Origin of the sequence: Spiribacter vilamensis (genome assembly GCF_004217415.1) — a bacterium.
GTDB lineage: Bacteria > Pseudomonadota > Gammaproteobacteria > Nitrococcales > Nitrococcaceae > Spiribacter > Spiribacter vilamensis.
Genome location: NZ_SHLI01000001.1, coordinates 1,191,007 through 1,304,133, shown reverse-complemented (window position 1 = coordinate 1,304,133; position 113,127 = coordinate 1,191,007). Strand labels below are relative to the sequence as shown.

Below are 113,127 nucleotides of genomic sequence, written 5' to 3'. Positions count from 1 at the left end.
CACTCAGTGTCGCCGGACGCGATCGTCCTTGCCGAAGTGATGGGCGAGGTTGCGATCGAGCTTGCCGGCCGCCTGGTGGGCGGCGGTGTAGGCATCCTCGGCCACCGCCTCGGCCACCAGTGGCTGGCGACCCTCGGGGTGGGCCTCGAGGGTGCAGTGGACATCGCGGCCGCCCTTGGCGCCGTTCTCGTCCTTGAAGTGGACCTCGATACGGGTCAGCCGCTCACCATACTTGCGCTGCACGGGCTCGAGCTTGTGCTGGACATGCTCGCGCAGGGCATCTGAAAGGTGGACGCCATCGCCGGGGTTAATGATCAGTTCCATGGCTTTTTTGACCTCCTGGTCGCTGGATGTCGAGCGCGGGCCTACCGGCCGCTGGCGCTGACCTCGTCAAGGGCGGCGGTGAAGCCGAGCAGTGACAGCGGGATATCGACCTGCCGATTCTGCGGGTCGGCAATGGTCAGGGTCGCGCGCTGTCCGGCCTTCATCCGGCTGAGCAGATCCTCGGTGAGTTCGATGCTCGAGCGGCAGCCCGCCTGCAGGCAGATCTGCACCGGGAAGCGCTCGGTCTCGCCGTCATCGACGCGCAGCTGGACCCCCGGAGGCAGGAGCATACCGAGCGGCAGGTTGAAGAGTGCCACCGGGCGGTCGGCATCCGGCGGAAAGCCGACGACCGCCTCGAGCACGGTCTGATCGTTTTCCTGCTCGCTCACCTGCTGATACATCTCGCAGAATTCGTCCGCCCCGAAGGCATCTTCCGGCGCCGGCTGGCAGCGCACGATCCAGTCCTCGTGCCGGGCCCGGACCTCCGCCTGGGGGCGTTCGGCCTGGGGCTCCAGGGCGGAGTCGGCGTTGCCGCTCTGGGCGCTGGCGGTCCCGCCGACAAGGAGAGACCCCGCGAAGAGCAGGGCAGTGACGAGGGCCCGGGGGGCAGTCTGTGTGGTCATGATAGGCCTCGGTCTTGCGTTCTAAGTGACTCCAGTCTGCCGGACTGCACCGACGATGCAAGCGGTGCATAATGCGGTTATGAACTATTGGATTCGCTTGATACTTTCTTACGCATCGGTGACCTGGAACCTGCGCCAGCCGCCGCTGGCGACGGCAAGCGCCGATGAGCGGGCGCGCTGGTGTCGCGATCACTGCGGTCGTTTCGCGGCGCGCTGGTTTGCGCTCGGGGCCGGGCTCTGGCTGATCTTCAGCACGCCGTTCGTGTCCTTCGCGCCGCTTGGCATGTTCGGTCTGTTTGCGCTGGTGGTGGGCATGGCGACGATCGCCCGGCAGATCCTGGCCCAGGGGCGGGCCGGGCCACCCCACATCGAGCCGCCGGTGGACTTCCCTCGACCTGATCACGAGGACGACGATGAGCGTTAGGCACCGGCGGTCTCTCGCCATTGCGGTGGTCTGCCTGCTGCTCACCGCCTGTGCGACTTCCCCCACCGGTCGGCCGCAGCTGCAGTTCATGCCCGATTCGCAGATCCGCGCCATGGGGCTCGACGCCTACAGCCAGATCAGGGAAACCGAACCCACCATCGATGCCGGGCCGCAGGTGGATTATGTCGAGTGCGTGGCCGCGGCGATTATCCCCCAGGTACCGGGCGAATACGCCGAGGACGGCTGGGAGATCACGCTGTTCGACGGTGAGCAGGCCAATGCCTTTGCGCTGCCGGGCGGCAAGATGGGGGTTTATACCGGATTACTCGACATCGCCGATAACCAGGACCAGCTGGCGACCGTGATTGCCCACGAAATCGCCCATGTCATGGCGAATCACTCCAACGAGCGGATGTCCACCGAGTTCGCCACGGTCCTCGGGCTGGGGGTGTTGCAGGCCGCCGCCAGCGACGATCCCGAGCGGCAACGACTCATGGCCGCGCTCGGGATTGGCGCACAGGTCGGTATCATCCTGCCGTTCAGCCGGATCCATGAGTCGGAGGCGGACGAGATCGGACTCGGATTGATGGCGGATTCGGGGTTCGATCCCCGCGCCAGCGTCCAGCTGTGGGAGAACATGCGCGACGCCGGCGGCGACGCCCCGCCGGAATTCCTCTCCACCCATCCGTCCCGGGACACCCGCATCAGGGATCTGCGCAAGGCGATGCCCACCGCCATCTATCGCTACGAGCAGGCGACAGCGGCCGGTCGCACGCCCGATTGCGTCAACTGAACACGATCGTCCGGTTCTGATACACCAGCGTCTGGCGCTGGAGGTGCGCCCAGATGCCGCGGGCGAGGACGAGTTTCTCCAGATCCTGCCCCTTGCGCACCAGTGCCTCGACCGAATCCCGATGGGTAATGCGGGTGACGTCCTGCTCGATGATCGGACCGGCATCCAGATCGGCGGTCACGTAGTGACTGGTGGCGCCGATGATCTTCACGCCACGGGCGTGCGCGGCGTGGTACGGCTTCGCACCGGCAAACGCCGGCAGGAACGAGTGATGGATGTTGATGATGCGTTGCGGGAAGGCATCGATCAGCGTCGGTCCGACGATCTGCATGTAGCGGGCGAGGACGGCCAGATCGACCGCGTGTCGCTCGAGTAATTCGCGCTCGGCGGCTTCCTGTTCCGCCCGGTTGTCGGCGGTGATCGGGAAGCAGTGGAACGGGATGCCGAACTGCTCGGCCACCGGGCGCAGGGTCTCGTGGTTGCTGATGATCAACGGGACTTCGACATGCCATTCACCGGACTGCCAGCGTGACAGCAGATCGTAGAGGCAGTGCGACATCTTCGAGACGAACAGCGCCATACGCAGGGGACGGGCGTTGTGATGCAGCTGCCAGATGGCCTGGAAATGCTCGGCAATGGTGGTCCGGAACGCCTCCGAGAACGCCTCCGCGTCAAGCGCGAATCCCTCGAGCTCCCAGCGCACGCGCATGAAAAAGACGCCTTCGGCACGGTCCACGTGCTGATCCAGATCGACGATGTTGGCACCGTGACCGGCCAGGAAACGGGTGACGGCGGCCACCACGCCCGGGCGGTCCGGGCAGTGCATGAGCAGGGTGGCCGTACGCGGGTTATCCACCGCCACTAGCTGGCAAGCCTGCGATACTTGATCCGGTGCGGGTTCATTGCCTCGTCGCCGAGCCGGCGGCGGCGGTCCGCCTCGTATTCCTGGTAGTTGCCCTCGAAGAAGTTGACCTGGCTGTCGCCCTCGAAGGCGAGGATGTGGGTGGCGACCCGGTCGAGGAACCAGCGGTCATGGGAGATCACCATGGCCGATCCGGGGAACACCAGCAGCGCCTCTTCGAGCGCGCGCAGGGTCTCGACGTCCAGGTCGTTGGTGGGCTCGTCGAGGAGTAGCAGGTTGCCACCGCGCTGCAGCAGCTTGGCGAGGTGAACGCGGTTGCGCTCGCCACCGGAGAGCTCGCCGATGCGCTTTTGCTGATCCTGGCCCTTGAAGTTGAAGCGCCCGACGTAGGCGCGCGAGTTCACCTCGTACTTGCCCACCTGGAGGATGTCGTGGCCCTCGGAGACTTCCTCCCAGACGGTCTTCTCGTCGTTGAGGTGGTCGCGGCTCTGGTCGACATAGGCGAGGTCGACCGTCTCGCCGCGCCGCAGCTCACCGGCATCCGGCTCCTCGGCACCGATGATCATTCGAAACAGCGTCGTCTTGCCGGCGCCGTTGGGGCCGATGATTCCGCAAATGCCGCCCGGCGGCAGCGAGAATGACAGATCATCCACCAGCAGGGTGTCGCCGAATCCCTTGCGGACACCGTCCGCCTCGACGACGACGTTGCCGAGGCGTGGACCCGGCGGGATGTAGATCTCGTTGGTCTCGTTGCGCGCCTGGAATTCCTGTGACTGCAGTTCGTCGAACTGCTTGAGGCGGGCCTTGTTCTTCGACTGGCGTCCCTTGGGATTACTGCGCACCCACTCCAGCTCGGCCTGCATCGCCTTGCGGTGCGCCGCCTGTTCCCGGGCCTCCTGGGCCAGGCGCTTGTCCTTCTGCTCCAGCCACGACGAGTAGTTGCCCTGCCAGGGGATCCCGTGGCCGCGGTCGAGCTCGAGGATCCAGCCGGCGACGTTGTCGAGGAAGTAGCGGTCATGGGTGACGGCCACGACGGTCCCCGCGAATTCGCCGAGGAAACGCTCCAGCCAGGCGACCGATTCGGCGTCGAGGTGGTTGGTGGGCTCGTCGAGCAGGAGCATGTCCGGGTTGGAGAGCAGCAGCCGGCACAGCGCGACACGGCGGCGCTCACCGCCGGAGAGCCGGTCCACGCTGGCCTCCCACGGCGGCAGTCGCAGTGCCTCGGCGGCCTGGTCGAGCTTGCGGTCCAGGTCCCAGGCATCGGCGGCGTCGATCTGGTCCTGCAGCTTGCCCTGTTCGGCCATCAACGCCTCGAGATCGGCGTCCGGATCGGCGAACTGGGCGGAGATGGTGTTGAAGCGGTCGACCAGGGCCTTGGTCTCGGCGACGCCCTCTTCGACGTTGCCGCGAACGTCCTTGGCCGGGTCGAGCTCGGGTTCCTGGGAGAGGTAACCGATCTGCGTTCCCGCCTGGGCCCGGGCCTCGCCCTCGATCTCGGTGTCGAGTCCGGCCATGATCCGCAGCAGCGTCGATTTGCCCGAGCCGTTGAGGCCCAGCACGCCGATCTTCGCGCCCGGGAAGAATGACAGCGAGATGTCGCGGAGGATGTGCTTTTTCGGCGGGACGACTTTGCCCACCTGGTTCATCGTGTAGATATATTGTGCCATCCCCTCAGTCTACGAACTCTCGGGCGCTGAGAGAAGCACCCGATCAATGCATGAATCGGGGAATTTCGCTACGATATGCGGTTCAAACCCGGTACCCATCACGACGAGGACAGGCATGTATTCAACCGACATGACCGTTGCCGGTTTCGACCCGGAACTGGCCGCCGCCATTGACCAGGAGCGCGATCGTCAGGAGACGCACATCGAGCTCATCGCCTCAGAGAACTACGCCAGCCCGCGGGTACTGGAGATGCAGGGCAGTGTTCTCACCAACAAATACGCCGAGGGCTACCCGGGTAAGCGCTATTACGGTGGTTGCCAGTACGTGGACATCGCCGAGAACCTGGCGATCGAGCGGGCCAAGACCCTGTTTGGCGCCGCCTATGCGAACGTCCAGCCGCATTCCGGCTCGGGCGCCAACCTGGCGGTGTTCATGGCGCTGGCAAAGCCCGGCGATACATTGCTTGGACTGAGCCTCGACCATGGCGGGCACCTGACCCACGGGGCCAAACCCAACTTCTCCGGCAAGATCTACAACCCGGTCCAGTACGGCGTGACCTCGGACACCGGCGAAATCGACTACGAGCAGGTCGAGCAGCTGGCCCGCGAGCATCAGCCGAAGATCATCATCGCCGGCTTCTCCGCCTACTCCCGGGTGGTCGACTGGTCGCGCTTCCGGGAGATCGCCGACGAAGTGGGTGCGTGGCTGCTGGCCGATATGGCGCACATCGCGGGACTGGTTGCGGCCGGGGTCTATCCGAGCCCGGTGCCGTACGCCGATGCCGTGACCACGACCACGCACAAGAGCCTGCGCGGCCCCCGGGGCGGACTGATCCTGGCGCGGGAGAATCCGGACGTGACCAAGAAGCTGCAGTCGCTGATCTTCCCCGGCACCCAGGGCGGTCCCCTGATGCATGCCATTGCCGGTAAGGCGGTGGCGTTCCTCGAGGCGCAGGATCCGGGCTTCCGCGGCTACCAGGAGCAGGTCGTCGCCAACGCCCGCGCCATGGCCGAGACTGTGATGGCGCGCGGCTATGATGTCGTCTCCGGTGGCACGGACAACCATCTGCTGCTGCTCGATCTGGTCAACAAGGGCCTCACCGGCAAGGAGGCGGATGCCGCGCTGGAAGATGCGCACATCACGGTCAATAAGAACACCGTCCCCAACGACCCGCAGTCGCCGTTCGTGACCTCGGGCCTGCGCATAGGCACGCCGGCCATCACGACCCGCGGGTTCCGCGAGGCGGAGAGCCGCGAGCTGGCCGGCTGGATCTGCGATGTGCTCGACCATATCAACGACGAGTCGGTGCGCGACCGCGTCCGTGACCAGGTGACCGACATCTGTCGGCGGTTCCCGGTCTACGAAGCACTGCAGGGCTGATCGCACGCCATGCGCTGTCCCTTCTGTCATACGCAGGACACGCGGGTCATCGACTCGCGCCTCGCCAGCGAGGGTGACCAGGTGCGCCGGCGTCGCGAGTGCGGCGGCTGCAGCGAACGCTTTACCACCTACGAATGCGCCGAGCTCGTGCTCCCGCGGGTGGTCAAGCGCGACGGGACGCGCGTGCAGTTCGACGAGCAGCGGCTGCGCAACGGCATGCTGCGTGCCCTGGAGAAACGGCCGGTTGCCACCGAGGCGGTGGAAGCGGCGCTCAGTCGGATTCGGCAGCGCGTACAGGCGCTCGGAGACGGCGAAGTCAACGCCAGTACCGTCGGCGACTGGGTCATGGAAGAGCTTCGTCAACTCGACGAGGTGGCCTATGTCCGCTTCGCCTCGGTCTATCGCAGTTTCCAGGATGTCAGTGCGTTCCGCGAGGTGATCGAGGGACTCGAACACGGGGATGCCGGGCTGGCGGATAACGGCTCGCCGTCTTGAGCGATTTCAGCGCCGCGGATCATGCCTGGATGGCCCGGGCGCTGCAGCTCGCCGAGCGCGGGCGCTGGACGGCCGAACCCAATCCACGGGTAGGCTGTGTGCTGGTCCGGGATGGCGCCTGCATCGGCGAGGCCTGGCACGTTCGTGCCGGTGAACCGCACGCCGAAGTGCTTGCCCTGCGGGCCGCGGGCGGCGATACGGCGGGTGCGACCGCCTATGTCACCCTCGAGCCCTGCAGCCATTACGGCCGCACGCCACCCTGCGCTGACGCGCTGATCGAGGCGGGCATTGCACGCGTTGTCGCCGCCGCCACCGATCCCAATCCAAGAGTGGCGGGTCGTGGGCTCGATCGCCTGCGAGACTCGGGGGTGGCCGTGGCCGCCGGCCTGATGGCCGCCGAAAGCGAGCGCCTCAACGCCGGGTTTTTCCGACGCATGCGCGATGGTCTGCCCTACGTTCGCGCCAAACTCGCCGCCAGCCTGGATGGCCGCACGGCCATGGCCTCCGGCGAGAGCCGCTGGATCACCAGCGCCGAGGCCCGCCGCGATGTCCATCGCTGGCGGGCGGCGAGTGGCGCGATCGTCACGGGCGTGGATACGGTTATCGCCGACAACCCGGCGCTCACCGTGCGTGATGTGAGCGGCGACTTCGTGCCACCGCGGCGGGTCGTGATCGATACCGATCTGCGTACGCCGCCGGACGCCGGGATGCTCGCGGACGAGCGCGGTGTCGTACTGATCCATGGCGGGACGATGCCGGCCCGCGAGCACGACCGGATCCACGCCGGGGCGGAGCTCTGGCAGGTAGCGCCGGGGCCGGACGGTCATGTCGATCCGAAGGGCGTTCTCGAGGCGCTGGCCGCTGCCGAGGTCAACGAGGTGTGGCTCGAAGCCGGATCGAGGCTGACCGGTGCGTGGCTGCAGGCCGGTCTGATCGACGAGCTGATCGTCTATCTGGCCCCGCATCTGATGGGGCATGAAGGCCAACCGCTGTTGACCCTGCCGGGACTTGATCTGATGCAGGATCGAATCGGATTGAACTGGATGGACACGCGACGAGTCGGTAATGATCTGCGACTGACAATGGCAATGCGCGACGAAGCGGAGGACGGGTAAATGTTTACGGGCATCATTCAGGCCATGGGAACGCTGCGGGAGAGTCTCGAGACGGGCTCCGACCGGCGCATGCGCTTTGCCGCCGACGGGTTTGACATGACATCGCTGCAGATCGGCGACAGCATGGCGGTCAACGGCTGCTGTCTTACCGCGGTGGAAGTCAATGCCGACGGCTTTGCGGCGGACGTCTCCGTCGAGAGCCTGGAGCGCACTACCCTCGGAGGGCTCAAAACCGGCGATCCGGTCAACCTGGAGCCGGCCCTCACGCTAGCCACCCCGCTCGGCGGCCACCTGGTCAGCGGCCATGTCGATGGCGTTGGCGAGGTCGTCTCGCGGACGCCGGACGGACGCTCGGAGCGCTGGCGCTTCCGCGCGCCGGACGCGATCGCCCACTACATTGCCGAGAAGGGCTCGGTCGCCATCGAGGGAATCAGTCTTACCGTCAACGGTGTCGACGGGGCAGAATTCGACGTCAACATCGTCCCGCATACCTCGGCGGTAACGACGTTCGGGGCCTACCAGGCGGGACAGCCGGTCAATATCGAGGTCGACCTGCTGGCGCGCTATCTCGAGCGCCTGCTGCAGGGCGGCGGGGCCGCCTCTTCCGGCGGGGTCAGCGAGGCCCTGCTGCGGCGCAACGGATTTCTGAAGGACTAGTCATGGCGTTCAACAGCATCGATGAAATCGTTGACGACATCAGCGCCGGCCGCATGGTGCTGATGCTCGATGACGAGGATCGCGAAAACGAGGGCGACCTGCTCATGGCCGCCTCGATGGTGCGGCCGGACGACATCAACTTCATGGCGCGCTACGGGCGCGGGCTGATCTGTCTGACCCTTAGCCGCGAGCGCTGTGAGCAGCTGCGGCTGCCGTTGATGGTGACCAACTCGAGTGATCACCAGGGCACGCAGTTCACGCTCAGCATCGAGGCGGCGCAGGGCGTGACCACCGGGATTTCCGCCGCCGACCGGGCGCGCACGATCCAGACGGCGGTGGCGCCGCAGGCGAAGCCGCAGGACATCGTCCAGCCCGGCCATGTCTTTCCGCTCATGGCGCAGCCCGGCGGCGTGCTGACCCGGGCGGGGCACACCGAGGCGGGCTGCGACCTGGCGCGCCTGGCCGGGTTCGAGCCGGCGGCGGTGATCGTCGAGGTGCTCAACGAAGACGGCACCATGGCACGCCGCGACGATCTGGTGGCGTTTGCGCGGGCCCACGACATCAAGATCGGGACGGTCGCCGACCTGATCGCCTACCGGATCCGCAACGAGCGCACCGTTGAGCGGGTCGCGGACTGCGAGCTGCCGACGGAACACGGGCGGTTCCACCTCTATGCCTACGAGGATGTGGTGGATGGCGCCATGCATTTCGCGCTGCTGCGGGGTCAGACCGACCCGGAACAGCCCGCCCTGGTGCGGGTGCAGATCGAGAATACGCTCTCCGATCTGTTCGGTGCGATTGCGCCGGATCAGACCTGGTCGCTGCGTCAGTCCCTCGATGAGATCGCGGGCAGTCGCACCGATCCGGTCTGCCTGCTGATGCTGCGCGGCGCCGATGATCGATCCGAGGTGCTGACACGGATGCGCGAGTTCCAGGCCCTCTCGCAGAGCGGCGAGATAACGCCGGAACCGCGGCCCATCACCGATCAGAGCGAGGCACTGCGGACCTACGGGGTCGGCGCGCAGATCCTCACCGACCTGGGGATCCGCCGGATGCGGGTGCTGTCCTCGCCGAAGATCATGTACGGGCTGTCCGGCTTCGGCATGGAGGTGGTGGATTACGTCCAGACCGGCGACGATCGGGGTGTTTCCGCCTAGCGGAGCGGTTTGCAGGTGGCGTGCGGCGGTATACGCTTGCACGCCTTGGCATGACAACAACGGAATCAGCATGAAGACCCTCGAAGGTGATTTTACGGCCAGCAATGCGCGAATCGCGCTGGTGGCCACCCGATTCAACGACTTTATCGTCGACTCGCTGGTGGGCGGTGCACGGGATACCCTGGTACGTCACGGCGTTGACGATGCATCGCTTACCCTGGTCCGCGTGCCCGGTTCCTGGGAGCTGCCGCTGGTCACCGACCGGCTGGCACGGTCCGGCGAGTACGACGGGATCGTGGCACTCGGCTGCGTTATCCGCGGTGGGACTCCCCACTTCGAGTACGTGGCCGGCGAGTGCGCCAAGGGCCTGGGACAGGTGAGCCAGCAGCGGGACATCCCGGTGTCCTTCGGCGTGCTGACCACGGACAGCATCGAGCAGGCCATCGAGCGCGCTGGAACCAAGGCCGGCAACAAGGGCGCCGATGCCGCCATGGCACTGCTCGAGACGATCAGCCTGCTGCGCCGGCTGTGAGTCGCCCGAGTGCGAACCGGCCACGGGCGAGGGCGCGTCGTCGCATTCTGCAGGCCCTCTACCAGTGGCAGATGACGGGCAGCGAGCCGGCGGAGATCCAGCGCCAGTTCTTCAGCGACCATCGGCTCGGCCGCATGGATCTCGATTACTTCAGCGAGGTGTTCCGCGGCGTGACCGAGGAGGTCGGCTCGCTTGATGCGGCGTTTGATCGCTACCTCGATCGCCCGGCCGCCAACCTCGATCCGGTCGAGCTCGCGCTGCTGCGCCTGGGGAGCTACGAGCTCCGCGAGCGGCTGGAGGTGCCCTACCGCGTCTGCATCGATCAGGCGGTCGAGCTCGCCAAGGGGTTCGGGGCCGATCAGAGCCATAAGTACATCAATGGCGTGCTCGACCGCGTCGCCCGTGATCAACCGCTGAGAGCGGATGAACTGAAGCGCCGTCGGCGCTGAGCGGGCAGGCCATGGCGGAGCCCTCCGAGTTCGCGCTGATCAGGCATTATCTGAGCCATCTCGGTGCCAATCGCGATGATGTCACGCTGGGTGTTGGTGACGATGCCGCCGTGGTGACAACATCCGGTCAGTCGCTGCTCATGGCGCTCGATACCCTCGTCGACGGGGTTCATTTCCCGTCGGACCTCCCCGCTTACTGGATCGGCTATCGCGCCCTCGCCGTGAACCTGAGTGATATCGCCGCCATGGGGGGCGAGCCGCTCTGGGCGCTATTAAGCCTCACCCTGCCGCATGTCGACGAGGACTGGGTTGCCGGCTTTGCCGATGGCCTCGGTACGCTGGCGGCGCGTCACGGAGTGGCCGTCATCGGTGGCGATGTCACCCGGGGGCCGCTGAGTATCAGCTTGCAGATCACCGGCCGGGCACCCGCCACTCCGCTGCGGAGGGACGGGGCCCGCGCCGGTGATCGTGTCTGGGTGTCGGGGCGCCCGGGGGAGGCAATGGCCGGGTTGGGCGTCTGGCAGAGTCCCGCGCACCGCGATCAGCCCCGCTGGGCGGGCCTGAGACGCACCTTCGTCGCGCCCCGGCCGCGGGTCGCGCTGGGTCGGGCGCTTGCGGGGATTGCCACGGCGGCCATCGACATCTCCGACGGGCTGGTCGCCGATGCCGGTCACATTGCCGATTCCAGTGGCGTGGCGATTGATCTGGCGTCGGCCTCGCTCCGCCCCTCGGCTCGGTTGCGCCGGTGGGTCGGCGAGGCCGCGACGGTCGTGCCGCCGGCCGGCGGTGATGACTACGAACTCTGCTTTACGGCCCCGGCGAGTGCTGATACCCGAGTGGCCGCCGCGGCACGACGCAGCCGCACGCCGGTCCGCTGCATCGGCAGCGTGGATGTCGGCACGGGTGTCACCTTCGACGGCCGTTCGATCGCCGACGGCGCCGGCGGGTATCGTCACTTCCAGGACTGAGTGGCTGTGGCAACAGCGGCGAGGCGGGTGTAGCATTCCCGCAATGCACAACGCAGGGGTGAAGCATGTTTAATCGGGCCGATATCCCCGTATCCCGTCAGCAGCCAACCTGCACGGACTGCGGCCTCAGTCAGCTCTGCCTGCCGGTCTCCCTGGAGGACAAGGAAGTCGCGATGCTCGATGGCATCGTCCAGCATCAGCCCGTCCTGCAGCGCGGTCAGCCCCTCTATCACGAGGGGGATACGTTTCGCGCGCTGTATGCGGTGCGCGCCGGGTCACTGAAGACCTACACCACGACCGAATCGGGCGAGCAGCAGGTGACCGGGTTTCATCTGCCCGGGGAGCTGGTGGGTCTGAATGCGATCAATCGCTGGATCCATCCCTGCTCGGCGGTGTCGCTGGAGACCACCAGCGTGTGCGAGATGCCGTTCGAGAAGCTTGAATACCTGTCGGCCGAGCTGCCCGATCTGCAGCGCCAGCTGCTGCGGGTGATGTCGCGGGAGATCGCCAGCGATCAGGATATGCTTTTCACCATGGCACGGCGCACCGCGGACGAGCGCCTCGCTATCCTGTTGCTCAGCTTCTCCGAGCGATTCGGTCAGCGCGGGCTTTCCGCCACCCGGTTTCGGTTGTCCATGGCACGGGGCGACCTGGGCAACTACCTGGGACTCGCCCCGGAGACCATGAGCCGGATCTTTCGGCGATTCCAGGACCAGGGCTGGATCGAGGCCGACGGCCGCGAGGTGGAACTGCTGGCCGTAGACAAGCTCGAGGCGCTGGCGGGGCGGGCCGCCGGCGGCGCGCAGGAATCGGGCTGAGCATCGCGGGTTACATCATCCCCGTCTGCAGCTTCGCCGCCTCCGACATCATCTCGAAGCTCCACGGCGGGTCAAACACGATCTCCACGTTGACGGTCTCGATGGTGGGGACCTGCTTGATTTTCTCGCGGACATCGTAGGCGAGGATGTCACCCATGCCGCAGCCCGGGGCGGTGAGCGTCATGTCGACTTCCGCCGACCGCGTACCGTCATCGTGCAGAGTGATGTCGCAGCGGTAGACCAGTCCCAGCTCAACCACGTTGATGGGGATCTCGGGGTCGAAGCAGCGCCGCATCTGATCCCACACGAGCTGCTCGACGTCCTCGGCCGAGGCATTCTCCGGCAGCTCCGGCGCCGGCTCGGCATCCTTGCCGATGGCATCGGCATCCTTACCGTCGACGCGGAACAGGTTGCCCTGGATGTAGACGGTATAACTGCCACCCAGCGCCTGGGTGATCATGCCCTCGGCGCCCTCGGGGATCGTGCCGGTATCACCCGCCGGAATCAGTGCCGCCTCGCAGTCACGCTCGAAAACAACCGGTTCATTACTCTGCATCGCTATCTCCCGCTCGCATTCCCGTTATGAGGTTTGAGGATACCACTGCTTTTAACGCTGTCCGAGCCGGGAAGAAATCGTTTTCCGGTTCGCGTATCGTTATCGTTTTTAACGGTCGATTGCATGCTGACTGTATTACGCCCGCTGGTCCGGCACCGTTACTTGCTGGCTTTCGCCTTCCTGCTGGCATTCCTCTCGGGGCACGGACAGACCTACTTTATCTCGCTCTTCGGCGGTGAGATCCGAGCGGCGTTCGAGCTTAGCAACACCGAGTTCGGGGGGCTTTACTCCGCGGCGACGCTGACCAGCGGCATTCTGGTCATCGCGCTGGGTCGGGGGGTTGACCGGATGCCGCTCGGGCTTTTTACCGCCGCGGTGATTGTCGGGGCCGCTGCCGGCGGGGTGCTCCTGGCCACCGCGCCGTCGGCGGCCTGGTTGTTACCGGGCTTCCTGTTGCTGCGCCTCTGTGGCCAGGGCCTGATGGTGCACGTCGCGCAGACAACCGTCGGACGGCGTGTAGAGCGAGGTCGGGGGACCGCGATCGGGGTCGTCACCGTGGGGTTACCCGCCGGTGAGGCGGTCCTCCCGGCGATGGTGGTGGTGCTGATGGCCACCCTCGGTTGGCGAATGAGCTGGGGCGTGTTCGCCCTGGTGCTGGTCGCCGTGGCGCTGCCGCTGGCGCTGCTCTTTTTGCGGCTCACGGCGGGGCAGCCGTCGGTGAGTGACGAGGCGTCGGTAGCCGCGGACGGCAATACCGACAAACAGCCCGGGCCATCCACGGGGCCGGTGAATGACTGGAGCCGGGCGCAGGTCCTCGGCGATCCAAGGTTCTACCGTATTATGCCGGCGATCCTGGCGCCGCCGTTCCTGATCACCGCGCTGTTTTTTCACCAAGTGCCGATTGCCGAGGCGAAGGGGTGGGCGCTGGGCTGGCTTTCCACGGCATTCGTACTCTTCGCCCTCAGCCACGTGGTGTCACTGACCGTCAGCGGTATGCTGATTGATCGCCTGGGGGCGGCCCGATTGCTGCGCCTCTACCTCGCGCCCATCCTCGCGGCACTACTGGTGCTCGGGTTCGTTCCGGGCGATCCGGCGGCACTGCTCTACCTGGGGCTGGCCGGCCTCAGCGTCGGCACGGCGAGTACATTGATGGGCGCGGTCTGGCCGGAGCTCTACGGTATCCGTCACCTGGGTGCGATCCGGGCCATGGCCCACGGGGCGATGGTGCTGAGTACCGCCATCGCTCCCTTGCTGATCGGCGCGCTGCTGGATGCCGGGATCTCGCTGCCGGCGCTGGCCTCGGCGCTGGCGGGTTACGTGGTCGTGGCCATGGTGGTCATCCCGGCGCCGCGGACGCTGCGACCACGCGATCCCGTCGTCGGGCCTGCCGGGTAGGCATGGTTGGATTGCTGCGCGGTCTCGGCGCGCATCGCCATTTGCTCGGTTTCGGCGGTTTGATGGTGTTCATGTCGGGCCCCGGGCAGACCTTTCTGCTCTCTCTCTACGGCGGCGTGCTGCGCGAGACGTTCAACCTGAGCCATTCGGCTTTCGGCGGGCTCTACTCACTGGCGACGTTAATGAGTGGCCTGCTGGTGATGGGCCTCGGGCGCGGCGTCGATCGCATCGCGCTCGCGCGCTTCACCGCCCTGGTCATTGCGGGTGCGGCCTGTGGTGCGGTGTTGCTGGCAACGGCCTCGGCGGCGTGGATGCTGCTGCCGGCATTCCTGCTCCTGCGTCTCTGCGGCCAGGGGCTGATGACCCATGTCGCTCAGACCACCGTTGCCCGCCATGTCCACCAGGGCCGCGGGACGGCAATGAGCTTGATCAGCATGGGCTCGCCGCTTGCAGAGGCGATAATGCCGGTCACGGTTGTTGCGCTCATGGCGGCCATGGATTGGCGCGCCAGCTGGCTGGTGCTTGCGGCGGGGCTGGTCATCGTGGCGCTGCCGCTGGCGTTGTGGTTGCTGCGGGCACAACAACGGGTTGGTAGCGGATCGACGGCGCGCCCGTCGGTCGCATCCGCCCCGGCCGAGCCTGACCTCGATGACCACCTGGACAGCTGGACGCGAACGGAGGTTTTGCAGGATCGTCGTTTCTACCGGATTCTGCCGGCGCTGCTCGCCTCGCCGATCCTGATCACGGCGCTGTTTTTCCACCAGGCGCCTATCGCCCAGGCAAAGGGCTGGAGCCTCGAGCTGGTGTCCAGCGCTTTCACGGTTTTCGCCGCCTGCCATGTGGCGGCGTTACTGCTGAGTGGTCCGTTGATTGATCGTATCGGCGCCCGGCGGCTGCTCGGGGTGTATCTGCTGCCCCTGCTGCTCGCCTCCGGCGTGGTGGGGTTCTGGCCCGGGGCGATTGCCGCCCCCGTCTACCTCGGGCTGGCCGGGCTCTGCGTGGGCACGTTCAGCACCCTCATGGGTGCGCTCTGGCCGGAGCTGTACGGGACGCGCCACCTGGGGGGTATCCGGGCCCTGGTCCATGGCGCCACGGTGCTGGGCACGGCAGCCGGCCCCGTGCTCATCGGTCTGCTGCTGGACGCGGGTCTGGGCATCACCGGGCTCTCGCTGGTGATGGCGACCTACCTGGTGGTCGCCATCGTGCTCGTGCGGCCGGTCGCGGTGGCTAACCCACCGGCACCGTCTGCGTCTCGGTGAACTCGAACAACCCCTCGAGTCCGCCCTCGCGCCCGAAACCGGACTGCTTCATGCCACCGAAGGGGGCCTCGGGCGTCGGTCCGCTGCCCGTATTGAGGGCGGCATGGCCGAAGTGGAGGCGGGCGATGACCTGATGACCGCGGGTCTCGTCGCGGGTGAAGACGTAGGCGGCGAGGCCGAAATCGGTATCGTTGGCCATTGCCACCACCTCGCTCTCGTCGCTGAAGGTGATGATGGGAACCAGCGGCCCGAAGGTCTCCTCGCGATAGCAGGCGGCATCCGCCGGTACGTTAAGCAGCACCGTAGGCGGGTAGAAGGTCCCCGGCAATCCGCTGGTATCGCCCTCGAAAACCCGTGTAGCACCCTTTGCGACGGCGTCGTCGACGTGACGGCGGACCTTGGCGACGGCGTTCTCGTCGATCAGCGGCCCGAGGCGGGTCGCAGGGTCCATACCATCGCCGACGGTCAATGCGTTGACCCGATCGGCGAGCTTGTCGGCAAACGCCGCGGCGACATCCCGGTGCACGAAGATCCGGTTGGCGCAGACGCAGGTCTGGCCGCCGCCCCGGAACTTGTTGCCGATCAGTTGATCGGCGGCGTGGTCGAGATCGGCATCCGCAAAGATGATGTAGGGCGCGTTGCCGCCGAGCTCCAGCGTCAGGCGCTTGATCCCCGGGGCGGATTGCTCGATCAGCGTGCGCCCCACCTCCGTGGAGCCGGTGAAACTGATGACGCGCACCGACGCGGCATCGAACAGCGTATCCGTGATGGGGCCGGCGGAGCCGATGACCAGGTTGGCCTTGCCCGCCGGCAGCCCGACCTCGCGGTCGAGGAGCGTGAACAGGGCGATCATCGTCAGCGGCGTCTTCGATGAAGGCTTGATCACGCTGGCGCAATCGGCGGCGATGGCCGAGGAGAGCTTCTTGGCGATCATGCCGATGGGAAAGTTCCAGGGGGTGATCAGTCCCACCACTCCGGCCGGCCGGTGGTGGACGTGCCAGCGGCAGTTGCGCGGCTGCTCATCGAGGGTATGCGACGCCAGCGCATCGATGTGACTGGCGGCATAGCGGAAGAAGCCCGCGGCATAGTCCACCTCGCCCTGTGCCTCGCCGAGCGGCTTGCCATGCTCGAGGCACAGGATCCGGCCGACCTCCTCGCGATTCCGCGTCAGCGTGTCGGCGATCGCCTCGAGCCACCGGCGACGCTGATCGAGATCGGCGGGGTGGGCCAGTGCCGCCTCGGCGGCCGCGATCGCACGCCGCGTTTCGTCTGCCCCCATCGAGGCGACATCCGCCAGATGACCGTGGTCGACGGGGTTGGTGACGGCAAGGGTCCGGCCGTTGTCCGCCATCTGCCATTCGCCATTGATGTAACCGCCGCTGGCGGAGAGGAGGGGAGAGTCGATCATCAGCTGCCTCGCTTTTCGATTCGTGTGTCGTCTCAGGTGCCCGGGACGAAGCCCTGGGCCTTGTCGACTATGTTTTCAAAGGGCTCGCCGCGCTGCCAGCGGCGGAAGTTGTCGATGAACTGTTCAGACAGTGCCGTGTTCCAGCCGATGAAGTCGCCGGCCATGTGCGCCGAGATGTGGACGTTGGGCAGATCCCAGAGGGGGTGATCCGCCGGCAGCGGTTCCTGCTCGAAGACGTCCAGTGCGGCGCCGTCGATCGCGCCATCGCGCAGCGCATCCACCAGGGCCTCGGTGCGAACGATGGGGCCACGGCCGATGTTGATCAGCCGGGCGTGTTCGGCCATGGCATCGAGCTCCGCCGCACCGAACAGGCCGCGGGTGGCCTCGGTGAGGGGCGCGGCAATCACGACGAAGTCGTAGTCGGGCAGCAGCGAGAGCAGATCGGCCTGGGCATAGATGGCGCCGAAGTCATCATCTCCGGCGCGAGCGCGGCGGCCGACCCCGTCGCACTCGATGCCGACGGCGCTACAGGTCCGCGCGATCCGCCGTCCGATGGCCCCCGCGCCAACCACCAGCAGCCGCTGCCCGGCCACCGGCTCGGTCTCGCGGTGTTGCCATTGATGGTCCTGCTTGAGTTGCCAGTTACCGGCAAAGTCCTTGCAGAAGGCGATGACCTGGCCGAGGACATATTCGGCGATGCATCGATCGAAGATGCCGCGGGCGTTGGTGACGGGGATGTCGCTGTCACGTACCGCCGGGATGAGCAGCGCATCCACCCCGGCGCTGGTGGCATGGATCCACTCCAGCGCGTCGGCGGCCGGCCACGCCCGGGCGAGCGCGTCGGTGCGGAAATCCGTGACGCACAGAACCCGGGCCCCGGGCAGGGCGTCCTTCAGGCCCGCAGCATCCTCTGCAACACGCAGATCGGCCTCGGCCTGGAGTGGCTCCATCCCCGCCGGCAATCCCTCGCCCGGCGCGGTGAGAACGGCGATTCGCGTCTGCGACTCGGTCATGCGGAGATCCCCCTGGAAAGCCCTGTCTGGCAGCGACGTTATAGGCCCGCCCCGAGTGGGTCAACTGCGCCCGGAAATGGGCTTTTGAGGGGCTTGACCGGCCTGTTGGCGAAGACTAGCTTCGCCGTGTTGTCCAACGTTTACCACACTGCAGCAAAAGGGGATTGGGTTATGGTGAATCCGGTTGAGATGGAGCAGGGCGATCAGGCCGAATCACCGCTTTTCAGTCCGTCTCTCCAGGCGATTCCGATGCCGGGGATCCGGCGGATGATCAATACCGCGGCGGGCATGGATGACGTGATCCATCTGTCCATCGGTCAGCCCGACTTCCCGACCCCGCAGCCCATCATCGAGGCCCATATCGACGCGCTGCGCGAGGGCAAGACCGGCTATACGATGGACGCCGGGCTGCCCGAGCTGCTGAGCGAGCTCGCGCGCTATTATTCGAAGCGCTACGACCGTGAACTCACCGAGGACAATTTCCTGGTCACCACCGGGGCCACCGAGGCGATGTACCTGGCGCTGACGGCCACGGCGGCGCCGGGCCGGCAGTTCATCGTCACCGACCCGACCTTCCTGCTCTATGCGCCGCTGATCCGCATGAACGGTGGCGAGATCAAGGTCATTCCGACGCGCCCGGAGCACGGCCACCAGGTCGACCCGCAGGAGGTGATCGACGCCATCGGCATGCGCACCTTCGCGATCGTGCTCAATTCACCGAGCAATCCCAGCGGGGCGGTGTACCCGCGCGAGACCATCGAGGCGATCGTCCAGGAGGCGGCCTACCGGGGGGTCTACGTGTTCGCCGACGAGGTCTATGACCACATCCTGCTCGATGAGGATATGGAGTTCCCCAGCGTGATCAACTGCGCCTCGGATCTCGATCACGTCATGTCGGTATCGAGCTTCTCGAAGACCTTCAGCATGGCGGGCTTCCGGATCGGCTGGATGATCTCCAGCCAGGGCGCGATCAAAAAGCTCCGGCGCTATCACATGTTTACCACGACGGTGGCGAGCACACCGGCACAGTGGGCCGGCGTTGCCGCGCTGCAGGGGGACATGGCCTGTGTGGACGACATGAATGCCGAGTATCGCCGGCGTCGCGACCGGGTGGTGGAGCTGGTGAGCGAGACGCCACACCTGACCGGCTATGTGCCGCAGGGGGCGTTCTACATTTTCCCGTCGCTGCCACCGCGCACCGATGCCACCGATCTGTCACTGCGCATGTTGAGGGAAACCGGTGTCTGCGTGATCCCCGGTGATGCCTTCGGGGATACTTGCGGCAACGCCATCCGTATCAGCTTTTCCAACTCGATGGACAATATCGAGGAGGCGTTTGCCCGCATGCAGCCATGGCTGGCCAAACAGAGCTTCTGATCAGTCTTCGAGCCATTGCACCCGGTAGAGGTCCAGGCGCCGGTCGCGGGCGTTCTGGACCGATCCCTCGGCCCGAAGCTGGGTGAGCTTGTCCATATCCAGGTCCACCACTACCGTCATCTCGGTATTCGGTGTGGTCTCGCTGACGATGCCATCGTGGGGGAAGGCGAAGTCGGAGGGCGAGAATACCGCCGCCTGCGAATACTGGATCTCGATGTTCTCCACTCGCGGCAGGTTGCCCACACTGCCGGTAATGGCGACATAGCACTCGTTCTCGATCGCCCGGGCCTGCGCACAGCGCCGCACGCGAAGGTAGGCGTTCTTGGTGTCCGTCCAGAACGGGACGAACAGGATCTCCATCCCCTGGTCGGCGAGCAGTCGGCAGGCCTCGGGGAACTCGACGTCATAGCAGACGAGGATGCCGATCCGGCCCACGTCGGTGTCGAAGGCCTTGAGGCTGTTGCCGCCCTGGACGCCCCAGAAGAAGCGCTCGTCGGGTGTGGCATGCAGCTTGTAGTGGGTGTCCATGGTGCCGTCACGACGACATAGATAGGCGACGTTATAGAGCGTGCTGTCGTCATAGACCGGCATCGAACCGGCGATGATGTTGATGTTGTAGGACACCGCCATCCGACTCATGGCATCGGCGATCTCGGTGGTGTACTGCGCCAGTCCGCGCATCGCCTCGGCCGGGTCTTCCTGGTTGAACTGCGCGAGCAGTGGCGCGTTGAACAGCTCCGGGAAGACGATGAAATCGGCGTTGTAGCCGGCCATGGCGTCCACGAAGAATTCGATGTTCGACATCAGGTCTTCGAAGTTGGTGACGCGGCGCATCTGCCACTGCACGGTGCTGACCCGCACCGTCGATTTGCGGCCGCCGATCAGAGACGCCCGCTTGCTCTCGTAGAAGATATTGTCCCACTGCAGGAGTGTCGCGAAGGCCTCCGAGTCCTGGTCCTCCGGCAGATAGGCGGTGATCACCCGGCGGACGTGGAAGTCGTTGGCGAGCTGGAACGACAGGATGGGGTCGTAGATTTCGCGCCGCCGCACCAGATCGATATACTCTTCCGGCTTCATCTCGCTGGCGTGCGAGCGATAGCCCGGCATGCGGCCGCCGGCGACGATGGCGCGCAGGTTGAGATTGCGGCAGAGTTCCTTGCGGGCGTCGTAGAGTCGCCGGCCGAGCCGCATGCCGCGATATTCCGGATCGACGAAGATATCGACACCGTAGAGGACATCGCCGTTGGGATCGTGATTGGTCAGGTAACCGTTGCCGATGATGTCGTCGTACTTGTGACGATCGCCATAGCGGTCGTAATCGACGATCATGGAGATAGCACCGGCAACGACCCGGCCGTTGTCCTCGATACAGATCTGGCCCTCGGCGAAGCGGTTGAGCTGCGCCGAGAACTGCTTGCGCGTCCAGGCGCCGCCGAGATCCGGGTAGACGGCATCCATGATGTGCTTGACGTCGGGATAATCCTCCAGCCGCAGATGACGCAGCCGCAGGCGGTGTTCTTCGGTGTTTGTATCCTGTTCACTCATGCGAAAAGGATATCATTTCACGGGGAGCGGACAGAGCGCTGATGCCGAGGGAGGAGCCGGAAATGCAACATGAACAACGGGCAGGGGGCCGCGAGCCACGTCTGTGAGCCAAACCGCGCGGCGGTTTTCGTCCCGGGTCCGAACGTCGGGTACCGCGCTGACGGTGCTGATGCTGGCCACGGCCTCCGCCAGTGCCGCGATCGAACTGAGCCTGACGGGTGCCGACGGTCAGCTCGCGGACAATATCCGTGCGCACATCGACACCGAGGTCGTTGTCGACTCGGAGCTCGCGGGGCGTTTCTACCGCGAGCAGGTGATCGAACAGGTGCAGAACGCCGCCGAGGCCCTGGGGTACTACCAGGCAGAGGCCGATGTCGCGTTACGCCGCGAGGACGACGACTGGGCACTGTCGATAGCGGTCACCCCCGGGCCGCGGGTCGAGGTGCGCGACGTCGCGCTGGATGTAACGGGTGAAGGGGCCGATGATCCCCGCCTCGAGAGGATCCGGCGCATCCTGCCACTGCAAAGCGGGGCGGCCCTCAATCATGCCGATTACGAGGCCAGCAAGCGGGCGCTGTCCAACGAGGCGTTGCAGCGGGGTTTCTTTGATTACCGGTTCACCACGGCGCGACTGGCCGTGAATGCGGAGGCTGGCTGGGCGGATGCCACCCTGACGATGGACTCGGGCCCGCGTTACGAGCTGGGTGAAGTGACGTTCTCGTCAACGCCGTTCCGGCGCGAGTTCCTGGAGCGTCTGGTGCCGTTCCGGCCGGGTACGCCTTACACCGCCGATGCCGTTGCCGATTTCAACCAGCGCCTGTTCGAGAGCGGTTATTTCGAGGACGCGGTGGTAGAGACGCAGCGTGATGCGGGCTCGGGGAAACGGATTCCGGTCCGCGCCGAGGTGACGACCGGCGAGCGTAATAGCGTGACCACCGGACTGGGCTATTCCACCGACGAGGGACCGCGTCTGCGTTTCGGTTACGAACGCCACTACGTCAATAACCGCGGGCATCGATTCAATACCGAGCTCCGGCTGTCGTCGGCCCGCCAGGGCCTGAATGCGCGCTACGAGATACCGCTGGCGGATCCGGTGAATGATGAGTTGTCCGTGACCACGGCATGGCAGAACGAGGATATCGAGGACAGCCGCAGCGAGCGCTACAGCGTTCGCGTCGGGCGCCGTCAGACGTTCACGTCGGGATGGACGCGAACCCAGTCCCTGCGCGTCCTCTCGGAGCGGTTCACCGCCGGCCTTGATAGCGGTCGCAGTCGTCTCGTGTTGCCGGGGATTCGTTTCTCGCGGACCCGATCCCGCGGCGGCGTCGATCCGGACTGGGGCGATAACCAGCGCTATTCGCTGGAGATCGCCCGCCAGGAGTTGCTCTCGGATGTCGATATCGCCCGGCTGCAGCTGGGCAGCACCTGGCTGCGCAACCTGCGCGAGGTCCACCGCTTCGAACTGGGTGCCGAGCTGGGGGGAGTGGCGACCAGCGACTTCAACGAGGTGCCCACGTCGCTGCGCTTCTTTGCCGGCGGCGATCAGAGCGTGCGCGGATTTGCCTATCGCAGCCTGGGGCCGAAGGACGCCAGCGGTGATGTGACCGGGGGGCGCTACCTCACGACCGCCAGCGCCGAGTACAGCTATGCGCTGACCGGCAACTGGCGACTGGCCACTTTCGTCGACGCCGGTGACGCCTACGAGGAGATCGATGCGTTCGATCCCGAGGTGGGTACCGGTTTCGGGGTGCGCTGGTCGTCGCCGGTGGGTCCGCTGCGGCTCGACTTCGCCTGGGGCGTCAGCCGCGAGGATGTCCCGTTCCGTGTCCACTTCTCCATCGGTCCGCCCTTCTGATGCCGCGTCTATGCACTCTTATTCTCACGTTGATCTTCGCCATCGCGCTGCTGGGCGCCTGGCTGCTGAGCACGACCGAGGGCGCGCGCTGGCTCGCCGCGCGTGCCGAGGCGCTGCTGCCGGCCCTGCAGGTCAGCGTGACCTCGGGCAGTCTCTGGAACGGCGTGTCGGTCGCGGATCTGCGCTGGTCGGGTGATGGCGGCGAGATCAGTGTCGATTCACTGGCGCTGGACTGGTCGCCCGGCTGCCTCCTGCGCTGGACGGTCTGCGTCGACGAACTGGCCGTCGACGGGGTTCGGCTGGATCTGCCCGCGGCGGCTCCCGAGGCCGGGGAAGCGCAGGCACAGGCCAATCCGCTCGAGACCCTGCCGGACAATATCCCCCTGCCGGTGGTGGAATCCCCCGTGGATGTCATCGTGGAGCGGGCCACGATCACCGGGCTGGTGGTGCGGCAGGGTGGCGAGCCGATGGCCGCGGGGCTGTCGTCGATCACACTCAGTGCCCGCCTGGTTGGCCAGGAACTGGCCGTCGAGCGCCTGGATCTGGCGGGTGATGCGGGCACCGCCAACCTGCAAGCCGACGTAACCCTGGCCGACGACTGGCCCGTCGACGCGCGCTGGGCGGTGGAGCCTGCCGAATCCCTGACGGCGGGCGAGGCCGTGGCCGTCGAGGGCCGCATCGAGGGCACCGCCGGCGATCTGGCGCTGAGCGGTTCGGTCTCCGGCGCCCGATCGGTGGATTTCGAGCTGGGTCTGTCGGCACTGGCGTCGCCACGGCGGCTGGAGGCGCGGGTCGAGGCGTCGGAGAGCACGCTCGCCGTTGATGCCCGGATTGACGAGGCCATCGACATCACGGGCGATTTGCGGGCACCGGCACTGAATCCCTTCTGGCCGGGTTTGAGTGGGCAGCTGACAGGCCGTTTCAGTATTACCGGTGATCCGCTGCGACCCTCCGTCACGGCATCGGTGGCCGCCGAGGCGATCGAGTACGCCGGCATCGGACTCGACAGTGCCCGGCTCGAGGCCGACTGGGTGACCCGTGAGGGTGGACGGGTGAGCCTGCAGGCCGACGGTCTGCGACGCGACGGGGAAGCGCTGGGTAACGTCCGCATCGCGCTCGACGGCCGCCCCGATGATCATCGCCTGGAACTGGCGGCGAATGCCGAATCGGCGTCGGTACAACTGGATCTGGCCGGCGGGCTCGACGCGGCGGTACCCGCTTGGGAGGGCGCGGTGAGACGGGCACGGGTCTCGGTGGACGGCGAGCAGGCCCGGCTGGTGGATACGCCGTCGCTCTCGGTGAGTCCGCAGGCCCTGCGTCTCGACGGGCATTGCTGGGCCTGGCAGGAGGTGCGCGCTTGTACCGAGCCGTTGATCGCGAGCCCGGAATCCGCGCAGCTCGAGGTCAATCTCTCGGCACTCCCCCTTGCGGTTCTGGAGCCCCGTCTGCCGCCCGGATTCGGCCTGCCGGGATCGGTGACGGGAACGGCGACCCTGGACTGGCAGGCGGAAACGGGGCCCTCCGCCCGGATCACGCTGGTCAGCCCGGCGAGTCGTATCGAGGTCCCGCAGCCGGACAGCGACGGCCCACTGACGCTGGACTATGACCGGATCGTCGTGGATGCCGACCTGCAACCGACGGTGGCACGGTTTCGGGTCGGGCTGGCATCGCCCGCCATCGGTCAGGGTGGTTTCGCGGTGGAGACCGACCCGGCCGATGCGCAACGTCCCCTGTCCGGAACGGTCTGGCTGGACGGCCTCTCGCTTGCGCCGCTCGCCGGTGCGCTCCCGCAGCTGCGCGAGGTGGAGGGGCTGCTGAGCGCCCGGGGCGAGGTCAATGGCACGCTGAAGGCGCCACGCTTTCGCGGGACGGTCGGACTGCGCGAAGGCCTGGTGCTGCCGTCGGCGCTGGCACTGCCGCTTGAGGAGATCAACCTGAGCGCCGACATCGATGGCGAGGTGGCGACACTCGAAGGGGGATTTCGGGCCGGTGAGGGTGAGGCCGCCATCGGCGGGCAGCTCGACTGGCAGTCCGGCGAGCTGGACGGCACGGTTGATCTTGCCGGCGAAGCGCTCGACATACGCGTCGGGACACTGGCGCGGCTGACCGTGACGCCGGATATTACCCTCGCGATCGATCCGGAGACGCTGGCGCTGACCGGGTCGATTACCATTCCGTCCGCACAGATCGAGCCGACCGGGTTGTCGGCGGGTGCCATTCGGCGTTCGCCGGACGCCGTTCGGGTGGATGATAACGGGCAGCCCCTCGCATCGGCGGCGGAGGAGGGTGGCCGGACGCTGGAAACCGATCTGCGCCTGGTGCTTGGCGACGAGGTCGCATTCTCGGTGCGCGGAGCGACCGGGCGGCTCGATGGCGCACTGCGGCTTCGCCAGCTCGGGACCGCCAGCGCCGAGGCCGAGGGGGTGCTGAATCTGATTGATGCGAGCTACGAGGCCTATGGCCAGTCGCTGCAGGTGCGTCGGGGGCGGGTGATCTTTGCCGGTCCACTGGCGCAGCCACGGCTGGATATCGAGGCGGTTCGGGAGGCGGCTGACATCGTTGCCGGGCTTCGGGTGACCGGGCCGGTCAACGATCCCCAGGTGCGGCTGTTCTCGCGGCCGGCGATGGCACAGGCGGACATCCTCTCGGTGTTGTTGACCGGACGCCCACCCGGCCAGGGCTCATCGCCGAGCGAGGAAGAACTGATCAACAGTGCCGCGCTGTCGCTGGGTGTCTTCGGCGGCGGACGTCTGGGTGAATCGCTCGCCGACAACCTGGGGGTCAAGGACTTCCAGCTCGAGGCGAGTGGCGAGGGCAGCGATGCCCAGGTGTCGGTCAGTGGCTACCTGACGCCCAACCTGATGGTGCGCTACGGGGTCGGTGTCTTCGAACCCGAGAACACGGTCAGTCTGCGTTACTATTTCACCAGCCAGCTCTATCTGGAAGCGGTCAGCGGCGCCGAGAGCGCCTTTGACCTGTTCTACTCGTTCGACTACGACTGATCGCTCTCCGACGACGGGGATTCGTCGCTACTGCGATTGCCGCCGCTTCTCCGGCTGCCGCCCCCGCCGGAGCGGCTGCGGTTGCCACCCCCGCCGCTGCGGCGATTGTTCATGCGGGCCGCGGGCTTGAGATCCTCGGCGATGAGCCCGGTCGGGGCCATCTCTGCCGGGATCTTCTGGTCGATGTAGCGCTCGATATCGGGCAGCGAATAGACATAGGTCTCGCAGGCGAAGCTGATCGCGTCACCGGCGGCGCCGGCGCGGGCGGTGCGACCGATGCGGTGGACATAGTCCTCGGCGTCCTGCGGCAGGTCGTAGTTGATGACGTGGCTCACCTCGGGGATGTGCAGACCCCGCGCGGCCACATCGGTGGCAACGAGGATCGGCAGATCGCCGGCCTGGAATTTCTCCAGCAGCTGCTCGCGCTTGTTCTGCGGGATGTCTCCCGAGATCACCGCCGCCTTGATGTCGTTACCGATCAACCAGGCGGCCACCTTGTCGGCGTCGCGCTTGGTGTTGACGAACAGCAATGTCCGTGTGGGGGCCTGCTCGCGCAGGACACCGATGAGCAGACCGATCTTCTGATTGTTCTCGACGTGATAGAGCGTCTGCCGGACCCGATCCGCGGTAATGGTATCCGACTCGATCTGCACTGACTGCGGCTCGTTCATGTGCTCGTAGGCAAGCTCGCGCACCCGCTCGGAGAGCGTCGCCGAGAACAGCATGTTGAGTCGCTGGTCGGGGGCGGGCATGCGTCGGAGGAGATAGCGGATGTCGGCGATGAAGCCCATGTCGAACATGCGGTCGGCCTCGTCCAGCACGCAGACCTCGATGTTGTCGAGGCTGTAAACGCCCTGCCGGTAGAAATCGATAATCCGCCCCGGCGTGCCGATGACGATATCGGTGCCGCGCTCGAGGGCCTTGCGCTGGCTCTCGTAGCCGGTACCGCCGTAGATACAGGCAAAGTCCATACCGGTGAACCAGCCGAGCGTTTCCGCATCCTTGTGGATCTGCAGCGCCAGCTCGCGGGTGGGGGCGATGATGATCGCCCATGGCCCGATCTTGTCGGCCGCGACCGGGCGCGACATCAGCCAGTGCATGGTGGCGAGCAGGAATGCCGCCGATTTGCCGGTGCCGGTCTGGGCCTGGCCGGCGACATCGCGACCCTGCAGGGCGATCGGCAGGGCCTCGGCCTGGATCGGCATGCAGTGCTCGAAGCCGGCCTCCTTGAGGCCTGTCAGCAGGGATTCGTGGAGCCCGAGGGACTCGAAGGTGGTGTCAGAGAGATGATTTTTTTCCATGGGCGGGGAGGATACCGTATTGATCGTTTTTATGCCCCTCGTCGATTGCACGTGCAATCCGTACACTGATGGTACGAATTGGCGAAGGAGTAGATATGAGCGACGTACAGGAAAGCATCCGTGAGCAGGTCGAGGGCAACCCGGTCATTCTCTACATGAAGGGCTCGCCGCAGTTCCCGCAATGCGGTTTCTCGATGCGCGCCGCACAGGCGCTTGCGGGCTGCGGGGTGGAGTTCTCGTATGTCAACGTCCTCGAGGACGAGGGGATCCGGCAGGGGATCAAGGAGTACGGCAACTGGCCGACCATCCCGCAGCTCTACGTCGGCGGCGAGCTGCTCGGTGGCTGCGATATCATCATGGAGATGTACGAGTCGGGCGAGCTGCAGGAGGCGGTGAAGACCGCTACTCCCGACGCCTAGCCCGGTTGTCTGTCGTTGGGATGTCCGTTCAGGGCGTCCCAGCGATTGACGATGGTGCAGAACAGTTCCGCCGTCTTCTCCGCATCGTAGATGGCTGAATGCGCCTCGCGGGCATCCCAGGTAATGCCCGCGGCGGCGATTCCCCGCGCCAGCACCGTTTGCCCGTAGGCCAGTCCCGAGAGCGTGGCCGTGTCGAAGCACGAGAACGGGTGGAACGGATTGCGCTTGATGCCGCAACGCTTGACGGCGGCATTGAGGAATCCCAGGTCAAACCACGCATTATGGCCGACGAGCACGGCGCGGCTGCAGTCCGTGGTGCGGATGGCCTCGCGAATCGGCTGGAAGATGTATCTCAGCGCCTCGTCCTCGGGCACCGCCATGCGCAGTGGATGGTCCGGGTCGATGCCGTTGAACTCGAGTGACTTGGGATCGAGATTGGCGCCCTTGAATGGCTCGACGTGGGTCGTGAAGGTCGGGCCATTGTAGAGTCGGCCCTCCTCGTCCATTTTAACGATCACGGCGGCGATCTGCAGCATGGCGTCGGTGGCGGCATTGACGCCGCCGGTCTCGATATCCACGACTACTGGCAGGAAACCGCGGAAACGCTGGTTGATGGGTCGCGCGTTCATGCGTGCTCCGGTTGGGATTGAGATGTCAGCGACCAGCCAATCTCCGCGCCGGCGCGCAGGGGCACGATGCTGGTGTCGCCATAGGGCAGGGTGGCTGGCAGGACGCGCGGCCGGCGCTCCAGGGTAATCGTGTCGGTATTGCGCGGCAGACCGTAGAAATCGGCCCCGAAATGGCTCGCGAATCCCGCCAGCCGGTCCAGTGCGCCCGCCTTGTCGAACGCCTCGGCGTAGAGCTCGATGGCGAGTGGCGCGGTGAAGATGCCCGCGCAGCCGCAGGCATTCTCCTTGGCATGACGTGGATGCGGGGCGCTGTCGGTGCCGAGGAAAAACCGCGGATGGCCGGACGTGGCCGCGTCGATCAGCGCCTCGCGATCGCGCTCGCGCTTTAGGATCGGCAGGCAGTAGTGATGCGGCCGGATGCCGCCCGCCAGCAGGTCGTTGCGGTTCATGAGCAGATGCTGCGGCGTGATCGTGGCGCCCAGACGCACCGGACCCGAGCGAACGAACTCCACGGCACTGGCGGTGGTGAGATGCTCGAGGACGACGCGCAGCCGGCGATGGCGGTCGAGCAAAGGCGCCAGCCGCTCCTCGAGAAACACCGTCTCGCGATCGAAGATATCGGTTTCCGGGTGGGTGACCTCGCCATGGATGCAGAGCGTGAGGTCGTGCTCGGCGATGGCCGCCAGTGCCTCGTCGCAGTGACGCAGGTCGGTGACCCCGGAGTCGCTGTTGGTGGTGGCCCCGGCGGGGTACAGCTTGACCGCCTGGATCACGCCGCTCGCCGCCGCCCGCTCGATCTCCCCGGGCGGGGTGTTGTCGGTGAGATACAGGGTCATCAGCGGCTCGAACCGGCTGCCGGCGGGACCCGCCGCCAGGATACGCTCGCGGTAGGCCTCCACCGCCGCCGTGGTGGTCAGCGGCGGGGTGAGGTTGGGCATGATGATCGCCCGCCCGAACCGCGCCGCGCTCCAGTGGACGACATCGGCCAGGGCGGCACCGTCGCGCAGATGCAGATGCCAGTCGTCGGGTCGCGTTATCGTCAACGTGTCCATCCCGACAGTGTATCAGGGCCGTCCGCCGGCGCCTTGATTCTCCGCGTCGGCGCGCCGATCATTGCGGCAGCTTTTCTGCCATCCATCCCGACATTCGAGAGAGCAATCCATGAGTGAGATCAAAAAGGTGGTCCTGGCCTACTCCGGCGGCCTCGATACCTCCGTCATCCTGCAATGGCTGCGCGACCACTACCAGTGCGAGGTCGTGACCTTCACCGCCGACCTGGGCCAGGGCGAGGAGCTCGAGCCCGCCCGCGCCAAGGCAAAGGACCTGGGCGTCGAGGAGATCTACATCGATGATCTGCGCGAGGAGTTCGTCCGCGACTTCGTGTTCCCGATGTTCCGCGCCAACGCCATCTACGAGGGCGAATACCTACTCGGCACCTCGATCGCCCGGCCGCTGATCGCCAAGCGCCAGATCGAGATCGCCCGCGAGACCGGCGCCGATGCCGTCTGCCACGGGGCGACCGGCAAGGGGAACGACCAGGTGCGCTTCGAGCTGGGCTATTACGGGCTCGAGCCCGGTATCCACGTCATCGCGCCCTGGCGGGAGTGGGATCTCAACTCGCGCGAGCGGTTGCTGGCCTACGCCGAGGAGCGCGGGATCCCCATCGAGGGCAAGAAGGAGGGCGGCGGATCGCCGTACTCGATGGACGCCAACCTGCTGCATATCTCCTACGAGGGCGGCGTCCTGGAAGACACCTGGACCCCGGCGGAGGAGTCGATGTGGCGCTGGAGCGTCGCGCCCGAGGACGCGCCCGACACGCCCACCGAGATCGATCTCGAATTCCGCGGCGGCGATCCGGTCGCCATCAACGGCGAGTCGCTGGCCCCCCACGAGATGCTCTCGCGGCTCAATCAGCTGGGTAACGACAACGGCATCGGTCGCATCGACATTGTCGAGAACCGCTACGTCGGCATGAAATCCCGCGGCTGCTACGAGACCCCGGGCGGGACCATCCTGCTGCGGGCCCGTCGCGCGATCGAGTCGATTACGCTGGATCGCGAGTCGGCGCACCTCAAAGACGAGGTGATGCCCCGTTATGCCGAGCTCATCTACAACGGCTACTGGTGGAGCCCCGAGCGCGACGCACTGCAGGCGTTGATCGACCGGACCCAGACCCGCGTCAACGGCGTGGTTCGCCTCAAGCTCTACAAGGGCAATGTCATCGTCCTCGGGCGGCGGTCGGCCTCCGACAGCCTGTTCGACGACAGCATCGCGACGTTCGAGGACGACGCGGGCGCCTATGACCAGAAGGATGCCGAGGGCTTTATCAAGCTCAACGCGCTTCGCCTCCGGGTGGCCGCCAGGCGCGGCGAATAGGCCGGGCGGGCCGGTTCAGTCCGGCTCGGTCTCCGCGTAGCGGTGCCGATCGCGGAATTCGCACAGATCGAAGATGGGACAGGCGCCGCAACGCGGTTTGCGCGCCAGGCAGGTATAGCGGCCGTGGAGGATCAGCCAGTGGTGGGCATCGCGAAGGAATGCCTTCGGTGTCCAGCGCACGAGCCGGTCCTCGACCTCGCGGACGTTCTTGCCGGGCGCTAGACCGGTGCGATTGGCGACTCGGTAGATATGCGTATCCACCGCCATGGTGGGTTCGCCGAACGCGGTGTTGAGCACCACGTTGGCGGTCTTTCGGCCGACCCCCGGCAGCGCCTCCAGCGCCTTGCGATCACGCGGGATCTCGCCGCCGTGCTGTGAGACCAGTGCCTCGCAGGTGGCGATCACGTTCCTGGCCTTGCTGTTGAAAAGCCCGATGGTGCGGATATGGCTGCGCAGGCCGTCTTCGCCCAGCTCGAGGATGGCACCCGGGGTGTCGGCAACCGCGAATAACGGGCCGGTGGCCTTGTTGACGCTGCGGTCGGTGGCCTGGGCCGACAGAATCACCGCGATCAGAAGCTCGAAGGGCGACTGGTATTGCAGCTCCGTGGTGGGCGCCGGGGTCGCGTCACGGAGGCGCTCGAAGATCTCGCGGCGCTTGTCGCGGTTCACGACGGATCACCGGTCTGGCGCTGACGGCGTCGGGCGCGGACCCGGGCCAGGGCCGCCTGCGCGGTCTCGCGGCGGGCCGCGCGGTCGGGGAGCACGGGTTCAGTGGCCTCGGTCTGGTTGTCGGTGTCGTCCTGGCGGACGGCCCGGCGCCGTTCCCGTTGCTGTTCGCGCTCGGCGCGGCGCCGGGCGAGGCGCTGGTTGCGGTTCTGGAATCGCTCCCGGGCCCGGTCCCGACGCACCTGTTGGTGGTCGGCCGGTTCCCGCTCGCGATCGGTGGGCAACATATGGATGCAATCCACCGGGCAGGGCGCGAGACACAGATCGCAGCCAGTGCACTCCTCGGCGATAACCGTGTGCATGCGCTGCCGGGCGCCGACGATGGCGTCCACCGGACAGGCCTGGATGCACTTGGTGCAGCCGATGCAGATCGACTCGTCGATCCAGGCCACCCGCGGCGGGCGATAATCGCCATGGGCGGGGTCGAGGCTGCGGCTGGCCCGATCCAGCAGCCCGGCCAGCGAATCGATGGTCGCCTGGCCGCCGGGCGGGCACTGGTTGATCTCGGCCTCGCCGCGGGCGATGGCCTCGGCATAGGGGCGACAGCCCGGGTAACCGCACTGCTCGCACTGGGTCTGCGGGAGCAGCGCGTCGATCCGGTCGACCGTTGCTGGATCAGTGCTCATGCGGGTTTCAGGCTCTCCCTCGAGTCGGCGATCATGGCCTCGATGGCGGCCGGATCGACCCGCGTCATGAGCGGCTTGAACGCCGCGATCTCGTGGTCGAGCAGGGGATGTCCGGCATCCGACCACTCCATGGCCGGGATCTGCAGGAAACGCTCGGCGGCCGCCGCCGTTTCCGGAAGCACGGGCTTGAGGTAGAGCATCAGCACCCGGAACAGGTTGATCCCGGTGGTGTTGATGGCCTGGACGGCCTCGGCCTGGTCCGGGTCCTTCGCCAGTATCCAGGGCTTTTTCTCGTCGATGTACTGGTTGGCCTCATCGGCCAGCGCCATGACCTCGCGCACCACCCTTGAATAGGCCCGGTCCTCGTAGTAACCGCCGATCACCTCGGCGCGGGCGCTCATCCGGCGGAACAGCTCCGGCGCGTCGAGCCGGGGTCCGAGCCGGCCACCGGAGCGCTTGTTGATGAAACCCGCGCAGCGGCTCGCGATGTTGACGAGCTTGCCGACCAGGTCCGAGTTCACCCGCTGCGTGAAGTCGTCCAGGCTCAGGTCGATGTCGTGGACACCCGCCCCGAGCTTGGCGGCGAAGTAGTAGCGCAGATACTCCGCATCGAGGTGTCGCAGATAGGTCTCGGCCATGATGAACGTCCCGCGCGACTTCGACATTTTCTGCCCGTCGACGGTCAGGAAACCGTGGGCGCAGACCCGGGTGGGCGTGCGAAAGCCCGCGCCGTTCAGCATCGCCGGCCAGAACAGCGCATGGAAGTAGACGATGTCCTTGCCGATGAAATGATAGAGCTCGGCGTCGGAGTCGGCATTCCACCACTCGCCGAAATCGAGCCCCTCGCGGTTGCACAGATCCTGGAAGCTCGCCATGTAGCCGATCGGCGCGTCGAGCCAGACGTAGAAATACTTGTCGTCGGTGTCCGGAATGCGGAAGCCGAAGTAGGGCGCGTCACGCGAGATGTCCCAGGCCCGGAGCCCGGCATCGAACCATTCCTGGAGCTTGTTCGAGACCTCGTCCTGCAGCCCCTCGCTGGCCGCCCAGGTGCGCAGCATGGACTCGAAATCCTGGAGCCGGAAAAAGTAATGCTCGGATTCGCGCTGCACCGGCGGTTCGCCGGAGATGACCGAGACCGGGTTGCGCAGCTCGTCGGGCGAATAGCTGGCGCCGCAGGACTCGCAGTTGTCGCCGTACTGGTCGTCGGCGCCACAGCGCGGGCAGGTGCCCTTGATGTAGCGATCGGGCAGGAACATGCCCTCTTTCTCGTCGTAGGCCTGGGTGATCGTCCTGCGATCGATCCAGCCGCCGTCGCGCAGACGCGTGTAAATCAGCTCGGAGTAGTGGCGGTTTTCTTCGGAATGGGTGCTGTAGTAGTTGTCGAAGCGGATGTTGAAACCCGCAAAGTCGCGGCGATGCTCGCCGCCGACCTGTTCGATCAGTGCCTCGGGGGTGATACCGCGCTCCCGCGCCTTGAGCATGATCGGGGTGCCGTGGGCGTCATCCGCACACACATACCAGCATTCATTGCCCTGCAGTTTCTGGAAACGCACCCAGATGTCGGTCTGGACGTATTCGACGAGATGGCCCAGGTGGATCGGCCCATTGGCATAGGGTAGGGCGCTGGTGACCAGGATCTTGCGCGCCATGCACACTCCGCGTTCGCAACCGTAAAGCCCGTATTATGCCAGAGGGGAGGCGAGTCGCGGAGCCCGGGGGGCGTGGAGGGCCGCGATCACCGCCTCGGCACCGGCGGCGGTGCTGAGCGGGCCCACATCGACGCTGACCTCGGCGTAGTCGCGATACAGGGCCTCGCGTTCGGTGTAGAGGTCTTCAAGGCTCTGGCCCGCGGCCCGGGCCAGCCCGCGCGTATCTACATCGGTCACCCGCGCCTGGATAATGGCGAGATCCGCGTGCAGATGGATAATGATGCCGTCGCTGCGCAGGGCCGCCATGGCCTCGGGGCTGTAAACGGCGCTGCCCCCGGTGGCGATGACATGGCCCCGGCGCCGGAGCTCGACGAGATGCTCGGCCTCGAGCGCTCGCAGCGCCCGGTGGCCCCGCTCATCCACAATGGTCTGGAGTGTCGTTCCCGCGGCCGATTCGATCAGGGTGTCGGTGTCGGTAAAACCGAGCCCGAGCCGCTCCGCGAGGTGACGGCCGAGGGTGCTCTTGCCGGCCCCCGGCATGCCGATGAGGACGAGGTTGTGGCGTGCGGCTGTCATGGCGTGAATCTGCCGGAATGCCGGCGATCGGACAACCCGGTCCGCAACCCTGTCCTGCGCGTGTTTAATGGCGGGCGTCGGCTGATTAGACTTGTATAACGTTAATGGAATGGAAGACGGGGGAAATGAATGAGTGAACTCAACCGCGCGGCGGTCGAGCAGGTGTTGTCCGGCTGGACGGAGCCTTCACTGGGGTGTGATCTGATCAGCGCCGAGGCAGTGACCGACATACAGGTAACCGGCGACGATGTGACGATCGCCCTGTCGCTCGGATTTCCGACCCAACGTTATCAGCAGACCTTGAAAGAGGCCCTCGAGACCCGGGTGCGCGAGGCGACCGGTGCCCGCTCGGTGACGGTGTCGGTGGCGTGGTCAGTCGCCAGTCGCCAGGTGCAGGAGGCCCTCAAGCCGATGGACAACGTCCGCAACATCATCGCGGTGGCATCGGCGAAGGGCGGCGTCGGCAAGTCGACCTGCGCCGCCAACCTGGCGCTTGCCCTCGCCGACGAGGGCGCCCGGGTCGGCATCCTCGATGCCGACATCTACGGGCCCAGCCAGCCCCGCATGATGGGCGTCGCCGGTCGGAAGCCCGACAGCCCCGAAGGCAAGACCATGTATCCGCTCGAGAATCACGGCGTGCAGATCATGTCCATCGGGTTCCTCATCGAGGAGGACTCGCCCATGGTCTGGCGCGGCCCGATGGTTACCCAGGCGCTGACCCAGCTGCTCAATGACACCCGCTGGGATGCGCTGGATTACCTGATCATCGACCTGCCGCCGGGCACGGGTGACATCCAGCTGACGCTCTCGCAGAAGGTGCCGGTGGCCGGTGCGGTGGTGGTGACAACGCCGCAGGAGATCGCCACGCTCGATGCCCGCAAGGGCGTGCGGATGTTCGAGAAGGTCAAGGTGCCGGTGCTGGGCATCCTCGAGAACATGAGCCTGCACATCTGCTCGCACTGTGGCCACGAGGAGGCGCTGTTCGGCACCGGCGGTGGCCAGCAACTGGCCGACGAGGAGGGCGTGGCCATGCTCGGCGCCCTGCCGCTGGAGCGGGGGATTCGCGAGCAGGCGGACAATGGCGTGCCGACCGTGGTCGCGGCACCGGAATCGCAGGCGGCGGAGCGCTTCCGCGAGGCGGCCCGGCGGACCGTGGCCATCCTTTCACGACAGGATCCGGCGGGCACGAGCCGGTTCCCGAATATCGTCGTCGACGACGACTAGGGCAGGGGCAACAGACAGTGAGCATCAAATCCGATCGCTGGATCCGCGAGATGGCCGGCCAGGGCATGATCGAGCCATTCGAATCCGGCCAGGTACGCGGCGATGCCGAGGGTGGACGGATGATCTCCTACGGCACCTCGAGCTACGGCTACGATGTCCGCTGCGCGGATCAGTTCAAGATATTCACCAACATCAGCTCGGCGGTGGTGGATCCCAAGCACTTCGACGAGTCGAGTTTCGTCGACCTGCAGTCGGATGTCTGCATCATCCCGCCCAACAGTTTCGCGCTCGCCAGTACCGTGGAGTACTTCCGGATCCCGCGGAACATCCTGACCATCTGCCTGGGCAAGTCGACCTATGCGCGCTGCGGGATCATCGTCAACGTCACCCCGCTGGAGCCGGAATGGGAGGGGCATGTGACGCTGGAGTTCTCCAATACGACGACGTTGCCGGCGCGGATCTACGCCAACGAAGGGGTTGCGCAGATGCTGTTCCTGGAATCCGACGAGGTCTGTGACCAGTCCTACAAGGATCGGGCCGGCAAGTACATGGGCCAGCAGGGGGTGACGCTGCCGCGCCCCTAGCGGGCGTCGGCGGGCAGCCCGTCGACCGTGTTCAGGACCATGCGGAAGTTGCGATCGCCGTCCTCGCGCTGTTCCACCTGGACGGCGAGGTACCGCAACGCCGGCGCCACCCACAGGGTCGTCTCACGATCGCTGTCGGTGTCTGAACGGCGGATCCTGAGGGCCTCGAAGCGCCCAGCCGGTGTCTCGACCATGGTCTTGTCCCCGACGCGGAGCACATAGGTCTTGAGCTGGCCGCCATCGGCGATGCGATAGACCAGTTCGTCATCGCCATCGAGATCGGCCAGGTCGTGCATCAGCTGCAGCGGGCTGATCACCCGATCAATGGTGTCCGGGGTGATGTCCATGCGCCAGGGCCGTGCCTCGATGTCGTTGACGACGCTCAGGGTGTCCCAGTCGAAGCGCAGCTCCGCCCGGCGATCGTCATCGCCGCCACTGCGGTTGTAGCGATAGACATCCGGCCGAAAGCCGTCGGGCTGGATCCGCCCGATGCTCATCTCGCGGACGGTGCTGGAGTAGAACATTCCGGCGAGCCGGCCCGGCCGGATCGACAGCCGGTAGAGGTAACGCGACTCGGTCGGGCGGCGGAACCGCAGTTCGGCATGCCCGAGGGTAAGCCCGGCCTTGCGTACGTCATAGCGGGCGCTGAACGCGGGCGGCGCTTCGACGGCGGGCTCCGCACCCGATGCGGCGCCTGCCAGCGGACCGGTACCGACCACCATCATGACTGCCACCAGCCCGATCCCGAGTCGCCGACGCCATGTCATGACGTGTCCATCGCGGTCTCGGTTAGGCAGGGCGGGGCCGGATGATAGTCGCCATCGCGTCGTACCCGGTCGCCATCGAGTGCCACGCGGCCCTCGGCGATCCAGCGCACCACCTCGGGATAGAGTCGATGCTCCATGGCCTGAACGCGCCGGGCGAGGGTTTCGGCGGTATCGCCAGGCTCGATGGCAACGGCCGCCTGGGCAATGACCGGACCGGCGTCGAGTTCGGGGATAACGTAGTGCACGCTGCACCCGTGGCGATGCTCGCCCGCCTCCAAAGCGCGCTCGTGGGTACGGAGCCCGCGGTAGGCCGGCAGTAATGACGGATGGATGTTGATCAGTCGCCCCGAAAACCGGTCGACAAGGTCATCGCCGAGGATGCGCATGAACCCGGCGAGGACAATGAGATCGGGCTGCAGGGCATCGAGCCGCTCGGCGAGCTCGGCGTCGTACTGCGCCCGGCTGGAGAACGCACGGTGATCGATCACGTCGGTGGCAATGCCGGCCTGTGCCGCCCGATCGAGGCCGCCGGCGGCGGGGCGATTGCTGATTACCCGGGTAATCGTGGCGGGGATCGATCCCGCGCGAATCGCGTCGATGATCGCCTGCAGGTTGGTCCCGCCGCCCGAGATGAGCACGGCGATGCGAAAGCCCTCCGGATCGCTCATGCGCCCTCCCGGTAGATGATGCCGCCCGCATCCGGCCCGGAGCGGCAGACATCGCCGACGATCCACGCCGACTCACCCGCGGCGCGAAGGATATCCAGCGCATTCGCCGCTTCGTTTGCCGGCACCGCCAGCACCATGCCGACGCCGCAGTTGAAGGTTCGGCGCATTTCCGCGGTATCGACATTGCCCGTCTGCTGCAACCAGTCGAACAGTGCCGGCCACTGCCAGCTGCCGGTATCGATGCGGGCCCTGAGTCCCTGGGGGATGACCCGCGGCACGTTCTCGGTCAGCCCGCCCCCGGTGATGTGACTGATGCCGTTGATCGTCACCTCGTTGAGCAGGCGCTGCACGGTCCGGGCATAGATACGTGTCGGCTCCAGCAGCCACTCGTCGAGGCGGCGGCCGTCCAGGGACTGCGTCAGGGCGTCGGGCTCGCGCTCGAGGATGCGCCGGACCAGCGAGTAGCCGTTGGCATGGACGCCGCTGCTGCCGAGCGCAATCAGGGCATCGCCGGGACGGATATCGGCGCCGTCGATCATGCGGTCACGCTCGACCACACCGACGCAGAACCCGGCGAGGTCGTAGTCGCCATCGCTGTACATCCCGGGCATTTCCGCCGTCTCGCCGCCGATCAGCCCGGCGCCGGCCTCTTTGCAGCCGGTGGCGATGCCGCGGATGACCCGTTCGGCGATCGCCGGGTCGAGGCGTCCCGTGGCGTAGTAGTCGAGGAAGAACAGCGGTTCGGCGCCGGTAACGATGACATCGTTGACGCACATCGCCACCAGATCGACCCCGATGCCGTCGTGGCGCCCCGTCTCCAGGGCCAGTCGCAGCTTGGTGCCGACACCGTCGGTACCGGCGACCAGAAGCGGCTGCCGGTAGCGATCCACCGGTAGCTCGAACAGCCCGCCGAACCCGCCCAGGCTGCCAACCATGCCCGGCCGTCGGGTGGCGGCGACATCATCCCTGATGCGCTCAACGAGCTCGGCACCGGCATCGATATCGACGCCCGCGTCGCGGTAGGTCAGTCCGTTCGGGGTATCGGAGGAATCCAAGTGTCTACTCCCTTTTCGGGTTGGTCGTGCCAGTCGACCGCATCATGGTACCTTAAAACTCCTTTTGGTCACGGGCTCGCAATCCAGCGTGATGTCGGTCGTCCTGCGTCTTTTTCTCCGCCTCGCCATCGCTGTCGGCGTCGTCACCGCGTCACCCGCGGTCATGGCGCAGGGGGGTACCGCGTCGATCCAGGTGCCGGTCGCCGGCGATAGCGACTCGGCACGATCCGAGGGGCTGGTGCGGGCGATGGATGCAATCCTCGTTCGGCTTACCGGCGACCCGGCCGTCGTCGAGACCGGGCTCGCCGCGCGTCTGCGCGAGGGCGCCGAGGAATACGTGAGCGGTTTTTCGTACCGCACCGTGGTAACGGATGACGGCGACGGGACCGGCCGCGAGACACGGCTGCTGGTCCGGTTCTCACGGCAGTCGCTGCGCAATGCGCTGGCCCGGGCGGAGATCGCGGTCTGGCCACCTTCGCCGCCGACGGTGCTGGTCTGGCTGGGGGCCGAGCGTGATGGTGAGCGCTTCATTGCCGGCAGCGACCAGGGGCAATCACTGCTCGAACCGATGCGGGCCGCGGCGGAGCCACTCGGTATCACGTTGATCACCCCGATCATGGATGTCGAGGATCGCCGCAACCTCGGTTACGGCGACATCGCCGGGGGGTTTGTCGATCCGGTGCGCGAGGCCTCGGCGCGGTACGGGGCGGAGGCCGTTGTCGTCGGTCGTGTGCAGGGGGCGGGGACGGCGTCGGTCCGGGTCCGCTGGGTGTTGCTGGCAGAGGACGAGGCGCCGGCCGAGCGCTGGACCTCGACCGGTAATGACGCCGGATCGGTGCTGGAGTCGGGAGTTCGCGAGCTGGTTCAGCGGCTGCGCGGGCCCTACGGCTATATACCCGATCCGGATTCCCGGCGCCGGCTGATGGTGACGGTGGGCGGTGTGGAATCGCTGGCGACCCATCAGGCGGTCGCCGAGCGACTTGGTCAGCAGGTCGGGGTCACCGATGTTGTGCCGGTGGAGATTGTCGATGACCGCATCCGCTGGCAGCTGGCAATCAGTGTCGAGGCGGAGCGGGTCACGCGCGCCCTCGACACCGATCAGCGACTGCGACCGGACGGCGAGGGGTATCGTTGGCGCCCATGAGTCAGGATAACGGCCCTCAGCTGGCACTGGATTTCCGCTGGAATGATGCCGCCGACCTGGGCGCCTTCGTGTCCGCCGGGAACGAGCAGGCGGTCGCGGCAGTGGAGGCCCTGACCGGCTGGTTCGCGCAGTCGCTGTATCTGTCCGGCCCCCCGGGCAGTGGCCGCAGTCACCTTCTGCAGGCGGCCTGTGGGCGGATGAGCGCTGCCGGTGGCACCGCGGTGTATATCCCCCTTGCCGATCATGTCCACGGTCCCATTGCCCAGCTGGACGGCCTGGAGGCGCTCTCGCTGGTCACCGTCGACGACGTCGACGAGCTCGCGGGCCGAGAGGACTGGCAGGAGGCGTTCTTCCACCTGTTCAACCGGTTGCGGGATACCGGCGGACTGCTGGTGGTGGCGGCGACCGGCGCGCCCTCGGCGCTCGGGCTCGGGCTGCCCGATCTGGTATCACGCTTCGATTCACTGCTGCGGCTGCGCCTGAGCGTGCCCGATGACGAGCGGCGGCGCGAGATTCTGACAGTCGCCCTCGCACGACGGGGGCTGCGTATGCCGGCGTCGAGTGTCGACTACCTGCTACGGCACGAGGCGCGCGACATGGATCATCTGCTGGCCGTGGTGGATCGCCTCGACTGGGCCTCCCTCCAGGCCGGCCGGCGCCTGACCGTGCCCTTCATCAAGTCGGTGCTGACCGGTCAGGCGCCGGACTGATCGGCCTTGTGGCGCCGCTTGCCGCGGCGCAGGACCAGCATGCCGGCCCCGAAGTACCCCAGTGCGAGGAGCGTCTCGGTCACCCCCAGCCAGCGCTGGGAGGCCGGACCCGCTGCGGCGAGCAGCCCGTGCATGAAGTAGAGCAGGATCAGCATGCCGGTCCACTGCAGCGTATAGCGACGCCGATGGAGGATGCCCCTGAGGCCGAGCAGCAGCGGCAGCAGAAACACCAGCAGCAACGGGCTGCGCAGCGACGCCGGCGGCGGGTCAAGCCAGATCAGCCAGGCGAACAGCAGAACCGCCAGCGCGACATAGCAGCCGGTGGCCACCCAGTAGAGGGGCGTCGCCGCTACCTGGCGGGCGGTTTCCTGCGCTGCGGGTGGGGTCTTGCCACGCAGGGCTTTCACGATTGTCGCGAATCGCCCGTGCCGTTGAGTCGCACGGCCGTGTCGGCGACGCGGGCCCCGAGGGCACGGCACAGCTCCGCCTCGGTCTCGTCCACCGGTCGGTCGGAGTCGCCGCCCGCCAGGTGACTGGGCCCGTAGGGCGTCCCGCCGGTCTGTGTCGTCGCTAGGCCGGCCTCGGTGTAGGGCAGGCCGACCAGGAGCATGCCGTGATGTATCAGGGGCAGCATCATCGACAACAGCGTGGTTTCCTGGCCGCCGTGCAGGCTGCCGGTGGAGGTGAAGACGGCGCCGGGCTTGCCACTCAACGCCCCGCTCAGCCACAGGCTGGTGGTCTGATCGAGGAGGTGCTTGACCGGTGCGGCCATGTTGCCGAATCGGGTCGGACTGCCGAGGATCAGGCCGTCGCAGGTCTCGAGGTCGTCGAGTGTCGCGTAAGGCGGACCCGAGTCGGGCACGGGTGACGCCGTCGCCTCCGACACCTCGGAGACCGCCGGCACGGTCCGGAGCCGTGCCTCGACCCCGCTTACGGTCTCGACGCCGTGGGCGATCTGCCGGGCCATGGTCCGGGTGGCACCGTGGCGGCTGTAGTAGAGAATCAGTATTTCGCAGCTCATGGGATAATCCTGGGTGTTAGATTGTTGGCGTGCAAGTAGAAAAGAGGCAGCAATGAGCGACGTAGCGGAAGCCTGTTACCAGTACCGGGTCCGGGGCCAGGTCCAGGGCGTTGCATTCCGGGCGGGCACCCGGGAACGGGCGGTGGCGCTCGGCCTGCGGGGCTGGGTGGAGAATCGCGCCGACGGCAGTGTGTCGGTGGTCGCCTGCGGGTCCGAGGAGACCCTCGAGGCGCTGAGCGAGTGGTTGTGGACGGGGCCGGAAGCCGCCCGGGTCGATTCGGTGGAGGCCGAGTCTGTCGCGGATCCCGGCGGCAGTGAATTCACCATCGTTTGATTGCGCCCGTGAAATTGACCGATATCAACTTTCCCGCGATACTTCGCACAGGTACTCATTATGCGAAGGAAAACCATGATCGGTGGGCGTTTGATCGGTGGAGTGGTGCTCGGCCTGCTCCTGCTGCCCGGCGCGAGCAGTGCGCAGGGCAGCATCGAGTCGGGCCGGGCCAAGGCGTACACCTGCCTGGGCTGCCATGCGGTTGAAGGCTACCGCAATGCCTATCCCTCCTATCGGGTGCCAAAGCTTGGCGGCCAGCATCCGGAATATATCGCATCTTCGCTCAAGGCCTACCGTAGCGGCGATCGTCAGCACACGACCATGCAGGCACTGGCTTCCACGCTGAGTGACGAGGATATCCAGGATATCGCCGCCTACTTCGCGTCGCGCGGACCCGGGGGGCAGTGATGAAGCGATTGACAGTATTCCTGGGGGCGATGGCGCTACTGGCTGCCGGCTCGGTGCCGGCGCAGTCGATCGGGGATGTACAGGCCGGGCAGGCCAAATCGCAAACCTGCGCCGCCTGCCACGGTGCCAAGGGGGCATCGGACAATAGCGCCTTCCCCATGCTGGCGGGTCAGCACGCCGATTACCTCGTGCATGCCCTGAAGGCCTACAAGAGCGGCGATCGCCAGAACGCGATCATGAATGGCCAGGCAGCGGCCCTTAGCGACAAGGACATACGCGACCTGGCGGCCTACTTTGCCGCGCAGTCCGAGGCCATTCAGACCCTCGAGCGGCGCTCCGCCAAGAGCGACGGGTAACCGCTGCGATAGTCCGGATACCGAAGCCGGTAGCCGGAGGCCCGCAGGCGTTCATTGCTGCAACGTCGGCCACCGGCATCGCCGGTGATTCGCTCGGGCGGTGCGACGCCCATTTCCGCTGCCAGCCAGTCCATGATCTCGCACTGACTGCAGGGCCGGTCATCGACGCCGATGTAGAGCGTTGATGGACGATCCATGCCACCGACGTAATCGAGCACGCCGACACAGTCATCCTCGTGGATGCGGTTCGTGTAGCGGGGTGGATTGTCCGGGCAGGTCGTGCCGGCTTCGATCCGCCGCAGGAGGGCGTCGCGGCCGGGTCCGTAGATACCGGCGAAGCGAACGATCACGTGACCGCCGGGATGACTGGCCGCGACCGCTTCGGCCTCCAGCAGCCGGACGCCGGAAAAGCGGGTCGGCTGCGGTAACGTGGTCTCATCGACCCATGCCCCGGCGTTTTCCCCGTACACCCCGGTGCTGGAGACGAAAACCAGCCGCGCATCACCGCTCCCCGATGCCTGCAGGGCGTCGACAAGATTCTTCAGCCCCTCGACGTACGTCTCCCGATAGCCGTCATCATCATACTGCGGCGGGGTCAGGATGACGTAGACCCGATCCAGCGCCGCCGGCAACCGATCGGCTAGATCGGCGCCGTGACCCAGATCGGCGGCGCAGGGTGTGATCGCTGCCGGCAGCGCGTCCGGCCGTCGGCGCAGCCCGAAGACCGTGTGGCCGGCGGAGGCGAGCTGCAGCCCGAGTCGCGTTCCGATCCGACCGCAACCGGCGATCAGAATGCGTCGCGGCTCGGGCTGCCGTGCGGCCATCATCCGTTACGCCCCGGTGCCGATCTTTTCCTGCAGCACTGCAGTGACGTCGTCGATCGGGATCGCCTCGCTGTCGGCCGAGTCGCGTGCGCGGTACTCCAGCGTCCCGGCCGCGAGCCCGCGATCGCCGATCACGATCCGGTGCGGAATCCCGATCAGCTCCATGTCGGCGAACTTCACCCCCGGGCGAGCGTCGCGATCGTCCCAGAGCGGATCGAATCCGGCTTCACACAGCCTCTCGTAGAGCGTCGCGGCGGCCTCGGCCACCGCCGGTGAGCGGTCGGCACCGATGCTGACCAGCGCGACATCGAAGGGCGCCAGCGGTGCCGGCCAGATGATGCCACTGTCATCGTGATTCTGCTCGATGGCGGCGGCAACGACACGGGACACGCCGATGCCGTAGCAGCCCATGATCAGGGGTTGCGGCGTGCCGTGCTCGTCGAGCACACGGGCGTCCATGGCCTCGCTGTATTTGGTGCCCAGCTGGAAGATATGGCCGACCTCGATGCCGCGATGGATCTCCAGGTGACCCTCGTCGCAGCGCGGGCATCCCTCGCCGGCAACCGCGGTGCGCAGGTCGGCGCGCGGCGGCAGGGGCATGTCCCGGTCCCAGTTCAGATTGATCCAGTGCCAGTCGGCGCGGCCGGCGCCGCTCGAGAAGTTGGTCAGGCCGGCGGCGCGGTAATCGACCCGCTGCGGCAGGTCGGCGGGCAGATCCCGCGGCCCGATGAAACCGCGCGGGACACCGGTGGCCGCCAGTGCTTCTTCGGGCTCGGCGAGGCGCAGCGCCTCCGCCCCCAGCGCATGGGCGGCCTTGACCTCGTTGAGCTCGTCGTCACCGGCGACGAACAGCACCGCGGGGTTTTCATCCGCCATGACGACAACGCTTTTCAGAATCCGGGACGGGGGCAGATCGAGCATCTCGCACTGCTCGGCGACGCTGTGGATGCCCGGGGTCGAGCGCTCCTCCGCGGGGACCGGGTCGCTGACCGAAACGGCTGGCGGGCGGCTCGCCGCGAGCTCGGTGTTGGCGGCGTAGTCACAGTGGCTACAGCTCGCGATCTCGTCCTCGCCGGAGTCCGCGAGCACCATGAACTCCTCCGAGACGCTGCCGCCGATGGCGCCACTGTCGGCGCCCACCGACCGGAAGCGCAGCCCGAGCCGCGAGAACACCCGACTGTAGGCGGCGTGCATGTCCTGGTAGGTGGCCTCGAGCGAGGCCTGATCGATGTGGAAGGAGTAGGCATCCTTCATGACGAACTCGCGGGCCCGCATCACGCCGAAGCGGGGCCGGATCTCGTCCCGGAACTTGGTCTGGATCTGGTAGAAGGTCACCGGTAACTGACGGTAGCTGCGCAGCTCCTGGCGCAGGTAGTCGGTAATGACCTCCTCGTGGGTCGGGCCGATGCAGAACGAACGCTCGTGCCGATCCCTGAGGCGGAGCAGCTCCGGGCCGTAGAGCGACCAGCGTCCGGACTCTTCCCAGAGCTCCGCCGGCTGGACGGCGGGCATCAGCACTTCGAGACCGTTGATGCGGTTCATCTCCTCGCGCACGATCCGCTCGACACGGCGCATGACCCGCAGCCCGAGTGGCTGCCAGGTGTAGAGCCCGGCCCCGAGTTTCTTGACGAGACCCGCACGAACCATCAGCTGGTGGCTAACGATGTCGGCGTCCGCCGGTGTGTCCTTGCTGGTGAAAAGGGGGAAGCGGCTGGTGCGCATGGAGGCCTGTCCTGTCATCGATGGAAAACCCACAGGTTAGCCGACCGCCGGCGGGTCGCCCACCCCCGTCCTTGACGCTCCAGTACGGGCGCCGTAACTTGCACGGTTTACATCGGGTCAATTGCGGATCAAACGGCGCCGGTCGACAGGATATGCGACACATAATCTCCATTCTGGTAGAGAACGAGTTCGGTGCGCTTGGACGCATTGCGGGGCTGTTCACGGCCCGGGGTTACAACATCGATTCGTTGACGGTGGCGCCCACCGATGATCCGACGCTCTCGCGCATGACGCTGGTGACCCAGGGTGACGATCAGACCGTTGAGCAGATTCGCAAACAGCTCAACAAGCTCCTCGACGTGGTCAGGGTCTCGGACATTACCGAGGCCCTGCATATCGAGCGCGAGCTCATGCTGGTCAAGATCCAGGCAACTTCCAGCGAATCGCGCGAAGAGTTCAAGCGACTGGCGGATATCTTCGACGCCTGCGTCGTCGATGTGACCGACAAGACCTACACCATCGAGGTCATTGGCCGCGGCAGCAAACTGGATGCATTCCTGGATCTGCTCAAGGACCAGACACCGATGGAAGTGGTCCGCTCGGGGGTCATCGGCATCGCTCGCGGCGAGAAACAGATGCGTGTCTGAAAACTATCCATCGGGGGAGTCATGAAGGTTTATTACGATAAAGACGCCGATCTTTCCATTATCCAGGGCATGAAAGTGGCCATACTCGGCTACGGCTCGCAGGGTCACGCCCATGCCAACAACCTCAGGGAATCCGGCGTGCCCGTGGTCGTCGGCCTCCGTGCCGGCTCTGCCAGCGCCGCGAAGGCCGAAGCCGCGGGCCTGGAGGTCGCGGAAATGGCGGACGCCGTTGCCGCCGCCGATCTGGTCATGATGACCCTGCCCGACGAGCATCAGCCGGCCGTGTACGAGTCGGTCGTCAAGCCCAACCTGAAGACCGGCGGGGCCATCGCCTTTGCCCACGGCTTCAACGTCCACTACCAGCAGATCGAGCCGCGGGCCGACATGGACGTGGTCATGATCGCGCCCAAGGGCCCCGGTCACCTGGTGCGCTCGACGTATGTCGAGGGCAACGGCGTCCCCAGCCTGATCGCCGTCCACCAGGACCCCAGCGGCCGGGCCCGCGAGATTGCGCTGGCCTACGCGTCGGCCAACGGCGGCGGGCGCTCGGGCGTGATCGAAACGAGCTTCCGCGAGGAGACCGAAACCGATCTCTTCGGCGAGCAGGCGGTCCTGTGCGGCGGCATCACCTCGCTGATCGAGGCCGGTTTCGAGACGTTGACCGAGGCCGGCTATGCGCCGGAAATGGCCTACTTCGAAGTGCTCCACGAGACCAAGCTGATCGTCGACCTGCTCTACCAGGGCGGTATCGCCAACATGCGCTATTCGATCTCCAACACCGCCGAATATGGCGATTTCACGCGCGGGCCGCGGGTCATCAACGAGCAGTCGAAGCGGGCCATGCGTGAGCTGCTCGAGGAGATCCAGAACGGCGAATTCGCGAAGGAATTCGTGCTCGAGAGCAAGGCCGGCGAGCCGCGGCTCAAGGCTATGCGCCGGCGCGCCGCCGAGCATCCCATCGAGGAGGTGGGCGAGAAGCTCCGCGGCATGATGCCGTGGATCAAGGCCAATCAGCTGGTCGACCGCGACCGTAACTAGCGGCCGGTTACCGCGACGCAGGGGTCGCCATGACCGACCATCGACCGGTGTCGCGCCGCTCCGGGCGCGGCATCTACTTGCTGCCCAACCTGATCACCACGCTGGCCCTGTTCTTCGGGTTCTACGCGGTGGTGGCCGCCCAGGCCGGTACGTACGAGACCGCCGCCATTGCTATCTTCGTGGCCATGCTCATGGATGGTCTGGATGGGCGCGTGGCCCGTCTGACCAATACGCAGACGGATTTCGGTGTCCAGTACGACAGCATTGCCGACATGATCTCGTTCGGGATCGCGCCGGCCCTGGTGGTGTTCCTCTGGGCGCTGGACGACCTCGGTGAGCTGGGCACGATGTGGGACAAGCTCGGCTGGGTCGGTGCGTTCATCTACACCGCCTGCGCGGGCCTGCGACTGGCACGTTTTAATACCCAGGTCGGTGTCGCCGATAAACGCTACTTCCAGGGACTGCCGAGCCCGGCCGCCGCGGCCGTGCTGGCCGGCATGGTCTGGTCCGGCGACCGGCTGGATTTCGGCGGCTGGCCGGCCGGGATTCCGGCGCTCGCGCTGACCGTGGCGGCGGGGCTGCTGATGGTCAGCAACGTGCGCTACGACAGCTTCAAGCAAATCGATTTCCGCTATCGGGTGCCGTTCGTGGCCATCGTTCTCGGGGTGATGGGTGTGGCACTGATGTCGGTGCACCCGCCGCTGGTGCTGTTCGGGATTGCGCTGACCTATCTGAGCTCGGGGCCGATTCTGACCGTATTGCGCCGTCGACGGCGTCGCAAACGCCGTCATGCGAGTTAGACTGGAATCATGATCACATGCGAGGAGCGGGACGATGAGTGAAGCCGATCGGCTGACCATCTTTGATACGACGTTGCGCGATGGCGAGCAGTCGCCTGGCGCTTCCATGACCCGTGAAGAGAAGGTGCGTATTGCCCGCGCCCTGCAGCGACTGCGGGTGGATGTGATCGAGGCCGGTTTCCCCGCCGCCAGCCAGGGTGATTTCGAGTCCGTTCGGGCCGTGGCGGAGACAATCACCGATGCCCGGGTCTGCGGCCTGGCACGCGCCAACGAACAGGACATCGATCGGGCCGGCGCGGCCATCGCACCGGCGCCGGCGGGGCGTATTCACACCTTCATCGCCACCTCGCCGGTGCATATGGAGAAAAAACTCCAGTTGACCCCGGATCAGGTTGTCGAGCGGGCCGTGATGGCGGTCGGCCGGGCCCGCAACCTCTGCGATGACGTCGAGTTTTCGCCCGAGGACGCCGGTCGATCCGATCCGGATTTTCTCTGCCGGATCATCGAAGCGGCGATCGACGCCGGGGCGACGACGATCAATATCCCCGATACCGTCGGCTACAATCTGCCGGCCCAGTTCGCGGGCCTGATTCGCGGCCTGCGCGAGCGCATCCCCAATTCCGATCGGGCGGTCTGGTCGGTGCACTGCCATAACGACCTCGGCCTGGCGGTCGCCAACTCGCTGGCAGCGGTCCGGGAGGGCGCCCGCCAGATCGAGTGCACCATCAACGGCCTGGGCGAACGCGCCGGTAATGCCGCCCTGGAGGAGGTCGTGATGGCGGTGCGTACCCGACAGGACGATTTGCCCTGCGATACGCGCATCGAGACTCGCGAGATCGTGCCCACCTCCAAGCTGGTGGCCAATATTACGGGTTTCCAGGTCCAGCCCAACAAGGCGATCGTCGGCATCAACGCCTTCGCCCACGAATCGGGCATCCACCAGGACGGTGTACTCAAGCACCGCGAGACCTACGAAATCATGCGCGCCGAGGATGTCGGCTGGGGCACCAATCGAATGGTGCTCGGCAAGCACTCGGGCCGTAATGCCTTCCGCAGCCGCTGCGACGAGCTGGGGATCCGCTTCGAGACGGCGGCGCAGCTCAACGAGGCCTTCCAGCGCTTCAAGGAGCTCGCCGACAAGAAACACGAGATCTTTGACGAAGATCTTCAGGCCGTTGCCACCGAGGCGGTTGCCGCGATGGAAGAGAGCCAGAGCGCGACGCTGGTGGCGTTCCGCTGCTGCTCCGAGACCGGCGAGACCCCGATTGCCGAGGTAACGCTGCAGATCGACGGCGAGGAGCGCCACAACACCGCCGCCGGTGACGGGCCGGTGGATGCCGCATTCAAGGCGATCGACGGTCTGCTCGATGTCCAGGCGGAGCTGTTGCTCTACTCGGTGAACAACATCACCAGCGGGACGGACGCCCAGGGCGAGGTGACCGTCCGGCTCGAGCGCGGTGGCCGCGTCGTCAACGGCCAGGGGTCGGATACCGATATCGTCATCGCCTCGGCGAATGCCTATCTCAACGCCCTCAACCGGCTGCGCACCAGCGGCGGGCGGACCCATCCCCAGACCGACGGCGTCTGAACGGACGAAACGACGGTGTCGGCATGATCGATCAGCGGCGTCGGCGGATGCTCGATGAGATGGGACTCACGGTCTGGCGCCGGCGGGCGGTGACGGCGGGGGATGCCGACGAACCGGCGGCAGCGGAGGCCGGCCCCGACTGGTCGGCGCTGATCGCGGGCATCGAGGGCTGTCAGCGCTGCCCGCTCCACGCGACGCGCAATCGGGCGGTCCCCGGCGTTGGCGATCGGGCCGCCCGTCTGATGATCATCGGTGAGGCCCCCGGGGCCGAGGAGGACCGTCGTGGTGAGCCGTTCGTGGGACGCGCCGGTCAGCTACTCGACGCCATGCTTGCCGCGATCGGGCTCGACCGTCACCAGGGCGTTTTCATCACCAACGTCATCAAGTCGCGGCCGCCGGAAAACCGCGATCCGAAGACCGCCGAGATCGACGCCTGCCGACCGTGGCTGGATGCCCAGATCGAGTTCATTCGCCCGGCGGCTATCCTCGCGGTGGGGCGGGTCTCCGCGCAGTCACTGACCGGGAGCAGCCGCACGATCGGCAAGCTGCGTAACCAGTGGCATGCCATCGGCGAGGCCGGTATTCCCCTGCGGGCGACCTATCATCCCGCCTATCTGTTGCGGCGTCCGCCGGCCAAGGCACAGGCCTGGGACGATCTCGTGATGCTCAAGCGCTATCTGCGGGAGGTCGCGACATGACCGCCGCCCCCGTGGACTGGCTGCCGGTCATCCGGGCCATGCGGCCGCGGGATGTCACCGCGGTCTACGCCGTCGAGTCGAACGCCTATGACTATCCGTGGGCGCTGAATATTTTCCGTGACTGCCTGCGCATGGGGTATGAATGCTGGGTACAGCTCGCCACCGACCGGGTGGTCGGCCATGTCATCCTCGCGATGGGGCCCGGCGAGGCCCATGTCCTCAACCTGGCGGTGCATCCCGACTGGCATGACCGCGGATTCGGGCGGGCGCTCCTCGAGCAGGCGCTGACCCGTGCCGAGGCGCTGGGCGCCGAGTCCGTATTCCTAGAGGTCCGCCCCAGCAATGCACCGGCGGTGCACCTGTACAGCCGCCTCGGTTTTCGCCGCGTTGGCCGACGGCCGGGGTATTACCGCACGGAAGAGGGTCGTGAGGACGCGCTGGTCATGCGTTATGACCTGCGGGAGGTCGCGCCGGTCGGACGGCGATGACCGGCGCGGCCGGGCAGCGGCGGGTCGTCTGGTCTTGGGCCCTCTATGACTGGGCCAACTCGGCGTTTGCCACCGTGGTAATGGCGGGCCTGTTCCCGATCCTGTTCCAGGACTACTGGAACGCGTCGGCCACACCGGCGGTTGCCAACCTGCGGCTCGGCTGGGCAAACGGCCTGGCCAGTCTGGTGATCGTTCTCATCGCTCCCCTCCTCGGTGCCATCGCCGATCGCGCCGGGCGGCGTAAAGCGATGCTGCTCGGATTTGCCCTCCCGGCGGCGGCGCTGACCGCCCTGCTGGCGCTGGTGCCGGCGGAGATGGGGTGGTTGGCGGCGTTGCTGTTCGTTTTCGCGACGATCGGTTTCATGGCCGCCAATCTCTTCTACGATGCCCTTCTGGTCGGTATCGCTCCGCCGGATCGCTGGCATGCGGTTTCCGGTTTCGGGTTCGGGCTGGGGTATCTCGGCGGCGGTCTGGTCTATCTGGGCTGTATCATCGCGGTCCTGCAGCCGCAGTGGTTCGGGCTGGCATCCGCGGCGGACGCGGCCCTGGCGGCCTTCGTGGTCACCGGGGCGTGGTGGGTGCTGTTCACGCTGCCGCTGGCATTCAACGTGCCCGAACCGGCCCGCCTGGTGCCGGGCCCGGCGGCGATCTCCGGCGGGCTGCGACAGCTTCGCTCGACGCTGACCCATCTGCGTGTCTACCGCCCCGTATGGCTGTTCCTGCTCGCGTATTTCCTCTACATCGACGGGGTCGGGACGACGATTCGCATGGCCGTCGCCTATGGTCGCTCGCTGGGCTTCGAGCAGAATGATCTGATGCTCGCGCTGCTCATCACGCAGTTCGTCGGGTTTCCCGCCGCCCTGCTCATGGGGACGATCGGCCAGCGCATCGGCGCGCGCCGTGGCATCCTGACCGGCTTGTTGCTCTATGTCGTTATCGCCGTCTGGGGCGCGTTCATCCGCTCGCCCTGGGAGTTTTATGTCATTGCCGGACTGGTCGGTGTGGCCCAGGGCGGGGTCCAGGCCCTGAGCCGCTCGTTCTTTGCCGGTCTCATCCCGGCGGATCGTGCCGGTGAGTTTTTCGGATTCTACAATGTGCTCGGCAAGTCGGCCGCCCTGATCGGTCCGCCGCTGTTCGGTGCGCTGGGCGTATTGTTCGGCGATGTGCGCTATTCGATGCTCGCGCTTGTGGCGCTGTTTGTCGGCGGCGCGCTCTTGCTCATGCTTATCGACACCAGGGAGGATTCTCCGACATGACCGACCCGCAACCCTCGGCAAACCGGAAACCCCGCGTCACCCTCTGGCAGGCCATCAAAAGCACGGCCGCCGCGGCGTTCGGCGTGCAGTCCGAGGAGGCCCGCCAGCGCGATTTCGCCAACGGCAGCGCGGGCCGATTCATTATCGCCGGTCTGCTCTTTACCGCATTATTCGTGGTGGTGCTGGTCGTGGTCGTGAACCTGGTACTCAGCCAGGCTGGCTGACCTTCGTGCCATAGCCGGCCGCCGCCGCGGTGACCACCGCCGAGGCGGTCAGCGCGCCGAGGAACGGGCCCAGTGTCGGTGTACCGGCGGGGAAGCTCGCCGCCAGCAACCCGGCGCCCAGGCCGCCCCCGGCGAGGGAACCGGGCAGTACCGCTCCGATCAGCCCGGCGACCGCACCCAGGATCGCGCCACGCGGTGCCACCCGATCGGACAGGCCGCTCAACAGCGGGATGACGGCGGTGGCGCAGAGCAGATCAGCGATCAGGAAAAGCCGCAGCACCGAGATCTGCTGCAGGGCTAGGATGACGACGGGCACCATCAACAGCGCCGACAGCCAGCGCGCGCCGCGTAGCCCGATACGGCCGCTCTCGGTGACGCCCAGCGATACCAGGGCGTTCTGCAGGGTATCCACGGACGAGGCCACGAGGGTAATCCCGAGGATCAGCGCCGGCAGGGTCAGCCAGCCGGGCGTATCGGCGATCAGCGCGAAGAACGGTGTCGGCGGCGTACCCAGTGGCAGCCCACGCGCCGCGGCCAGTACCCCGGCGGTGCCGAGGATGGCGACCACGATCACGGTGGTGACGCCACCGATCAGCGCGCCCCGCCGCAGCGCGCCATTGTCGCTGGCCGCCCAGACGCGCTGCCAGTAGCCCTGGTGGAACAGGTTGGCAGCGGTCACCGCGATGATCAGTGTCAGCGCCACGCCGAGGGCGTCGCCGAGCAGCGTGGTGGGTAAGGCGCCGCCGCTGTCGGCGGACGGGGTGGGGGCGAAGACGAAGGCGGCCACGCCGACGGTCGCGATCAGGGCAATCAGCAGCCCCGCCTGCCAGCGATCGGTAACGAGGCTCGCCCGCAGACCGCCGGCGGTGGTGTAGACCAGCGTCGTGACGGCGACGGCGATGATCGCGTAGCGCGCGTCGACATTCGACAGCAGGCCGGTGATGGCACCGACGGCGGTCAGTTCGGCGGCGAGGAAACAGAGCATGTAGAGGACCGAGAGGGCGGCTATCCAGTGCCGGAACCCGGTCCCGAACCGGTTTGCCGTGAATTCCGTCAGGCTGCGTCCGGCGGGCAGGCGTCGGCGCACCGCCGGGCCGACGAGGCCGAGGATAATGAACGGCAGTGCGGAACCGATGGCATAACCCGCAACGGCCACCGGACCGACGAAGGCACCGATCTCCGGCGGGGCGAACAGGATCCAGGCCCCCATGCCGGAGGCCAGGAACGACAGCCCCAGGGTCTTCCCGGTCTGGGTGTCGCGCGCCGTCAGGTAGTCGTCGAGCCCGCTTGTACGACGGGCACGCAGCCCGAGCAGGACAAAAATGATGAGAGCGGCCGTGATGGCCACGAGGGTCAGGTTGGGCATGTCGCGCTTCCTCCGCCGGTATCATCCGGTTCAGGTTCCAGGGTCAGCGCGGCTGCGCACTCTCAGTCCGGAGACTCCCCTGGCGACGTGGGTTCAGATTGTGTCAGCAAGAGTATGCCGTTGGTGCCCCGCCTCCGCAAACTTAAAGCCGCTCGACGCGGGCGATCTGCTCGTCGGTCCGCGCCAGTGCGGATTCCGCCTCCGCGAGCTTGTCACGCTCGCGCTGGACGACGTCCGCCGGTGCGCGTTCGACGAACGAGGCGTTGTCGAGCTTTGCCCTGACTCTCGCCAGATCTTCGGCGAGTCGGCCGCGCGCCTTCGCGAGCCGGGCGAGCTCGGCATCGCGGTCGATGAGCCCGGCCATGGGGACCCGGATCTCGAGCTCGTCGACCAGCGCCAGGGCCGATTCCGGGGCCTCCTCGCCGGCATCGAGGATCCGGATCGATTCCAGGCGGGCGAGGAAGTCGAGCTCGGCACGATGGCGTTCGACCCGGCTTTGATCCAGCGGGCCGGCGTTGCCGAGCATGACCGGCAGACGCTTGCCGGGGGCGATATCCATCTCGCCACGAATCCGGCGGATACCCAGGATGAAGCGCTGCAGCCAGTCGATTTCCGCCTCGGCGTCGGCATCGATGCGTTCCGGGTCGGCGGCCGGGAAGGCCTGGGTCATGATCGTCTCGCCCTTGATACCGGCCACCGGTGCGACCCGCTGCCAGATCGACTCGGTGATGAACGGCATCATGGGGTGGACCAGCCGCAGTAACGTCTCCAGCACCCTGACCAGCGTATAGCGCGTGCCGCGGGCGTGGGGGGTGTCGGCATCGCCCTGCAGGGCGGGTTTGCTCAGCTCCAGGTACCAGTCGCAGTACTCGTCCCAGGTGAACTCGTAGATCGCCTGGGCGGCCAGGTCCATGCGATAGCTCTGGATCGCCTCGTTGACGGTCTGCGCGGTGCGCTGCAAGCGGGTCACGATCCAGCGCTCGGCCGTGCCGTACGCCATCGACGCTTCGTTGATGTCGTCGAGCTTGCCCTCGCAGTTCATCAGCACATAGCGCGCCGCGTTCCAGAGCTTGTTGCAGAAGTTGCGATAGCCATCGACCCGGCCCATGTCGAAGACCACGTCGCGCCCGGTGGTGGCGAGGCTCGCGAAGGTAAAGCGCAGCGCGTCGGTGCCGTGTTCGGCGATCCCCTCGGGAAAGGCCTCGCGGGTCTGCTTCTCGATGGTCGGGGCGATTTGCGGCTGCATCAGTGCGGTGGTGCGCTTGGCGACCAGGCTCTCGAGGTCGATACCATCGATGATGTCGATCGGATCGAGGACGTTACCCTTCGATTTCGACATCTTCGCGCCATGGCTGTCCCGTACCAGGCCGTGGATGTAGATCTCGCGAAACGGCACTTCGCCACGGAACTTCAGCCCCATCATGATCATGCGGGCCACCCAGAAGAAGATGATGTCGAACCCGGTGACCAGCACACTGGTGGGGTAGAAGGTGTGGAGCTCGGTGGTCTCTTCGGGCCAGCCCAGGGTGGAGAAGGGCCACAGGGCCGAGGAGAACCAGGTGTCGAGTACATCCTCGTCCTGGCTGAGTTCCACCTCGGGTGCCAGATCGTGCCTCGCGCGGACATCCGCCTCGTCACTGCCGACATAGATGTTGCCGTCGCCGTCGTACCAGGCGGGGATGCGATGTCCCCACCAGAGCTGGCGACTGATGCACCAGTCCTGGATATCCTCCAGCCAGTTGAAATAGGTCTTGGTCCAGTTCTCCGGGATAAAGCGGATGTCGCCGCTGCGGACCGCATCGATGGCCGGCCGGGTGATCTCGCGCGCACCGCCGGGGCGGCCGTCCGCCTGGGTGTCGCGGGTGAGATCCACGAACCACTGGTAGGTCAGGTAGGGTTCGACCACCACGCCGGTCCGATCGCAGCGCGGGACCATCAATCGGTGGGGATCGACACCGTCGAGCAGCCCCGCTGCCTCGAAGTCGGCGACGATGCGATCGCGCGCCTCGTAGCGATCCAGTCCCTGGTAGGTCGCCGGGGCGTTGGCATTGATGCGGGCATCCTCGGTGAGGATGTTGATGGGCGTGCAGCCGTGGCGCAGACCCACCTCGTAGTCGTTGAAGTCGTGGGCGGGGGTGATCTTCAGGCAACCCGTCCCGAACGCCGGATCGACGTACTCGTCGGCCACAATGGGGATCTCCCGATCCACCAGGGGCAGGCGTACCCGGCCGCCGATCAGCGACTGAAAGCGCTCGTCGTGCGGATTCACCGCCACTGCGGTATCGCCCAGCATGGTCTCGGGGCGGGTGGTCGCCACGACCAGCCAGTCATCGCTGCCGACGATGGGATAGCGCAGCCGCCAGATCGAGCTCTGCTCCTCGGCCGATTCGACCTCGAGGTCGGACACCGCCGTCTGCAGGACCGGGTCCCAGTTCACCAGCCGCTCGCCGCGATAAATCAGCCCCTCGTTGTAGAGCTGCACGAACACCGCCTGAACGGCCTCCGAGAGCCCGTCGTCCATGGTGAAGCGCTCGCGCGTCCAGTCCACCGAGGCCCCCAGGCGGCGCATCTGATTCTGGATGGTGCCGCCCGACCGGGCCTTCCATTCCCAGATCCTCTCGACGAAGGCCGAGCGCCCCAGTGCATGGCGATCGCCGCCCTCGGCATTGAGCTGACGCTCGACGACCATCTGCGTCGCGATCCCCGCATGGTCGGTGCCCGGTTGCCAGAGGGTGTTGTAACCGGCCATCCGGTGATAGCGCGTCAGCACGTCCATCAACGTGTCCTGGAAGGCGTGCCCCATATGCAGGGTGCCGGTGACGTTCGGCGGCGGAATCATGATGCAGTAGGGGTCGCCCGAACCACCGGGTCGGAAATGGCCCGCCTGCTCCCATTGCTTGTACCAGTGGGACTCGATGCTGGCGGGGGTGTAGGTTTTATCCATGGCGGGTGAGCGCTCCTAGTGTTCGATGCGGTGGGTCTGCGGTGTGGCGCCGGCCTGCTGGTAATCGCGGTAGCGCACGCGCCCGGCCTGGCGAGTGGCTTCGTCGGCGGTAATTATCTCGGCAATGCGGTCGCGCTCTTGCCAGTCCTCGGGCAGTGAGTCGGCGAGGTTGATGAGCAGCGCGCCCGGGCTCGCCTCGTGGTTGATCACGATCGGGTTGTCGCCGTCGAGAGACGTCGTTCCGTGGGGGATGAAGCTCGCCTCGTCGAACGTCCACAAGGCCTCGTCGAGCTGCTCGCTCGCGCTGGCATCGCGGGTACGAATCCAGACACCCAGCCCCTCGCGCCAGGCGCGCGCGGCCAGCCGGCAGCAGAAGTGGACGCGTTGCGCCGGCTCTGCTTGCCGAAGGATGTAGAAATCGACGCGCGGCATCATTCGCTCCGGCGCGGTACCATGTGCCGGTCACGGCGATCTGGCATGGATACGATCACATTGCATAAACCGCTACAGATTACCGCAGGGACCGGGGCGCTGTCGTGGGGCTGAACCGGCTGACGCGTTACGTGCTCCGCGAGGTGCTGTTCGCCTGGCTCGGCGTGACGGTCGTGCTGGTGGTTGTGTTGCTGACCAATCGGCTGATCCGGTTCATGGCGGATGCGGCGAGTGGTGATATCCCGGCCGATATCATTTTCACGCTCCTGGGGCTGAAGGCCGTCGCCAATCTCGGGGTGGTGCTGCCGGGCAGTTTTTTCCTTGGCGTGGTCATGGCGCTCGGCCGGCTCTATCGCGATTCGGAGATGACCGCGATGGCGGGCTGCGGGATCGGGCCGGGCCGGGTCTACACGGGCATCTTCGCGCTCGCGGTGCCGCTGGCAGGGCTGGTGGCGGTGCTGTCACTCAGCCTCGGGCCCGGTGCCGAACGCGAGGCCGATCGCATCCTCGCCAACGCCGAGCAGCAGGCCCGGTTCGGCGGTGTCCAGCCCGGGCGCTTTCTGGCGCTGGGGGGCGAGGTGACCGTCTACGTCGAGACCGTGGAGGGGGACGGGACGCTGCGGGGCGTCTTCGCCGAGCGTCGCGTCGACGGCGCCTACCAGGTGTGGGTTGCCCCGCGCGCGCGCCGCGAAATCAACGCGATCGCACCCGGCGAGTTCCTGGTCCTCGAGGACGGCTGGCGCTACGAGGGTCGTGCCGGACGGGCCGAATGGCGCCTGATGGACTTTGCCGAGCACGGCGTGCGGATCGCCGAACCCGACCCGGTCGAACCCGGCGTCGGTCGCGATGCGCAACCCCTCGCAGCGCTGCTGGCAGCGGACGATGTGCGGGCACTGGCCGAACTGCAGCGCCGGCTCTCTTTCCCGGTCATGGTCTTTGTGCTGGCGCTGGGCAGCCTGCCGCTTGCCCGCACGGATCCGCGCAGTGGCCGTTACGGACGTGTCGTGACGGCGGTCCTGTTGTTCATGATCTATTTCAACCTCCTGTTCACGGCGAGTGACTGGATGGTGACGGGCGGCCTCTCGAAATGGCCGGGCCTGGGCTGGATCCATGCCCTTGCCCTCGTGATCGTCCTGGTGGCGATGCACCGTCAACTCGGGTGGCGCTGGCGAAAGGCCCGGTCATGATCAAGCGGCTCGATCGTTATATCGCGACCACGGTGCTGGGCGGCGCGCTCATGGGGCTGGTGGTCATCGTCAGCCTGAGCTTCGTATTCGAGTTCATCGACGAGGCCGACGACATCGGTCGAGGCGATTATGATTTCGCCGCGGCGATGCTGGTGGTCGCCCTGTCAATGGTGCAGCGTGCCTACGAGGCCTTCCCCATGGCGACGCTGATCGGCGCGCTGGTGAGCCTGGGGGCGCTCGCGGCGCGCAGTGAGCTGGTGGTCATGCGGGCGGTGGGCCGCTCGGTGGGGCAGATCGCCCGCGCGGTGGTGATCGCCGGGGTAGGTCTGGCCCTGCTCGCGGCTCTGCTGGGGGAGTTTGTCGCGCCACCCGCCAATCAGCTGGCACAGGCCGTGCGTGCCGAGGCCGCCGGCGGGCGCATCGGCACGTCGGCGGGTGGGCTCTGGGCCCGTGACGGGGACTACCGTCTGCGGATCGATCGGGTGGTGCAGGCCGATCTGCTGGCGGGGGTGCGGGCCTACGAGATCCGCGACAACCGTCTCAGGCGCATCATCACCGCGCCCCGGGCGCGTTTCGTCGACTCGCAATGGCAGCTGCGCGATGTGACGGTGACGGCGCTCGGGGATTTCCCGGTCGAGGTCGAGAACCGCGACCGGCTGGCGATCGGCGGTCAGCTGCAACCGGCGACCCTCGAGGTGGTCGTTCAGGAGGCGCAGACGCTGCCCGGCCGTGAGCTCCTCCGCTATATCGACTACCTCGAGGCGAATGATCTGCAGAGTGATCGCTATCGCCTGGCGCTGTGGGTAAAGATCGCCACGCCGCTGGCAACGGTGGTGATGCTGTTGCTGACGGTGCCACTGGTGTTCGGCTCCCAGCGCAGCACCGGTGTCGGCCAGCAGATCTTCCTGGGGGTGCTGATTGGGCTGGCGTTCTTCCTGCTCAACCGTTTCCTCGGCAATGCCGGGCTGGTCTACGGACTGCCGCCGGCGTTCAGCGCGCTCGCGCCCACCGGCGCATTCCTGCTGATCGCGCTCGTCGCGCTGCGACGGGTCCGCTGATCAGCGCCGCTTCGGTTCCACCCGGAGGTAGGTCTGCGACAGCCGGTCATGCCAGGTGAGCTGCTCGCGATCGAACAGCGCCCAGAGAAAACCGAGGCCGGCGGGGAGCCAGGAGAGCATGGCAGCCACGAAGCGGTGGGTTGCCGCGCGCACCGTGACGCGTCCGCCGTCGGCATCCACGAGCCGCAGCCGCCAGGCCTGCATCCCGAGCGTATGGCCGCCCCGCACCCAGAAGCCCGTGAAAAACGCGTACGCAATGGCGAGCAGGTAGAGCCGGAAGAGCCCGTCGCCGGCGGTCGCGGCCTCGCCACCCTGGAAGCCGATCCACAGGGCGCTTGCCGCCATCCAGAGGGCGATCAGGAGGAGTCCGTCGTACAACACCGCCGCGAGGCGTCGCAGCAGGCTGGGCCGGTTTTCAGAAGGGATGGTCGTCATGGGAATGCCGGATCAGTGGTGCTCCCAAGGGGATTTGAACCCCTGTTTCCGCCTTGAGAGGGCGGCGTCCTTACCGCTAGACGATGGGAGCATGTCTTGCTCTTTTGCATTTGAGCGCCGCGATCGGCGCCGCCGGCACAGCCTGTTATTATACGGCCTAGTTTTTGTGGCACAAGAGGCTGGATTCACACCGTGACTGTCGCGCAAGCCCGGGGGATTACCCCGACCATCATCACCCGTGATCAGCATGTGATCTCGCGGGCACAGATCAGTGACAAGGCGCTTAGCGTGCTCTACCGGCTGAAGAATGCCGGCTACGGCGCCTACCTGGTCGGTGGTGGCGTGCGCGATCTCTCGCTCGGTCGTGAACCGAAGGACTTCGACGTCGCCACCGATGCGACACCCGACGAGGTCAAGGCGCTGTTTCGCAACTGCCGACTGATCGGTCGGCGCTTCCGGCTGGCCCATGTCCACTGGGGCCCGGAGATCATCGAGGTGGCGACCTTCCGCGCCCCGACGCCGGATGCCGACGCCGACGCCGCCGATCGCGTCGTCGAGGACGGGCTGGTCCTGCGCGACAATGTCTACGGGACGATCGAGGAAGATGCCCTGCGCCGCGATTTCACGATCAATGCCCTGTACTACAACATCGCCGATTTCTCGGTGGTGGATTATACCGACGGCATGGCCGACCTCCGCGCCGGTCGCCTGCGGTTGATCGGCGATCCGGCGGTGCGCTATCGCGAGGATCCGGTACGGATGCTGCGCGCCGTGCGTTTCGCGGCCAAGCTCGGATTCACCATCGATGCCCGTACCGCCGATCCCATCCCGCGGATGGCGGATTCGCTCGATGATATCCCGCCGGCACGGCTGTTCGACGAGGTGCTGAAACTCTTCATGGCGGGGCAGGGTGTCGAGACCTTCGAGTCGCTGCGCCGTCACGGGCTGTTCCGTTATCTTTTCCCGGCCAGTGATGCGGCGCTGGATGACGACGAGCACGGTCAGCACGTGACGTTCGTGGCCCGGGCGCTGGAGAGTACCGATCAGCGAGTCAACAATGACCGGCCGGTCACCCCCGCCTTCCTGTTCGCGGCGCTGCTCTGGCCGGCGATTCTCGGCCAGCTGCCCGGTGCCCGTCTCAAGCCCGGGATCGATCCGGAACTGTTCGAGCAATCAGTGACCGAGGCGCTGGAGCGTCAGCTCCGCCAGGTGGCGATTCCGAAACGCTTTGCCATGCCCATGCGCGAGATCTGGGCGCTCCAGCCGCGCTTTGATTCCGCCTCGGAGAAAAAGGCCCGGCGCCTGTTCTCGCATCCGCGCTACCGTGCCGCCTACGACTTCCTGTTGCTGCGCCGCGAGGCCGGACTGGTCGACCCCGAGCTGGCCGATGCCTGGCAGCGCTACACCGAGAGCAGCGAGGACGCCCCGCCACCTACGCCCGGTCGCCGCCGCCGGCGGGGTGGACGCCGGCGCGGACCGGGCGAGGAGTCCGACCGGTGACGACGCGGGCGTTCATCGGTATCGGCAGCAATCTCGATGATCCGGCCGCGCAGGTCCGTCGGGCGGTGACCGCACTGGATACGCTTGCCGGGTGCCGCTGTGTGGCGGTCTCGCGGCGCTATCGCAATCCGCCCATGGGGCCGGCCGATCAGCCCGATTACGTCAACGCCGTCGCCGCGCTTGACACTACGCGGGCCGCGCATGATCTGCTCGCCGGGTTACAGGCGCTGGAGGCAGCGGCGGGCCGCGAACGCAACGGCCGTCGCTGGGGGCCGCGGCCACTCGATCTCGATCTGCTGCTCTACGACGACGCGCAAATCGATACCGAGGACCTGACCGTGCCGCATCCGGGTGTGACAGTCCGTGCCTTCGTGATCGTGCCACTCGCCGAGATTGACCCCGACCGCCGGGTGCCCGGTGCCGGGCGGGCCGGCGACCTTGCAGCGGCGGTGGATGACAGCGGCCTCAGGGTCGAGGAGGACTGAATCATGGATCCATCGGTAACGCTTGCCACGCTGCGTCGGATGAAAACCGAGCAGTCCCCGATCGTTGCGCTCACCGCCTATGACTACAGTTTCGCGCGGCTAGTGGATGCCGCCGGTGTCGACGTGGTGCTCGTCGGTGATTCGCTGGGCATGGTGATGCAGGGGCATGCCAGTACGGTGCCGGTCACCCTGGCGGACATGGCCTATCACACGCGCTGCGTGGCCCGCGGGCTCTCGCGTGCCTATCTGATGGTCGATCTGCCCTTCCTGAGCGATACCGATGACCGCGCGGCCCTCGAGAGCGCTGCCCGGCTCATGAAAGAGGGCGGTGCGGACATGGTCAAGATCGAGGCGCATGCCGCCCAGGCACCGGTCGTTGAAGCGCTGTCACGTGCGGGTGTGCCGGTCTGCGCGCATTTCGGTCTGCGTCCGCAGCGGGTCGGGCAGCTGGGGGGGTACCGTATCCAGGGGCGCAACGAGGACGGCGCTCGCCAGGTGCTCGAAGACGCCCGCGCGCTCGAGGCCGCCGGCGCCGACGTACTGCTCGTGGAATGCCTGTCCGCGGCGGTCACCGCCCGAGTGCACGAGCAGACGACGCTGCCGCTGATCGGCATCGGTGCCGGCGTGGACTGCGATGGCCAGATCCTGGTGCTCCAGGACATGCTCGGGGTGACACAGGGCCGGCCGCCCCGCTTCGTTCACGATTTCCTGGCCGATACCGGCAGCGTGCAGGCAGCGGTCGAGGCGTATGTCGAGGCGGTCCGCAATCGCGAGTTCCCGCGTCCCGAGCATTCCTTCGAGTAGGCCATGCAGATCGTGACCGACATCGCCGCGCTGCGCGCGCGGATCGCCGAATGGCGCGGCGCCGGTGAGCGCATCGGCTTCGTTCCCACCATGGGCAATCTCCACGGTGGCCATCTCCGACTGGTGGAAGAGGCGCGCAGCCGCAGTGACCGGACTGTCGTGAGTATCTTCGTCAATCCCGCGCAGTTCGGGCCGGACGAGGATTACGAGACCTATCCGCGCACATGGACGGCCGACTGCGAGGCGCTCAGTGCCCATGACACCGATCTGCTGTTCGCGCCCGGGGTCGAGGCCCTCTATCCCGACGGGGGCGGATTGCGGACGACCGTGGCGGTGCCCGAGCTCAACGACATCCTCTGCGGCGCGTCCCGGCCCGGGCACTTCACGGGGGTGGCCACGGTGGTCACGAAACTGCTCAACCTGGTCCAGCCCGATCTGGCGGTCTTCGGGCTCAAGGACTACCAGCAGCTACTCGTTATCCAGCGGCTGGTGCGGGATCTGCATCTGCCGGTGGAGATCGTCGGCGGGGCGATCGCCCGCGAATCCGACGGGCTTGCCATGAGCAGCCGCAATGCCTATCTCGGCGACGACGAGCGGCGCCGGGCACCCGCGCTCTACCAGACCCTCCGCGCCCTGGCCGATCGCCTCGAGGCCGGTGCCACCGATTTCGAGGCGCTGGTGGCCGAGGGCTGCCGGCAGCTGCGCCGGGCCGGCCTCGAGCCGGACTATCTCGAGATCCGTCGCGCCGCCGATCTCGGCATCGCAACGACCGATGACACGGCGCTGGTGATCCCCGCCGCGGCCTACCTGGGACGCGCGCGGCTGATCGATAATGTCCGCGTTCGCCGACCCGCAGACGACCCCGAGGGAGACGCATGACGCCATTGAACGCCACGCCCGAATGGCAATCGCTGAGCGCCGATCGAACGGCGATCGAGCATCAGTCCATTGCCGGGCTTTTCGACCAGGATCCTGATCGATTCGCCGATTTCTCGATCACGCTGGACGGGCTGCTGCTCGATTACAGCAAACAGCCGATGTCCCGCGATGTCCGTGAGCGGTTGCTGGCACTCGCCCGGGCGAGGGATGTGGAGGGACAGCGCGACGCCATGCTGACCGGCGGGCGCATCAACCGGAGCGAGGATCGCGCCGTACTCCATACCGCGCTGCGGGTCCCGGCCGGGGTGCCCGGCTGGGCGGATGCGTCCATCACCGAAGACGTTGCGACGACCCGGTCGCGGATGGCCGGGCTCGCGCGCGCGATCCGCGACGGGCAGCGCACCGGCGCGACCGGCAAGCCCATCGAGCATGTGATCAACATTGGCATTGGTGGCTCGGACCTGGGGCCGCGGCTGGTGCTCGAGGCGCTGGCCCCCGTTGCTGACGGACCCGATGTGCATTTCGTCGCCAATGTCGATGGCGTCGAGCTGCAGCAGGCCATGGCCGCCTGCGATCCCGAGCGGACACTGGTGCTCGTGGTCTCGAAGAGTTTCGGAACGGTTGAAACCATGACCAATGCCTACGAGGCGATGGCCTGGCTGCGGCGCGGCGTGCCGGCGGACGAGGTCCTCGCCCGCCAGGTGCTCGCCATTACCGCGAACCTCGATCGGGTGCAGGCGCTGGGGCTCGATCCCGAACTGGCGCTACCCATGCGTGACTGGGTGGGGGGACGCTACTCGCTCTGGTCGGCGGTGGGGTTTTCCATCATGCTCGGCATCGGGCCGGCCGCCTTCGAGGCGCTGCTCGAGGGGGCGCATGGCATGGACCGGCACTTCGCCGAGGCGCCGCTCGAGGCCAACATGCCGGTCATGCTGGGACTGGTATCGGTGCTCAACGCCACTTTGCTGGAGCGCCGCAGCCAAGCGGTGGTGCCCTATACCGAACGGCTCGGGCGCCTTCCCGCGTATCTCCAGCAGTTGCTCATGGAGAGCAATGGCAAGTCCGTGGACACTGATGGCAAAGCGGTCGATCTGCCCACCGCCGCGGCCGTGTGGGGGCAGACCGGAACGCCCGGCCAGCATGCCTTTTTCCAGGCACTACACCAGGGGACCGACGTGGTCCCGGTGGACTTCGTCGGTGTGGCCCGGCCGGTGGCCGATGAAAAGGGCGATCCGCTGGAGCTGACCGCCAACCTGTTCGCCCAGGGGCAGGCACTGATGGAAGGCCGCGCGGATGAGGGCCTGTCGACGATGCAGCGCTGCCCGGGCAATCGACCCAGCAACACCCTGCTGCTCAGGCGCCTCGACGCCCGCAGCCTGGGTGCGCTGATCGCGCTCTACGAGCACCGGGCCTTTGTCGAGGCGGCGATTTGGGGCATCAATGCCTTCGATCAGTTCGGCGTGGAGCTGGGCAAGGGGCTGGCCGACGACCTGAAACCGATCATTGCCGGCGGTCTCGAGCCGACGGGACTGGATAGCTCCACCGCTGGACTGATTGCGCGCTATCACGACTGGCGGGGTTGAGCAGCCGCGCCAGTGCCCACTGGACATGCTCGGTGACCAGCGCGGAGGGATGATCGAGGCGTTCGCGTAGCGCCTCGATGGCCTCGGGGTCGGCGGGTCCGTTGCCGAGGGCGACGGCCAGATTGCGAAGCCAGCGCTCGTGGCCGAGCCGCCGAATGGCGGAGCCCTCGGTTCGCTTGAGAAACGTCGCCTCGTCCCACCGGAACAGCGCTACCAGCGACGCGCTTTCGAGTCCGTGGCGGGGGTGGAAATCGGCCTCGTCGGTGGGCTGGGCATAGCGATTCCACGGGCAGACCGCCTGGCAGTCATCACAGCCAAAGACCCGGTTGCCGATCGCGGGGCGGAGTTCCTCCGGGATGCTGCCCTCGTGCTCGATGGTCAGATACGACACGCAGCGCCGCGCGTCGAGCTGGCCCGGACCCGTGATGGCCCCGGTGGGGCAGACGTCGATGCAGGCCCGACAGCTCCCGCACAGATCCGCCACCGGCTCACTCGTCGGTAATGGCAGATCGGTGAATATCTCGCCGAGGAAAAAATACGATCCCGCGTGGCGGTTGAGCAGGAGCGTGTTCTTGCCGATCCAGCCCAGCCCGGCATCGCGACCCAGCGCCTTTTCCAGCACCGGTGCGCTGTCGACGAACACCCGGTAGCCGAACGACCCCACCGCGGATTCGATCCGTTGCGCCAGCGCCTGGAGGCGCTTTCGCATCAGTTTGTGATAGTCCCGTCCGAGGGCATAGCGGGCGATGAAGGCACGCCGGCCATCGGCGAGGATCGCGTCGTCGGCCTCCAGATCCGGCGGGAGATAGTCCATGCGTACGCTGATGACGCGAATCGTCCCGGGCACCAGTCGCTCCGGTCGGGCCCGCTTGACGCCGTGGCGGGCCATCCAGCGCATCGTGCCGTGTCGGCCGTCCTGCAGCCAGCGCAGCAGATGCTGCTCGTCGCGGGCGAGGGCCGGGCGCGCCACCCCCAGTTCATCGAAGCCGAGCTCCCCGGCCCACTCACGAATCTCCGGCAGGATCCGGCTATTGTCATGCGTTTGCGCCATGCCGGCAGTTTACCGTCTCGAGCGGGGTGAACGTGAGCGCGTTATCATCCCAGTCATGAATGATCTCCCGCACACCCTCTACACCCCCGAGCAGGTCCGTGAGCTCGATCGCCGGGCCATCGAAGACCATGGCATTCCCGGTGGTGTGCTCATGGGGCGGGCCGGGGAATCGGCCTGGCGGCATCTGCGCCGGCGGTTCCCTGACGCCGGGCATCTGCTCGTCCTCTGCGGCGGCGGCAACAACGGCGGCGATGGCTATGTGGTTGCCCGGCTCGCGCGCGAGGCGGGACTCGCGGTCGACCTGTGTCCCCTGGTCGATCCGCAGCGGCTGACCGGGCACGCCCGTGACGCCGCCGACGCCGCACTTGCGCTCATCGCCCCGATCGCCTCGCCATGGGCGGCGCTCGGCGAGGCGGATGCGGTGGTGGATGCGATGCTGGGCACCGGAATCGATCGCGCGGTCACGGGGACGATGGCGGCGGTCATCGATGCCCTCAATACCCAGAGCGCTCCGGTGATGAGCCTCGATGTCCCGTCAGGGCTCAATGCGCGCACGGGCCGCGTCATGGGCACGGCGGTCCGTGCCGCGATCACACCCACGTTCATCGGCCTCAAACAGGGCCTGTTGACCGGGGATGCAGCGGACTTCGTCGGTGAGGTTGTCTTTGACGATTTAAGGATTCCGGCCTCGGTTTACGACGGCATCAACCCATCGGCGGCGCGGCTGTCGGCGGACGCCCTGGCGGAGGGGCTGCCACCTCGCGCCCGCAACTCCCACAAGGGTGATTTCGGTCATGTCCGGGTCGTTGGTGGCGATCATGGCATGGGCGGTGCCGTGCGCATGGCGGGCGAGGCGGCGGCCCGCGTGGGCGCCGGGCGCGTCAGTATCGCGACGCGACCGGCCCATGTATCGGCGGTGCTGGCCGCGCGTCCCGAGTTGATGGTCCACGGGGTGGACGACGCGGCGGCTTTTGGCGCGGCGCTGGCGGGCACGGATACGCTCGCCATTGGTCCCGGGCTGGGCCAGTCGGCCTGGGGGGCGGCGCTGTTCGAGCGGGCACTGGCGCATACCGGCCCGGTCGTGGTGGATGCCGACGGGCTGAACCGGCTGGCGGGTAGCGGGATTCGACGTGAGGACTGGGTGTTGACTCCCCATCCAGGGGAGGCCGCCCGTCTGCTCGAGACCACCGCCGGTGCCATTCTCGATGACCGTTTCGCTGCGGCGGACGCGATTGTCGAGCGCTATGGCGGTGTTGTCGTGCTGAAGGGCGCCGGCACCCTGATCGTCGACAGACAGCGCCGCGTTATCTGTACCGAGGGCAATCCCGGCATGGCGACTGCGGGCATGGGTGATGTGCTTACGGGGGTCATTGCCGGGCTGCGCGCCCAGGGACTGGAGGCGTTCGATGCCGCCTGTCTCGGGGTACAGGCGCATGCCCGCGCCGCCGATCGGGCGGCTCGCGCGGGCGAGCGCGGCCTGCTGGCGGGGGATGTGCTCGAGGGGTTGCGGGCGGTGGTCAACCCGTGAGCCGGGCGACGGTCGACCTCGCCGACGAGGCGGCGACCGAGGCGCTCGGGGCCATGCTCGAGCGGCATCGGCCCGACCGCGGCTGCGTGCATCTTGTCGGTGATCTCGGTGCCGGCAAGACGACGCTGGTGCGCGGGTTCCTGCGTGCCGCCGGCCATCGTGGCGCGGTTCGCAGCCCGACCTATACGCTGGTGGAGCCCTACGAGCTGGGTGCGCGCCGGGTCTATCACCTCGATCTCTACCGCCTTGCCGATCCCGAGGAGCTCGAGTTCATTGGTTTGCGCGAGCTCGTCGACACCGGGTTGCTGCTGGTGGAGTGGCCGACGCAGGGCGAGGGTGTGTTGCCGCCGCCCGACCTGAGCGTTCATCTGGCGGCGGTGGGCGAGAGGCGCCGGGCGACACTGGACCGTCAGTCATCGGCGTGGCCGGCACCGGCGGCGATGATTGAGACGCCGGGCTAGCAGAAGCCCCTATCCCGTTATGAATGCGGGATTTTATTGAAATCAAGCGGTGCCTGTGGCGTACTCGGGGCTATCATGATCGATCGGCGAGTCTCTTTTCTCGCGATCATCCTTTTGTGGATGATCCTTGCACCCGGCGTAGCGCTTGCCACGACGGTGGTCGAGGACGTGCGCACCTGGGACGGGCCGACGCATACGCGGATCGTGTTCGACCTCAGTGCTTCGCCGGATCATCGGCTGTTCACGCTGGAGGAGCCCGATCGGGCGGTTATCGATCTGTCGGCCGGCCGTATCGACCCGGCGCTGGTCGAGGGGATCCGTGATGCCGGGCCCATCCGACGCATACGCACCGGTCGCCGTGATGAGGGCATCCGCATCGTGCTCGATCTCGACCGCGCGCTCGAGGCCCGGGCATTCACCATGGCACCGAACGAAAACCGGGGTCACCGCCTGGTCGTGGATCTGGGCAAAGACGGCGAGAAACCGCCCGTGCGAACAGCGGAGCGCGGGGGATCCGAACCCTTCGTGGTGGCCATTGATGCCGGTCACGGCGGCCGGGATCCGGGCGCGGTCGGCGCCGCCGGGACCCATGAAAAGGACATTGTGCTGACAGTGGCGCGGAAGTTTGCCGATCGGATCAACGCCATCAGCGGTCTCGAGGCGGTGCTGGTGCGTGACGGGGACTATTACGTCGGTCTGCGCGATCGTACCCGCAAGGCCCGGGAGGCCGGAGCGGATCTGTTCGTCTCGCTGCACGCCGATGCCTTCCACGACCGCAACGTCCGGGGATCGTCGGTGTTCGTCCTGTCCCGCAACGGTGCCTCCAGCGAGATGGCGCGAATGCTGGCGCGCACCGAGAACCAGGCGCATCACATCGGGGGTGTCTCACTCTCTGACAAGGACGAGCAGGTGGCCTCGGTGCTGGTGGATCTGTCCCGGGCCCATACCGTCGAGGAGAGCCTGGATGTCGCCGACGTGCTGCTCGCCGAACTGGGCAGTCTTGGCGAGGTGCATGGCAGCGGCGTGGAACAGGCCGGCTTCGCGGTGCTGAAATCCCTCGACATGCCATCCGTGCTCGTCGAGCTCGCCTTTATCTCCAATCCCGCCGAGGAGCGTCGGTTGAATTCGGCCGATTACCAGGATCAGCTCGCGCGCGGGTTGACGCAGGGAACACGCAGTTACGTCGCCGCCACACGGCCGACACTGGCGCTCGGGGGCGAGGCCGACCAGTATAAGGTCCGGCAGGGCGATACCCTGTCGGCGATCGCCCAGCGCCATGCCACCAGCGTCGGGGCGCTACGCCGCGCCAATGAACTGGGCGGCGATACCATCGTGGCCGGTCGCACCCTGCGTATTCCCTGAGCTCGTATGCCAATCCAGCGCCTCGCCCCCGAACTCGTCAACCAGATCGCCGCCGGTGAAATCATCGAGCGGCCGGCATCGGTCCTCAAGGAGCTCCTCGAGAACGCCCTGGACGCCGGCGCCGGTACGATTCAGATCGATGTCGAGGCGGGCGGCCTGCGGCTGATCCGGGTGCGGGATGACGGGCGGGGCATGAGTGCCGCCGATCTGCCGCTGGCGGTGGAATCGCACGCTACCAGCAAGATCGAGGCCCTCGATGATCTCGAGCACATCGCGACACTCGGCTTCCGCGGCGAGGCACTGCCGAGCATCGCCTCGGTCGCGGATCTGCAGATCACCTCGCGATCGGCACGGGACGACCACGGTTACCACCTCGCCCCGGGTCAGTCGGCGACGCCGTCACCGGCCCCGCATCCGCCGGGGACCACGATCGAGGTCCGCGATCTCTTCCATGCCGTGCCGGCGCGGCGCAAATTCCTGCGCACCGAGCGCACCGAGCTCCGCCATATCCAGGAGCTGGTGCGTCGGGTCGCACTGGGACGGCCGGAAGTGGCCTTCCGGCTCACGCATAATCAGCGTGAATTGCTGAATCTCCCGGCGCTCGCCTCCCAGGCCGCGGACCGGCGGGTCGGCGATCTGATGGGCGCGGGTTTTGTGGCGTCGTCCCTGCGCATTGATACCGAGGCGGCCGGGCTGAGGCTGCAGGGTTGGCTGGGACTGCCCACCGCCTCCCGGGGCCAGCCGGATCTGCAGTATGTCTACCTCAACGGGCGCATGATCCGTGACCGCCTGGTCATGCAGGCGCTGCGCCGGGCCTACAGCGATGTGCTGTTCAAGGATCGCTTCCCCGCCTACCTGTTGCACCTGCAGATGGACCCGGCGCGGGTGGATGTGAATGTGCACCCGACCAAGCACGAGGTACGATTCCGCGACAGCCGACTGATCTTCGATTTCCTGCACCGGCAGATCGAACGGGCGCTGGCCCACGGCGGTGCCAGCCCCGAGAGCGGCGCCGATACCGCTGACGGTGCCGGTCCCGAGGCCAACTCCGGGGTCGGTTCCGGGACCGGTGCGGGGCTCTCCCCACGGGGCGCGTCGACGGGCGCCGCACCGCAGACGGCGGCCCTGTCGCTGCCGATGGCCGAGGCACGGGCCGTGTATGGCGATCTGGCAAGCGGGTCGGCCGAAGGCTCTGCCGAGCAACCGGTGGAACCGTCGACCGAGGGGGTGCCCCGGCTGGGGCATGCGGTCGCGCAGATCCACGGGGTCTACGTACTGGCGGAATCCGCCAACGGGTTGATCCTGGTGGACATGCACGCCGCCCACGAGCGCATCGTCTATGAGCGGCTCAAGCGCCAGTATCGTGACCAGGGCGTCGCGCGGCAGCCGTTGCTGGTCCCGGTGGCGGTGGCCGTGACACCGGCCGAGGCGGATTTGGTCGAAGATAGCCAGGCACTGCTCGAGTCGGTGGGTCTGGAGGTGGATCGCGCCGGTCCGGAGCAGCTGCGGCTGCGCGGCGTTCCGGCGCTGCTCGCCCGGGCCGACGGCGAGGCGTTGCTGCGCGACGTGCTCGCGGATCTGCGCGTGAATCGGGGCGCCGTCGCTATCGAGGAGCGCCAGCAACACCTGTTCGGGACCATGGGCTGCCATGGCTCGGTCCGCGCCAATCGTCGACTGACGCCCGCCGAGCAGGAAAACCTCCTGCGCGATATGGAAAAGACCCCCAACATCGATCAGTGCAATCACGGTCGTCCGACGTGGGTGTCGCTGCAGATGGCCGATCTCGATCGACTGTTTCTGCGCGGCCGCTAGCGACGATGGAAGCCGCCAGCCTCCCCGTGGTCTGTCTGATGGGGCCGACCGCCGCCGGCAAGACGGACCTCGCGCTGTCATTGCATGAGCGCGGTGGTGTCGATCTGATCAGTGTCGACTCGGCGATGGTCTACCGCGGCCTGGATATCGGCACCGCCAAGCCGTCCCCTGCCGTGCAGGCGCGGGCGCCGCATGCGCTGATCGATATCCGTGATCCGGCGCAGGCCTATTCCGCCGCCGATTTCGTGGCCGATGCCCGGCCGCTTATCGAGGCCTCACGGCAGGCCGGCCGTATTCCGGTGCTGGTAGGCGGGACGATGCTGTATTTCCGTTCGCTGCTCTACGGATTATCGCGGCTGCCCGCCGCGGACGCCGGCATTCGGGCGCGGCTCGAGGCGGAGGCGGCTCGGCTCGGCTGGCCGGCGCTGCATGAGCGGCTGGCACAGGCCGATCCCGATACCGCGGCTCGATTGCATCGCAACGATGCCCAGCGTATTCAGCGGGCGCTCGAGGTCTACGAGCTGAGCGGGCAGCCCATCAGTCGGCTGCAGGCCGATGCCGGACAGGAACCGCTGTCCGGCCCGGTAGTCAGAGTAGGGGTGATGCCGGCGGAGCGCCGGATACTGCACGAGCGAATCGAGGCCCGGTTCGCGGCCATGCTGGCCGATGGTGTCATCGACGAGGTTGCGGGGCTCCGGGCGCGGGCCGACATACACCCTGATCTACCGTCGATGCGGGCGGTCGGCTACCGGCAGATATGGGGTTACCTGGACGGGCGGATAGCGCGCGACGAACTGCATTTCCGGGGCACCGTGGCGACCCGCCAGTTTGCGCGCCGGCAGGTCACCTGGTTGCGCCGGGAGGCGGATCTGGCGTGGCTCGATCCGCTGGAGAACAATCCCTGTGACCGGCTTAGTGATCTCATTAATCGCGTGGTAGCGTAGGGATTCAGACAGACAATAATAACCGCCGCGAACGAGCAAGGAGTCACGGCATCATGTCGAAAGGCCAATCACTGCAGGAACCCTTCCTCAATGCCCTGCGCAAGGAGAAAGTGCCGGTGTCCATTTATCTGGTCAACGGCATCAAGCTGCAGGGCCAGGTGGATTCCTTCGACCAGTTCGTGATCCTGCTCCGCAACTCGATCAGTCAGCTGGTGTACAAGCACGCCATTTCCACCATCGTTCCGTCGCGGAACGTGCGCGAGCTTCTGCAGGAGGAGCGAGATCCCGAAGCCGACGAGGACTGAGGCCACGCCGACGCTCGAGACCGCGCCGGCCCAGCTGTTCGATCGTCCCGATGGCGGTCAACGGGGGGTGCTGGTACAGGTCGACGACGGTGTCGTTGACGCCGAAGAGGCCCTGCGCGAGTTCGATGCACTGGCCCGCTCGGCGGGGGCGGACGTGGTGGCGACCCAGACCGGTCGCCGTCGCAGCCCCGATCCGCGCACGTATCTGGGTTCCGGCAAGGTCGACGAGCTGCGTGAGCTGATGCAGGCGCACGGCGCGGATCTGGTGCTCATCAACCACGCGCTGTCGCCGGTGCAGGAACGCAACCTCGAGCATGCACTGCAGTGCCGGGTGCTGGATCGTACCGGCCTGATACTCGATATCTTCGCCCAGCGGGCCCGTTCCCACGAGGGCAAGCTCCAGGTCGAGCTCGCCCAGCTGCGCCACCTCGCGAGTCGCCTGGTTCGGGGCTGGTCGCATCTGGAGCGCCAGAAAGGTGGCATCGGACTGCGCGGACCGGGTGAGACGCAGCTGGAGCTTGACCGGCGAATGCTGGGTACGCGGATTCGTCAGCTCGAAAAGGGGCTCGGTCGAGTGCGTCAGCAGCGTGATCAGGGGCGCAAGGCGAGGCGTCGGCGCGACCTGCCGGCAGTGTCGCTGGTGGGCTACACCAACGCCGGCAAATCGACGCTGTTCAACCGTGTCGCGGAATCCGGGGTCTATGTCGCGGATCAGCTCTTCGCCACCCTCGATACGACGTTGCGACGCATCGAGCTTGCCGGCGGCGAGGCGGCGGTGATCGCGGACACCGTGGGTTTCATTCGCGATTTGCCGCCCCAGCTGGTGGCCGCGTTCCGCTCGACGCTGGAGGAAGTGGTCGAGGCGGAGCTGCTGGTGCATGTCATCGATGCGGCCGATCCGGGGCGCGAAGACAATGCCCGTGAGGTCGAGTCCGTCCTCGAGGCGCTGGGGGCGGACGAGGTGCCGCAGCTGCGTGTCTACAACAAGATCGACGCCCGCGGGCTCTCGCCGCGAATCGATCGTGACGACGAAGGCCAACCCGTCGCGGTATGGCTGTCGGCGGCGAGCGGCGCCGGCATGGATCTGCTTTTGCAGGCGATTGCCGAGCGCGTCAGTGGCGAGCAGGCGCGGGGCGTCATCGAGCTCGGTCCGGCGGAGGGTCGGCTTCGGGCGCGGTTCTACGAACTTGGCGACGTCATCTCGGAACGGATTACCGATCGAGGCATGATTCGGTTGACGGTCGAGCTCCCGGCGCGGGAACTGGCAAAACTCTACCGACATGAGGGCCTCGACGCGGAACTCATCCCTCTCACCGATGCCAACTTGCCCGTGGGTGCAGTGGCTCATTAGACTTGCACGGTTGGCGTAGCAAAAAAGTGCGCCCCGATCATTACTGGAGAATATTCATGGCCTGGAACGAACCCGGCGGCAACAACCGCGACCCCTGGAGCAATGGCGGGGGCAATCGCGGCAATAATCAGGGGCCGCCCGATCTCGACGAGGCGATCCGCAAGGCCAAGCAGACGCTCGCGGGGCTGTTTGGCAACAAGGGCGGTGGTGGCCGCGGATCCGGCGGCAGTGATAGCGGCGGCGGTCCGAAAATGCCCGGTACCAAAGGCATCGGCATCATTGCCGGGCTGCTCGCCGCGGTCTGGATCTTGTCGGGCATCTACATCGTTGACGAGGGGACACGTGGCGTCGTGACCCGTTTCGGTGCTTACCAGACGACGGCGACGCCGGGACCCCACTGGCATTTCCCCTATCCGATCGAGTCGGTGCAGACAGTGGATGTCTCCAATCGCCGTCGAATCACGGTGGGTTACCAGGCTATTTCCGCGCAGAACACCCGGCCGGTGCTATCCGAAGCGCTCATGCTCACCGAGGATGAGAACATCGTGAACGTCAAGCTTGCGGTTCAGTACCAGGTCTCCGATGCGGCCGACTTCCTGTTCAACTTTGTTGAGCCGGAGGCCACTCTCAAGAGCGTGACGGAGAGCGCGCTGCGCGAAATCGTGGGCAAACGCAACATGGATTTCGTGATCACCGAGGGACGCAGCGAAGTGGCTCAGCAGACCCGCGAACTGGTCGTGGAGACACTCGATGCCTACAACACGGGGATCAACGTGGTCGAGGTGGTCATACAGGACGCGCAGCCGCCCGAGCAGGTCCAGGGCGCCTTCGAGGACGCCATCAAGGCACGCGAGGATCGCGAGCGGCTGATCAACCAGGCCGAGGCCTACCGTAACGAGGTCATTCCCCGGGCCCAGGGACAGGGTGCCCGTGTCCGTGAGGAGGCGCAGGGTTACATGGCCCGCATCGTCCAGAACGCCGAGGGTGACGCCAGCCGCTTCAGCCAGCAGCGTGTCGAGTATGCCAACGCGCCCCGCGTGACCCGCGATCGTCTCTACCTCGATACGATGGAGCGGGTGCTCGGTAACGCCAGCAAGGTGCTGATCGACAACGAATCGAGCCAGCAGCTCATGTATTTGCCGCTGGATAAAATGATGCGCTCAAGTGGTACGTCCACGAGCAATTCGGGCAACAGCAGCAGCTCGTCATCCATGAACAACGCCGTCTCGAGCAATAACAGCTCGAGCAGTTCACAGCGCAGCGGCTCATCGAGTAGTTCGCTGCGCATGCGGGAGACACGCTAATGAATCGCCGGACGACAATCGGAGCAGTAGTAGTCCTGCTGCTCGTCGTGGGACTCACGTTCGGGACGTTTACCGTCAAGGAAACCGAACGCGCCCTCAAGTTTCGGCTCGGTGAGGTCGTCAAAACCGACTTCACGCCGGGACTGTATTTCCAGATCCCGTTCGTGAACAACGTGCGCAAGGTCGACGCCCGGGTCCAGACGCTGGATGAGAGCCCGCAGCGGTTCCTGACCAGCGAGCAGAAGAACCTGATCGTCGATACGTTCGTGAAATGGCGCGTCGAGGATGTAGAAAAGTACTACGTCACGGTTCGGGCCAATCCGCGCCAGGCCAACCTGCGGCTCTCGGAAATCGTTCGTGACGGGCTGCGGGCCGAGTTCGGCAAGCGCACGGTGCAGGAAGTGATTTCCGGTGACCGGGCACTCATCATGGATCTGCTGACCGAGGCGGCGAGCAAGGCGGGGAACTCCCTCGGGGTGTCCGTGCTCGATGTTCGCCTGCAGCGGGTGGATCTGCCGGACGGCGTCAGCGAGTCGGTATTCAACCGAATGGTGGCGGCCCGTGAGCAGGTCGCCCGGCAGTTCCGGGCCGAGGGCCAGGAAGCCGCCGAGCGCATTCGCTCCGCAGCGGACCGGCGTCGCGAAGAAATCCTTGCCAAGGCCCGACGTGATGCCGAGGAGATGCGCGGTGAAGCGGATGCCAATGCGACACGGATCTATGCCGAGGCCTACGAGGCGGATGAAGAGTTCTACCGGTTCTACCGGAGCCTCCGGGCCTACGAGAACACCTTCAGTGACGATAGTGACATGCTTGTACTGTCACCCAACTCGGAGTTCTTCCGCTACTTCAACCAGCTTGATTCGCTCGACGTAACGCCCTGATCGGCTAATTCGGCATGCAGGATCTTCTCACGGCAGTCGCACTGCTCCTGATCATCGAGGGGATCCTGCCCTTCCTGAGTCCGCGCAATCTTCGCCGGGCGCTCTTCTCTATCGTTCAGCAAAATGATAAAAGCCTCCGGTTGACCGGCGTTGCAACAATGCTGGCCGGTACGCTCCTGCTTTACCTGGTTCGCTGAAGGACGATTCCATGACAGACAAACGGCCGGGCCAGCACAGCCCGTGGCTGCTGCCCGACGCGGTTGAAGAGCTGCTACCACCGGCGGCGGCGGCACTCGAGCGGCTGCGTCAGGCGAGTCTCGCCCGTTGCGCTCGCTGGGGCTACGAGCTGGTGATGCCACCGGTGATCGAATACCTCGAGGCCCTGCTCTCGGGGGTTGCGCATGACCTCGATCTGCAGACCTTCAAACTCACCGACCAGCTCAGTGGCCGGATGATGGGAGTCCGGGCGGATATCACGCCGCAGGCCGCGCGCATTGATGCCCACCAGCTCCGCCGCGAGGGGCCGGTCCGCCTTTGCTACAGCGGCACGGTATTGAGGACCCGGGCGGAAGGCGGGGAGGGATCCCGCAATCCCCTGCAGATGGGGGCGGAGCTCTACGGTCACGCGGGCATCGAGAGCGATGTCGAGGTGATCAGCCTGATGGCGGAGGTGCTGTCGGCGGCCGGGGTGGATCCGCTGCACGTCGACTTGGGGCATGTCGGGATTTTCCGTGGGCTCTGTAATGCGGCCGGCCTGGACAGCAACGCCGAGGCGCAGTTATGGGATGCCCTGCAACGCAAGGCAACCGCCGATATCGAGGCGCTGCTGACCGAGCTGGATGTCGCCGAGGATCACCATCGGCGGCTGGCTGCACTGGCGGGGCTGAGCGGTGGCACGGAGACCCTCGAGATCGCGCGTGAGGCGCTCGACGGCGCCGGTGAACCGGTGGAATCGGCGCTCGAGGCGCTCGCCCAAACGGCGCGGGCGCTGCAGGCCACGCGCCCGGATCTGACGTTGCATTTCGACCTCGGTGAGCTGCGTGGCTATCGGTATCACACCGGGATCGTGTTTGCGGCCTATACACCGGGGGTCTCGGGGGAGCTTGCCCGCGGGGGTCGTTATGACGACATCGGCGCCGTTTTCGGTCGCGGCCGGCCGGCAACCGGCTTCAGTGCCGATCTGAAGGCGTTGTTGCGGGCGACGGTACCGGCAGCGGATGATCCTGCCGGCGGGGTGGCTGTCGCTGCGCCCTGGTCAGACGATGCGACGTTGCGCACAAAGGTCAACGCCCTGCGCGACGCCGGCGAGACAGTGATCTGGACGCTACCGGGTCACGACGTCGCCGGTCCGGGATGTAACCGCCAGCTTGTTCGCGGCAACGACGGGAGCTGGCAGATTGAGTCGATGAATACAACGGGGAATCAATGACAAAAAGCGTGGTGGTAATCGGCTCCCAGTGGGGAGACGAGGGCAAGGGCAAGATCGTCGACCTGCTGACTGACCGGGTGTCGGCGGTGACCCGCTTCCAGGGGGGGCATAATGCCGGCCATACGCTCGTGATCGACGGCCGCAAGACAGTGCTCCACCTGATTCCGTCCGGCATTTTGCGCGAAGGGGTGGAGTGCCTGATCGGCAACGGTGTCGTGGTGTCCCCCGACGCGCTGCTCGAAGAGCTGCGTGCGCTGGAGGCCTCGGGCGTACCGGCGCGCGAGCGGCTGCGGATCAGTCCCGCCTGCCCGGTGATCCTGCCCTCGCATATCGCCCTCGATCAGGCCCGCGAGCGAGCCCGTGGCAAGGCCGCCATCGGCACCACCGGGCGCGGCATCGGTCCCGCCTACGAAGACAAGGTGGCGCGGCGCGGCATACGCATCGGCGATCTGTTCCAGCGCGAGCGGCTCGCCGCCAAGCTCGGCGAGCTGCTGGACTACCACAACTTCATTCTCAAGCAGTACTACGGTGAGCCGGGTCAGGATTTCCAGGCGATCCTGGAGCGCTGCCTTGCCGTGGCCGGCGAGCTCGAGCCGATGGTGGCCGATATAAGCCACCGGCTGCATCAGCATCGCACCAGCGGCGAGAATCTGCTCTTCGAAGGGGCCCAGGGGACGCTGCTCGATATCGATCAGGGCACCTATCCCTACGTCACTTCGTCCAATACCACGGCGGGTGCCGCCTCGACGGGCACCGGCGTCGGGCCGCTGGAGCTCGATTACGTGCTTGGTATTACCAAGGCGTATACCACGCGGGTAGGGGCCGGGCCGTTCCCCACCGAGCTATCGAACGATCTCGGCAGGCATCTCGCCGAGCGGGGCCACGAGTTCGGATCGACCACCGGCCGGCCGCGGCGCTGTGGCTGGTTCGATGCCGTCGCCATGCGCCGGGCGGCACAGATCAGCAGCATTTCCGGGCTCTGCATGACCAAGCTCGATGTGCTCGATGAACTGGACACGCTCAGGATCTGTACCGGGTATCGGTGTGGCTCGCAGCTGAGCGAGGTCCTGCCCGCGGGCGCGGAGGCGCTGGCGGAGTGTGAGCCGCAGTACGTGGAAATGCCCGGTTGGCAATCTTCAACACTGGGGATTCAGCGTTACGAGGATCTGCCTGATGCAGCCCGTGCCTACCTGGAGAAGATCGAGGAGCTGTGCGACGTGCCGGTGGACATCGTCTCGACGGGTGCCGATCGTGTGGATACCGTCATCAGGCGTCATCCCCTGGATTGAACACAGGGATGGTGCCGAGGACGTCAGATTATCCTCGTATTAAAAGAGACAATTATGAAAGTCGGCTTACCTAAAGAGATCAAGAGCCAGGAATATCGGGTCGGTCTGACACCAGAGGGCGTGAGTGAGCTCGTCAACCGAGGACATGAAGTCTTTGTGCAGACGCTCGCCGGCGCCGGCATCGACGCGACCGATGACGCCTACGAGCAGGCGGGTGCAAAGATTTTGCCGGACGCCGACAGCGTGTTCTCCCGGGCTCGCTTGATCGTCAAGGTCAAGGAGCCTCAGGCACAGGAGCGGGCTCGGCTAACCCCTGAGCATATCCTGTTTACTTACCTGCACCTGGCGCCTGATCAAGCTCAGACTCGTGATCTTATCGATTCAGGCGCGACCTGCATCGCTTACGAGACTATCACTGATGATCATGGCCGACTTCCGCTTCTCCGGCCGATGTCGCAGGTAGCGGGGCGACTTTCGGTTCAGGCTGGAGCGCAGTCGCTGGAGCATAAGCATGGTGGACGCGGACTCCTCCTCGGGGGCGTTCCGGGGGTTCCACCGGCGAAAATAGCTGTGCTTGGCGGAGGTGTTGTTGGTGAGAACGCAATCCTGATCGCGCTGGGAATGGGTGCTGAGGTTACCGTCCTGGACCGTAACCCGGATGTCCTGGAGCGCTTGTCGCAGCGCTTCGGTCCCATCCTGAAGACAGTATTTTCCACGCGAGACAGTCTGGAGAAGGTTGTCCTGGAGAGCGACCTGGTCATCGGGGCTGTCCTCGTCACCGGGGCGGGTGCACCCAAACTTGTCACCCGTGAGATGGTTTCAGGGATGAAGAAGGGGTCGGTGCTGGTCGATGTCGCGATCGACCAGGGAGGTTGCTTCGAGACCAGTGAACCAACCACGCATGCTGATCCAACCTTTAAGGTCGATGGCGTCGTTCATTACTGCGTTGCGAACATGCCCGGCGCCGTACCCAGGACCGCAACGCTCGCGCTGACCAACGCTACACTCCCGTACATCATTCGGCTTGCGGATGAGGGCTGGCGTGAGGCCTTGCGAGCGGATCCACTGCTACGGCAGGGCTTGAATGTGGCTGCCGGCCGGATTACATGTCGTCCCGTAGCGAGAAGCCAAGGCCTGGAGTGGTCAGATCCTCGCTCTATGCTGGGTAACCCGACCGCTAACGAATAGATTATTCCCGCTCGCCCCGGTAAGAGACTCGACCACAGCGGATTTTACAGACTGCACTCGAGAAAGCGCGTCGGTGTCGATCCAATAGGGGAGGAAGAAAGATATTCAAGCCACTAATTGCTAATGACTATTTGAAAAGTGGTGCCGAGGAGAGGACTTGAACCTCCACGGGGTCTCCCCCACTAGCACCTGAAGCTAGCGCGTCTACCGATTCCGCCACCTCGGCTTTGCTGCCCGGCCGGGGCCTGACAACGAGGCGGAGAATACCGCCGCCCCCCGGGTCTGTCAATGAAACCTGCCGTTTCGCATAGGCACCGCAATTCGCATGCCGTATCCTATCGGGTATGACAGAAAACAAGACTGAAACCGTTGACCCGTCCCGGGACCCGTTCCTTGGACGCGAGAAAGAAAAGTACGAATCCCCGGTGCCAAGCCGGGAGTACATCACCCAGCAGCTCGAGGCCCAGGCCCGGCCCCTGTCCCGCAAAGACCTGGCGGAGCTGTTCGAGCTGACCGACGAAGACGCCCTCGAGGGTCTGCGCCGCCGCCTCAAGGCGATGGAGCGTGATGGCCAGCTGGTTCGCAACCGGCGCAACGGCTACGTGGTCGTCGATAACGAGGAGCTCGTTCGCGGCCGCATCCGCTCGTCACCTGATGGCTCGGGGGTGGTGCATCCGGATCGTCCCGGTCCCAATGTCTACCTGGCACCGCGTGAGATGCACCGGCTGCTCAACCGTGACCGGGTCGTCGTCCGGCTGACCGGTGATGATGACGATGGCCGGCCCACCGGCGAGCTCGTCGAGATCATCGAGCACGCCAACCAGGAGATCGCCGGGCGCTATCACGAAGAAAGCGGCATCGGCTTCGTCATTCCCAACAACAAACGCCTGAATCAGGATCTGATTATCCCCGCCGCGGACGTCAATGGCGCCAACCACGGTGAGCTCGTGACCGCCGAGGTGGTCAAGCAGCCATCACAGCGGCGGCAGCCCATCGGTCGTATCGTCGAGGTGTTCGGCACGAGCATTGCGCCGGGGGACGAGGTGGCGGTGGCGGCACGGACCCATGGCATCCCCGTCGAGTGGCCGGACGAGGTCACCGACGCGGCCGCGCAATTCGGTGACGAGGTGCCGGAGGCCGCCAAGCAGGGGCGCAAGGATCTGCGCAAAACGCCGCTCGTCACCATTGATGGCGCGGATGCCCGCGATTTCGATGACGCCGTCTACTGCGAGCCCACCGCGAGTGGGTGGAAGCTGATCGTCGCAATCGCCGACGTGGCGGCCTACGTTACCTCCGGCTCGGCGCTCGATAACGAGGCCGCCGAGCGCGGCAATTCCTGCTACTTCCCGCGCAATGTCGTGCCCATGCTGCCGGAGAATCTCTCCAACGGCCTGTGCTCGCTCAATCCCGGCGTGGATCGGCTGTGCATGGTCTGCGAAATGCAGATCGACAAGGAAGGCAAGCTCAAGCGCTCGCAGTTCTACAACGGGGTCATGAACTCCGCCGCGCGCCTGACCTACGAGGATGTCGATGCCATCCACAACGAGCGCGATCCTTCGCTGCTGCGCGAGCACGAGGCTATCCTCAAGCATATCGAGGACCTGTACGCGGTTTTCGGTGCGATGCGCATCGACCGTCAGAAGCGCGGGGCCATCGATTTCAACACCAACGAGTCGGTGATCGAATTCGACAACGCCGGCCAGGTCGCGGATGTCCACCCCGCCGAGCGGACCAATGCCCATCGCCTGATCGAGGAGTGCATGGTCAAGGCCAACGTGGCCACCGCCCGGTTCCTTCGTCGGCACCGCATTCCGGCGCTCTACCGGGTCCATGAGCCGCCGGCGGAGCAGCGCCTGAAAAACCTGCGGGAGTTCCTCGCACAGACCGGGTTGACCCTGGGTGGCGGTGACGAGCCGACCACGAAGGACTTTGCCGCGTTGATGGAGACGGTGAAGGAGCGCCCGGACCGGCACTTCATCGAATCGATCATGCTGCGCTCGATGATGGCCGCCGAATATCGGCCGGATAACGCCGGGCACTTCGGCCTGGCGCTGGATGCCTACGCGCATTTCACATCGCCGATCCGCCGCTATCCCGATCTCATCGTCCATCGGGCGATCAAGCACGTCGTCTCGAAGCAGCCGGTCGAGGCATTCGAGTACACCGAGGATCAGCTGGTGACCGTCGGTGAGCACTGCTCGATGACCGACCGCCGCGCCGAAGAGGCGACGCGGGATGCGTTGATGACGCTCAAATGCCGGTTCATGGCGAATCGGCTGGGCGAGGAATTCAGCGGCGTGATCAGCGGCGTGACCTCGTTCGGCCTGTTCGTCGAGCTCGACGGGCTGTACGTGGACGGCCTGATCCACATTACCAATCTGGAGCAGGACTTCTTCCACTTCGATGCCATTGGTCATCGGCTGGTGGGGGAGCGCACGGGCAAGGAATACCGTTTGACGGATCGCATCCGGGTACGGCTCGCGCAGGTCAATGTCGACGATGGCAAGATTGACTTCGATCCGATCGCCCATCCGCTGGGCCCTGATGGCGAGGTGCTACCGCAGTCCGAGAGCCGGGGGCCAGCGAGCCGTGACGGCGACAAGGACAAGGGAAAGCGCAAGGGGCAGTCGCGCAACCGCAACGGTGAGTCGCGCAGTCGCCGCCGGCGTCGATGAGCCGGACGACGCTGATCGGCGGCCTGCACCCGGTGCAGGCCGCGCTGCGTTACGACCCGACACGCGTGCTCGAGGTCTGGGTGGATGCGCGACGGCGCGACAGCCGTCATCAAAAGCTGCGCCGACAGCTGGAATCCATCGACTGCCCGGTGCACGAATGCCAGGTCAGGCAGCTGGATGAAAAGCTCCCCGACTTCAACCACCAGGGCGTCGTGCTGGCGTGGCAGGGGCGGGCGCCGCTCGGTGATGACGATCTCGCAGACCATCTGGACGGGCTCGATCATCCACCCTTCGTCCTGGTGCTCGACCAGGTGCAGGATCCGCATAACCTCGGTGCCTGTCTTCGCAGTGCCGATGCGGCCGGTGTCGACGCGGTGATTACGCCGCGGGACCGCGCCTCCGGTCTGACACCGGTGGTCCATCGCGTCGCCGCCGGGGCGGCCGAGGCCATTCCGCTGTTCCAGGTCACGAATCTCGCCCGCTGCCTGCGCCAGTTGCGGGAGCGGGGGATCTGGCTGTTCGGGCTGGCGGAGGCGGGCGCTGCCGGCCTCCACGACGCGGACCTCACCGGTGCCGTCGGCGTGGTCATGGGTGCCGAGGGGGCCGGCCTGCGGCGTCTGACGCGGGAGGGGTGTGACGCATTACTGGCCATTCCGATGGCTGGGCGCGTCGAGAGCCTGAATGTCTCCGTGGCGACGGGTGTTGTCCTGTTCGAGGCGGTACGCCAGCGCAGCGCTTTAACCTGATCCGTTGCTCGAATATACTCATGGGTTAACCAGTTGTACTGGTTTCTCCTTGCTGCCCGTCAGAGCGGGTGGCTATTCCCGGTAAAATCCGGAACAACCGAAAGGAGCCACAATGCGGCACTATGAAATCGTCTTTCTGGTCCACCCCGACCAGAGTGACCAGGTACCTGCCATGATCGAGCGTTATCGCGGTCTGATCGAGGGCAACGGGGGCAGTATCCACCGGCTCGAGGACTGGGGGCGCCGGCAGCTCGCCTATCCGATCAACAAGCTCATCAAGGCCCACTACGTCCTCATGAACGTCGAGTGCGAGCCGAGCGATATCGAAGAGCTCGAGTCGATGTTCCGCTTCAACGACGCCGTTATCCGCAATATGGTGCTGGCGCGCAAAGAGGCGGTGACCGACCCGTCGCCCCTCGCCAAGGGACAGGAAGAAGACCGGGATCGGCCTGCCCGCCGCGAGCGGAGCGAGCCCGAATCGGAGCAGGGCACTAACGCCGAAGAGGCGGGTAGCGACGCCGAGACGTGAGCAATCGCGTGGAACTTACCGGTTGGCTCGTGGATGCGGCAGAGCTGCGTCACTCGCCGGCCGGAGTGCCGATCGCCCGGGGACTGATCGAGCACGAATCGCAACAGACCGAGGCGGGCGCCTCGCGGCCCATCCGATTTCGGGTGGGCGTCAGCGCAGCCGGGACGCCGTTGGCCGAACGGCTGACAGACCTGCCGGTTGGCGCCAGCATTCGAGTCAGCGGTTACATGCGTCGCTCACGCCAGCGGACCCCCGAGACCGACCCGATTATTATCAGTATCAGTCGCTTCGAGCGGCTGCAGACGACCGACTAGAGGAATAACGACATGGCCCGTTTCTTTCGCCGCCGCAAGTATTGCCGCTTCACCGCCGAGGGCGTGAAGGAGATCGATTACAAGGACCTGAATACGCTTCGCCAGTATGTCACGGAGACCGGCAAGATCGTCCCCAGCCGGATCACCGGTACCCGGGCGAAATACCAGCGTCAGCTGTCGACGGCGGTCAAGCGCGCCCGCTACCTTGCGCTGATGCCGTACACCGACAGCCACTGATCGCCCGACGCCGCGACACGACCGCCCATGCGTTCCATCCTGGAATTCGCCATGCGAAGCCGCCTCGGGGCGGTGGGGATGGTGGCGCTGGGTGCGTTGATGCCGCTGCTTTTCTGGTTAAGCGGTGGACTGCTCGCCCTGATTACGCTTCGGCGTGGCGTGGCGGAGAGCGGAATCGTGCTGGTTGGCGCCACGGCGCTCCTGCTACCCATTCATGCCGTTCTGCTGGGGACGCCGCTCGCGGTGTTGCAGCCGCTGGCACTGGTCTGGCTACCGGTCATGGGCATGGCCTGGATTCTCAGGACCACGCTGTCCCTCGCCCTGACCGTCCAGGTCGGCGCAATAGTGGCAGTCGCTGCAGTCGCGATCTTCCACGCGATCCACGGCGATCCGACGCTGTTCTGGACACAGACCCTCGAGGCGGTTTCCGATCGCCTCCTGGCCGCGCCACCCGGAGCCGGGTGGGACCAGGCCGTGGAACAACTCGCGCCACGCCTGACGGGGTTGTGGGCGACGAACGTCCTCGCGGTGGCGGTGCTCTGCCTCCTGCTCGGCCGCTTCTGGCAGGCGATGCTGTACAATCCGGGCGGTTTTCGCAGCGAATTCCACGAGTTGCGATTTGCGCTCTGGTTCGCGGCAGGTGCCGGCGCGGCGGTGATTGCCGGGATGATCGGCGGCCCGGGGCTGGTGGCGGACCTTGGCGTGATACTCGGGGCTGTATTCATTCTGCAGGCGGTTGCGATCGCGCATGCAGTGGTGGCACGGCGTGGCTGGCACAAAGGCTGGCTCGTCGGGTTCTACCTGGTTTTGCCGCTGTTGTTGCGGCCGGCTGTCCTGGTAGGGCTGGCCGATACATTCATGGATTTTCGAGCGCGACTGGCGCGCGGAACCTAACAATCAAACAGACTTGAAGTCGGGGATCTAAAAATGGAAGTCATTCTGATGGAAAAAGTGGCCAACCTCGGTGGCCTGGGCGATACCGTCCGGGTGCGTGCCGGTTATGGCCGTAATTACCTCATCCCTCAGGGTAAGGCGCGGCCGGCGACCGCCGAAAACGTCGCCTATCTCGAGGCACAGCGGGCGGAGCTCGAGCGCAAGGCGGCCGAAGAACTCGCCGCGGCCGAGCGTCGTGCCGAGAAGATCAACGCCCAGCCGGTGTCCATCGCCGCGAATGTCGGCGACGAGGGCAAGCTGTTCGGCTCGATCGGGCCCCAGGACATCGCCGATGCCCTGACCGCCGCCGGTGTCGAGGTGGGTCGCCACGAGGTGCGCATGCCCGATGGCCCGATTCGCGCCGTTGGCGAGTACAGCGTCGAGGTGCACCTCCATGCCGACGTCAATGCGACGGTGAACGTCGACGTCACCAGCGGCACCTGAGGCGATCGCAACCGGCATGGTCGAGCCCGGCAACGTTTCGGCGGCGGAGGCCCTCAAGGTCCCGCCGCATTCCATCGAGGCGGAGCAGGCCGTGCTCGGTGGCCTCATGCTGGACAACAACGCCTGGGATCAGATTGCCGACCGCGTCAGCGAGACGGATTTCTACCGTCGCGATCATCGGCTGATCTTCCGGGCGCTCGACGCGCTGGCGGAGTCCGGGCAGCCCATGGACGCCGTCACCCTCTCGGAGTGGCTCAAGACCAACGATTCGCTGGAGAGCGCCGGTGGGCTCGGTTACCTGGGGCTGCTCGCCCGGGATACACCCAGCGCCGCCAACATCCGCGCCTACGCCGATATCGTCCGCGAGCAGTCGGTGCTCCGCCAGCTCATCGAGGCGGGGACCGAGGTCGCCAACAGCGGCTTCAATCCCGAGGGACAGAGCTCGGCGGACCTGCTCGACACGGCCGAGCGGCATATCTTTCAGATCGCCGAGCAGTCCGGCCGCAATCGCCGCGGTTTTGTCGGCGTGCGTGACGTCCTCCCCGACGTCGTCGATCGGATCGATACGCTCTATCACCAGGACAGTGACGTCACGGGGCTGCCGACCGGGTTCACTGATCTCGATCGTCTGACCTCCGGGCTACAGAACGGCGATCTCGTCATCGTCGCCGGCCGGCCGTCGATGGGAAAGACCACGTTCGCCATGAATATCGCCGAGTCCGCGGCCCTCCAGAGCGGCCCGCCGACGGCGGTGTTCAGCATGGAGATGCCTGCCGACGCGCTGGCCATGCGGATGCTCTCGTCACTGGGCCGGGTAGAGCTGCAGAAGATCCGCTCCGGGCGGCTGAGCGACGACGACTGGCCGCGTCTGACCAGCACCATGAACCTGCTCTCGCAGGCGAACCTGTTCATCGACGATACCCCCGGCCTGACGCCGACCGAGATGCGGGCGCGTTGCCGGCGACTCAAGCGCGAACACGGGATTGGACTGGTGCTGGTGGACTATCTCCAGCTCATGCAGCTGCCCGGTTTCAAGGAAAACCGCGCCGCGGAGATCTCGCAGATCTCCCGGGCGCTGAAGGGCATGGCTAAGGAGCTGGGTGTGCCGGTGATGGTGCTCTCGCAGCTCAACCGAAGCCTCGAGCAGCGCCCCAACAAGCGGCCGATCATGTCCGATCTACGCGAATCGGGAGCGATTGAGCAGGATGCAGACGTTATCGTCTTCATCTACCGCGACGAGGTCTATAACGAGGAGAGCCCCGACGCCGGGACGGCCGAGATCATCGTCGGCAAGCAGCGTAACGGGCCGGTCGGCAACGTCCGGCTTACCTTCCTCGGTCAGTACACGCGCTTCGAGAACTTTATCGCCGATGCCGGTTACGGGGGCGGTGGCTGGCAGTGAGTCGTGTCGCGCGGGCAACCATTCGGCTCGACGCCCTGCACCACAACCTGGGCGTCGCCCGACAGCAGATTCCGGATGCCAACGTGATGGCAGTGCTCAAGGCCGATGCCTACGGCCATGGCCTGCTGCCCGTGGCCCACGAGCTCGCGGCGGCGACGGATGGCTACGCCGTGAGTTGCCTGGAGGAGGCGCTGCCGCTCCGCCTCGCCGGGCTCATGCATCGGATCATCCTGCTCGAGGGGTTCTTCGATGCCGACGAGATCCCGGTCTTCTCCGCCCGGCGTCTGGATGCGGTCATCCATCAGCCCTGGCAGATCGAGGCCCTTGCCGAGGCGGATATCCCGGCGCCCATCGACTGCTGGCTGAAGGTGGATACCGGCATGGGCCGGCTGGGGTTTTCGCCTGACGAGGCAGCCGACGCGCTGGCGCGACTGAAAAGCCTGCCGGCGGTGGGGACGATTCGCTGGATGACCCACCTGGCCAGTGCCGATGAGCCCGATAATCCGCTGACGGGCGTCCAGACCGAGCGCTTCGGTGCGATGGTCGACGGCGCCCACGAGGCCTCGCTGCCCAATTCCGCGGCGACACTGCGAGGGCTCGAGCCGTATGGCGACTGGATCCGTCCGGGGATCATGCTCTACGGCGCCTCGCCGTTCGAGGACACGTCCGTGCACCCACCGCTACAGCCGGTCATGACGCTCGAGGCCGCCCTTGTTTCGGTCAAATGGTTACCGGCAGGCCATGGCGTCGGCTATGGCGGTCGATTTGCCTGTCCCGAGGCGATGCCGGTCGGCGTCATCTCCATCGGCTATGGCGACGGTTATCCGCGCCATGCCCCGGATGGCACGCCGGTACTGATTGCCGGTCAGCGCTGTCCACTGATCGGCCGGGTCTCCATGGACATGGTGATGGTCGATCTGCGCAATGTGCCGCAGGCCCGTGTCGGTGATCGCGCCATCCTCTGGGGATCGAATCCGCGGGCCACGGCGGTGGCGACGGCCTGCGGCACCATTAGCTACGAGCTGTTCTGCCGGCTGACACCGCGGGTGGAACGGGTCTATCGCCGCGGAGCGACTCATGGCGAAGGCTAGTACCAAGACCCGTTATGTCTGCACGGCCTGTGGCGGGACTTCGCCGCAGTGGGCCGGCCAGTGCCCGGAATGCGGTGAATGGAACACGCTCGAGGAGCAGTTGCAGCCGACGGCGCCGGCGGGTGGGCGAGGATCGATCCAGGTCAGTGCTCATTACGCCGGCGACAGTGGTATCCGGACGCTCGCCGAGGTGCCCCGCGACCGCGAGACCCGGTTTCCGGTGGGGATCGGCGAGTTCGATCGAGTGCTTGGCGGTGGACTGGTTGCCGGTGGCGTCGTCCTCCTCGGCGGGGATCCCGGAATCGGCAAATCAACGCTTTTGCTGGAGGTGGTCGCGCGGGTCGCCAACCGTTACGGGGCGCTCTATGTCACCGGCGAGGAATCGCTGCAGCAGGTGGGGCTGCGCGCCGAGCGCCTCGGAGTGGGCGATGCCGGGCTGAAACTGCTCGCCGAGACCCGCGTCGAGACCATTATCGAGCTCGCTGCCCGCGAGCGTCCCGAGGTGCTGGTGGTCGATTCCATCCAGACGATTCACAGCGATGCGCTGGGCTCCGCGCCGGGCGGCGTCGCGCAGGTCCGCGAGTCCGCCGCGCAGCTGGTGCAGTTCGCCAAGCGGACCGGGACCGTGCTGTTCCTCGTCGGCCATGTCACCAAGGAAGGCCAGCTTGCCGGCCCCCGGGTGCTCGAGCACATGGTCGATACGGTGCTGTATTTCGAGAGTGATTCGGGCAGCCGGTATCGATTGCTGCGCGCGGTCAAGAACCGCTTCGGCGCGGCCAATGAACTGGGCGTATTCGCGATGCTGGATACGGGGCTCAAAGAGGTCAAAAACCCGTCCGCCATCTTCCTCTCCCGCCATGAGCAGCCCGTGCCCGGGAGTGCCATCCTCGTTACCCGCGAGGGAACCCGTCCGTTGCTGCTCGAATTGCAGGCGCTGGTGGCAGAGAGCCCGCTGTCCAATCCACGCCGACTGGCGGTGGGACTGGATGGCAATCGCATGGGCATGCTGCTCGCCGTGCTCCAGCGCCATGCCGGTATCAGTACGGCGGGCGAGGACGTGTTCGTGAATATCGTTGGCGGAGTCCGGGTTGCCGAGACGGCGAGTGACCTGCCCGCGCTGCTCGCCGTCATTTCGAGCCTTCGGGATCGTCCCATCCCCCAGGACTGGGTGGTTTTCGGTGAAGTCGGCCTGGCCGGTGAGATTCGGCCGGTTCCCAATGGCGCCGATCGCCTGGCGGAGGCGGCGCGACACGGATTTCGTCGGGCCCTGGTACCGGCGAAAAACCGCCCGGCGACCGGAGAGGCCCCGAGTGGACTGGAGATCATGGGTGTCGAGCGCCTCGAGGAGGCTCTCGATCTGATTCGCGAGGCCGATTAGCCGTCGAGTTGCCGGGTGGCCTCGAGGGTGTTTTCCAGCAGCGTGGCCCGGGTAAGGGGGCCGACACCGCCCGGGACCGGCGTCATCCAGCCCGCGCGCTGCATTGCCCCGTCGGCCTCCACATCGCCGACCAGGCGACCGTCTTCCTGACGATTGATCCCCACGTCGATCACCGTGGCGCCGGGCTTGATCCAGTCGCCGGGAATGAAGGCAGTCCGCCCCACGGCGGCAACGAGCACGTCGGCCTGTGCGACCTGGTCCTGCAGATCACGCGTTCGACTGTGGCAGACCGTCACCGTGCAACGCGCGTTGAGCAATTCCAGCGCCATCGGACGGCCGACGATATTGGACTGGCCGATGACCACGGCATGCGCGCCGACGAGATCGGTGTCGGTGTGCTCGAGCAGTGTCATCACCCCGTGGGGCGTGCAGGAGCGCAGGCCGGGCAGTCGCAGGACCAGGCGGCCGACATTCTGCGGGTGAAAACCGTCGACGTCCTTGGCCGGATCGATCCGCTCGATGATCGCCTGGGCATCGATATGATCCGGTAGCGGCAGCTGCACAAGAATGCCGTGGATCGCCGGGTCGGCGTTCAGCTCGTCGACCAGGGCCGTCAGTTCGTCCTGCGTGGTGGACGTCGGCAGGTCGTGATCCTGCGCGGCAAATCCTACCTGCTCGCAGTCGCGACGCTTCATGCGCACGTAGACGGCCGATGCCGAATTGTCACCCACCAGCACGACGGCGAGGCCCGGGATTGACTGATTATTGCTGCGGCGCTCGGTGACCGCGGTCTGGATGGTGTCTCGGATGCCGGCGGCAATCGCCTTGCCATCGATGATCTGTGCGCCCATAACACTCTCTTCGCCATGATCTGCGTCGGGAATGGTTGTACAATCCGTCGTGACGCGCCCGTAGCTCAATCGGATAGAGCATCGGCCTTCTAAGCCGAGGGTTGCAGGTTCAAGCCCTGCCGGGCGCACCACGATCCGGTTCGGAGCGTCAGGCCACCGCGTCGGCGCGCTTCAGCGAGCGCTTGAGCAAACGCTCGACGCCCTTCAGCAGCTTGTTCTCATCCGGTGCGACCAGTGAGATGGCCTCGCCTGTGTTGCCTGCCCGTCCCGTGCGGCCGATCCGATGGACGTAATCCTCGGCGACATGGGGCATGTCGAAGTTGACCACGTGCGGCAACTGATCGATGTCCAGTCCCCGGGCGGCGATGTCCGTCGCCACAAGCACGCGAACCCGACCTTTCTTGAAGCCGTCCAGTGCCTGGGTCCGCGCCGTCTGGCTCTTGTTGCCGTGAATGGCGGCCGTACTCAGACCATCCTGGTCGAGCTGCTTGCTCAGGTTGTTGGCGCCATGCTTGGTGCGGGTAAATACCAGGACCTGCTGCCAGTCGCCCTCGCGGATCAGGCGGCTGAGCAGGGGACGCTTCTGCGCCTTGTCGAGGCGGTAGACCGACTGTTCCACCGTATCCGCGGCGCTGTGCGTCGGGGCGACGTCGATCTCGACCGGGTTTTTCAGCATGCCGGACGCGAGCTGGCGGATCTCTTTCGAGAACGTTGCCGAGAAAAGCAACGTCTGGCGATTCTCCGGGATCTGTTTCAGAACCTTGCGGATATCGTGAATGAAACCCATGTCGAGCATGCGGTCGGCCTCGTCCAGTACGACGCTCTCGACGCGATCGAGGCGCAGATTGTCGCGGTTCAGGTGGTCGAGCAGCCGTCCCGGTGTCGCGATGAGGATGTCCACGCCCTTGCGCAGGCGGTCGATCTGCGGCTGCATGCCGACGCCACCAAAGACGACGCCCGAGCGCAGCGGCAGGTTGGCGCCGTACTGTTTGACGCTCTCGTGGATCTGCGCCGCCAGCTCCCGCGTCGGGGCGATGATCAGTAGCCGGACCGGTCGACGCTTGCCCTCCGGCTTGCGCGCGGCGAGGCGCTGCAGCAGGGGCAGGGTGAAGGCTGCGGTCTTGCCCGTGCCGGTCTGGGCGGCGCCAAGCAGGTCCCTGCCGTTGAGGACTTCCGGAATAGCCTGTTCCTGGATTGAGGTGGGGGTGTTGTAGCCCGAGTCCTTAACGGCGTCGAGCAGCTCGGTCTGAAGACCGAAATCATCAAATGTCATCGAATCGTTTCTCCTTGCGATGCAGCATAGTATACGCACATTGACCGGAAGGAGGGGGCTCAGTATTATTTCCGGATTCCTTGCGGTGTCTGCAGGGGACCTGCGGTCGAGGCGGGGTGTAGCGCAGCCTGGTAGCGCGTCTGCTTTGGGAGCAGGATGTCGGGGGTTCAAATCCCTCCACCCCGACCAGTTGAATCGCAGGAAAACAACCGGTGGTGGGCGTAGCTCAGTAGGTAGAGCTCCGGATTGTGGCTCCGGTGGTCGTGGGTTCAAGTCCCATCGCTCACCCCACCTTATCGATGGGCCGTTAGCTCAATTGGTAGAGCAGCTGACTCTTAATCAGTTGGTTGTAGGTTCGAGTCCTACACGGCCCACCATGTATTCCGCCCGTCTCTCCCCGCCAGCCCGCTCGTTCATTGCGATAAATGGAGTTCTGCCTTGCCCGGCGATTCGTTGAACAGCCTGTCCCCGTTTCACCCCGTGATTATTGAAGGCGCCGGTGGCCGGGATACCCGTGATCCTGTCGACGTGGCACGAGGGCTCGCCGATCGGCTTGTCGCGCACTGGAAGGAACGCTCGATCGCTCGACCGCCGCTATTGATCACCCAGGGCGATCCAGTCGAGCCGCGCGGCATCGCCGCGATCACTCCCCTGGTGGCGGAGCGCCTGGAGATCCCCCGCGGGCTGGTGTGCCTGGACGAATCGATCGCGCCTTACCACGCCCGCGACGCCGATCGCCATGGTGTCGTCGCGGAATTCCGGTACCCCCAGTTCGAGGCCGTGCTCGAGGCGGCGCGCCCCGGTGGCGTTGACGCCCTGCAGGCCGCGGTGGACGAGGCGATCGACATCAAAAACCGTCGTCGTCAGGCCCAGGACAAGCCGCCCCTGAAGGACTACTTCCGGGATTTCGCCATGCTCCAGGAGGTGACCAAGGCCGCCTGTCGGCAGCTCTGCGGCGAGATCACGGTCGCCCATACCGACAACACGGTCCACGAGTTCTCGGTCACCAGCTTCTACACCATTGGCCTCGCGCTCGGCTGGATCGATCGCGAGGACATGGTGTTGGGCTACTGACGGATGCCCTCCACCTCGAGTTGCAGATGGACGGTCTCACTGGCCGGCCCCAGGTTGTAGTCGATCCCGTAATCCGCCAGCTGGAATGACGTCTCGCCGCTGAAGCCGGCCCGATAGCCGCCCCACGGATCCTCCCCCTCGCCGATTTTCTCGACATCGATACTGATCGGGCGGGTGACGCCGTGCAGCGTGAAGTCGCCCTCCAGCGTTGCCGTACCATCATCGTGGGGAATGTAGTCGGTGCTGACGAATCGCGCCTCGGGGTACTGCTCCACGGCCAGGAAGTCGTCACTGCGGAGGTGTTTGTCGCGTTTCTCGTGGTTGGAGTCGACGCTCGCCGGGTCGATGTTGACGGTGATCTCGGCATCGCCGGGATTGTCGGCGTCGTAACTGAATTCGCCGCTGAAGTCGTTGAAGCGACCCGTCAGCCAGCTGTAGCCGAGGTGGCTGATGCGGAAATTGACCGAGGCGTGGCTGCCCTCGGTGTCGATGACATAGTCGGCGGCCATTGCCGGTGCGACGCCGATTGCGCCAGTCAGTACCAGACCGCCGATCAGCGGGCGGGTAATGATTCGATTCGCCATGGTGATTCTCCCTTCCCGTTTCGTTGCAGCGTACCCGAGGTGGGCCTGTCTATCGATGTCGCTTTACGGGGGTAGCGGGCTTCATCATGATGCAGTGCACACATCGCCAATAGGGGTGCCGGTATGAGCAATGATCGGGACAATCAGCGTCAGCGTGACGCCTGGCGTTATCGAGGGGGTGATCGGCCGCCGTTCGCCGTTACGCCGGGTTCCGGCGAAGAGTCCGTGTGGGACTATCCGCGGCCGCCGGCCTATAAGCCGGATCGGCGTGGCGTCACGGTACTGGTCAACGGCCAGCGTATGGCCCGCAGTGATCATGCGATTCGCGCGATGGAGACCGGCAGCCCGCCCGCGTTCTATCTGCCCCCCGAGGCCGTGGATGTCGCTTTCCTGCGCCCATCCAGTCATCGTACGTATTGTGAATGGAAGGGCGAGGCCGAGTATTTCGATGTCGTGACCGACACCGACGTAATCGAGGCTGCGGTCTGGCGATACCCGCGGCCATTGCCAGGCGCAGAGGCGATCGCGGGCTGGTACTCGCTCTATCCCGAAAAACTCACCGCCTATGTGGGTGACGAGCCCGTGCAGGCGCAGTCAGGGCGCTACTACGGCGGCTGGGTGACAAGCGAGCTGGTGGGGCCGTGGAAGGGTGATCCGGGCACCGGCCACTGGTAGCGGGGCAGGCCGCGTGAGGGAGAACAGCAATGGCAGGCGATAACGGCGCCAACCTCCGAGAGGCGGAAACCGCCTGGCATGCACAAACCGCCGAGGCAACGCTGTCCGGGCTGGCCACTTCGGCCGACGGGCTCGAGCCCGCAGAGGTCGAGACCCGGCTCGAGCGCTATGGCGAGAACCGCCAGCGGCCACCGAGACGCCGCAGTCGCCTGGAGCGGCTCGCGAGCCAGTTCCATAACCTGCTCATCTATCTGCTGCTACTGGCAGCGATGATTACGGCGGCGCTGGGTCACTGGATCGACACCGGCGTCATCATCGCCGTGGTGGTTATCAACGCCGTCATCGGCTATATCCAGGAGGGCAAGGCCGAGACCGCGATGGCGGCCATTCGCGGCCTGCTGGCGCCGGAGGCGTCGGTGCGGCGCGGTGGCCAGCGGCAGAACATTGATGCCACCCGGGTCGTGCCGGGCGATATCCTCATTCTCGAGCCGGGGGCGAAAGTTGCGGCGGATGTTCGTCTGATCACGGCGCGCGGTCTGGCCGTGGACGAGTCGGCGCTGACCGGTGAGTCGGTCCCGGTCAATAAACAGGTGGACGCGGTCGCGGCCAACGCCGGATTGGGTGATCGCCTGTCCATGGCGTTCGCCGGCACGCTCGTCACGGCGGGCGAGGGCGTTGGCGTGGTGGTGGCCACGGCGGAGCAGACCCAGCTGGGACGGGTCACCGAGATGCTCGCGCAGGTCGAAACCCTGACCACGCCGCTGCTCCGTCATCTCGACCGGCTGGGTCGTCAACTCGCGGTGATTATCGTGGCCACCGGGGCGCTCACCGCGCTAGCGGGCGTACTCCTCCACGGTTTCTCGCCGGTGGCGATGTTCATGGCCGCCGTGGGCCTCGCCGTCGCGGCAATCCCGGAAGGACTGCCGGCGATTGTCACGATTACTTTGGCGCTGGGGGTCCGGCGTCTTGCGGCACGTAATGCCATCGTCCGGCGATTGCCGGCAGTGGAGACGCTGGGTGCGGTGACGGTCATTTGCTCGGACAAGACCGGGACGCTGACGCGCAACGAGATGACCGTTCAGGAGTTGCAACTCGCGGATGGTCTGCACACGGTCGGTGATGCGGCAGCGCCGGGGGGAGCGGCGATGCCGCTGGCGCGGGCCGTGGCACTCTGTACCGATGCCGCTGTCCAGCGCGACCAGGCGGCCGGCATCGGCATCAGTGGCGATCCGATGGAGGTCGCGCTCCTGCATCTCGCCGAATCCGTCGGCGTCGATGTCGAGGACTGGCGGACCCGCTATCCCCGGGTCGACAGCATCCCGTTCGACTCGGGACATCGCTACATGGCGACCCTGCACGACAGCGGCCAAGGGCAGTGGCTGGTGGTCAAGGGAGCCCCGGAGGCGGTGGTCCCGCGTTGCGATCGAGTGCTCACTGACAGCGGGACCGTGGCGCTCGACGAACAGGCCTGGCACCGGCATGCCGAGCAGATGGCGGCACGCGGGCTGCGCCTGCTCGCGGTGGCGGAGCGCCGGTCGGACGACGGTACGATGGCCATCCATGGGGGCGACGGCCCCACCGCGCTGGTGCTGATCGGTTTGGTGGCGATTATCGATCCGCCCCGGCCCGAGGCGATCGCCGCCGTCGCGGCGTCGCAGCGCGCGGGGATCCAGGTCAAGATGATCACCGGTGATCACGCCGTCACCGCGGCGGCGATCGGCCGGCAGCTGGGGCTCGGCGACGAGACGCGGGGGGTGACGGGCGATGAGCTCGAGGCCATGGATGACGACACGTTCCGGCGCACGGCCCGCGAGCGAAAGGTGTTTGCCCGGGTCTCGCCGGCGCACAAGCTCCGGCTGGTCGAGGCGCTGCAGTCCGACGCGCATGTGGTTGCAATGACCGGCGATGGCGTCAACGACGCCCCGGCGCTCAAGCGCGCGGACGTGGGGGTCTCGATGGGTCGTGGTGGCACCGATGCCGCGCGCGAGTCGTCGGAAATCGTCCTCGCCGATGACAATTTCGCCACCATCGAGGCGGCCATCCATGAAGGCCGGGTCATTTACGACAATATCGTCAAGTCGATCCTCTTTATCCTGCCGACCAATGCCGCCCAGGCGCTACTGCTGGTGATCGCGGTGCTGGTGGGCATCATGCTGCCGGTCACCCCGGTGCAGATCCTCTGGGTGAACATGATCACCGCGGTTACGCTGGCGCTGGCGCTCGCGTTCGAGCCCGCGGAGGACGACGTCATGGCGCGACCGCCGCGATCGGCCGCGGCGACGCTGATCCCGTCGGGAATGGGGGTGAGAGTCCTGTTGGTCGCCGCACTCATGCTGGCCGGGACGCTCGCGGTGTTTCTGCGCGAACAGGCACTCGGGCGCGACCTGGCCGAGGCACGGACGCTGGCGGTGAATACGCTGGTGCTCTTCGAGGTCTGGTACCTGTTCTCGGCACGACGGTTGCAGACCAGTGCACTCAATCGCAGTGGCCTGTCCGGCAACCGCTACGTGTTGCTATCGATTGCCGTCATTATCGTCGCGCAGCTCGCCTTTACCTACGCGCCGCCCATGCAGGTGCTCTTCGATACCCGCCCGATCGGGGCGTCGGACTGGCTCCTCGCGCTGGTCGTCAGCCTGCCGGTGGTGGTTGTGGCCGAGGGTCACAAGGCGTGGCAGCGCCGCTGCCATCGCCGTTCTGCCGAGTCCATGCGGAGTTAGCTTTTGCCGGATGCGGCATGCCGGTATACTGATTGTTTAGATGTCAATACGCGAAAGTGGCGGAACCGGTAGACGCGCTGGGTTTAGGTCCCAGTGGGGCATCCCCCCGTGCGAGTTCGAGTCTCGCCTTTCGCACCAATTATCCAGAGGTAGGTAATGCAAGTATCGGTGGAGTCGGGCGACGGCCTGGAGCGCACATTGAAGGTCCAGGTGCCTTCCGAACAGGTGGACGAACAGGTTAACCAGAAGCTGCGCGAGATGCGCGGCCAGGTCCGCCTGCAGGGATTCCGGCCCGGCAAGGTGCCTATGAAGGTCGTCGAGAAGCGGTACGGGCCGCAGGTGCGCAGCGAGGTGCTCGACGAGGTGGTCCGGTCCACCTACGCCGAGGCGCTCGAGCAGGAATCACTGCGTCCGGCCGGCACCCCCGATATCCAGCCGTTGACCGTCGAGCCGGGCAAGGATCTGGAGTACGAGGCGCGCTTCGAGATCGTGCCCGATGTAACCGTGGGCGATATCGAGTCCATCGAGCTCGAACGCCCGGCAGTCGATATCGAGACCGCGGACGTCGATCGCATTCTGGATCGGCTGCGTCGGCAGCATGCCGAGTACAGCGAGGTCGATCGGCCTGCGGCCCAGGGCGACCAGGTGACCATTGACTTTGACGGCAAGGTCGATGGCGAGGATTTCGATGGCAACAGCGGCGAGGATGTGCAGGTTTCGCTGGGCGAGGGGCAGATGCCGGGTCCCTTCGAGGAAGAGCTGACCGGGATGCAGGCCGGTGAGAGCAAGACCATCCGTTACACCTTCCCCGAGAACTTTCCGGATGCCGCCATTGCCGGTCGCGAGGCGGAATTCGCCGTGACCATGAAGACCGTCGAGGGGCCCGAGCTCCCCGAGGCCGACGAGAGCTTCGCCGAGACCCTCGGTATCGAGGGTGGCGTCGAGACGCTTCGCGAGCGTATCGCCGATAGCCTCGAGCGGGAACGCGACCAGGCTGTCCGTAGTCGGATCAAGAACCAGGTGATGAATGCTCTGGTCGAGCGCAACGACATGCCGCTGCCCCGGGCCCTCGTGGACCGGGAGATCGAGCAGGTCCGCGAGCAGACGCTGGAGCAGATGCGCCAGGCCGGAGCCGCGGGCGACGATCCCGATCTGCCGGTCGATCGTTTCGAAGAAGAGGCGCAGCGTCGCGTCAAGCTGGGGCTGCTGGTGAATGAGATCGTTCGGGCCAACGAGATCGAGATCGAGCCCGAGCGGATGCAGGCGGCGCTGCAGCGCGTCGCGTCGGGTTATGAGCAGCCCGAGCAGGTCATGCAGCACTACCTCCAGAACCAGGAGGCGTTGCAGAGCCTGCAGCTCCAGGTGATGGAAGACCAGGTGGTCGACTGGGTCCTCGAGCGGGCCCAGGTCACCGAAAAACCGATGAGTCTCGATGCACTGACCAGTGGCGTCGACGATGAAAGCAATAGCGAGGCCGAAAGCGGTCAGGAGTCAGAGTGAAGATGAGCGAAGAGCGCTACGAAAACGCCCCCATGGGCACCGGCCTTGTGCCGATGGTCGTCGAGCAGACCGCACGCGGCGAGCGCTCGTACGACATATATTCCCGGCTGCTCAAGGAGCGGGTGATTTTCCTGGTCGGTCCGGTGGAGGATCATCAGGCGAATCTCCTGATCGCTCAGCTGCTCTTTCTGGAGTCGGAAAACCCGGACAAGGATATCCACTTCTACATCAACAGCCCCGGTGGTCTGGTGACGGCGGGACTGGCGATTTACGACACGATGCAGTTCATCAAGCCGGATATCAGTACGGTCTGCATCGGTCAGGCGGCGAGCATGGGATCACTACTCCTGACGGCGGGCGCCGCGGGCAAGCGTTTCGCACTGCCCAACGCCCGGGTGATGATCCACCAGCCGCTGGGCGGCTTCCAGGGACAGGCAACCGATATCGATATCCATGCCCGGGAGATCCTCAACACGCGTGAGCGGTTGAACCGGATTATGGCCTATCACACCGGCCAGCCCCTGGAGACGATCGCGCAGGATACCGAGCGCGACAACTTCATGGACCCCGAGGCGTCGCGTGATTACGGCCTGATCGACCAGGTGCTGACCGATCGCAGCAAGCTGCCGCTTGAGTAGGCGGCGCTTGCATCCCCGCGGAAAAGCGGGCATCGTCGAAATAGAGAACTTCTGGCATGCACAAAGGTAGCCCATGACTGACAAAAATGATGGCGGTCGCGGCGACGACAACGGCAAGCCGCTCCACTGCTCATTCTGTGGCAAGAGCCAGCACGAGGTACGCAAGCTGATTGCGGGGCCCTCTGTGTTTGTCTGCGACGAGTGCGTCGAACTCTGCAACGACATCATCCGCGAGGAGATGGAAGAGACCAGCGCTGAGAAGGGCGCGGGGCTTCCCACGCCCCACGAGATCAATGCCGAACTGGATGGCCACGTCATCGGACAGGACCATGCCAAGAAGGTGTTGTCCGTCGCGGTCTACAACCACTACAAGCGGATGCAGGCAGCACAGGGTCGCGATGATATCGAGCTCAACAAGAGCAATATTCTCCTGATCGGCCCGACCGGTTCCGGCAAGACGCTGCTCGCCGAAACACTGGCGCGGCTTCTTGATGTCCCGTTCACCATCGCCGATGCCACCACCCTGACCGAGGCCGGGTATGTCGGCGAGGATGTCGAAAACATCATCCAGAAGCTGTTGCAGAAGTGCGATTACGATGTTGAAAAGGCCCAGCGGGGCATTGTCTACATCGACGAGATCGACAAGGTCTCGCGCAAATCGGATAACCCGTCGATCACCCGGGACGTCTCCGGCGAGGGGGTCCAGCAGGCCCTGTTGAAGCTGATCGAGGGCACGACTGCGTCGGTTCCTCCCCAGGGCGGTCGCAAGCACCCGCAGCAGGAATTCCTGCAGGTCGATACAAGCAACATCCTGTTCATTTGCGGCGGCGCGTTCGCGGGGCTCGAGAAGGTGATCCAGCAGCGCTCCGAGAAGGGCGGTATCGGCTTCTACGCCGAGATCAAGGATGCCTCGCAGCGCAAGGCCGTGGGCGAGACGCTGCGGGACGTCGAGCCCGAGGACCTGATGCGTTACGGCCTGATCCCGGAGTTCGTCGGCCGGCTGCCGGTGGTCGCCACCCTCAACGAGCTCGACGAGGAAGCGCTGGTCCAGATCCTTCGCGAGCCGAAGAATGCCCTGGTCAAGCAGTTCCATCGCCTCTTCGAAATGGAAGAGGTCGAGCTCGAGTTCCGTGACGAGGCGCTCTACGAGGTGGCACGCAAGGCCATTGCCCGTAACACAGGGGCACGCGGGCTGCGGACACTCGTCGAGCATGTCCTGCTCGATACCATGTACGAGCTGCCATCGCTCGAGAATGTCAGCAAGGTCGTGGTGGACGACGCAGTCATCCGCGGCGAGACCGCCCCCTATCTGATCTACGACGGCTCGGAGCAGTCGGCCGCGGCCTCGGACTGAGCCGTGGCCGGGCCCCCGGCCTCAAGAGGATACCCATGACCCAGGAATTGACGCCAGCAGGCGGCGCCGTTATGCCGGTGCTGCCGCTGCGCGATGTCGTTGTCTATCCACACATGGTTATCCCGCTGTTTGTCGGTCGCGAGAAGTCGATCCAGGCACTCGAGCGGGCGATGACCGACGATAAGCGCGTCCTTCTCGTTGCACAGCACAGCGCCGAGGTGGACGACCCCGCCGCCGGTCATCTCTACGGCACCGGGACAGTCGCCAATATCCTGCAGATGCTCAAACTGCCCGACGGGACCGTCAAGGTGCTCGTGGAAGGTGTCGAGCGCGCGCAGGTCTCGGACATCGGCGACAGCGACGGGTACTTCACCGCGAACGCCGTGACGCTGCCCGACGAGTCGGTGGCCGGCGATGAAGAAGTGGATGTAATGATCCGCTCGCTGATGTCGCTGTTCGAGCAGTACGTCAAGCTCAACAAAAAGGTGCCGCCGGAGGTCCTGTCCTCGCTCCAGGGGATCGAGGAACCGGGTCGGCTGGCGGATACCGTCGCTGCGCACATGAGCCTGAAGATCGATGAAAAGCAGACGATCCTGGAAATGGAAAACCCGGCTCGTCGGCTCGAGCACCTCATGGCGCTTATCGAGGGCGAGCTCGACGTTCTCCAGGTCGAAAAGCGCATCCGTGGCCGCGTCAAGCAGCAAATGGAGAAGTCGCAGCGCGAGTACTACCTGAATGAGCAGATGAAGGCCATTCAGAAAGAACTCGGGGAGATGGACGACGCGCCCAACGAAGTCGAGGATCTCGAGAAGAAAATCGAGGCCTCGGGCATGTCGAAAGAGGCGCGGGAGAAAGCGGATCAGGAGCTTAACAAGCTCCGGATGATGTCGCCCATGTCCGCCGAGGCCACGGTCGTGCGGAGCTATCTCGAGTGGATGGTGGAGGTGCCGTGGAAAAAGCGCACGCGCGTGCGGCACGATCTGCCGCGCGCCGAGGCGATCCTCGATGCCGATCACTACGGCCTCGAGAAGGTCAAGGAACGGATCCTCGAGTATCTCGCCGTGCAGCAGCGCGTGCGCAAGCTCAAAGGACCGATCCTCTGCCTAGTGGGGCCGCCCGGCGTCGGCAAGACCTCGCTCGGCGAGTCGATCGCGCGCTCGATCAACCGCCGGTTCGTGCGCATGTCGCTCGGCGGCGTTCGCGATGAGGCCGAGATCCGCGGCCATCGGCGGACCTATATCGGGTCGCTGCCGGGCAAGATCATCCAGAAGCTGACCAAGGTCGGTAAGCGCAATCCGCTGTTCCTGCTCGACGAGGTCGACAAGATGGCCATGGACTTCCGGGGAGATCCGGCATCGGCCCTGCTGGAGGTGCTGGACCCGGAACAGAACGCTACCTTCAACGACCACTACCTGGAGGTCGACTTCGACCTCTCCGACGTCATGTTCGTCTGTACGGCGAATACGCTGGACATCCCGGGTCCGCTCCTCGATCGCATGGAAGTGATCCGGCTGTCCGGGTATACCGAAGAGGAGAAGGTCAATATCGCCCGCAACTATCTGCTGCCCAAGCAGATCAAGGCGAATGGCCTCAAGGCGGGCGAGCTCGAAGTCAGTGACAACGCCCTGCGCGATATCGCCCGTTACTACACGCGCGAGGCCGGCGTCCGGAACTTCGAACGCGAGGTTGCAAAGATCGCCCGTCGCGTCGTCAAGGAAGTACTGGTCAAGCCGCGCGATCGGGCCGTGCAGGTCAGTACCCAGAACCTCGACAAGTACCTCGGGGTGCGTCGCTATCGCTATGGTGTCGCCGAGTCGACGGACCAGGTGGGGCGGGTGACTGGCCTGGCCTGGACCGAGGTGGGCGGAGAGCTCCTGACCATCGAGAGCGTGGTCGTTCCGGGCAAGGGGCGGCTACAGAATACCGGCCAGCTGGGTGACGTGATGAAGGAGTCGATTCACGCCGCCCAGACCGTGATGCGCAGTCGCTCGTCGTCACTCGGGATCGCCGCGGATTTCCATCAGAACCACGACATCCACATCCATGTGCCCGAGGGTGCCATCCCCAAGGATGGTCCAAGCGCCGGTGTCGGCATGTGCACCGCGCTTGTCTCCGCCGCTACGGGAATCCCGGTGTCTGCGGGTGTAGCGATGACCGGCGAGATCACGCTCCGGGGCGAGGTGCTTCCCATCGGCGGTCTCAAGGAGAAACTGCTGGCGGCACTTCGCGGCGGCATCCGGACCGTGCTGATCCCCGAGGATAATCGCAAGGATCTTGCTGACATCCCCCGGGATATCAAATCAAGGCTGGATATCCGTCCGGTCCGCTGGATTGACGAGGTGTTGTCCGCCGCACTGGTATCGCAGCCGGTCCCCCTCGAGAACGGTGGTGAGGCGCTCGGTGAGGCCGCATCGAACACCGACGCGGTGACCACCGGCATCCGTCCGCACTAATGCGGGCGGGCGGTTTGACAGTCGCCGGCCTGCCAATGCTAAATAAGCGGCGTTGCCTAGGCACACTGAGCGATTGTCGCAGCGCGGCCAAAACGATAGCATGCACGGCATCGGTCGCATCGGCGATCATTGATAGAATAACTTCGAAGGGGATCATTCATGAATAAGTCCGAACTCATTGACGCCGTCGCCGAATCGGCCGACCTCTCCAAGGCCGACGCCACGAAGGCCGTCGACGCGTTCGCCGCTACGGTGACCGATGCGCTGAACCAGGGCGACCAGGTAACACTGGTTGGCTTCGGTACCTTTACGGTCCGCGAGCGGGCAGCCCGGACCGGTCGTAACCCCCGCACCGGGGAGTCAATCGACATCCCTGCGTCGAAAGTGCCGGGTTTCAAGGCTGGCAAGGCGCTCAAGGACGCGGTAAACTAGAGATTACTTGTCGAGGGGTGGTTAGCTCAGTTGGGAGAGCGTCGCCCTTACAAGGCGAATGTCGGGGGTTCGAACCCCTCACCACCCACCAAGGTGAAAAAACGGAGCGGTAGTTCAGCAGGTTAGAATGCCGGCCTGTCACGCCGGAGGTCGCGGGTTCGAATCCCGTCCGCTCCGCCATACAATCCCACCATCAGGAAGGCGCCCACTGGCGCCTTTTTGGTATATGGAACCCGATCATGCTGCTAGCTATCAGAGATCGGACCAGCGGCTGGATTGCCTACGTTATCGTAGGCCTGCTGGTCATCCCCTTCGCCCTCTTCGGGCTCTATAACTATGTCGGTGGCGGGGGGCCACAGGTCGTCGCGACCGTGGGTGATACCGAAATAACCCGCACTCAGCTCGACCAGGCCTACCAGCAGCGCCAGTCCGAGCTTCGCCGCATGATGGGCGATCAGTACGATCCTTCCATGTTCAGCACCGACGATCTTCGGCGCCGGGTTCTCGAGCAGCTGATCGACCGGCAGGTGTTGCTCAACTACGCCCGCGATTCGCGTCTCCGCGCCAGCGACGAGGACGTCTCCCAGTCGGTGCGCAGCCAGTCGATGTTCCAGGTGGACGGCAGTTTCTCGCGCGAGCGCTATCAGGATCTGCTCGAGCGCAACGGGCTGACTGCGCAGGCGTACGAGGCACAGATCCGTCGCGACCTGTCCATCTCCCTGCTACAACGGGCGGTGGAATCGACAACCTTTACATCGGAACAAACGATCGATCGGTTGATCGCGTTGCAGTCGCAGCGTCGCGAGCTTGCATGGGCAGCGCTATCGGCGCGGGACTACCGCGACGGCATCGAGATGACCGATGAAGACCTCCAGGCGTGGTACGAGGACAATCGCGAGCGGTTCCGCGAGCCCGAACAGGTCAAGCTACGCTATCTGACGCTATCCCCCGCGACAGTGGCAGAGACGATCGATATCTCCGAGGACGCCATCCGCGCGCGCTACGAGGAGCGTGCCACGGGCAGTGGCGAGGATGCGGCGCGGGAAGTCCGGCATATCCTCGCGGCGGTATCCGAGGGCGCGGATGACGCTGCGGTCGAGGCAGCGCGCGAGGAAATCGCCGACGCGCGTGACCGGATACGTGGCGGCGAGTCCTTTGCGGCGGTCGCCGAGGCGGTGTCGGACGATTCGGGCTCGGCCACCAACGGCGGCTCCCTCGGGGAAATCGAGCAGGGTGATGTCCCCGATGCGTTTGCCGAAGCGGCCTGGTCACTCGACGAGGGAGCGCTCAGCGAGCCGGTGAGGACATCATCCGGCTGGCACCTGATCGAGGTGACCGGTGTTCAAGCCGCCGACATGGCACCGTACGAGGAGATGCGCGATCAGATCCGCGACGAGATCGCCATGGACCGGGCCGATCGCCGGGTAACGGAACTCGCTAACGAGATTGAAGCCCTTGCGTTCGAGAACCCCTCAACACTGGCGCCGGCCGCGGATGCGGCGGGGCTCGAGGTCCGCTCCACGGACTGGATCGCGCAATCGACGACCGACAGCGGGATTACCAGCGACTCGGCCGTATTGGAGACGGCCTTTAGCGAGTCGATGCTGGACACACGCGAGAACAGTGACCTGATCGAGCGCTCGGAGGGAGGCTACTCGGTGATTCGGGTGACGGATTACCGTGCCGCGCGCGTACAGCCGCTGGAAGATGTCCGCGAGGAAGCAGAAACCGCCTATCGCCGCGAAAAGGCCAGCGAAGCGGCGCGGACGGACGCCGAGACCATTGCCGATGCGGTCAACGACGGCGAATCGCTCGAGCGGGCGACTGACCGTGTCGCCAACGCCGAGTACAACACTCCTCAGTGGAGCGATCGTAACGACCGGTCATTACCGGCGGGTGTCCGCGAGCGCGGATTCCGTCTCTCCGCCGACGGCGAGCGGGGTGATCGGGCGGGTGTCGGTCGCCTCTCCGGTGGCTGGGCGGCGGTGGTCGTCGAGGCCGTTGAGTCGGGTGACGCCTCGGCGGTGGATAACGAGCGCCGTAGTCAGCTCCGGCAGACGCTCAATGATCTGGACGGGCAGGCCAGCGTGAGTGCGGTGGTTGCCGCACTCCGTGACCGGACCGATATCGAGGTTCGCGAGCGCAACCTCTGAGCGCGGTTACTCGCTGCCTCCCATGGCGCTCCCGGCGAGGGCGACGGAGTGGAAGCCGCCGTCGACGTGAACCACCTCGCCGGTAATCCCGGAGGCGAGGTCGGAGCACAGGAATGCGCTGGTGTTGCCCACCTCGTCGATGCTGACGTTTCGCCGCATGGGCGCCGCGGCGGCGTTGAAGTCCAGCATCTTGCGGAAATCGCCGATCCCCGAGGCGGCCAGCGTCCGGATCGGGCCTGCCGATACCGCATTTACCCGTATCCCTTCGCCGCCGAGGTCGCTCGCCATGTAGCGGACCGAGGCCTCGAGGCTCGCCTTGGCTGGACCCATGACGTTGTAGTTCGGCAGCGCGCGCTCGCCGCCGAGATAGGTCAGCGTCAGCAGGCTGCCATTGCGCCCCTGCATCAGGGGACGCGCACCACGCGCCAGGGCGACGAAGCTGTAGGCGCTGATGTCGTGCGCCATGCCGTAGCCGCCACGGGTGGTGTTGTCGACGAACGAGCCCTCGAGCTCTTCACGCGGCGCGAACCCGACTGCGTGGACGACGATGTCCAGATGCCCCCAGGTGTCGGAGAGCTCCTGGAAGACGGTATCGATCTGGGCGTCGTCGGTGACGTCGAGTGGCATCACCGGTCCGCCGCCACAGGCCTTCGAGCACTGCTCGACCCGACGCTTGAGCTTGTCGTTCTGGTAGGTGAGCGCGATCTCGGCGCCCTCGCGGTGCATGGCCTCGGCAATGCCCCAGGCGATGGAGCGATTGCTGGCGACACCGACGATCAGTGCCTTGCGATTGGATAGAAAACCCATGGGAACCCCTTTGCCCCTGTAAGAATCACCGGTACGTTACTCAAAAGCGTTGGCATGGCCAAGCATGCCGACTGACTAACGTCACAAGGAGCCCTGAATGCTGCCACTCGATGCGATACGCATGACACTCCGGGCGATCACGCTGGGACTGCTACTCGGCCTGGTGACAACCCCGGCGGCGGAGCCACGGCATGCCCTGGCACTGCACGGCGAGCCGAAATACGGGCCGGCATTCGAGCATCTCGACTACGTCAACCCGGACGCACCAACCGGCGGCACGCTCAAGCTCGCCAACGTCGCCGCGTCCACCTTCGACAGTCTGCACCCGTTCATCCTGCGCGGGACCGCGGCGGAGGGCATCGGGCGCATCTATGACACCCTGACCGTGCGGACGCTGGATGAGGCATTCACCGAATACGGGCTGATCGCCGAGTCCATCGACGTGGCCGATGACAACAGCCGGGTCCGCTTCAATCTCCGCGAGATTGCCCGTTTCCATAACGGTGAGCCGATCACCGCGAGCGATGTCGCGTGGACATTCCGGCGGCTGCGCGAGGACGGCCATCCGCAGTATCGCGCGTACTACCGTGACGTGGAGCGGGCCGAGGTCATCGACCGGCATACCGTGGTGTTCCATTTCGCCGACACCGCCAATGCCGAGTTGCCGCTCATCCTCGGTCAGCTGCCGGTCCTGCCCGAGCACTACTGGGCGGATCGCGATTTCGGTTCGACGACTCTCACCCCGCCCCTCGGCAGCGGCCCCTATCGCGTGGCCGAGGTCGAGCAGGGCCGGCGGGTGGTCTACGAGCGGGTCGATGACTACTGGGCCGCGGATCTGCCCATCAACCAGGGTCGCTATAACGTCGATCGCATCAGCTATGACTATTACCGCGACGGCACGGTGGCGCTGCAGGCGCTCAAGGCCGGCGAGTACCACCTGCGCCGCGAGAATGTCGCGCGCAACTGGGCAACGGCCTACGATACGCCGGCCGTGGATGACGGGTTGTTGAAAAAGGTCGAAATCCCGCATGACCAACCGGCCGGCATGCAGGGGTTTTTCTTCAATACCCGCCGCGCGATCTTCTCGGATCCGAAGGTCCGTGAGGCGCTCGGCTACGCGTTCGATTTCGAGTGGACCAACGAGAATCTGTTCTACGGCGCCTACAAACGGACCCGCAGTTATTTCCAGAACTCGGAGCTGGCGGCCACCGGACTGCCATCGGACGCGGAACGGGAGCGCCTCGAGCCGTATCGCGACCAGCTCCCGGAGCGGGTCTTCACCGAGGCCTACCAGCCGCCGAGCACGGCCGAGACATCCCGGCGCCGCAACCTCCGCCAGGCATTGACGCTCCTGCGCGAGGCCGGCTGGACGGTGAAAGACGATGTGCTGACACACACCGAGTCCGGGCGCGAGATGCGCTTCGAGATCCTGTTGGTGTCGCCGTCATTCGAGCGGGTGGTACTGCCGTTCAGGCGCAATCTCGAGCGGCTCGGTGCCGAGGTGAGCGTTCGCACCGTCGACCCGACCCAGTATCAGAATCGAATGGAGACATTCGACTTCGACATGACCGTGCATGTCGCGCCCCAGTCCCTGTCGCCGGGCAACGAGCAGCGGGATTTCTGGAGCTGTGAGGCCGCCGATACCAATGGCAGCCGCAATGTCGCCGGTGTCTGCGATCCGGTGATCGACGATCTGGTCGAGCAGGTTGTCGATGCCCCGGATCGTGACGCGCTGATCACCCGGACGCGGGCGCTGGATCGTGTCCTGCAGTGGCGGTTCTACGCTATTCCCAACTGGTATATCGATCGTTTCCGCATCGCCTACTGGGACCGCTTTGGCCGGCCTGCCGATAACCCGCCGTACGGGCTGGCGCTGGATACCTGGTGGGTCGACCCCGAGCGGGCCGCCCGGGTCGACAACCGCTAACGTCCGTCTAGCGAGTCACTGACCGTGTACGCGTACCTCGCCCGCCGGCTGGTGCTGATGATCCCGACGCTGATCGGGGTGCTGCTGATCAACTTCGTGATCGTGCAGTTCGCCCCGGGCGGGCCGATCGAGCAGGTCATGGCCCAGGTCCAGGGAACGGCGGATCTGTCCACCAGCCGTTTCTCCGGCGCGGCGGCGGACGAGGTCTCCGGCGAGAGCCGCGGCGGGCGGGGACTCGATCCGGCCTACATCGCCGAGCTCGAGGAGCAGTTCGGCTTCGATCGGCCGGCCCACGAGCGGTTCCTGAAAATGCTCGGTGATTACGCCCGGTTCGATCTGGGCGAGAGCTTTTATCGCGATCAGACGGTACTCGCGCTCATCGGCGACAAACTTCCGGTGTCGGTATCGCTGGGGCTGTGGACGCTGGTGCTGACCTATCTCATCTCCATCCCGCTGGGGATCCGCAAGGCGGTGCGTGACGGCTCGGCGTTCGACGTCTGGACCAGTGCCGTGGTGATCGTCGGCTACGCGATCCCGGGGTTCCTGTTTGCCATCCTGCTGATCGTGATCTTCGCCGGTGGCGGTTATCTCGACTGGTTCCCGCTGCGCGGACTGGTTTCCGACAACTGGGAGCAGCTGGCCTGGCCGGCCCGCATCCTCGATTACCTCTGGCACCTGGTGCTGCCCGTGCTGGCGATGGTGATCGGTGGCTTTGCCGGTCTGACCATGCTGACCAAGAACTCCTTTCTCGAGGAGATCAACAAGCAGTACGTCACCACCGCCCGGGCCAAGGGCGTCAGCGAGCGGCGGGTGCTCTACGGCCACGTGTTCCGCAACGCCATGCTGATCGTGATCGCGGGCTTTCCGGCGGCGTTCGTGGGGGTGCTGTTCACCGGCGCACTGCTCATCGAGGTTATCTTCTCGCTCGACGGCCTGGGGCTGCTCGGCTTCGAATCGGTGGTGAACCGAGACTACCCGGTGGTGTTCGGCAGCCTTTTCATCTTTACCCTGATCGGGCTGGTCCTCAACCTGCTCGGTGACCTGATGTATGTGTTGGTGGATCCACGTATCGACTTCGAGTCACGGGAGGGCTGAGCCGGTTGCCGCGACTCAACCCCATTAACCAGCGCCGCTGGGCGCAGTTTCGTGCCAACCGCCGCGGCTGGTGGTCGCTTTGGCTGTTCCTGGTGCTGTTCGGGCTGTCACTGGCGGCCGAGTTCATCGCCAACGACCGGCCGCTGCTCGTGCACTATGACGGCGACTGGTATGTGCCGGTGCTGGTGAGCTATCCGGAGACCACCTTTGGTGGCGACTTCCCCACCGAGGCGGACTATCGCGACGAGTACGTCGCCGAGCTGATCAACGCCCGGGGCTGGATGCTCTGGCCACCTATTCCCTATCACTACGACACCATCAACTACGCCAGCGAGTCCGCGGCGCCCGCGCCGCCGTCGTCGGCCAACTGGCTGGGCACCGACGACCAGGCCCGGGATGTGCTGGCGCGACTGATCTACGGCTTCCGCCTCTCGGTGCTGTTCGGGCTCGCCCTGACCCTTGCGAGCTCGGTGATCGGTGTGGCGGTGGGCGCCGTCCAGGGCTATTTCGGCGGTAAGGTGGATCTGCTCGGCCAGCGCTTTATCGAGATCTGGGGCGGTCTGCCGGTGCTTTATCTGCTGATCATCATGGCGGGGTTCGTGCAGCCCAACTTCTGGTGGCTGCTGGGCATCATGCTGTTGTTCAGCTGGACACAGCTGGTGGGCGTTGTGCGGGCGGAGTTCCTGCGCGTGCGCAACTTCGACTACGTCAAGGCGGCCCGGGCGCTGGGCGTGGCGGATCGGGTGATTATCGTGCGCCACGCCCTCCCCAATGCCATGGTGGCCACGGTGACCTTCATGCCCTTTATCCTCACCGGCTCGATCACGACGCTCACCTCGCTGGATTTCCTCGGCTTCGGGCTGCCGCCGGGCTCGCCCTCGCTGGGCGAGCTGCTCTCGCAGGGCAAGAACAATCTGCAGGCGCCGTGGCTGGGGCTCACCGCGTTTTTCACGCTGGCGATCATGCTCTCGCTGCTGGTGTTCATCGGCGAGGCGGCGCGGGATGCCTTTGATCCGCGCAAGACCTTCGGGGGAGACGGGGCGTGAGCGAGCCGCTGCTGCGTATCGAGGATCTGTCCGTGGCGTTCGGCCAGGGCAGCGCCCGGACCACGGCGGTCAGCGGCGTCAACCTGTCCCTCGACGCCGGTGAAACGCTGGCGCTGGTGGGGGAGAGCGGCTCGGGCAAGTCGATCACGGCCCTGTCCATCCCCCAGCTTTTGCCGTACCCGCTGGCAAGCCACCCCACGGGGCGCATCCAGGTCGACGGCGAGGCGCTGCTCGGGGCCGATACCGCCACCCTGCGCCGTTTTCGCGGCGGGGTGCTGGGGATGATCTTCCAGGAGCCGATGACCTCCCTCAATCCCCTGCATACGCTGGAGAAACAGATTGGCGAGGCGCTGCGCATCCACCAGGGCCTGAGCGCCGCGGCGGCTCGTGACCGGATCGTCGAGCTGCTCGAGCTGGTGCGCCTGCCGGAGGCCTCGAGCCGCCTCGGGGCCTTCCCGCATCAGCTCTCCGGCGGGCAGCGCCAGCGCGTGATGATCGCCATGGCCATTGCGAACAGTCCGCGGCTGCTGATCGCCGACGAGCCGACCACTGCGCTGGATGTCACCATCCAGGCGGAGATCCTCGAGCTGCTTGCCGATCTCAAGCGCCGGCTGGGCATGGCGATGCTGCTGATTAGTCACGATCTGAATGTGGTCCGCCGGGTCGCCGACCGAGTGGCGGTGATGCAGAACGGCCGGGTGGTCGAGCAGGGGGAGGCCGAAACGGTTTTCGAGCAGCCGCGGCATGCCTATACCCGGGCGCTGCTCGCCGCCGAGCCGAGCGGCCGGCCGCAACCGGTCACCGCGACCGAGTCCATCCTTTCCGCCCGTGACCTGCGGGTCTGGTTCCCGCGCCGCGGTGGCCTGCTAAAGCGCGTGGTGGGTCATCTCAAGGCGGTGGATGGCATCGATCTCGAGGTCGGTGCCGGCGAGACGCTGGGGGTGGTGGGCGAGAGCGGCTCGGGCAAGACGACGCTCGGCATGGCGTTGCTGCGGCTGCAGGCCGCCACCGGCGAGATCCGCTTCGAGGATCGGGACATCAGCCGCCTTGGCAAGCGCGCGCTGCGGCCGCTCCGCCGGCGCATCCAGGTGGTGTTCCAGGACCCCTATGGCAGTCTCAGCCCGCGTCTGTCGGTCGAACAGATTATCGGTGAGGGACTGGCGGTGCACCGGATCGGAGCGGACGCCACCGAGCGGGGCGAGCTGGCGCGCGAGGCACTGGCGGAGGTCGGCCTTGATCGGGACCTGGCGGAGCGCTTCCCCCACGAGCTCTCGGGTGGTCAGCGTCAGCGCGTTGCGGTGGCCCGGGCGATTGTCCTGAAACCGGCGGTGATAGTGCTCGATGAACCCACCTCGGCCCTCGATCGCACGGTCCAGACCCAGCTGGTGGAATTGCTGCGCGGCCTGCAGGCGCGCCACGGCCTCGCCTACGTATTCATCAGCCATGACCTGAAGATCGTGCGCGCCATGAGCCATCGCATGCTCGTGATGCAGAACGGCCAGGTAGTGGAGTCCGGATCGGCGGAGCGTATTTTCACGGACCCGCGTGAGCCCTACACCCGGCGTCTGCTCGAGGCCTCGCTCTAGACCGGCCGATCGCCCGCCCTCCGGCGCCGGACGACTGCTATCATGATCGGATGAAACAACCGGTTATCGCCCTGGTGGGGCGGCCCAACGTGGGCAAATCCACCCTTTTCAATCGCCTGACCCGCACCCGGGATGCGCTGGTCGCGGATTTCCCCGGCCTGACGCGGGATAGGCAGTACGGCGTCGGCCGGCTGGGGCCGGGGCCGTATGTCGTGGTGGACACCGGCGGGCTCGGCGAGCCCGACGACGTGACCTACCACCATATGCAGCGCCAGGCCCTGCGGGCGCTGGACGAGGCCGACGCGATCCTGTTCCTGGTCGATGCCCGGGTGGGCGTGACGCCGGGCGACGAGACGCTGACCCGCGAACTGCGTCAGCGCGGCAAGCGCGTCTGGCTGGTGATGAACAAGATTGATGGCGTCGATGTCGATGTCGCCGGTGCGGATTTCCATTCACTGGGCCTTGATCGGCCCCGGGCCATCGCGGCCGTGCAGGGGCGTGGCGTCCGGCAGCTCATGGACGCCGTGCTTGGGGATCTGCTCGGCGATGATGCCGATACGGCTGATCCCGATGCCGAGACGGGCATCGAGACGGATGACGAGGACGAGGCCGAAGACGAGGCCCCGGACCGGCCCATCGATGTGGCCATCATCGGCCGTCCCAACGTGGGTAAATCGACGCTCATCAATCGCCTGATCGGCGAGGAGCGGGTGCTCGTCTACGACATGCCCGGCACCACGCGCGACGCGATCCGTGTGCCCTTCGAGCGTGACGGCCGCGCATTTACCCTGATCGACACCGCCGGTGTGCGACGCCGCAGCCGGGTCAGCGATGGTGTCGAGAAGTTCAGCGTGATCAAGACCCTGCAGGCCATCGAGTCGGCGCAGGTGGTGATCATGGTGCTGGATGCACAGCAGGAGATCTCCGAGCAGGACGCGCACCTGATCGGTCACACCATCGATTCCGGCCGGGGGCTGGTGCTGGCGGTCAACAAGTGGGACGGGCTGGTGCCGGAGAACCGTGAGCGCATCCGGCGCGAGCTGGAGGTCAAGCTCGGCTTTCTCGATTTCACGCGGCCGCGCTTCATCTCCGCGTTGCATGGCACCGGCGTGGGGCGGCTGCTGGAAGAGGTCGCGCATGTGTATGCCGCGGCACGGAAAGAGCTCTCTACCCCGGCGCTCAACCGGGTGCTGGAGGAGGCACTCACCGCCCATCAGCCGCCGTTGGTCCGCGGCCGGCGCATCAAGCTGCGCTACGCCCACCAGGGCGGTAAAAACCCGCCGACGATCGTGATCCACGGCAACCAGACCGATGCATTGCCGGATGCGTATCGCCGATTCCTGATCAACCGGTTTCGGCAGGCCTTCAAGCTGCATGGCACGCCGATACGGCTGGAACTGCGCACCGGCGAGAATCCCTTCGCAGGGCGGCGCAATAAACTCACGCCGCGCCAGCAGAGAAAGCGCGAGCGGGTGGTCAGCCGGCGCAGGAAGGCGAAGAAGTAGACTGCAAGGACAAGGAGCGTCTCGATGCACATCCCCCGGCTTTCGTTCCCACTCTTGATGACCATCGTCAACACGGCACGTTGTGGCATGCCTCAGGGGATTCGGGACCGGATCAACGGCGCGTGTTATCGATGGGAAGAGGATTATCACTGATGACTGTGCACAATCCGCCCCATCCAGGTGAGTTTATCCGCGAGGTTTACCTTGAGCCCTACGGCCTGAGTGCTCGCCACCTTTCAAGGAATCTCAAGGTGTCACCTTCGACGGTGGCACGAATTCTCCAGGGCCGTAGTTCGGTCAGCCCGGAAACGGCGCTGCGCTTGTCCAAGTCTCTCGGCCGTTCGCCTGAGAGTTGGCTCGCGATGCAAGACATGCATGATCTTTAGTCCGCGCGGACAAGCGTGAATCTGGATGGCGTTGAGCGCATGCAGTTTGAAGAGCCCAACAACGGGATGCAGCCGACGCGCTGAAGCGCGCGGCTGATCCTCTCGTTAGCTGTTCATATGAGATACATGTATGCCCTAGTGGCTGGAATCGTAAGTGCGGTATTGGTCGCATTTGCTTCTGCAGTAATTCTGGGAATTACAAATATCTATT

108 protein-coding genes, 9 tRNA genes, 3 pseudogenes and 1 riboswitch (2 of these 121 cut by a window edge) are annotated in these 113,127 nt (G+C 66.0%); of the genes and pseudogenes, 86 read left to right on the top strand and 34 right to left on the bottom strand.

Annotated elements, in window-relative coordinates:
- The 3 genes in view from EV698_RS06525 to EV698_RS06515 are tightly spaced (at most 41 nt apart) and all read right to left on the bottom strand, a layout consistent with a single transcriptional unit that may run on beyond the window.
- Positions 1-3, bottom strand: partial view of a sulfotransferase gene (locus EV698_RS06525; protein ID WP_130503293.1) — the beginning only. The gene continues 2,253 nt to the left of window position 1, outside the view; the window shows 3 of its 2,256 coding nt (coding positions 1-3); it begins with the start codon at positions 1-3; its stop codon lies beyond the left edge, outside the window.
- Complete coding sequence (gene hpf / locus EV698_RS06520) at positions 4-324, bottom strand: ribosome hibernation-promoting factor, HPF/YfiA family (RefSeq protein WP_130503292.1); 321 nt, start codon at positions 322-324, stop codon at positions 4-6.
- A 41-nt stretch (positions 325-365) separates the two neighbouring features.
- The gene (locus EV698_RS06515; protein ID WP_130503291.1) at positions 366-947 is read right to left on the bottom strand and encodes an invasion associated locus B family protein; all 582 of its coding nucleotides are present in this window, start codon (positions 945-947) and stop codon (positions 366-368) included.
- A gap of 97 nt (positions 948-1,044) precedes the next feature.
- Between EV698_RS06515 and EV698_RS06510 the strand changes: the two genes are divergently transcribed.
- Both EV698_RS06510 and EV698_RS06505 read left to right on the top strand, forming a co-directional pair.
- Positions 1,045-1,371 (top strand): hypothetical protein, encoded by a 327-nt coding sequence (locus tag EV698_RS06510; RefSeq protein WP_130503290.1) that lies wholly within the window; start codon positions 1,045-1,047, stop codon positions 1,369-1,371.
- Positions 1,361-2,164, top strand: coding sequence for a M48 family metallopeptidase (locus tag EV698_RS06505; RefSeq protein WP_130503289.1), 804 nt, complete (start codon positions 1,361-1,363; stop codon positions 2,162-2,164). Before EV698_RS06510 ends, EV698_RS06505 begins: the two co-directional genes overlap by 11 nt.
- Here the strand turns inward: EV698_RS06505 and purU are convergent.
- The gene (gene purU, locus EV698_RS06500) at positions 2,157-3,020 is read right to left on the bottom strand and encodes a formyltetrahydrofolate deformylase (RefSeq protein WP_130504040.1); all 864 of its coding nucleotides are present in this window, start codon (positions 3,018-3,020) and stop codon (positions 2,157-2,159) included. The genes EV698_RS06505 and purU overlap by 8 nt on opposite strands.
- Before the next feature lie 5 nt (positions 3,021-3,025).
- Complete coding sequence (gene ettA / locus EV698_RS06495) at positions 3,026-4,693, bottom strand: energy-dependent translational throttle protein EttA (RefSeq protein WP_130503288.1); 1,668 nt, start codon at positions 4,691-4,693, stop codon at positions 3,026-3,028.
- 115 nt (positions 4,694-4,808) lie between these two features.
- Here ettA and glyA point away from each other — a divergent pair, with 115 nt between their 5' ends.
- The 9 genes from glyA (at position 4,809) to fnr (ending at position 12,265) form a co-directional block, all read left to right on the top strand.
- A complete protein-coding gene (gene glyA / locus EV698_RS06490; RefSeq protein ID WP_130503287.1) occupies positions 4,809-6,074 on the top strand; it encodes a serine hydroxymethyltransferase in 1,266 nt (421 codons plus the stop codon).
- A gap of 9 nt (positions 6,075-6,083) precedes the next feature.
- Positions 6,084-6,569 (top strand): transcriptional regulator NrdR, encoded by a 486-nt coding sequence (gene nrdR / locus EV698_RS06485; protein ID WP_130503286.1) that lies wholly within the window; start codon positions 6,084-6,086, stop codon positions 6,567-6,569.
- Positions 6,570-6,598: 29 nt separating this feature from the next.
- The gene (gene ribD / locus EV698_RS06480) at positions 6,599-7,684 is read left to right on the top strand and encodes a bifunctional diaminohydroxyphosphoribosylaminopyrimidine deaminase/5-amino-6-(5-phosphoribosylamino)uracil reductase RibD (protein ID WP_130504039.1); all 1,086 of its coding nucleotides are present in this window, start codon (positions 6,599-6,601) and stop codon (positions 7,682-7,684) included.
- Positions 7,685-8,341, top strand: coding sequence for a riboflavin synthase (locus EV698_RS06475; RefSeq protein WP_130503285.1), 657 nt, complete (start codon positions 7,685-7,687; stop codon positions 8,339-8,341).
- A gap of 2 nt (positions 8,342-8,343) precedes the next feature.
- Complete coding sequence (ribB, locus tag EV698_RS06470; protein WP_130503284.1) at positions 8,344-9,498, top strand: 3,4-dihydroxy-2-butanone-4-phosphate synthase; 1,155 nt, start codon at positions 8,344-8,346, stop codon at positions 9,496-9,498.
- A gap of 70 nt (positions 9,499-9,568) precedes the next feature.
- Complete coding sequence (gene ribH, locus EV698_RS06465) at positions 9,569-10,030, top strand: 6,7-dimethyl-8-ribityllumazine synthase (protein WP_130503283.1); 462 nt, start codon at positions 9,569-9,571, stop codon at positions 10,028-10,030.
- A complete protein-coding gene (gene nusB / locus EV698_RS06460) occupies positions 10,027-10,479 on the top strand; it encodes a transcription antitermination factor NusB (RefSeq protein WP_130503282.1) in 453 nt (150 codons plus the stop codon). Before ribH ends, nusB begins: the two co-directional genes overlap by 4 nt.
- Before the next feature lie 11 nt (positions 10,480-10,490).
- Positions 10,491-11,447, top strand: coding sequence for a thiamine-phosphate kinase (thiL, locus tag EV698_RS06455; protein WP_130503281.1), 957 nt, complete (start codon positions 10,491-10,493; stop codon positions 11,445-11,447).
- A 65-nt stretch (positions 11,448-11,512) separates the two neighbouring features.
- On the top strand, positions 11,513-12,265 hold the full coding sequence (gene fnr, locus EV698_RS06450) for a fumarate/nitrate reduction transcriptional regulator Fnr (protein ID WP_130503280.1): 753 nt from the start codon (positions 11,513-11,515) through the stop codon (positions 12,263-12,265).
- 10 nt (positions 12,266-12,275) lie between these two features.
- On the opposite strand, the gene sufT is transcribed toward fnr, so the two are convergent.
- Positions 12,276-12,821: a putative Fe-S cluster assembly protein SufT gene (gene sufT / locus EV698_RS06445; RefSeq protein ID WP_239016223.1), complete on the bottom strand. Its 546-nt coding sequence runs from the start codon at positions 12,819-12,821 to the stop codon at positions 12,276-12,278.
- A gap of 123 nt (positions 12,822-12,944) precedes the next feature.
- Between sufT and EV698_RS06440 the strand changes: the two genes are divergently transcribed.
- Together EV698_RS06440 and EV698_RS06435 are read left to right on the top strand one after the other, a co-directional pair.
- Positions 12,945-14,216 (top strand): MFS transporter, encoded by a 1,272-nt coding sequence (locus EV698_RS06440; protein ID WP_130503278.1) that lies wholly within the window; start codon positions 12,945-12,947, stop codon positions 14,214-14,216.
- A 2-nt stretch (positions 14,217-14,218) separates the two neighbouring features.
- Positions 14,219-15,475 (top strand): MFS transporter, encoded by a 1,257-nt coding sequence (locus EV698_RS06435; RefSeq protein ID WP_130503277.1) that lies wholly within the window; start codon positions 14,219-14,221, stop codon positions 15,473-15,475.
- Here EV698_RS06435 and EV698_RS06430 read toward each other — a convergent pair.
- Both EV698_RS06430 and EV698_RS06425 read right to left on the bottom strand, forming a co-directional pair.
- The gene (locus EV698_RS06430) at positions 15,444-16,883 is read right to left on the bottom strand and encodes an NAD-dependent succinate-semialdehyde dehydrogenase (RefSeq protein ID WP_130503276.1); all 1,440 of its coding nucleotides are present in this window, start codon (positions 16,881-16,883) and stop codon (positions 15,444-15,446) included. The two genes, EV698_RS06435 and EV698_RS06430, sit on opposite strands and share 32 nt — an antisense overlap.
- Before the next feature lie 32 nt (positions 16,884-16,915).
- Entirely contained in the window at positions 16,916-17,896 is a 981-nt protein-coding gene (locus EV698_RS06425) for a D-2-hydroxyacid dehydrogenase (protein WP_130503275.1), read from the bottom strand.
- Positions 17,897-18,067: 171 nt separating this feature from the next.
- On the opposite strand from EV698_RS06425, the gene EV698_RS06420 reads away from it, so the two are divergent.
- Positions 18,068-19,273, top strand: coding sequence for a pyridoxal phosphate-dependent aminotransferase (locus EV698_RS06420; protein WP_130503274.1), 1,206 nt, complete (start codon positions 18,068-18,070; stop codon positions 19,271-19,273).
- Here the strand turns inward: EV698_RS06420 and EV698_RS06415 are convergent, their stop codons facing one another.
- Positions 19,274-20,818 carry a bifunctional GNAT family N-acetyltransferase/carbon-nitrogen hydrolase family protein gene (locus tag EV698_RS06415; protein WP_130503273.1) on the bottom strand — a complete coding sequence of 515 codons (1,545 nt, stop codon included), beginning with the start codon at positions 20,816-20,818 and terminating at the stop codon, positions 19,274-19,276.
- Positions 20,819-20,921: 103 nt separating this feature from the next.
- Here EV698_RS06415 and EV698_RS06410 point away from each other — a divergent pair, with 103 nt between their 5' ends.
- Both EV698_RS06410 and EV698_RS06405 read left to right on the top strand, forming a co-directional pair.
- Positions 20,922-22,673 (top strand): autotransporter assembly complex protein TamA, encoded by a 1,752-nt coding sequence (locus EV698_RS06410; protein WP_130503272.1) that lies wholly within the window; start codon positions 20,922-20,924, stop codon positions 22,671-22,673.
- Entirely contained in the window at positions 22,673-25,675 is a 3,003-nt protein-coding gene (locus tag EV698_RS06405) for a translocation/assembly module TamB domain-containing protein (protein ID WP_130503271.1), read from the top strand. The genes EV698_RS06410 and EV698_RS06405 overlap by 1 nt, the downstream gene beginning before the upstream one ends.
- On the opposite strand, the gene EV698_RS06400 is transcribed toward EV698_RS06405, so the two are convergent.
- Entirely contained in the window at positions 25,666-26,976 is a 1,311-nt protein-coding gene (locus EV698_RS06400) for a DEAD/DEAH box helicase (protein ID WP_130503270.1), read from the bottom strand. The two genes, EV698_RS06405 and EV698_RS06400, sit on opposite strands and share 10 nt — an antisense overlap.
- A gap of 95 nt (positions 26,977-27,071) precedes the next feature.
- Between EV698_RS06400 and grxD the strand changes: the two genes are divergently transcribed.
- The gene (gene grxD, locus EV698_RS06395) at positions 27,072-27,395 is read left to right on the top strand and encodes a Grx4 family monothiol glutaredoxin (protein ID WP_130503269.1); all 324 of its coding nucleotides are present in this window, start codon (positions 27,072-27,074) and stop codon (positions 27,393-27,395) included.
- Here grxD and rnt read toward each other — a convergent pair.
- Together rnt and pyrC are read right to left on the bottom strand one after the other, a co-directional pair.
- Complete coding sequence (rnt, locus tag EV698_RS06390; protein ID WP_130503268.1) at positions 27,392-28,024, bottom strand: ribonuclease T; 633 nt, start codon at positions 28,022-28,024, stop codon at positions 27,392-27,394. The genes grxD and rnt overlap by 4 nt on opposite strands.
- Complete coding sequence (gene pyrC, locus EV698_RS06385; protein ID WP_130503267.1) at positions 28,021-29,076, bottom strand: dihydroorotase; 1,056 nt, start codon at positions 29,074-29,076, stop codon at positions 28,021-28,023. Before pyrC ends, rnt begins: the two co-directional genes overlap by 4 nt.
- A gap of 109 nt (positions 29,077-29,185) precedes the next feature.
- On the opposite strand from pyrC, the gene EV698_RS06380 reads away from it, so the two are divergent.
- Positions 29,186-30,400, top strand: a complete 1,215-nt coding sequence (locus tag EV698_RS06380; protein WP_130503266.1) for an argininosuccinate synthase — start codon at positions 29,186-29,188, stop codon at positions 30,398-30,400.
- 15 nt (positions 30,401-30,415) lie between these two features.
- Here the strand turns inward: EV698_RS06380 and nth are convergent, their stop codons facing one another.
- From nth to EV698_RS06360, 4 genes and pseudogenes are all read right to left on the bottom strand, one after another.
- Positions 30,416-31,069 (bottom strand): endonuclease III, encoded by a 654-nt coding sequence (nth, locus tag EV698_RS06375; protein WP_130503265.1) that lies wholly within the window; start codon positions 31,067-31,069, stop codon positions 30,416-30,418.
- A 263-nt stretch (positions 31,070-31,332) separates the two neighbouring features.
- Positions 31,333-31,755 (bottom strand): annotated as a pseudogene (gene rsxB, locus EV698_RS10490) (electron transport complex subunit RsxB); the annotation flags it as partial.
- Between the two features lie 5 nt (positions 31,756-31,760).
- A pseudogene (gene metG / locus EV698_RS06365) lies at positions 31,761-33,401 on the bottom strand (methionine--tRNA ligase); the annotation flags it as partial.
- Positions 33,402-33,434: 33 nt separating this feature from the next.
- The gene (locus EV698_RS06360; protein WP_130503262.1) at positions 33,435-33,977 is read right to left on the bottom strand and encodes a shikimate kinase; all 543 of its coding nucleotides are present in this window, start codon (positions 33,975-33,977) and stop codon (positions 33,435-33,437) included.
- 129 nt (positions 33,978-34,106) lie between these two features.
- On the opposite strand from EV698_RS06360, the gene apbC reads away from it, so the two are divergent.
- On the top strand, positions 34,107-35,201 hold the full coding sequence (gene apbC / locus EV698_RS06355; protein ID WP_130503261.1) for an iron-sulfur cluster carrier protein ApbC: 1,095 nt from the start codon (positions 34,107-34,109) through the stop codon (positions 35,199-35,201).
- Positions 35,202-35,218: 17 nt separating this feature from the next.
- Positions 35,219-35,785 carry a dCTP deaminase gene (dcd, locus tag EV698_RS06350; RefSeq protein WP_130503260.1) on the top strand — a complete coding sequence of 189 codons (567 nt, stop codon included), beginning with the start codon at positions 35,219-35,221 and terminating at the stop codon, positions 35,783-35,785.
- Here the strand turns inward: dcd and EV698_RS06345 are convergent.
- The 3 genes from EV698_RS06345 to purM are packed head-to-tail and all read right to left on the bottom strand — an operon-like array spanning position 35,782 to position 38,275.
- Positions 35,782-36,552, bottom strand: a complete 771-nt coding sequence (locus EV698_RS06345; RefSeq protein WP_130503259.1) for a DUF3108 domain-containing protein — start codon at positions 36,550-36,552, stop codon at positions 35,782-35,784. The genes dcd and EV698_RS06345 overlap by 4 nt on opposite strands.
- The gene (purN, locus tag EV698_RS06340) at positions 36,549-37,220 is read right to left on the bottom strand and encodes a phosphoribosylglycinamide formyltransferase (RefSeq protein WP_130503258.1); all 672 of its coding nucleotides are present in this window, start codon (positions 37,218-37,220) and stop codon (positions 36,549-36,551) included. The genes EV698_RS06345 and purN overlap by 4 nt, the downstream gene beginning before the upstream one ends.
- A complete protein-coding gene (gene purM, locus EV698_RS06335; protein ID WP_130503257.1) occupies positions 37,217-38,275 on the bottom strand; it encodes a phosphoribosylformylglycinamidine cyclo-ligase in 1,059 nt (352 codons plus the stop codon). The genes purN and purM overlap by 4 nt, the downstream gene beginning before the upstream one ends.
- Positions 38,276-38,366: 91 nt before the next feature.
- Between purM and EV698_RS06330 the strand changes: the two genes are divergently transcribed.
- Positions 38,367-39,419 carry a DUF2066 domain-containing protein gene (locus tag EV698_RS06330; protein WP_239016280.1) on the top strand — a complete coding sequence of 351 codons (1,053 nt, stop codon included), beginning with the start codon at positions 38,367-38,369 and terminating at the stop codon, positions 39,417-39,419.
- Positions 39,416-40,129 carry a DnaA regulatory inactivator Hda gene (gene hda, locus EV698_RS06325; protein WP_130503255.1) on the top strand — a complete coding sequence of 238 codons (714 nt, stop codon included), beginning with the start codon at positions 39,416-39,418 and terminating at the stop codon, positions 40,127-40,129. The genes EV698_RS06330 and hda overlap by 4 nt, the downstream gene beginning before the upstream one ends.
- Here the strand turns inward: hda and EV698_RS06320 are convergent.
- The gene (locus tag EV698_RS06320; RefSeq protein WP_239016222.1) at positions 40,114-40,536 is read right to left on the bottom strand and encodes a DUF2069 domain-containing protein; all 423 of its coding nucleotides are present in this window, start codon (positions 40,534-40,536) and stop codon (positions 40,114-40,116) included. The two genes, hda and EV698_RS06320, sit on opposite strands and share 16 nt — an antisense overlap.
- On the bottom strand, positions 40,533-41,150 hold the full coding sequence (gene wrbA, locus EV698_RS06315; protein ID WP_130503254.1) for an NAD(P)H:quinone oxidoreductase: 618 nt from the start codon (positions 41,148-41,150) through the stop codon (positions 40,533-40,535). The genes EV698_RS06320 and wrbA overlap by 4 nt, the downstream gene beginning before the upstream one ends.
- 52 nt (positions 41,151-41,202) lie before the next feature.
- Here wrbA and EV698_RS06310 point away from each other — a divergent pair, with 52 nt between their 5' ends.
- The 3 genes from EV698_RS06310 to EV698_RS06300 are packed head-to-tail and all read left to right on the top strand — an operon-like array spanning position 41,203 to position 42,248.
- Positions 41,203-41,484: an acylphosphatase gene (locus tag EV698_RS06310; RefSeq protein WP_130503253.1), complete on the top strand. Its 282-nt coding sequence runs from the start codon at positions 41,203-41,205 to the stop codon at positions 41,482-41,484.
- 60 nt (positions 41,485-41,544) lie between these two features.
- Entirely contained in the window at positions 41,545-41,892 is a 348-nt protein-coding gene (locus EV698_RS06305) for a c-type cytochrome (RefSeq protein ID WP_239016221.1), read from the top strand.
- The gene (locus tag EV698_RS06300; protein ID WP_130503252.1) at positions 41,892-42,248 is read left to right on the top strand and encodes a c-type cytochrome; all 357 of its coding nucleotides are present in this window, start codon (positions 41,892-41,894) and stop codon (positions 42,246-42,248) included. The genes EV698_RS06305 and EV698_RS06300 overlap by 1 nt, the downstream gene beginning before the upstream one ends.
- Here EV698_RS06300 and EV698_RS06295 read toward each other — a convergent pair.
- Positions 42,209-43,075, bottom strand: coding sequence for an SDR family oxidoreductase (locus EV698_RS06295; RefSeq protein WP_239016220.1), 867 nt, complete (start codon positions 43,073-43,075; stop codon positions 42,209-42,211). The genes EV698_RS06300 and EV698_RS06295 overlap by 40 nt on opposite strands.
- Before the next feature lie 3 nt (positions 43,076-43,078).
- The gene (locus EV698_RS06290; RefSeq protein ID WP_130504035.1) at positions 43,079-44,794 is read right to left on the bottom strand and encodes a proline--tRNA ligase; all 1,716 of its coding nucleotides are present in this window, start codon (positions 44,792-44,794) and stop codon (positions 43,079-43,081) included.
- 152 nt (positions 44,795-44,946) lie between these two features.
- On the opposite strand from EV698_RS06290, the gene ilvN reads away from it, so the two are divergent.
- From ilvN to EV698_RS06250, 8 genes are read left to right on the top strand one after another with little or no spacing between them, the layout of a single operon-like run.
- Entirely contained in the window at positions 44,947-45,441 is a 495-nt protein-coding gene (ilvN, locus tag EV698_RS06285; protein ID WP_130503251.1) for an acetolactate synthase small subunit, read from the top strand.
- Between the two features lie 21 nt (positions 45,442-45,462).
- Complete coding sequence (ilvC, locus tag EV698_RS06280; RefSeq protein WP_130503250.1) at positions 45,463-46,479, top strand: ketol-acid reductoisomerase; 1,017 nt, start codon at positions 45,463-45,465, stop codon at positions 46,477-46,479.
- A gap of 29 nt (positions 46,480-46,508) precedes the next feature.
- Positions 46,509-47,279 (top strand): CDP-diacylglycerol--serine O-phosphatidyltransferase, encoded by a 771-nt coding sequence (gene pssA / locus EV698_RS06275; RefSeq protein ID WP_130503249.1) that lies wholly within the window; start codon positions 46,509-46,511, stop codon positions 47,277-47,279.
- Between the two features lie 34 nt (positions 47,280-47,313).
- A complete protein-coding gene (locus EV698_RS06270) occupies positions 47,314-48,867 on the top strand; it encodes a 2-isopropylmalate synthase (RefSeq protein ID WP_130503248.1) in 1,554 nt (517 codons plus the stop codon).
- 23 nt (positions 48,868-48,890) lie between these two features.
- A complete protein-coding gene (locus tag EV698_RS06265) occupies positions 48,891-49,565 on the top strand; it encodes a uracil-DNA glycosylase (protein ID WP_130503247.1) in 675 nt (224 codons plus the stop codon).
- On the top strand, positions 49,562-50,053 hold the full coding sequence (rimI, locus tag EV698_RS06260; RefSeq protein ID WP_130503246.1) for a ribosomal protein S18-alanine N-acetyltransferase: 492 nt from the start codon (positions 49,562-49,564) through the stop codon (positions 50,051-50,053). The genes EV698_RS06265 and rimI overlap by 4 nt, the downstream gene beginning before the upstream one ends.
- Complete coding sequence (locus EV698_RS06255) at positions 50,050-51,309, top strand: MFS transporter (RefSeq protein WP_130503245.1); 1,260 nt, start codon at positions 50,050-50,052, stop codon at positions 51,307-51,309. Before rimI ends, EV698_RS06255 begins: the two co-directional genes overlap by 4 nt.
- Positions 51,306-51,533 (top strand): DUF2970 domain-containing protein, encoded by a 228-nt coding sequence (locus EV698_RS06250; RefSeq protein WP_130503244.1) that lies wholly within the window; start codon positions 51,306-51,308, stop codon positions 51,531-51,533. Before EV698_RS06255 ends, EV698_RS06250 begins: the two co-directional genes overlap by 4 nt.
- Here the strand turns inward: EV698_RS06250 and EV698_RS06245 are convergent.
- The 3 genes from EV698_RS06245 to EV698_RS06235 all read right to left on the bottom strand — a co-directional run bounded on the left by EV698_RS06245 (position 51,517) and on the right by EV698_RS06235 (position 56,275).
- The gene (locus EV698_RS06245; protein ID WP_130503243.1) at positions 51,517-52,899 is read right to left on the bottom strand and encodes a sodium:solute symporter family transporter; all 1,383 of its coding nucleotides are present in this window, start codon (positions 52,897-52,899) and stop codon (positions 51,517-51,519) included. The two genes, EV698_RS06250 and EV698_RS06245, sit on opposite strands and share 17 nt — an antisense overlap.
- Positions 52,889-52,990, bottom strand: a riboswitch (TPP riboswitch). Its footprint overlaps the gene before it by 11 nt.
- Before the next feature lie 51 nt (positions 52,991-53,041).
- Complete coding sequence (locus EV698_RS06240; protein WP_130503242.1) at positions 53,042-55,843, bottom strand: valine--tRNA ligase; 2,802 nt, start codon at positions 55,841-55,843, stop codon at positions 53,042-53,044.
- Between the two features lie 15 nt (positions 55,844-55,858).
- Positions 55,859-56,275 carry a DNA polymerase III subunit chi gene (locus EV698_RS06235; RefSeq protein WP_165385736.1) on the bottom strand — a complete coding sequence of 139 codons (417 nt, stop codon included), beginning with the start codon at positions 56,273-56,275 and terminating at the stop codon, positions 55,859-55,861.
- A gap of 104 nt (positions 56,276-56,379) precedes the next feature.
- Between EV698_RS06235 and lptF the strand changes: the two genes are divergently transcribed.
- Both lptF and lptG read left to right on the top strand, forming a co-directional pair.
- Positions 56,380-57,462 carry an LPS export ABC transporter permease LptF gene (gene lptF / locus EV698_RS06230; RefSeq protein ID WP_130503240.1) on the top strand — a complete coding sequence of 361 codons (1,083 nt, stop codon included), beginning with the start codon at positions 56,380-56,382 and terminating at the stop codon, positions 57,460-57,462.
- Complete coding sequence (lptG, locus tag EV698_RS06225) at positions 57,435-58,520, top strand: LPS export ABC transporter permease LptG (RefSeq protein ID WP_239016219.1); 1,086 nt, start codon at positions 57,435-57,437, stop codon at positions 58,518-58,520. The genes lptF and lptG overlap by 28 nt, the downstream gene beginning before the upstream one ends.
- Here lptG and EV698_RS06220 read toward each other — a convergent pair whose 3' ends face one another.
- Together EV698_RS06220 and EV698_RS06215 are read right to left on the bottom strand one after the other, a co-directional pair.
- Complete coding sequence (locus tag EV698_RS06220; RefSeq protein ID WP_130503238.1) at positions 58,521-58,955, bottom strand: RDD family protein; 435 nt, start codon at positions 58,953-58,955, stop codon at positions 58,521-58,523. It lies immediately after the preceding gene.
- A gap of 16 nt (positions 58,956-58,971) precedes the next feature.
- Positions 58,972-59,046 (bottom strand) — tRNA-Glu (locus tag EV698_RS06215).
- A gap of 92 nt (positions 59,047-59,138) precedes the next feature.
- On the opposite strand from EV698_RS06215, the gene pcnB reads away from it, so the two are divergent.
- Genes pcnB through pgi form a run of 5 tightly spaced genes read left to right on the top strand, consistent with a single transcriptional unit; the run spans position 59,139 to position 64,206 of the window.
- On the top strand, positions 59,139-60,455 hold the full coding sequence (gene pcnB, locus EV698_RS06210) for a polynucleotide adenylyltransferase PcnB (RefSeq protein WP_130503237.1): 1,317 nt from the start codon (positions 59,139-59,141) through the stop codon (positions 60,453-60,455).
- Positions 60,452-60,940 (top strand): 2-amino-4-hydroxy-6-hydroxymethyldihydropteridine diphosphokinase, encoded by a 489-nt coding sequence (folK, locus tag EV698_RS06205; protein ID WP_130503236.1) that lies wholly within the window; start codon positions 60,452-60,454, stop codon positions 60,938-60,940. Before pcnB ends, folK begins: the two co-directional genes overlap by 4 nt.
- Before the next feature lie 3 nt (positions 60,941-60,943).
- On the top strand, positions 60,944-61,744 hold the full coding sequence (panB, locus tag EV698_RS06200; protein ID WP_130503235.1) for a 3-methyl-2-oxobutanoate hydroxymethyltransferase: 801 nt from the start codon (positions 60,944-60,946) through the stop codon (positions 61,742-61,744).
- 3 nt (positions 61,745-61,747) lie between these two features.
- Entirely contained in the window at positions 61,748-62,623 is an 876-nt protein-coding gene (panC, locus tag EV698_RS06195; protein WP_130503234.1) for a pantoate--beta-alanine ligase, read from the top strand.
- The gene (gene pgi / locus EV698_RS06190; protein WP_130503233.1) at positions 62,620-64,206 is read left to right on the top strand and encodes a glucose-6-phosphate isomerase; all 1,587 of its coding nucleotides are present in this window, start codon (positions 62,620-62,622) and stop codon (positions 64,204-64,206) included. Before panC ends, pgi begins: the two co-directional genes overlap by 4 nt.
- Here the strand turns inward: pgi and queG are convergent.
- The gene (gene queG / locus EV698_RS06185) at positions 64,124-65,257 is read right to left on the bottom strand and encodes a tRNA epoxyqueuosine(34) reductase QueG (protein ID WP_130503232.1); all 1,134 of its coding nucleotides are present in this window, start codon (positions 65,255-65,257) and stop codon (positions 64,124-64,126) included. The two genes, pgi and queG, sit on opposite strands and share 83 nt — an antisense overlap.
- Here queG and EV698_RS06180 point away from each other — a divergent pair.
- The 13 genes from EV698_RS06180 to ald all read left to right on the top strand — a co-directional run bounded on the left by EV698_RS06180 (position 65,256) and on the right by ald (position 79,111).
- Positions 65,256-66,785, top strand: coding sequence for an NAD(P)H-hydrate dehydratase (locus tag EV698_RS06180; RefSeq protein ID WP_239016217.1), 1,530 nt, complete (start codon positions 65,256-65,258; stop codon positions 66,783-66,785). The two genes, queG and EV698_RS06180, sit on opposite strands and share 2 nt — an antisense overlap.
- Complete coding sequence (tsaE, locus tag EV698_RS06175) at positions 66,782-67,246, top strand: tRNA (adenosine(37)-N6)-threonylcarbamoyltransferase complex ATPase subunit type 1 TsaE (protein WP_130503231.1); 465 nt, start codon at positions 66,782-66,784, stop codon at positions 67,244-67,246. Before EV698_RS06180 ends, tsaE begins: the two co-directional genes overlap by 4 nt.
- Before the next feature lie 75 nt (positions 67,247-67,321).
- Complete coding sequence (locus EV698_RS06170; RefSeq protein WP_130503230.1) at positions 67,322-68,608, top strand: N-acetylmuramoyl-L-alanine amidase; 1,287 nt, start codon at positions 67,322-67,324, stop codon at positions 68,606-68,608.
- 6 nt (positions 68,609-68,614) lie between these two features.
- A complete protein-coding gene (mutL, locus tag EV698_RS06165) occupies positions 68,615-70,420 on the top strand; it encodes a DNA mismatch repair endonuclease MutL (protein WP_130503229.1) in 1,806 nt (601 codons plus the stop codon).
- A gap of 5 nt (positions 70,421-70,425) precedes the next feature.
- Entirely contained in the window at positions 70,426-71,364 is a 939-nt protein-coding gene (gene miaA, locus EV698_RS06160) for a tRNA (adenosine(37)-N6)-dimethylallyltransferase MiaA (RefSeq protein ID WP_130503228.1), read from the top strand.
- Between the two features lie 53 nt (positions 71,365-71,417).
- The gene (hfq, locus tag EV698_RS06155) at positions 71,418-71,669 is read left to right on the top strand and encodes an RNA chaperone Hfq (protein WP_130503227.1); all 252 of its coding nucleotides are present in this window, start codon (positions 71,418-71,420) and stop codon (positions 71,667-71,669) included.
- Positions 71,670-71,703: 34 nt separating this feature from the next.
- A complete protein-coding gene (hflX, locus tag EV698_RS06150) occupies positions 71,704-73,020 on the top strand; it encodes a ribosome rescue GTPase HflX (RefSeq protein ID WP_130503226.1) in 1,317 nt (438 codons plus the stop codon).
- A gap of 56 nt (positions 73,021-73,076) precedes the next feature.
- A complete protein-coding gene (gene hflK / locus EV698_RS06145; RefSeq protein WP_130503225.1) occupies positions 73,077-74,324 on the top strand; it encodes an FtsH protease activity modulator HflK in 1,248 nt (415 codons plus the stop codon).
- Positions 74,324-75,205: a protease modulator HflC gene (gene hflC / locus EV698_RS06140; protein ID WP_130503224.1), complete on the top strand. Its 882-nt coding sequence runs from the start codon at positions 74,324-74,326 to the stop codon at positions 75,203-75,205. Before hflK ends, hflC begins: the two co-directional genes overlap by 1 nt.
- A gap of 14 nt (positions 75,206-75,219) precedes the next feature.
- The gene (locus tag EV698_RS06135) at positions 75,220-75,402 is read left to right on the top strand and encodes a DUF2065 domain-containing protein (protein ID WP_130503223.1); all 183 of its coding nucleotides are present in this window, start codon (positions 75,220-75,222) and stop codon (positions 75,400-75,402) included.
- A gap of 11 nt (positions 75,403-75,413) precedes the next feature.
- Positions 75,414-76,634: an ATP phosphoribosyltransferase regulatory subunit gene (locus tag EV698_RS06130; RefSeq protein WP_130503222.1), complete on the top strand. Its 1,221-nt coding sequence runs from the start codon at positions 75,414-75,416 to the stop codon at positions 76,632-76,634.
- Positions 76,631-77,923 carry an adenylosuccinate synthase gene (locus EV698_RS06125; RefSeq protein WP_130503221.1) on the top strand — a complete coding sequence of 431 codons (1,293 nt, stop codon included), beginning with the start codon at positions 76,631-76,633 and terminating at the stop codon, positions 77,921-77,923. Before EV698_RS06130 ends, EV698_RS06125 begins: the two co-directional genes overlap by 4 nt.
- Before the next feature lie 54 nt (positions 77,924-77,977).
- A complete protein-coding gene (ald, locus tag EV698_RS06120; RefSeq protein WP_130503220.1) occupies positions 77,978-79,111 on the top strand; it encodes an alanine dehydrogenase in 1,134 nt (377 codons plus the stop codon).
- Positions 79,112-79,250: 139 nt separating this feature from the next.
- Here ald and EV698_RS06115 read toward each other — a convergent pair.
- Positions 79,251-79,337, bottom strand: a tRNA-Leu gene (locus EV698_RS06115).
- Positions 79,338-79,455: 118 nt separating this feature from the next.
- Here EV698_RS06115 and rnr point away from each other — a divergent pair.
- The 10 genes from rnr to radA all read left to right on the top strand — a co-directional run bounded on the left by rnr (position 79,456) and on the right by radA (position 88,860).
- Complete coding sequence (gene rnr, locus EV698_RS06110) at positions 79,456-81,786, top strand: ribonuclease R (protein WP_130503219.1); 2,331 nt, start codon at positions 79,456-79,458, stop codon at positions 81,784-81,786.
- The gene (gene rlmB, locus EV698_RS06105) at positions 81,783-82,532 is read left to right on the top strand and encodes a 23S rRNA (guanosine(2251)-2'-O)-methyltransferase RlmB (protein ID WP_130503218.1); all 750 of its coding nucleotides are present in this window, start codon (positions 81,783-81,785) and stop codon (positions 82,530-82,532) included. The genes rnr and rlmB overlap by 4 nt, the downstream gene beginning before the upstream one ends.
- Before the next feature lie 112 nt (positions 82,533-82,644).
- Positions 82,645-83,061, top strand: a complete 417-nt coding sequence (gene rpsF, locus EV698_RS06100; RefSeq protein ID WP_130503217.1) for a 30S ribosomal protein S6 — start codon at positions 82,645-82,647, stop codon at positions 83,059-83,061.
- Between the two features lie 8 nt (positions 83,062-83,069).
- Positions 83,070-83,375 carry a primosomal replication protein N gene (gene priB, locus EV698_RS06095; protein ID WP_239016216.1) on the top strand — a complete coding sequence of 102 codons (306 nt, stop codon included), beginning with the start codon at positions 83,070-83,072 and terminating at the stop codon, positions 83,373-83,375.
- A 12-nt stretch (positions 83,376-83,387) separates the two neighbouring features.
- Positions 83,388-83,612 carry a 30S ribosomal protein S18 gene (gene rpsR, locus EV698_RS06090; RefSeq protein ID WP_023365858.1) on the top strand — a complete coding sequence of 75 codons (225 nt, stop codon included), beginning with the start codon at positions 83,388-83,390 and terminating at the stop codon, positions 83,610-83,612.
- Positions 83,613-83,663: 51 nt separating this feature from the next.
- Entirely contained in the window at positions 83,664-84,506 is an 843-nt protein-coding gene (locus EV698_RS06085; protein WP_130503215.1) for a hypothetical protein, read from the top strand.
- A 33-nt stretch (positions 84,507-84,539) separates the two neighbouring features.
- Positions 84,540-84,989: a 50S ribosomal protein L9 gene (gene rplI, locus EV698_RS06080; protein ID WP_130503214.1), complete on the top strand. Its 450-nt coding sequence runs from the start codon at positions 84,540-84,542 to the stop codon at positions 84,987-84,989.
- Positions 84,990-85,005: 16 nt separating this feature from the next.
- Positions 85,006-86,391, top strand: a complete 1,386-nt coding sequence (gene dnaB / locus EV698_RS06075) for a replicative DNA helicase (RefSeq protein ID WP_130503213.1) — start codon at positions 85,006-85,008, stop codon at positions 86,389-86,391.
- Positions 86,388-87,482, top strand: coding sequence for an alanine racemase (gene alr / locus EV698_RS06070; RefSeq protein ID WP_130503212.1), 1,095 nt, complete (start codon positions 86,388-86,390; stop codon positions 87,480-87,482). The genes dnaB and alr overlap by 4 nt, the downstream gene beginning before the upstream one ends.
- Positions 87,469-88,860 carry a DNA repair protein RadA gene (gene radA / locus EV698_RS06065; protein WP_130503211.1) on the top strand — a complete coding sequence of 464 codons (1,392 nt, stop codon included), beginning with the start codon at positions 87,469-87,471 and terminating at the stop codon, positions 88,858-88,860. The genes alr and radA overlap by 14 nt, the downstream gene beginning before the upstream one ends.
- Here the strand turns inward: radA and folD are convergent.
- Positions 88,857-89,711: a bifunctional methylenetetrahydrofolate dehydrogenase/methenyltetrahydrofolate cyclohydrolase FolD gene (folD, locus tag EV698_RS06060; RefSeq protein WP_130503210.1), complete on the bottom strand. Its 855-nt coding sequence runs from the start codon at positions 89,709-89,711 to the stop codon at positions 88,857-88,859. The genes radA and folD overlap by 4 nt on opposite strands.
- 54 nt (positions 89,712-89,765) lie before the next feature.
- On the opposite strand from folD, the gene EV698_RS06055 reads away from it, so the two are divergent.
- Positions 89,766-89,842 (top strand) — tRNA-Arg (locus tag EV698_RS06055).
- 17 nt (positions 89,843-89,859) lie between these two features.
- Here the strand turns inward: EV698_RS06055 and EV698_RS06050 are convergent.
- On the bottom strand, positions 89,860-90,984 hold the full coding sequence (locus tag EV698_RS06050; RefSeq protein WP_130503209.1) for a DEAD/DEAH box helicase: 1,125 nt from the start codon (positions 90,982-90,984) through the stop codon (positions 89,860-89,862).
- 112 nt (positions 90,985-91,096) lie between these two features.
- Between EV698_RS06050 and EV698_RS06045 the strand changes: the two genes are divergently transcribed.
- The 4 genes from EV698_RS06045 (at position 91,097) to EV698_RS06030 (ending at position 92,058) form a co-directional block, all read left to right on the top strand.
- Positions 91,097-91,173: transfer RNA gene (locus EV698_RS06045), tRNA-Pro, on the top strand.
- 26 nt (positions 91,174-91,199) lie between these two features.
- Positions 91,200-91,275, top strand: a tRNA-His gene (locus tag EV698_RS06040).
- A 10-nt stretch (positions 91,276-91,285) separates the two neighbouring features.
- Positions 91,286-91,361: transfer RNA gene (locus EV698_RS06035), tRNA-Lys, on the top strand.
- A gap of 61 nt (positions 91,362-91,422) precedes the next feature.
- Positions 91,423-92,058 (top strand): shikimate kinase, encoded by a 636-nt coding sequence (locus EV698_RS06030; protein WP_130503208.1) that lies wholly within the window; start codon positions 91,423-91,425, stop codon positions 92,056-92,058.
- Here the strand turns inward: EV698_RS06030 and EV698_RS06025 are convergent.
- Positions 92,052-92,642 (bottom strand): YceI family protein, encoded by a 591-nt coding sequence (locus EV698_RS06025; RefSeq protein ID WP_130503207.1) that lies wholly within the window; start codon positions 92,640-92,642, stop codon positions 92,052-92,054. The two genes, EV698_RS06030 and EV698_RS06025, sit on opposite strands and share 7 nt — an antisense overlap.
- Positions 92,643-92,765: 123 nt before the next feature.
- On the opposite strand from EV698_RS06025, the gene EV698_RS06020 reads away from it, so the two are divergent.
- From EV698_RS06020 to EV698_RS05970, 11 genes are all read left to right on the top strand, one after another.
- Complete coding sequence (locus EV698_RS06020) at positions 92,766-93,317, top strand: DUF427 domain-containing protein (protein WP_130503206.1); 552 nt, start codon at positions 92,766-92,768, stop codon at positions 93,315-93,317.
- A 29-nt stretch (positions 93,318-93,346) separates the two neighbouring features.
- Positions 93,347-96,034 (top strand): cation-translocating P-type ATPase, encoded by a 2,688-nt coding sequence (locus EV698_RS06015; RefSeq protein WP_130503205.1) that lies wholly within the window; start codon positions 93,347-93,349, stop codon positions 96,032-96,034.
- 50 nt (positions 96,035-96,084) lie between these two features.
- Positions 96,085-96,172, top strand: a tRNA-Leu gene (locus tag EV698_RS06010).
- 18 nt (positions 96,173-96,190) lie between these two features.
- Entirely contained in the window at positions 96,191-97,534 is a 1,344-nt protein-coding gene (gene tig, locus EV698_RS06005) for a trigger factor (RefSeq protein ID WP_130503204.1), read from the top strand.
- 2 nt (positions 97,535-97,536) lie between these two features.
- On the top strand, positions 97,537-98,172 hold the full coding sequence (clpP, locus tag EV698_RS06000; RefSeq protein WP_130504033.1) for an ATP-dependent Clp endopeptidase proteolytic subunit ClpP: 636 nt from the start codon (positions 97,537-97,539) through the stop codon (positions 98,170-98,172).
- A 73-nt stretch (positions 98,173-98,245) separates the two neighbouring features.
- On the top strand, positions 98,246-99,526 hold the full coding sequence (gene clpX / locus EV698_RS05995) for an ATP-dependent Clp protease ATP-binding subunit ClpX (RefSeq protein ID WP_130503203.1): 1,281 nt from the start codon (positions 98,246-98,248) through the stop codon (positions 99,524-99,526).
- Between the two features lie 35 nt (positions 99,527-99,561).
- On the top strand, positions 99,562-101,979 hold the full coding sequence (gene lon / locus EV698_RS05990; RefSeq protein ID WP_130503202.1) for an endopeptidase La: 2,418 nt from the start codon (positions 99,562-99,564) through the stop codon (positions 101,977-101,979).
- A 159-nt stretch (positions 101,980-102,138) separates the two neighbouring features.
- Positions 102,139-102,411 (top strand): HU family DNA-binding protein, encoded by a 273-nt coding sequence (locus EV698_RS05985; RefSeq protein ID WP_130503201.1) that lies wholly within the window; start codon positions 102,139-102,141, stop codon positions 102,409-102,411.
- A gap of 15 nt (positions 102,412-102,426) precedes the next feature.
- Positions 102,427-102,502: transfer RNA gene (locus EV698_RS05980), tRNA-Val, on the top strand.
- Positions 102,503-102,514: 12 nt separating this feature from the next.
- Positions 102,515-102,591, top strand: a tRNA-Asp gene (locus tag EV698_RS05975).
- A 59-nt stretch (positions 102,592-102,650) separates the two neighbouring features.
- Positions 102,651-104,564 (top strand): SurA N-terminal domain-containing protein, encoded by a 1,914-nt coding sequence (locus EV698_RS05970; RefSeq protein WP_130503200.1) that lies wholly within the window; start codon positions 102,651-102,653, stop codon positions 104,562-104,564.
- Positions 104,565-104,570: 6 nt separating this feature from the next.
- Here the strand turns inward: EV698_RS05970 and EV698_RS05965 are convergent, their stop codons facing one another.
- Positions 104,571-105,371: an enoyl-ACP reductase FabI gene (locus EV698_RS05965; RefSeq protein WP_130503199.1), complete on the bottom strand. Its 801-nt coding sequence runs from the start codon at positions 105,369-105,371 to the stop codon at positions 104,571-104,573.
- Between the two features lie 97 nt (positions 105,372-105,468).
- On the opposite strand from EV698_RS05965, the gene EV698_RS05960 reads away from it, so the two are divergent.
- From EV698_RS05960 to EV698_RS05930, 7 genes and pseudogenes are all read left to right on the top strand, one after another.
- Positions 105,469-107,298, top strand: coding sequence for an extracellular solute-binding protein (locus tag EV698_RS05960; protein WP_130503198.1), 1,830 nt, complete (start codon positions 105,469-105,471; stop codon positions 107,296-107,298).
- Between the two features lie 24 nt (positions 107,299-107,322).
- On the top strand, positions 107,323-108,393 hold the full coding sequence (locus EV698_RS05955; RefSeq protein ID WP_130503197.1) for a microcin C ABC transporter permease YejB: 1,071 nt from the start codon (positions 107,323-107,325) through the stop codon (positions 108,391-108,393).
- A gap of 5 nt (positions 108,394-108,398) precedes the next feature.
- The gene (locus EV698_RS05950; protein ID WP_130503196.1) at positions 108,399-109,439 is read left to right on the top strand and encodes an ABC transporter permease; all 1,041 of its coding nucleotides are present in this window, start codon (positions 108,399-108,401) and stop codon (positions 109,437-109,439) included.
- Positions 109,436-111,025: an ABC transporter ATP-binding protein gene (locus tag EV698_RS05945; RefSeq protein ID WP_130503195.1), complete on the top strand. Its 1,590-nt coding sequence runs from the start codon at positions 109,436-109,438 to the stop codon at positions 111,023-111,025. The genes EV698_RS05950 and EV698_RS05945 overlap by 4 nt, the downstream gene beginning before the upstream one ends.
- A 50-nt stretch (positions 111,026-111,075) precedes the next feature.
- Entirely contained in the window at positions 111,076-112,530 is a 1,455-nt protein-coding gene (gene der, locus EV698_RS05940; RefSeq protein ID WP_130503194.1) for a ribosome biogenesis GTPase Der, read from the top strand.
- A gap of 152 nt (positions 112,531-112,682) precedes the next feature.
- Positions 112,683-113,000: pseudogene (locus EV698_RS05935) on the top strand (HigA family addiction module antitoxin).
- Between the two features lie 54 nt (positions 113,001-113,054).
- Positions 113,055-113,127, top strand: the beginning of a protein-coding gene (locus tag EV698_RS05930; RefSeq protein ID WP_130503192.1) for a hypothetical protein. 152 nt of this gene lie beyond the right edge of the window; only the first 73 of its 225 coding nucleotides appear in the window; it begins with the start codon at positions 113,055-113,057; its stop codon lies beyond the right edge, outside the window.

Bases quoted from the DNA above. Each gene is read 5' to 3' on its own strand.
- hpf (WP_130503292.1), bottom strand. From the start codon at position 324: ATGGAACTGATCATTAACCCCGGCGATGGCGTCCACCTTTCAGATGCC.
- EV698_RS06515 (WP_130503291.1), bottom strand. From the start codon at position 947: ATGACCACACAGACTGCCCCCCGGGCCCTCGTCACTGCCCTGCTCTTC.
- EV698_RS06505 (WP_130503289.1), top strand. From the start codon at position 1,361: ATGAGCGTTAGGCACCGGCGGTCTCTCGCCATTGCGGTGGTCTGCCTG.
- ettA (WP_130503288.1), bottom strand. From the start codon at position 4,693: ATGGCACAATATATCTACACGATGAACCAGGTGGGCAAAGTCGTCCCG.
- glyA (WP_130503287.1), top strand. From the start codon at position 4,809: ATGTATTCAACCGACATGACCGTTGCCGGTTTCGACCCGGAACTGGCC.
- nrdR (WP_130503286.1), top strand. From the start codon at position 6,084: ATGCGCTGTCCCTTCTGTCATACGCAGGACACGCGGGTCATCGACTCG.
- ribD (WP_130504039.1), top strand. From the start codon at position 6,599: ATGGCCCGGGCGCTGCAGCTCGCCGAGCGCGGGCGCTGGACGGCCGAA.
- EV698_RS06475 (WP_130503285.1), top strand. From the start codon at position 7,685: ATGTTTACGGGCATCATTCAGGCCATGGGAACGCTGCGGGAGAGTCTC.
- ribB (WP_130503284.1), top strand. From the start codon at position 8,344: ATGGCGTTCAACAGCATCGATGAAATCGTTGACGACATCAGCGCCGGC.
- ribH (WP_130503283.1), top strand. From the start codon at position 9,569: ATGAAGACCCTCGAAGGTGATTTTACGGCCAGCAATGCGCGAATCGCG.
- thiL (WP_130503281.1), top strand. From the start codon at position 10,491: ATGGCGGAGCCCTCCGAGTTCGCGCTGATCAGGCATTATCTGAGCCAT.
- fnr (WP_130503280.1), top strand. From the start codon at position 11,513: ATGTTTAATCGGGCCGATATCCCCGTATCCCGTCAGCAGCCAACCTGC.
- sufT (WP_239016223.1), bottom strand. From the start codon at position 12,821: ATGCAGAGTAATGAACCGGTTGTTTTCGAGCGTGACTGCGAGGCGGCA.
- EV698_RS06440 (WP_130503278.1), top strand. From the start codon at position 12,945: ATGCTGACTGTATTACGCCCGCTGGTCCGGCACCGTTACTTGCTGGCT.
- EV698_RS06435 (WP_130503277.1), top strand. From the start codon at position 14,219: ATGGTTGGATTGCTGCGCGGTCTCGGCGCGCATCGCCATTTGCTCGGT.
- EV698_RS06430 (WP_130503276.1), bottom strand. From the start codon at position 16,883: ATGATCGACTCTCCCCTCCTCTCCGCCAGCGGCGGTTACATCAATGGC.
- EV698_RS06425 (WP_130503275.1), bottom strand. From the start codon at position 17,896: ATGACCGAGTCGCAGACGCGAATCGCCGTTCTCACCGCGCCGGGCGAG.
- EV698_RS06420 (WP_130503274.1), top strand. From the start codon at position 18,068: ATGGTGAATCCGGTTGAGATGGAGCAGGGCGATCAGGCCGAATCACCG.
- EV698_RS06415 (WP_130503273.1), bottom strand. From the start codon at position 20,818: ATGAGTGAACAGGATACAAACACCGAAGAACACCGCCTGCGGCTGCGT.
- EV698_RS06405 (WP_130503271.1), top strand. From the start codon at position 22,673: ATGCCGCGTCTATGCACTCTTATTCTCACGTTGATCTTCGCCATCGCG.
- EV698_RS06400 (WP_130503270.1), bottom strand. From the start codon at position 26,976: ATGGAAAAAAATCATCTCTCTGACACCACCTTCGAGTCCCTCGGGCTC.
- grxD (WP_130503269.1), top strand. From the start codon at position 27,072: ATGAGCGACGTACAGGAAAGCATCCGTGAGCAGGTCGAGGGCAACCCG.
- rnt (WP_130503268.1), bottom strand. From the start codon at position 28,024: ATGAACGCGCGACCCATCAACCAGCGTTTCCGCGGTTTCCTGCCAGTA.
- pyrC (WP_130503267.1), bottom strand. From the start codon at position 29,076: ATGGACACGTTGACGATAACGCGACCCGACGACTGGCATCTGCATCTG.
- EV698_RS06380 (WP_130503266.1), top strand. From the start codon at position 29,186: ATGAGTGAGATCAAAAAGGTGGTCCTGGCCTACTCCGGCGGCCTCGAT.
- EV698_RS06360 (WP_130503262.1), bottom strand. From the start codon at position 33,977: ATGACAGCCGCACGCCACAACCTCGTCCTCATCGGCATGCCGGGGGCC.
- apbC (WP_130503261.1), top strand. From the start codon at position 34,107: ATGAGTGAACTCAACCGCGCGGCGGTCGAGCAGGTGTTGTCCGGCTGG.
- EV698_RS06345 (WP_130503259.1), bottom strand. From the start codon at position 36,552: ATGACATGGCGTCGGCGACTCGGGATCGGGCTGGTGGCAGTCATGATG.
- purN (WP_130503258.1), bottom strand. From the start codon at position 37,220: ATGAGCGATCCGGAGGGCTTTCGCATCGCCGTGCTCATCTCGGGCGGC.
- EV698_RS06330 (WP_239016280.1), top strand. From the start codon at position 38,367: ATGTCGGTCGTCCTGCGTCTTTTTCTCCGCCTCGCCATCGCTGTCGGC.
- hda (WP_130503255.1), top strand. From the start codon at position 39,416: ATGAGTCAGGATAACGGCCCTCAGCTGGCACTGGATTTCCGCTGGAAT.
- wrbA (WP_130503254.1), bottom strand. From the start codon at position 41,150: ATGAGCTGCGAAATACTGATTCTCTACTACAGCCGCCACGGTGCCACC.
- EV698_RS06310 (WP_130503253.1), top strand. From the start codon at position 41,203: ATGAGCGACGTAGCGGAAGCCTGTTACCAGTACCGGGTCCGGGGCCAG.
- EV698_RS06305 (WP_239016221.1), top strand. From the start codon at position 41,545: ATGCGAAGGAAAACCATGATCGGTGGGCGTTTGATCGGTGGAGTGGTG.
- EV698_RS06300 (WP_130503252.1), top strand. From the start codon at position 41,892: ATGAAGCGATTGACAGTATTCCTGGGGGCGATGGCGCTACTGGCTGCC.
- EV698_RS06295 (WP_239016220.1), bottom strand. From the start codon at position 43,075: ATGATGGCCGCACGGCAGCCCGAGCCGCGACGCATTCTGATCGCCGGT.
- EV698_RS06290 (WP_130504035.1), bottom strand. From the start codon at position 44,794: ATGCGCACCAGCCGCTTCCCCCTTTTCACCAGCAAGGACACACCGGCG.
- ilvN (WP_130503251.1), top strand. From the start codon at position 44,947: ATGCGACACATAATCTCCATTCTGGTAGAGAACGAGTTCGGTGCGCTT.
- ilvC (WP_130503250.1), top strand. From the start codon at position 45,463: ATGAAGGTTTATTACGATAAAGACGCCGATCTTTCCATTATCCAGGGC.
- pssA (WP_130503249.1), top strand. From the start codon at position 46,509: ATGACCGACCATCGACCGGTGTCGCGCCGCTCCGGGCGCGGCATCTAC.
- EV698_RS06270 (WP_130503248.1), top strand. From the start codon at position 47,314: ATGAGTGAAGCCGATCGGCTGACCATCTTTGATACGACGTTGCGCGAT.
- EV698_RS06265 (WP_130503247.1), top strand. From the start codon at position 48,891: ATGATCGATCAGCGGCGTCGGCGGATGCTCGATGAGATGGGACTCACG.
- rimI (WP_130503246.1), top strand. From the start codon at position 49,562: ATGACCGCCGCCCCCGTGGACTGGCTGCCGGTCATCCGGGCCATGCGG.
- EV698_RS06255 (WP_130503245.1), top strand. From the start codon at position 50,050: ATGACCGGCGCGGCCGGGCAGCGGCGGGTCGTCTGGTCTTGGGCCCTC.
- EV698_RS06250 (WP_130503244.1), top strand. From the start codon at position 51,306: ATGACCGACCCGCAACCCTCGGCAAACCGGAAACCCCGCGTCACCCTC.
- EV698_RS06245 (WP_130503243.1), bottom strand. From the start codon at position 52,899: ATGCCCAACCTGACCCTCGTGGCCATCACGGCCGCTCTCATCATTTTT.
- EV698_RS06240 (WP_130503242.1), bottom strand. From the start codon at position 55,843: ATGGATAAAACCTACACCCCCGCCAGCATCGAGTCCCACTGGTACAAG.
- EV698_RS06235 (WP_165385736.1), bottom strand. From the start codon at position 56,275: ATGCCGCGCGTCGATTTCTACATCCTTCGGCAAGCAGAGCCGGCGCAA.
- EV698_RS06220 (WP_130503238.1), bottom strand. From the start codon at position 58,955: ATGACGACCATCCCTTCTGAAAACCGGCCCAGCCTGCTGCGACGCCTC.
- panB (WP_130503235.1), top strand. From the start codon at position 60,944: ATGGATCCATCGGTAACGCTTGCCACGCTGCGTCGGATGAAAACCGAG.
- panC (WP_130503234.1), top strand. From the start codon at position 61,748: ATGCAGATCGTGACCGACATCGCCGCGCTGCGCGCGCGGATCGCCGAA.
- pgi (WP_130503233.1), top strand. From the start codon at position 62,620: ATGACGCCATTGAACGCCACGCCCGAATGGCAATCGCTGAGCGCCGAT.
- EV698_RS06180 (WP_239016217.1), top strand. From the start codon at position 65,256: ATGCCGGCAGTTTACCGTCTCGAGCGGGGTGAACGTGAGCGCGTTATC.
- queG (WP_130503232.1), bottom strand. From the start codon at position 65,257: ATGGCGCAAACGCATGACAATAGCCGGATCCTGCCGGAGATTCGTGAG.
- EV698_RS06170 (WP_130503230.1), top strand. From the start codon at position 67,322: ATGATCGATCGGCGAGTCTCTTTTCTCGCGATCATCCTTTTGTGGATG.
- mutL (WP_130503229.1), top strand. From the start codon at position 68,615: ATGCCAATCCAGCGCCTCGCCCCCGAACTCGTCAACCAGATCGCCGCC.
- miaA (WP_130503228.1), top strand. From the start codon at position 70,426: ATGGAAGCCGCCAGCCTCCCCGTGGTCTGTCTGATGGGGCCGACCGCC.
- hfq (WP_130503227.1), top strand. From the start codon at position 71,418: ATGTCGAAAGGCCAATCACTGCAGGAACCCTTCCTCAATGCCCTGCGC.
- hflK (WP_130503225.1), top strand. From the start codon at position 73,077: ATGGCCTGGAACGAACCCGGCGGCAACAACCGCGACCCCTGGAGCAAT.
- hflC (WP_130503224.1), top strand. From the start codon at position 74,324: ATGAATCGCCGGACGACAATCGGAGCAGTAGTAGTCCTGCTGCTCGTC.
- EV698_RS06135 (WP_130503223.1), top strand. From the start codon at position 75,220: ATGCAGGATCTTCTCACGGCAGTCGCACTGCTCCTGATCATCGAGGGG.
- EV698_RS06130 (WP_130503222.1), top strand. From the start codon at position 75,414: ATGACAGACAAACGGCCGGGCCAGCACAGCCCGTGGCTGCTGCCCGAC.
- EV698_RS06125 (WP_130503221.1), top strand. From the start codon at position 76,631: ATGACAAAAAGCGTGGTGGTAATCGGCTCCCAGTGGGGAGACGAGGGC.
- ald (WP_130503220.1), top strand. From the start codon at position 77,978: ATGAAAGTCGGCTTACCTAAAGAGATCAAGAGCCAGGAATATCGGGTC.
- rnr (WP_130503219.1), top strand. From the start codon at position 79,456: ATGACAGAAAACAAGACTGAAACCGTTGACCCGTCCCGGGACCCGTTC.
- rlmB (WP_130503218.1), top strand. From the start codon at position 81,783: ATGAGCCGGACGACGCTGATCGGCGGCCTGCACCCGGTGCAGGCCGCG.
- rpsF (WP_130503217.1), top strand. From the start codon at position 82,645: ATGCGGCACTATGAAATCGTCTTTCTGGTCCACCCCGACCAGAGTGAC.
- rpsR (WP_023365858.1), top strand. From the start codon at position 83,388: ATGGCCCGTTTCTTTCGCCGCCGCAAGTATTGCCGCTTCACCGCCGAG.
- EV698_RS06085 (WP_130503215.1), top strand. From the start codon at position 83,664: ATGCGAAGCCGCCTCGGGGCGGTGGGGATGGTGGCGCTGGGTGCGTTG.
- rplI (WP_130503214.1), top strand. From the start codon at position 84,540: ATGGAAGTCATTCTGATGGAAAAAGTGGCCAACCTCGGTGGCCTGGGC.
- dnaB (WP_130503213.1), top strand. From the start codon at position 85,006: ATGGTCGAGCCCGGCAACGTTTCGGCGGCGGAGGCCCTCAAGGTCCCG.
- radA (WP_130503211.1), top strand. From the start codon at position 87,469: ATGGCGAAGGCTAGTACCAAGACCCGTTATGTCTGCACGGCCTGTGGC.
- folD (WP_130503210.1), bottom strand. From the start codon at position 89,711: ATGGGCGCACAGATCATCGATGGCAAGGCGATTGCCGCCGGCATCCGA.
- EV698_RS06050 (WP_130503209.1), bottom strand. From the start codon at position 90,984: ATGACATTTGATGATTTCGGTCTTCAGACCGAGCTGCTCGACGCCGTT.
- EV698_RS06025 (WP_130503207.1), bottom strand. From the start codon at position 92,642: ATGGCGAATCGAATCATTACCCGCCCGCTGATCGGCGGTCTGGTACTG.
- EV698_RS06020 (WP_130503206.1), top strand. From the start codon at position 92,766: ATGAGCAATGATCGGGACAATCAGCGTCAGCGTGACGCCTGGCGTTAT.
- EV698_RS06015 (WP_130503205.1), top strand. From the start codon at position 93,347: ATGGCAGGCGATAACGGCGCCAACCTCCGAGAGGCGGAAACCGCCTGG.
- tig (WP_130503204.1), top strand. From the start codon at position 96,191: ATGCAAGTATCGGTGGAGTCGGGCGACGGCCTGGAGCGCACATTGAAG.
- clpP (WP_130504033.1), top strand. From the start codon at position 97,537: ATGAGCGAAGAGCGCTACGAAAACGCCCCCATGGGCACCGGCCTTGTG.
- clpX (WP_130503203.1), top strand. From the start codon at position 98,246: ATGACTGACAAAAATGATGGCGGTCGCGGCGACGACAACGGCAAGCCG.
- lon (WP_130503202.1), top strand. From the start codon at position 99,562: ATGACCCAGGAATTGACGCCAGCAGGCGGCGCCGTTATGCCGGTGCTG.
- EV698_RS05985 (WP_130503201.1), top strand. From the start codon at position 102,139: ATGAATAAGTCCGAACTCATTGACGCCGTCGCCGAATCGGCCGACCTC.
- EV698_RS05970 (WP_130503200.1), top strand. From the start codon at position 102,651: ATGCTGCTAGCTATCAGAGATCGGACCAGCGGCTGGATTGCCTACGTT.
- EV698_RS05965 (WP_130503199.1), bottom strand. From the start codon at position 105,371: ATGGGTTTTCTATCCAATCGCAAGGCACTGATCGTCGGTGTCGCCAGC.
- EV698_RS05960 (WP_130503198.1), top strand. From the start codon at position 105,469: ATGCTGCCACTCGATGCGATACGCATGACACTCCGGGCGATCACGCTG.
- der (WP_130503194.1), top strand. From the start codon at position 111,076: ATGAAACAACCGGTTATCGCCCTGGTGGGGCGGCCCAACGTGGGCAAA.